The organism is Salipiger sp. D13, assembly GCF_003703915.1.
GTDB classification, from domain to species: Bacteria; Pseudomonadota; Alphaproteobacteria; order Rhodobacterales; family Rhodobacteraceae; genus Salipiger; species Salipiger profundus.
This window is the reverse complement of record NZ_ML112592.1, coordinates 163,626-272,294: the sequence shown is the minus strand read 5'-3', so window position 1 is coordinate 272,294 and position 108,669 is coordinate 163,626. Positions and strand designations below refer to the sequence as shown.

The following is a 108,669-nucleotide window of genomic DNA, read 5'->3' as shown; positions in this document are numbered from 1 at the left end:
GTCGGGCCCACGGCCGAGCGCGTTCTCGATGCCGGTGCTGGCACCGCCTCCGCCGGCGAAGCTGTCCACGATGAGGGGGCGCGCCTCGTCTGCGCGCGCCTCGGGTTCCGGGAAGTCGAACATGTCACGCATCAGAGCCACCCCTTCACGGTCTTCACTGCCCACCAGACGATCAGCGGCCAGGCGCACAGGCTGAGCGCGATTCCGGGCAGGATCCACCAGCCGCGAGGCCGGAAGTGCTTTCGTGATTTCTGGGGCATGACTGGCTCCGATGCTGGTGACCATCGCAACGCCCCGTCGCCGGGGCGCTGACATGGGCATCAGGCGGTTTCGGGAAGTCCCTGGAACAGCGGCAGCTCGGTCGCGTCGACGGCCTGTTGCAGCGCCTCGTCGAAGGCTGCGTCGAAGACCTTCTCAGGGTTGTAGATCGACAGGATGAACTTCACCGTGCTGCCGGACTTGCGGTAGCGGAAGCGCACCGGCATCCGGTAGGGCGCGCCGTTCAGGAACACCGGGATGGTGATGATGATCAGGTTCGGGACGCTGAGCGGGGCGCCGTCGGCATCCTTGTGCTCGTTCAGGAACTGGATCTCGCTTTCGCCGGTGTCGCGGTTCGTCTTCACCGTGAGGTCGCTGGTCTCGTAGACCTGGAACCGGCGGGACATGGCGAGCAGCCGGGACAGCTGGCCGTAGTGGCCCTCGATCTGACGTGCGGTCTGGATGAGGCGGTTTTCCCAGGGCTGGTTCTCGTCGCTCTCGCGCAGCGATAGCAGCGAAGGCGTCGGGTCCATGATGTCCTTGGCGTGGGATTCGATGTGCTCGCCCATCTCGTCCTTGTCGAGCGCGGCGCCCGAGATCCTCATCCACGCCTGCCATTCCTTCGACAGCGGGAAGTTGTAGACGGCGCGGTGATGGCAGTGACGTGCGCTGGGATCACCGGTCGGCGACAGCGGATCGATCGGGCCTGCGCCGTGATAGTCGGCGATGCAGGTGAGGGACGGCGCGCTCATTTCCGGATTGGCAAACAGTGCGGAGGTCTCGCCCTTGAAGCGGTTGGCCCAGAGGATCAGGCTGTCGAGATCCTTGAGCTTCGCGGTGCCGCTACGGCGGGCGGGCTTGAGGTACTCGAGCGCCGAGCGGTGGTGCTGGGTCAGGTTCTCGACCTTGCGGTGGTTCGGCAGCGTGACCAGGTGCGGCTTGGTCAGGTCGAGGTCATCGGGCGCATCAATGGCGTCGTGGTGGCCGATGTCGGCCATGATGTCCCGCATCGTCTCTGCCGCGTTCTGCGGCAGCGGGTGGCTTTCGGAAAAGTCGGGCATGGTGGTCTCCTTCGGGTTGGGGATCAGTCGACGTCGCGCACCTCGCCGGTTTCCGGGTCGTAGTCGGAGACGTCCCGGACCGGCTGGTGCATGCGCGCCATCATGGGGCTGTAGAGGGTGAGCTCGCCGGCATCGTTGATGAAGGCGGCGGCGCTGCTCTTCGGCTGCTTCGGCGCCTTGAACTCCATCTTGGCGCCCATGCCGACGTCGCCAGAATTGCCGACGGCGTAGTCGATGGTGATTTGCATGGAGCCTTGGCAGCCCTTCGGGCCGTGTTCCTCAAGGTGGTCCATGAGCTCCTGCATGAGCCCCTGATGCCGCTCCATCAGATCGGTGAGAAAAGCGCCGCCATCGAACAGCGTGAGGATCTGCTCAAGGCTGCGCATCTTGTAGGGATCGTGCCGCTCAGGCGGGTTGATCTGAGCCGGTGGGGTCTTGTTCGCCATCACGGGGCGTCTCCTTGTGTCTGTGGCCCCCGCCGCGTTCATGTTCACGGTTTGGCGGACGCAAAATGCGCGGCGGGGGATGCGGGCGTCATGCCCGGCATGGGGTTACCTCTGGTCGAAGAGGCCCAGGGCCTTATCGCCCGGGTAGATCGTCTTGGCGGGGGCTAGCACCACGAAGGGCGTGTTGTTTCGGTCCGCGAGGAAGCGGGCGGTCTGCTCGGCCTCGGCGGCCGTGGCGTAGCGGCGGGACTGGATCTTGCCGTCGCTGGACTGGCGCAGGCAGGCGACGGCGAAGGGAAGGGCGTCGGACATGGGGGCCTCCTGTTGTCCTGGTGCAGGCCGGGGCGCTCGGCGCGGAAATTGCGCTCTAGCCCCGGCCCGGCGTCAGCGGCATGGGTCCGTGAGTGATGGCTGCCGCGTGGTGGGGGTGAGATCTGTGGTCATCCGTCCGCACCGGAACTTCCGAAGGCGTCGGCACCGCCGAGACGGGCCGGCAAGTTCCGCGTGAAAGACCAGTCGCCGTGGCGGGTGTCGCGAAGGGCGGCGATCAGCGTGTCGACCTTCTTCTGGACACTGTTGTGCGCGTTCAGGGCGTCGGTGGTCGCGCGCCTGGCGGCGTCCTCGTCGGCCTTGCGCGCCTCGAGCGTGGCTTCGGTGCTGGCGAGCGTATCGAGCGCATCGTTGAGCTGGCCGACGAGATCTGCGGTGCTGGGGCGCTCGCTCATGCCGGTGCCTCCGCCGCCGCGCGGGCAACGCGCAGCACGGCCTTGATCCAGCTGGCGACGGCCTCGGCGCGGCTGTTGCCGGTCGCGGAGATCCCGCCAAGGCTGATCTCGTGGTAGGCGGGGCCCCAGCCGCCGCGCTCGGGCGGGTCGATCCAGATGCCGCCGGTGTCGATCACCGCTGATCGCATCATCTCGACGCGCTGCTCGGCGCTGCCGGTGGTCTCCAGTTCGATCGCCAGCTGCTCGCGCCAGTCGAGCGCGGCGGTGGCGCAACCGAGGACGGGGTGGGGCTGACGGATGCTGGCCGGGCTCATGCCGCGTCACCACCGGTGCGGCCCATGGCGCGGGCGACAGCGGAGAAGATCGCGGGCTGGGCGCGCTGACGGCCTGCCTCGACCTCGGACATCACGGACACGGCCGGCGCGGGCGGCATCGGGTCGGGGTCGCCCTCGGTCACGACGTGAACGAGCGTCGGACGGTCGGACAGGCGGGCCTCGAGGTCGTGCAGGCGATTGCCCGCGTCGGTGCGGATCGGGTGACCCTGACGCTGCTTCGCATGGAACCAGTAATCCTGGCGAGTGACGCGGTCGGCGGCGGCGGCTTCCGGGTTGGTCAGGAAGGCCGCCTCTTCGGGGAGAACGTACTTGTTCGGCATGGGTGCCTCCATCGGTTGATGGGAGGCAATCTGTCCGAAAAAATCGGACCGGTCAAGTAATCAGACTGAAAAATTCGGACCAGATGGCGCGAGGGCGTTGTCGGCGGTTCGCGCATATGTAGAATAAAGGGGGAACATCTGGAGAATCGTTATGAGTTGGTGGTTGAGGGTCGCGGTGCGGTTGGGGGTTGATTTGAACTGGCTTTGCGATCCTGTCACTCGCTTTCGGCGACGAGGGCAGCGGAAAGCTTTTCCCGAACGTCCGATGGGAGTTGATCGAAGTCGCCGTTGAAGAGGTAATTGAAGTCGATGCGGTGCGCGCGATAGAAGTATCGGCCTGTTTTTATGGATGGGGCGCCGCGAGCTTCCTGCGAGTGGTAGGTTTGCTTCGCCACGCCGATTGCTGCTGCCACGTCTTTTTGGCCTAGGTCTACAGCTTTCCGGGCTGCGATGAGGCGTATGCGGAGCGCGTCGTTCGAGCTGTCGCCGCGTCGGAATAGTTGCTCAAGTTCATCGTGTGTCATGGCTCTTCTATCGCCTTGGGTCCGAATTTTTTGAACCGTAAAGGTTCGGATTATTGACAGTCTGAAAAATTCGGACCAAGTTGGCCTCGCCATGTATCAGACACCTAGAAACTTCGTGGACGCGCTAGGGGGCTACCGAAAGGTTTCCCCGCGCCTTGGTCTAGCGACCACCACGCTTCATTCGCATATGTCGAGCGGGAAGCTTCCAGCGAAGCTTTACAAGGCTTGCTGTGAACTCGCCGCAGAGCATGATCTTGCTCCGCCGCCTCTCTGCCTCTTCAGCTTCTCAAAGCTTTCGCCATCGCAGGATGAGAAGTCGCCCTTTTCTGCAGAGGATGCGGCATGATCTCGGTAGGGCTACGATACTCCTGCAAGGCGCCTCAGGCGCGTTTCGCTCTCGAGTGTCGCAAAAACGGCGAGTTCGTCGAGTATCTCCTGTTCGTCGAGATCGACCTTGCCGTCGGCAATAATCACGTGCTCCAGGGCGGAAGCAAATCGCGCCCTTTCGTCGGGGGCGAACTCGAGAATGCGTGTGATGTAGCCGGGGAGCGAAGATCGCTGAGGCCGCATCCGATGGACAATCTCGGTCAGCTGATCGAGCACATCGATCGAGATCTGCTCGCGAAATCGTTCACAACGTGCGCCAACCATCAGTTCATTTTCGATGAACTGGCAAATCGCATCGAGTTCCTCGGGGTGAAACTCACCGTCAGACTGGGCCGCAGTCACGAGGATCGAGAGCGCCGGCCGCAAGGTGTCTCTAATTTCGCGGGCTACCGGAATCGCTCTCTGGGCGTCCGTTGGCGCGAGTTCGTCCAAATCCACCAGTACATGATCGCGAAAGTAATCCGCGCAGGAAATCACTTCTCCATCGGGTTCGATAAAGCATTCGATACGATCGCATCGGAATTGACGGAATGCGCCGCGTTCATGGCAGACGGCACTCAAAATGGGTGCGTAAGGCCCGCGCGACAATTTCAAGAGAGTGATCCTTCGGCGGGTCAGGTCGCCCGCCGCGCTGACGTAGTCGATTGCACAGAAAATCTCATCGAGGGAGATGGTGCCGTCTTCGTCTACGTGAAGGAGTTCACCCTCGTCACATCGCAAGAGTTCTTTTTGAACGTTCGCAGGCGCAGGCAGTCGATTGATCGGGGGCGGCGTTTCCAAATCTGGGGCGCGGCGGCTCAACCAAGACAAAAGCGACATCGGAAAACCTTTTCTGCAACTATTAATGGACCTGAAGAGGCTGCGGCAAATAATCCGATTCGCGCAACCGGAAGGTGTGCCGCATGAGCGATCATCTGAAACTGGTGGTCTCGAACGGGTCATGCCCAGACGCTGACCCGGTATCCACGCCCGTGTCGCGGTCCAAAGAACTGGACCGCTACCGGATGCAGGTCATTGCCGCCGAGATCTGGTCCGGCTGGCTGCGCGGGGCGTTCCGGCGTCCCGAGGACGTCGCGAGCTTCTTCGGGGTGCGCAACAGCACCGCCTGGAACTGGTGGAACGCCGCCAGCCGCCCGACCGCCGACAAGGTGATGATTGCGGTGCTGGAGGCCCCGGGTTTCCTGGAGCACCTGACCGCCAGCGTCACGGCGGATGCGCGGAGGGTGGCATGAGGCGCGCGATTGCATCTGCGCTTCGAGCCTTCGCGAAGCGGGTTGAGCCCATTTCAGATGATGCTCGTGGCCGGAACGGTGAGGGAGTCTGGACTGCTGCATGTGATCTGAAGGTCATGAACTTGAGCCGTTCAAACTTCGATGTGTGTCATCGCGATGGCGCGATTGAAGTCACCATTCATCCACAGTTCGAAAGCCGTGCTATTGTTTTCCCAGATGGCAGTGTCGGGCTTGAATACGGCCCCGAAAACACAGAGCGGCCACATCGGGAGGTCGAGTGGCCGCGGGGCGGTGCCGAGAATACGGCCTCGCATGAAGGCTGGGAGCATTGCCAAGCGGCGGCTTGGGCTGCGGCTGATCGATCAGGCTGGACCTTGGTCGATGAGGTGGAACTTGACGGCCAACCTCGCGGAGAAGCCCGTTCTCATGGTCTGGGTGTGCACGAAGGGCGCAAGACCGGGGAAGCGAGGATTTTCACCCATGAGTGAGACAACCCTCGTTTCACCGGAACTGAGCCGGATCTTGTGCGGGCCATGCAGCGCCAGAAGCACCTCATACTGTTCCTCGCTCAGGTTGGCGAAAGCTCGAAATCCATCGATACCGCTTGCGGCATTCACAACCTTCGGAGGGCCTGCGTCGAAGCGGATCACCCGTTTCCGGGAGCTCAACTTGGTTTCCGAAATGCCTGTGATTGCCGAGGCAAGGCTCTCGGGAAAGTCGGGATATGGCATCGTGAATCGTCCTCTTTTGGTGTGTTCAGAAGGGGATGTAGGGAGCGAGAGGTGCTGTCACGCCTCTCGTTCCCGCTATTCGACTGGTCGCTTAGTAACACAATATATAGCGGATTTCACCTTATGTTCTTCCGGTATATTGAGGGTTCCCCAGGGCGACGTCGCTCGTCCGATGAATAGTCGAACCCCCGACCTGTCCGGGTCTGTTCAGCGGGGGTGCCCTCATGCCCCGCCGCCTGGTGCGCGGGGGTGTGTCCCGACGTCGAAATCACCCGACCATCTCCGCGCACCCTTTTCTTTCCGCTACGTTAAGGCGATTATTGCGGCGCAACTCCCTGTTGCACCTTGCCTCGGCGTCGCGACACAGCTCGTGCGCTGGGGCCTTTTGCAGGGGAGGCTTCCATGGCTGACATGCTGACCCCGCAGGAACGGGCCGCCATCGCGGAGGCGCTTTCGCGCATTCCGGCCGACCAGCGCCGGGTGCCGATCGGCGCGACCGCTTATCCACCGCCGGTCTGGGACGGCTCGAAGCTTGCCTACCGTGACGCCGACCGGCGCCGGCGCGAGGCCCAGCAGGCGGGCGTCCAGACGCGGCGCGGCTTGCAGCTGGAGCGGCAGCGCCGCTCGCAGACCGTGCGCAACGCGCAGGTCTGGGCCGAGCTGCGCGCGGGCGATCCCGAGACCGCCCTCGATCGCGCCATGACGCGGTTCGAGCTGTCCGAGGCCGCGGTGCGCGAGATCGCGCGGGCGGCGGGCCTTCGCCTGCTGACACGTCAGCAGATCGAGGCGCGTCGTCTGACGAGGGTCATCCGGGCACTGGCCGATGGCCGGCGGGATCTGCAGGAGGTCGCCCGGCTCGCGGGATGCTCGCGCAACGCGGTTGCCACGCGGCGCAAGGCCTATGGCCTCGATATTCCCGACGGCGCGGGCGGCCGCCCGCAAAAGGCGGGGGTCACATGAACGCCAACCGTTCCGCCGCCGTCATGGCGCAGCGCGCCGAGCCCGTCGACAGTCTCGACGACTTCCCGACACCGCCCTGGGCGACACGGGCGCTGCTGCGTTTCCTGCGCGACCAGGGCGAGCCGCTCCACCTTCAGCATGCGTGGGAACCGGCCTGCAACCGGGGCTATCTCGCCCGGGTGCTGGGCGAGGAGTTCGACCATGTCCACGCGACCGACGTGCACGACTACGGCTGGCCGGGGCAGGCGGGTATCGCCGATTTCCTGATCCCCTGGGGGCAGGATGCGCCGGACGTGGACTGGATCATCACCAACCCACCGTTCCGGCTGGGCGCGGACTTCATCCGGCAGGCGCTGACCTACGCGCGGCGCGGCGTGGCGATGCTGGTGCGCACCTCCTTCGTCGAGGGCGTCGACCGCTACCGCTCGCTCTTCCAGGAGACGCCAGAGGCCTTCGTGCTGCCGTTCGTGGAGCGTGTCGTCATGTGGAAGGGCGTTCTGCTCGACCCCGACGTGCCGATCTGGAAGCCGGACGGGAAAGGTGGCGGCAAGGCGGAGAAACCGACCAGCGCGACGAGTTACTCGTGGCTCGTATGGCGGCGCGACGATGACGCTCACCTCGAACGCACCACGCGCTTCGTGCGGATACCGCCGTGTCGGCTCGAGCTGACCCGGCCGGGCGACTACCCGCCGCTGCCCGATCATCTGAAACCACCGAGAGGGGGCCTTCTATGACCCGTAAACCGAGCCCGACCGCGCGGCTGCTCACCGCCGCCACCGCCGTCGTCCTGTTCCGGGGCGGCATGGTGATCTGCACCGACCTGGTGGGGGCGCTGGAGCGCGCACTGCTGGCGCTGGGGCATGATCCGCCCGGGGAGCTTGCCGACATCGCCGCCGCTGCCCGCGACGTGGTCGAGGCGCGCCTCGATGCCGACGTGACGCTCTTCGACGAGGGGCGGGACCGGCTGTCGCGAGGCCTCGCGGTCTACTGGGCCGGCAAGGCGCTGGACCCGGCGATGCGGGGCTGAGGAATACCTGCCCGCGTGCCACGCGGGTGGGTTTGAGCGGGGGCGAGGGACGCAGAAGCCCCGCCTCCGCGACCGAACGCGCGCAGCCCATGGGGCGGCGCAACCGCGTGACGCGGCCCGGAGAGGCTGTGCGCGCCGAACCTGTCGAGAGGGGCTGACGTGGCCGATTCCGCAGCAAGACAACGCGACTTCGACACGCCGGAAGGCGCGCGCCTGATCGCCGCCGAGGAGTGGCAGCACCAGCGGTTCGGCTGGCTCAAGGCCGTGCGCCGCGACACCGGTCTCAGCGCGCAGGCGCAGATGCTCGCGCATGTCCTGGTGCTGGATTACGCCAACAAGCACACCCTGCAGTGCGACCCGTCGATCGCCGAACTGGAAGACCTGACCGGGCGCTCGAAGTCGACGATCAAGCGCGCGATCGCCGAGCTGGTCGAGGCGCGCTGGATCACCCGGATCACCGGTCGCGGCCGGGGCCGGACAAGTGGCTACGGCTTCCTCACGCGGGCGTCGGTGGTGCCGCTAAAAGGGTTCAGATCCGACCCCATAAAAGGGTTCAAATCCGGACCGGAAAAGGGGTCAAATCTGACCCGAAAAGGGTTCAAATCAGACCCTGCCTATATAAGGCAGGAACCATGTAAGAACCATTACGCGCGCGCGGACGCGCCCGCGACCCCTCCAAACCCGATGGTGATCAAGGCGGCCAACCGGGCCGTCGAGCGGTTCCGCGACGGCCATGCTGACGCGCTGGCGGAACTCGCCGAAGAGACGCCATGGGTGCTCAACCACATCCTCGCCGCGAACCTGCTGACGCCGGACGAGCGTGAGCGGGCGGGCCTTTGCCGAGAAAGGGACGGACGATGACCGACGCGCAGACCACGAAGACCGAGACCAAGCGGGACCGGGTGCGCCGCCTGCTGATCGACCCGCTGACCGCATGGGGCTTCCGCAAGCCGGGCAACGTGACCGAGGCGAAACACGCCAAGTTCCTCGTCGATCTCGCCGACGGGCTCGCCTACCTCAGCGACGACCAGCTGGTGACGCTGCGCGAGTTCCTGAAGACGAAGGGCGAGGGCAAGGACCGACGGGGCTGGCCGCGCATGGCGACGATCACGCCGCTGGCCGAGGCGGTGGCGCCGCGTCCGCTCGAGGAGATCCCGGTGATCGCCAGCTGGTTCGGCTCGGCGCGCGGGCCGCAGGCGCTCGCTGAGGGCACGCTGGTCGCCGAGTTCCAGTTCCTCTCGGCGCTCAAGCGCCCGCCGCTGCACGACGGCGACTGGCGCCGAATCCGTGAGCGCGCGACCGAGCACGACAGCAGCAAGCGGGTGCGCGAGGACCGCGTGCGCCGCGGCGTTGCCGACGACGACGACCGCCAGTGGCTCGCCTGGTACGCGCAGCTCGAGGCACGGGCGATGGCCCTGCTGCCTGTAACGAAGGAGGGCGCGGCATGAGCGTGATGGGCAAGATCGAAGGCCGGATGATCGATTGGTTCGCGGTACGCTACCGGATCCGCAACAATCCCGGTCGCACGACCTGCGTGCTCGGCGCGGACTACGAGAGCTACCGTGACCGGCAGGGCAGGCCACGCAAGCGGCGCCTGGCGAATACCGGCGAGCGAGTGTTCGTGCCCGAGCTGCTGGCAAGACGGGCGGGCTTCGAGGTCTTCCTTCCGGTCCGCAAGGACTGGCGCCGCCGGAACCAGTTCTCACCCGAGCGCGAGCTGCAGAGCTTTCCGCTGATGCCAGGCTGGATGTTCGTGGGGTGGCCCGCTGGCGAGAACCGCTGGCAGGACCTTATGGCTCTCGACATCGTCGCAGGTGTCATGGGTACGGGAGGCCGCCCGCTGCGGATCTCCGAGCAGAAGATGACCGGGCTCATGCGGCAGTGGGGCGGAGGTCGGCTGGCTCCAGGCCTGAAGCGTTACATGCGCGTGGGACACGAGTTCGAGGCCGGCGACGTGATGCAGATCGCCTACGGTCCGTTCGAGGGTATGCCGGCCAAGGTGGTCGACATCGACGGCGCCGAGACACGTGTGCTGGTCGACATCTTCGGGAAGGATATTCCGGCGACGCTGGCGACGGAATGCCTGGAGCGGTCTTGACGGGATCGCGGGAAGCTCTGCACGACCTGCTTGCACTCGCATTGCGTGGCCGCCCGGTTGCGATACGCGACCGGGCGGCCAGATCGATTGTAATCCTCGATCAGACGAAGAGGAAATCTTCGGCGGTCAGCGCGTCTGCTGTCATCCCCTCGAGATAGATCGTCTGACCGGTGTCGCCGATTTCAACCTGGGCACCTCCGTCCACGTCCGTGATCTCGAGGGACGCAGGGCCCGCACCGAACAAGCGGATCATGTCGAGGCCGTCTTCGAAATCCTCGATGACGTCGGTTTCACCGGCGGTGTAGACGTTGAAGACGAAGAGGTCTGCGCCCTCACCACCGTTCAGCGTGTCGTCGCCAGTGCCGCCGTTCAGCGTATCAGCACCGCTGCCGCCGTTCAGAACATCGTCGTCGGCGCCACCGCCGAGGAAGTCCGCGCCGGCCTCGCCGAAGAGGAAGTCGTCTCCGTCACCGGCTCCGATCTGATCGCTCCCGGTGCCGCCGGTGAGTGTGTCGGTACCCAGACCGCCGCCCATCGAGTCATTGCCAGAGCCGCCATCGACGGTGTCGTTGCCGAAGCTTCCGGCGAGCGTGTCGTCGCCGGATCCACCAATCACCGTGTCGGCACCATAGCCGCCCGAGGCAACGTCCTGATCGGCCCCGGCATTGATGTAGTCGTCATCCGTGCCGCCGCCGATCACGTCGTTCCCGGAGTTGCCGTAGAGCGTATCATTGCCCTCGCCACCGCCGATCGAGTCGTTGCCTTCGCTGCCGAGCGCGTAATCGTCGCCTTCGTGCAGCGCGATGTTATCGTGGTTGTCGCCACCGTCGACCCAGTCGTCTCCGTCGCGACCGAGAAGCGAGTCGTTGCCCTGGCCGCCGAGGATGGTGTCGTTGCCGGCGCCGCCGTCGACGAAGTCGTTCGCGTTGCCCGCGTCGATTTCGTCGTTCCCGGCGTCTCCCTCGACGATGTCATCGCCGCCGAGTGCCGCGATTGTGTCATCGTCCGAAGTTCCGGTCAGCGTGTCGCTACCTGCAGTGCCGGTCAGGTCAACCCCGCCGGTAATCACGCCCGTCGCGTCGATGGTCGTGTTGCCGCCCTCCGTCAGATAGGAGAAGGATGCCTCGGAAAAATCGCCCTCAAGCGTGATCGTCGTGTCCGCCACGCCGTCGCCATCGGTGTCGATGTCGAGAATTGCGGATCCCATGGTGACCGTGACGTCATCAGACCCGAAACTGGCGCCTTCGACGATTAGTCTGTCATCATCCCCAAAGCCGGACACGACATCGCCGTCGAGCTCTTCCGCCGACCCGGTGATCGAATCCGATCCGCCGCCGAGATTGAACAGCTGAGGTGCAGCATTTCCTTCGAAGGACTCGCTTTCACCAGTGCCCTCCACTGTCACGTAGCTACCGCTTACCGTCGAGTTCGACCCTTGCAGGTTGCCGACGAACAGACCTGAATCGTAGGCTGTGTCCCCAGTGTCGGCGATCGCGATCGTGATTTCGTTCTCTCCATCCTGGATCGGGGCGAGGATGTTCAACAGTGTCGAAAAGCCATCGTACTCGGTGTCATAAGTGCCCGTATAGGGGTCGCCGTCCGAGCCGTCGTCACCGTTGTTGTTGAAGAAGTTGCCCGGGCTATTGATGGAGTCTCCGACGATCGACAGCGGTTGGTTGGGGTCTTGATTGAAGAGGGCATAGTTTACGCCGTTCACGTAGATCGCGGCGATGTCGACGAACGCGCTATCGACGAACTCGGGGTACTCATCCGAGCCGAAGAAGACGTCGAGGCTGATCGACGGCGCATCCCCGACATCGGCGGAATCGAAGGTGAAACTGACCACCGCGGCATCCTGGGTTTCGCCGGCGCCCGGGAATGCGTCCTGAACGGTCTGGTCGAGGCTGGCGTTTCCGGGCTGACCGTGGCTCACAGTGAAGCTACTGCTGGTGTTTTCAGTGCCCGGGGCACCGCCGGTGGAAAGAAAGATGCCAGATCCGATCCCTACGGTAGGAGTCGGATCAGTCCCCGATATTTCGCTGATCGTGTATCCTTCCTCCAGAAGCGAAATCGCCTCCTCCGCTCCTGTGTAGGTGATGTTGTCGAGATTGATCGAGCTATCCCCGACCAATACGCTTTCGATGTCGTCGACATTCGATACCGGCGTCAGGGTGTTGGCGTGTGTCGGGGAAGCTGCGTGGGTGACGTTCGCTGGCTGTTGGTTGTCAATCGGCATGTTTCTTCCTCAAATTACTGTCGCGTATGGGTTCGACGCGTCTATGCTCGTGCGCCTCTTCAAAGCCTCGCAAACGTTAGGGGGCTCTGGCAAGGGTCTCACCGGCCATGTGGAAGCCGCGCGCGCCGAGCTATGATTAATATTTCGTTAACGGTCTGAAAATAATCTGATAAATCTGTAGGTAGGGTATTCCCTACTAGCCTGCAGATTTGCGGGTTTCCCCCAACCTCGATTTGGACGAGCGGTAAATTCCTCTTCGACGCAATGTCTGATTGTTGACAGTTGCCGTATCCTTCGCATACCGATTGCAAAGGACGATCCAATGCGGTCCCTGCCATTGAAGTAATCACATGCCGGCTGGCGTGGAAGGGCAACACCGTGGACCCCTGTATCGCGGATCAGGCAAGAGCCTCGCCCGCGACGCCAAGTGCAACGCAATTGTCGAACGAATGCTCTGTGGCAGAGATGCCACCGGGCACTTCTCGTTCCCGCGGCGGCCACCTCCGCGGCGCCCGCGCTACCAAGCCAGTACAAACCGGATTTCATGGGTCCTTCCCGGACCTCGTACGTATACGGGGTCGCGAGGCGCATGACTTTTGAAACGCTAAACAAAATCAAAAGCCTAAACGAACGGGGCTAAACGAAGGGGCTTTCGCAACATCCTGCGGGAAGGAGCAGCATGAACACGACGCAACTGGCGAACGAGCTCGGGATCTCGAAGGGTCGGGTCAGCCAGTGGGTCTCGGAGGGCAAGCTCGACGGCTGCTACACCGGTGACGGTCGGGCCCGCCGCTTCGACGTCGAGAAGGTCCGGGCTGCGCTTCAGCATCGGCTCGACCCCGGGCAGCTGCTCGGAAACGGCGCGGACACAAGGCGCCGCCTGCGCGAGGACGAGGCTCGGCCCGACGCTGACGCGCCGGCAGCGCCTGGGCCGAGGGAGGGCGAGCTACGGCGGAGCGATCCCGATCGCTACGAGCTGGCGCGCACGCAGAAGGCCGAGGAAGAGGCGCGGCGGCTGCGGCGCCAGAACATGCTGGACGAGGAAAGCCTCGTGCTGGCGGACAAGGCCGGGCGCGAGGCCGCGCGGGCGCTGTCGCGGGAGCTTGCCCAGATCGAGGACCTTCTGCGCAGGAGTGCCAGGGCGATGGCCGACGAGCTCGGTGTCGACTTCAAGGCAGCCCGGAAGATCCTGCTCGACCTGTGGCGTGAGCATCGGGCGCGCCGGGCCGAGGCCCTGGGGGAGGTTGCCGAAGGAGCGACACTCGACGGTGAGGAACGGGACGCAGACTTCTGATGGGCTTCGTGACCTCCGCCGAGCGCGTGGTGTGCCGGGCCATGGCTGGCGCCATGGCGCCGCCGCTCCCGCCGGACATCACCCGATGGTGCGTCGAGAACATCGAGTTCGACGAGCGCTCGCCGATCAAGGGTCCGTTCGACATCTCGCGGTTCGCCTTCCTGCGCGAGATCCACGAGGTGCTGTCGCCGGAGCATCCGAGCCGCGAGGTCACGATCCGGGGCTCGGCGCAGTGGGGCAAGACGGTGTCGATCATCCAGCCGACGCTGGGGGCCTGGCACGAATACACGCCGCTCGACTCGCTGATCGTGCACCCGACCGCCAGCGCGGCGAGCGAGTGGGTGAACAACAAGTGGATGCCGATGCGGCGCCAGGCGCCGGGGCTGATCAAGATCTTCGGGGCAGGGCGGGGTGAGAACCGCGACAACATCTACAACCAGGAGACGCTGGAGCGGAACGGCTCGCTCAAGGTGGTGTCCTCGGGCTCGCCCGCCGACCTGACCGGCACGAGCCGCCGGCTGGTCATCATGGATGACCTCTCGAAGTTCGACACGTCGGACAAGGGCGACCCCGAGAAGCTCGCCGAGAGCCGGGCCTCGGGCTACGACGACGCGAAGATCCTCCGGGTCTCGACGGCGATGATCAAGGGCACCTGCCGGATCACCGAGGCCTATGACCGGAGCGACAAGCGGTTGTTCCACGTCCCGTGCCCGCACTGTGGGTTCGCGCAGCCGCTGACCTGGGAGAACTTCCGCGCGAGCCTCGAGCCCGAGCGGCTGCACGCGGCGCACTTCACCTGCGAGAGCTGCAGGGCGCCGATCCGGCACGCGGACAAGGAACGGATCGTGCGGCAGGGCACGTGGGTGCCGAGCAACCCGCACGGCGACCATCCGGGGTTCCACCTTTGGCGGGCCTATGCGCCGCAGCGGGACTGGGCCTCGATCGCGGTCGAATACGCGCAGATGATGGGCTGGACCCGGCTCGAGGCCGGCGCCTCGGCGAACACCGAGCCCGGGCCGGAGCGCCAGAAGGAGAAGGCGCCGGCCACGAGCCGCCCGATCAAGGCAGCCGTCGAGCAGGTGTTCTGGAACGACGTTCTGGGGCTGCCCTACGAGCAGGCCACCGACGCGCCGGACTGGGAGAAACTGCGCGACCGGGCGGAGCTCGCGGAGCCCGGCACGGTGCTCGACCTCGGTGTCCTGCCGAGCACGGGCTTCATCTTCGCGGCCGGTGTCGACTGCCAGGACGATCGCATCGAGGTGCAGCTGGTGGCCTTCGGACGCAACCGGCGGCGCTGGGTCGTGGATTACCGCGTGATCCCGCATCACATCAGCGACGAGGCGGGCCGGGCCGCGCTGAACGCGCTGCTCAAGCAGGAATGGCGCACGATGCTCGGGCTGCGGGTCGCCATCGACATCCTCGCGATCGACGGGGGTGCCTACACCGACGATGTGTGGAGCTGGGCGAGGCCGCACCCGTGGGGGCGGGTGATCATCGTGAAAGGCGGTTCGCAGGAAAACGGGCCGCTGATGGCGCTGCAGAAGTTCGACCGGCGCAAGGACGGCAAGGTGAAGCGGGCGCAGAAACGCGCCTTCAACCTCAACGTCTCGTCGATGAAGGCGGGGCTCTACGCGCACTTGAGCAAGGAAGATCCCGAGGAGCGGGGCTTTACGCAGTTCGCCCAGGGGCTCGGGGACGAGTACTTCCGGATGCTCACCGCCGAGCATCGGGTGCTGTCGCGCAACAAGCATGGCGTGATGACCAGCCGCTGGGTCCTAGTCGAGCCGACCCGGCGCAACGAGGCGCTGGATACGATGAACTACGCCGAGGCCGGCGCGCTGCGCAAAGGCTGGGCCTCGATGACCGACGATCAATGGGACGCGCTCGATGCCGAGCGCAGCGCACCGCCGCCCGACGCCCAGCCGGACCTCTTCGACGCCTCGCTGCCGTTGATGCCGGCGGCGGAGGCACAGCAGAAACGCCCGAAGGCGAAACAAGCCTCCGCCGACAAGGCTGCGCGGCTCGCCGAACTCCTGAGGAAGCAGAATGGCTGATACCGCAACGCTGGAAGCCCGGCTCGAGGATGCCGAGGAGGCGCTTCACGCCGTCCTGATGGGCGAGAGCGTGACCGTGGTCGCCTATGACGGTCACCGCACGGAATACGGCCCCGCGAACGAGGCGGGCCTGCGCCGCTACATTGCCTCGCTGAAGCGCCAGTTGGGGCAGGGCGGTGTGCGCGGCTCGCGCCGGGTGATCTTCTGATGGGGATCGACAATTCCGCCCTGACCCGGGTGCCGCTCGTGCCGCGCAAACGTGGCGCGATGCGGGATGCCGGGTTCAACGGCAGCGCGCCCTACGTCGCAGCCGACACCGGTATCGACACCCTCAGCGGTTTCCTGCCCTCGAACCGGGCGGCGGATGCCGAGGTTCTACCGGGGCGGGACCGGATCAGCGCCCGCGCGCGAGATCTCGGTCGCAACAACGGCTGGGCCGCCGGCGCGGTCTCGAAGGAGGTCGACGGGGTCATCGGCGCGAACTTCCGCCCGCTCCTCAAGCCCGACTGGCGGGCTCTGGGGCTCGATTCCGCGTGGGCGCAGGAGTTCAAGGAACAGGTGGAGGCCCGCTGGCGCCTGCACGCGGACGATCCGCGCCGCTACTGCGACACGACCCGGGCGCAGACCCTGCCGCAGCTCTTCGGCAGCGCGTATCGGACCTACCTCATCGAGGGGGAGGCGATCGGGCTGGTGAACTGGCGCCAGATGCGGCCCTTCAAGACGACGCTGCGGCTGGTGGACCCGGACCTGCTGTGCAACCCGTATGACGCGGCGGACGAGGAACGGCTGCGCGGCGGTGTGGAAATCACCCGCGACGGTGTTGCGCGGGGCTATCACTTCCGGCGTGGGCATCGCGACAGCGCCTGGCCGAACGTCGCCGAGGCGATGAGCTGGAAGCGGATCGCGCGCGAGGGGCGGAACGGGCGCCCGCAGGTGATCCACTTCTTCGACAAGCTGCGCGACGGGCAGACGCGGGGTGTGAGCCGGCTGGCGCCGATCGTCGAGCGGCTGAAGATGGAGGACCATTACTCGCGGGTCGAACTGCAGGCCGCGGTCATCAACGCGATCCTCGCCGCCTTCATCAAGAGCCCGATCGGGCCGGAGATGATGGAGGAGATGTTCGGGGAGGGCGACGGCGAGACCTTCCTCAACTACCAGTCCGACCGGGCGGCGTTCTACGGCGGCCGGGGTGGCGTGAAGCTCGGCGGCGCGCGGGTCCAGACGCTCTACCCGAACGACGAGATCGGCATGGTCTCGACAGCGCGGCCGGCGGCACAGTTTGCGGACTTCGAGGCGGCGGTGCTGCGCCACATCGCGTCCGGTCTCGGCATCAGCTACGAGCAGCTCGCCTCGGACTGGTCGAAGACGAACTACTCGAGCGCGCGGGCGGCGATGATCGAGATCTGGCGTGGCTGGACGGCGCGCCGGGTCGCCTTTGCGCAGGGCTTCTGCCAGCTCTACTTCATGGCGTGGCTGGAAGAGCAGGTGCTCGACGGGCACATCGCGCTGCCGCGCGGGGCGCCGGACTTCCACACCTTCTGGCCGGCCTACGCGCGGGCCAAGTGGATCGGGCCCGGCAAGGGCTTCGTCGATCCGGTGAAGGAAGCCCAGGCGGCTGCGATGCGCGTGGCGCTGGGACTCTCGACGCTCGAGGAAGAGGCGGCGGAGCTGACCGGCACCGACTACGCCGAGAACATGGAGCAGATCGGCCGGGAGATCTCGGCCATGCCGGAGGGCATGCTGCATCCGGCGCAGGAAAGCTTCGCCAAGCTGTTGGGCCCCGCGGTGGCCGGCCCGGCCCAGACCTCCGAGGACTGAAACAGATGGGTTACTCCGTCGAGCTAGCCGCGCAGACCTTCGGCATGAAGGTTGAAACCTTGAAGACTTGGATCCGCAGGCATGGGCTCCTCGATCATTTATCCAATGGTCGTGGTCACGCTATGCTGCTTGCTGATCAGGATATGGTCGCGGTTTATATCGTGAGCAGGCTGGTTCCTTGCGGCTTCACGGTCGGCTTGGCCTGCAAGATCGCGAATTCCGCGGCGAAGTATCCAAGTTTGCTTAGCAGCCCGGTTTGGACCGCATCTTTCGACAGCAAGTGCTGGCCTAACGAGCCCGACGTCTCGTTAGGCGGCGTCTCGGTCTCCCTTGCTATCCAGCCGGCGATCGATCTGGTCGTCGCGCTCTCTGAAAATGAGGGCGGCTCCCCGAGCGAGACAGTCAGAGAGGACTGAACCAATGCGACATCCGCAGATCGCGGCGCGTGTGTTTCACACGCCGCTTCTTGCTGCGCCGGCGAAGGCCGCGGCATTCATCATGGGGCTCGGCCCGCGCATCGTCGGCACAGAGATCGAGGTGCAGGGCGCCGAGGCGACGCCCGAGGCCAGCCGCAGGGCGCGGGCCTCGCTGCTCGACGAACGGCTGGAAGACGAGATCGGCGGCGGCCGCAGATCCGCCTTCCGGGTGCGCGACGGAGTCGCCGTGATCCCGGCCACGGGCACGCTCGTGCATCGCGGCGCGTGGCTCGGCCAGTCGTCGGGCGAGACCTCCTACGAGGGGCTTTCGGCGCAGATCGAGATGGCGCGCCGGGATGGGACGGTGCGCGGCGTCGCGCTGGAGATCGACAGCTTCGGCGGCGAGGTCGCGGGGTGCTTTGCCCTGGCCGACCAGGTCCGGCAGCTGCGCGAGGAAAAGCCCGTGTGGGCCTTCGTCAGCGACCACGCCTATTCCGCCGCCTACGCGCTGGCCTCGCAGGCCACGCGGATCGTGATGCCGCGCACGGCCGGCGCGGGGTCGATCGGGGTGATCTGCATGCACGCGGATTATTCCGGCGCGCTCGAGGCGATGGGGGTCCAGGTGACGGTGATCTCCGCCGGGGCGCACAAGGCCGACGGCAACCCCTATGCCCCGCTGCCCGAGGCCGTGCGTGACGATCTGCAGGCGGAAATGGAGCAGCTGCGGGGGCTCTTCGCCGAGACCGTGGCGCTGGGGCGTGGCGACCGGCTGACCGCCGAGGCCGCGCTTGCCACCGAGGCGCGGTGCCTGATCGGCACCGATGCGGTCGAGGCGGGGCTTGCCGATGAGATCGCGAACCCGCGCTCGGCGTTCGAGGCCTTCGCGGACGACATCAACGGCCGTGCCCGGGCACGGCAGACCACTCCCAGAGGAGCATCCACCATGAGCCAGACCAACACGAGCACCACGCCGGAGACCACGGCCGAGAGCACCCCGCCGGCGGCTGCACCGTCCGCAACCGCGCCCGCCGCCGCACCGCCGGCGGCCACAACGCCCGAGCCCGCAAGCCCCGCGGCGGAGGACCCCAAGGCGCGCATCGCCGCGATCCTGAAGAGCCCGGAGGTCGAGGGGCGCGAGGATCTGGCGCAGAGCTTCGCCTTCGACAGCGACATGACGTCGGCCGAGGCGATCAAGCACCTGGCCGCCGCGCCGAAGAGCGGCTCGGGCGGCGGGCTGTCCTCGACGATCGATGCCGAGGCGACCGAGCTCGAAGCCCCGGGCCCGGGCGATGACGCGGGCGCCCGCGCGGAGCCCGGTATCGCGGAGCGCGCGGCCAAGCGGTTCTCCGCGTCCTGACCTTCGGCGCCGCCGCAGGTCTTCCTTCCTGACCCTTCCCCCGAAAGGACATCACGATGCCCACCCTGACCGAAGGCCGGACGCCCGGCGACTTCCTTCTGTACGATGTGGCGGACTACAGCCGCGACGTCGTGACCATCGGCGCCGGTGCCGACCTCGCGCCCGGCACGGTGCTCGGCAAGGTCACCGCGTCCGGCAAGTTCATCCGCAGCGTGCGGACCGCGACCGACGGGTCCGAGACGCCGGTGGCGGTGCTGCACACGGCGGCGGCGGCCGCCTCCGCCGATGTGACCAATGCCATCGTCCAGGCTCGCCACACCCGCTGCCGTCGCTTCGGGCTTCTCTTCGACGCCACCTGGTCGACCGAAGGCGAGCGCGACACTGCCTGCGCCGCACTCGCCGACGCAGGCATCGTCACCACCTGATCCACGTCGCGCCGCCCGGGGTGGCGGCGTGCAACCATTCGCGCCCGCGGGCGCCATTCCAGAACAGGAGGCCTCCGATGGCCCATATCAACATCTTCAAGGGAGACGCCTTCTCGGCCATGGCGCTGGGAGAGGCGATCCGCGTGATCCCGAACCAGTGGGGCGTGATCGGTGCCATGGGGCTCTTCAGCTCCAAGGGCATTCGCGGCACCGCCTTCTCGGTGGAAAGCCACAACGGCGTGCTGCAGCTGGTGCAGTCGTCGGAGCGCGGCTCGCCGCTCCCCGGCCAGGCGCGCGGCAAGCGCAAGATGGTCGACTTCCGCACCGAGCGCTTCGGCCTCAAGTCGCGCATCACCGCCGACGACATCGACAACATCCGGGCCTTCGGCTCCGAGACCGAGCTGCAGCAGGCGCAGGACGAGGTCATGGACCGGCAGGAGGAACTGCGCGGCTCGATCGACATCACCCGCGAGTATCACCGCGCCAAGGCGATCCAGGGGGTGGTGCTCGACGCCGACGGCACCGAGCTGGTCGATCTCTTCGACAAGTTCGGCATCACCCGCAAGTCGGTCGACTTCGTGCTGGGCACCGGCACCACCGACCTCGGCGCCAAGTGCCGCGAGGTGACGCGCCACGTTCGCCTGTCGCTGCTCGGTGACGTGATGACCGGGGTGATGGGCCTGATCCATCCCGACTTCACCGACAAGCTCATGGGGCACGCGGACTTCAAGGAGCGCTACAAGTACTTCCAGAACGCCAACGGCGGCGACCCGCTGCGCGACGATACCTCGGCGGGCTTCGACTTCGGCGGGATCCGCTGGAAGGAATACCTCGCCGAGGCCCCGGTGCCGCAGGAAGACGGCACCACAGTCACCCGCAGCTTCATCCCCGCGGGTGAGGCGGCATTCCTGCCGCTCGGCACGCGCCAGACGTTCCGGACGTTCAACGGCTCGCCCGACTACATCGGCATGGCGAACACGCCGGGTCGCGACTTCTACTCGGCGGTCTTCCCCGACCGGCAGGAGGATCGCTTCGTCGATGTCGAGGCGATGATGCAGAACATGCAGATCTGCATGCGTCCGGGCACGCTGGTGCGCGGTCACACCTCCAACTGATTCTGAGCCCCGGCCGCCGGGCCGGGGTCCATTCCCGAGGGAGAGCCCCCCATGCCACGCAAGAGCAAGCAAAAAGACACCGCCGCGGATGTGCGCGTGCGGATGACGGACGATTACAGCTACCGCCTCGACGCCTCCAACCGCCGGACCCTGCCGAAGGGCTGGACCGGCATCGTGCCCGCCGCCGTCGCCGATGCGATCGAGACGGACGGGAAGGGCGCGCGCGACCTTCCCATCGAGGTGGTCGATGCGACCGACGGACAGGAGGGTGCGGGCGATGGTGCGACGTCCAAGACCGCTGCCAAGACCGAGGCCGGCCCCACCGGAGCGACCAAGGCCGGGGCCACCACCGGGCAGGCCGGGTCCGATCTCCTCGGCGCGCAGGGCAGCGGCGACAGCTGATGCCGGTCGACCCGTTCCTGCGCAGCGTCGAGGACAGCTTCCGGAGGCATGGCATTCCGGCTGTCCTCGACCCCGACGGCATCGCGCGGGAGGTCATGCTCCTGCCTGCGCGCCCTGACGGGATCGCGGAGTTCGGGGATATGCGGATCCAGTCCGAGACCGGGCTGTTCGAGATCCTGTCGGCGGCCTTCGCGGGCCACGGCAAGGGCGCGATCCTCGCGCTCGTCGGCGAGCGGCGGCGGGTGCAGCATGCCCGCGTCCGCGATCCGCGTCGCTACAAGACCCAGCTCGACACCATCGCTGTCTGAGCTGTTCCCCCTTCCAGGAGATCCCTCATGCCTCGCAAGTCTTCCAGTGCCTCCGCCCCCACGGCGGAGATCGAAACCCTGCGCGCGGTCGATGTCGACATCGCACCGGGCCGGGTGCGTCAGTTCCCGGCGGGGTGGTCGGGCACCGTGCCCAAAACGATGGCCGATGACATCGCGGCCAAGGGCGCCGCGTCGCGGCCCGCCGACAAGGCTGCCCCGGACGCCGAAGGGACCGCCGAAGAATGACCGGCACCCGGCTCGAGGCGGCGCTCGAGGGTAACCTCGAGCAATACATGGCGGAGGAGTTGGACCTTGCGAAGCGCGCCGTGACAAAGGGCGTGCATGCGCGGGCCACGGTGCTGAAACACGCGCTTCGTGCCGATGTGCTTTCCGGTGGCCTGGGGCGTCGTGTCGCGAAGAGCTGGCGGCAGGAAAACTACCCCAAGGGGGTCTCGAGCCTCGGTGCGGCGTCCTATGTCTTCACGAAAGCAGAGAAGCTTGTGGCGGCCTTTGACAAGGGTGTCACGATCAGCGCCAACAAGCAGCGGTTCCTCGCGATCCCGACCCCCTCGGCACCGAAGCTGGGCCGCAAGGGCGACCGCCTGACCCCTTCGAACTTCCCCGAAGACCGGTTCGGCCCGCTTCGGTTCGTCTACGTTCGCGGTGGGACCTCGCTGCTCGTGGTCGACAATCAGCGCGCGTCGAAACGTGGCGGCTATGCGCGTTCCCGCAGCAAGAGAGCTTTGAAGACCGGGTACGGGCTCCACACCGTGCCAATGTTCTGGCTTGTCCCGCGCGCCCGACTTCGCCGTCGTCTGAACGTTGCCGAAGTCGAGCGCGCAGCGGTCTCCGGGCTCGCGGCTGACATCGATGCTGCATTCAACACCTTGAAACGCCGGAGGCTTCGCTGATGCCAAGCAAGATCGAAACCGCACTCGTCGCGCTGCAAGGCGCGCTCTCGGGCCATGCGGCGACGGTGCTGCGCTCGGCGGATCTGCCGGTCGAGTGCCCCGAGGCGGGCGTGCTCAACATCGTGCCGGGCGATCCGCGGGAGGTCGGGCGGCAGCTCGGCACCGGTCGGCGCGAGTTCGAATGCGTGATCGAGATCGAGGCGGTGGTGCAGGGCGCGACCGACACCCTGCGAGACGCAGGCCTCGACGCATCGCTCATCTCGGCGGCCGGGCTGCTCCTTGCGGACCGCAGCCTCGGTGGTGCGGTCGATTACCTCGACATCGATGCACCGCAGGAAACCGACGAGGTCCCGATGGCCGGGGCCGAGACCCTCAAGGGCGCGGTGCTTCCCGTGACCCTGTTTTACGTGACCACCGCAAACCCGATGGAGTGACCCATGCCCAATGCACGCGGAGACCAGGCGAAACTGCTCGCCCGGCGCCAAACCACCTTCGGCACCGCCGAGAGCGCGGCCGACGGCGCGTTCCAAGCGCTGCCTTTCTACAACTACAACGTCACGCCCTCGGGCGAGCTCGCGAATGACGATGCGATCTACGGTGACAGCTACGCCGGCGAGTTGGTCGCGGGGCTGCGCAACCTCGGCGGCTCGATCGAAGTGCCGCTCGGGCTCGACAGCTTCGGCTGGCATCTCGCGCAGCTGCTCGGCCTGCCGACCACGACCGGGACCGAGGCGCCCTACAGCCACGTGTTCACGGCCGCCGCGAACCCGCAGATCCTGCTCGGGACGCACGGGATCAGCCATGCCGGCGTCGGCCAGCACTTCACGCAGGACAGCCTCGCGGTGCAGAGCCTCGAGATCCAGGCGCAGAAGAACGGGCAGCGCCAGCGCGCCACGCTCAACATGATCGGGCGCGAGGAGGTCAAGGCGGGCGCGACGCTCGACAGCACGCCGATCGCCTTTGCCAACGATCCGGTGCCGGTCGGCTTCCAGGGCCTGCTGAGCATCGATGGCAGCGAGGCGGCGGGGATCACGCAGGCGGGGCTCACGCTCGGCACCGGGCGCGAGGCCGACCAGGAAACGCTGAACGGGCTGGCGACGGCGGCCGACATCGACCTCGGGTTCTGGGACCTCTCGGGCTCGCTCAACGCCCGCTTCCGGGATGCGACCTACTACGATGCTGCCTCGGCCGGCACCGAGATGGCGCTCTCGCTCGCTTGGACGATCAGCGCGAGCTACAGCCTCTCGATCAGCGTGCCGCGTGTCGTGCTCGAGCGCAGCGGCGTCCCGGTGGAGGGACGGAACCTGATCTCCCAGTCCTTCAACTGGCGCGCGGCGCGGCCCGCGACGGGTCAGCAGCTGATCGAGGTCACGCTGTTGAACGCTACCGCCGATTACGCGAACCCGACCTGATGGTGCTGCGTCTCTCGCGGCGAGTCGGCGCCGCGCGAACCATCGACCTCGGCTACGACGTCACGGTCTCGCATCGTGCTTTCGGGTATGCCGATTGGCGCGAGGCGGAGGCCACGGCCATGCGGCTCGCGCGCCAGACCTTGCCCGCCGAGCTGGCCTTTGCCGCCGAGTGCAGCGACGAGGAAGATCTCGGGCCTGAGTACGAGGAGGCGCTGCGCGGACAGGCCGCGCAGCACCTGGTCAAGCTCCTGCTCGTCCGCTTCGGCGACGGCTGGACCGGTGTCGAGGGGCCCGACGGCGCGCCCGCGCCGCTCACGGCGGAGACGCTCGACCAGTTCCTCGAGCTGTTCCCCGGCGTCGCGGGCACGCTGCACGCGAGCCTGCTCACGCCCTGGGTCGAGGTGGCGCGGGAGGGAAACGTCTCCGCGCCCTCGCAAGATACCGCTACAGCGGAGGCTTGAGTCACTGCGCGGAGTGCCGGGCGATGCCCGGCTATGCCTGCGCGCGGTTCGGCGGCGAGGGCGCGTGCCCCGAAGACACCCACCAGCCCGAGACGGTCGAGGGCCGCGCGATTGCGGCCGCCGGCCCGGAGCTGTTCCACCAGCGGCGCATCGGTCCGGGCGGTTATGCCGGGCTCGACCTGCCCGCCTGTCTTGCGCTCATGGAGGCGCAGGGCGTGCCACCACGTATTGCAACTCTGTTGCTTCCGCACTGGGAGACCGGCCTTCTCGAGGCCGCTGCCCGGATGCGTGAGCGAAACGGTGCTGAATGAGCAACGCCACGCGAAACTACACGATCCGGCTGTCGGCTTCCGGCAAGCAGCAGCTCGAGGCCGACCTGCGCGCCCTCGGGGCCTCCGGGGAAAAAAGCCTGCGGCGGATCCAGACGGCAACGAAGCCCGCCAACACCGGGCTGCGCGAGACCGATCGGGCTGCGCGCGAGCTGAAGGGCTCGCTGGGGGCCGTCTCTGCCGAGTTGCCGGCGCTGGCGCGTTTGGCGCGGTTCATGGGCACGACGGCGCTCGCCGGTGGGATCGTGGCCTTTGGGCGCAGCTCGCTCAACGTGGGCCGCGAGTTCCAGGCGATGATGCAGCGGGTCGAGGCGGCCACCCGGGCCGGTGGGGCCGACATGGGTCGCCTGTCGGATGCCGCGAAGGCGCTCGGGGCCACGACCGCCTTCACCGCGATGCAGGCGGCCGAGGCGATCGAGGTGCTCGCGAAGAACGGGGTCTCGGTCGCGGACATCCTCGACGGCGCGCTGTCGTCGTCGGTGTCGCTGGCAAGCGCGCTCGGTGCCGAGATGGCGCCGGCGGCGGACCTGGTCACGGACCTGATGCAGCAGTTCAGCCTCGAGGCGGGGCAGCTGCCGGACATCGTCGACCAGGTGACCGGCGCCGCCCTGAAATCCAAGTTCGGCTTCGACGACCTGCGCCTGGCGATCGGGCAGGCGGGTGGTGTCGCCGGGACGTCCGGGGTGGAGATCGAGGACTTCCTCACGGTGCTCGCGGCGACGTCTTCAAGCTTCGCGAGCGGCTCGGATGCCGGCACGTCGTTCAAGACCTTCCTCCAGCGCCTGACCCCGGAGAGCAAGAAGGCCGCGGCCGTCATGGCCGAGCTCGACCTCGCGTTCTTCGATGCGCAGGGCAACATGAAGAGCATGACCGAGATCGCGCAGGTCCTGCAGGACGGCCTGGCCAACCTGTCGGAGGAGGCGCGCAACGATGCCCTGAAAACCGTGTTCGGCACTGACGCGATCCGCACGGCCGCCGCGCTTGCGAAGCAGGGCGCCGAGGGGATGCGGGAACTTGCGCAGGGCATCGGCGAGGTCTCGGCGCAGGAGCAGGCGGAGGTGCGGCTGCGCGGGCTCGACGGGGCGTTGAAGGAGGTCGCGGCCGCCTGGGAGGCGCTGCAGCTGGAAGCCGCCGAGAACGGCGGGCTCGATGTCGCCGAGAGCTTCGTGCGCCGGCTGACCGAGGCGTTGCGCTTCCTGACCGAAAACTTCCAGGAGGTCGAGGAGATCGCCGAGCGGGTCGCGCAGGCGCTGACCGTCTACCTCGTCGGCAAGGGCATGACGCTCGCGATCGCGAAGGGGGTGGCGCTGCGTGCGACGCTGATCGAGATCGCGGGGGCGGCGACCGGCGTGGGCACGGCCGCGAGCCGCGCGGCCGGTCCGCTCACCCGCATGGGGATCGCCGCACGCGCCCTTACCGGCGTGCTCGGCGGGCCGTTGTCGCTGGCGATCACCGCGGGCTCTCTGATTGCCTTCGGGCTCGATACGGACGCGACGGCCGATGCGCTCGACCGTGCCGTCACTGCGGCGTCCAGCGCCGGGGAGGCGCTCGACGCCTACCAGGAGGCCGCGCGGCGCGCCGCCGAGGAGCAGAAGGGCCTTGGCGGCGAGATCTCCGCGACCACCCAGCAGATGCTGGCGCAATCCCGGGCCGCGCTCGAGCAGGCGCGGGCGGACCTCGAGCGGAGTTACATGGACGCGCGCGGCGCCATGACCGGGAGCCTCCTCGATGGTGACGGGATCGACGATCTGCGCGCGAGGCTCGGTGCAGCGGCATCGCTTGATGGCTCGGACCGAAGCGATCTCGAGGCGCTGCTCTGGCCGGATGATGCGCAGAACGACTTCCTCGCGCGCATGTACGAACTTGCCCAGGCGGTCGAGGAGGGGCGCATGGGCTTCTCGGAGTTCATGGCGGAGGTCGATGCGCTGCGGGCCGTCGGCAGCAACCTCGAGCCGGTGCGCGATCGGCTCGTCGACATCCTCGACAGCGGCGACCGGCTCGTCGGCAGCGGTGCGGTGGAAGAGCTGATGGCGCTGGCTCGCGAGGCCGGACTGTTCGCGGACGAGATTGCGGCGATCGACAATGCCACCACGGAATCGGACGCGGCTCAGGCGATCGACGACCTGGCGCGCGCCCTGACCGAGGCGCTGGAGGCGGGCAAGCTTCTGCGCTCGGAAGGCCTTGAGGGGTTCCGCGAGAAAGCCGGGGATCTTGCCGAGGTCGAGACGCAGCTGCAGGCGATCAATGACCGGCTGACGGACAACCGCGACCTCTCCGAGCAGATCTCCGGCGACCGGCCGTTCGACGATGCGGGCGACAGCGCCAGGGGCGCGGCCGATGAGATCGCGCGGCTCAACCGCGTATACGGCCAGTACCAAGCGACGCGGATCGCGGGAGATGCGCAGAATGGGCCCAGCATGCAGCCCTGGGGCGAGCCCACCTCCTCCTTCAGCCGCGAGGGCATGGACCCCGCCGCGATCCGGGCGCTGGCGGTGCTCGAGCAGGCCTCGGGCAAGCTCTTCAACATCCTCTCGGACTATCGCTCGCCCGAGGAGAACAAGGCGGCAGGTGGCGCGAAACACAGCCAGCACATGAGCGGCAAGGCCTTCGACATCGACGTGTCGGGCATGTCGATCGACGAGCGGCTCGAACTGATCAAGCTCGCGCGGTCGGTCGCGGGCTTCGGCGGCGTGGGGGTCTATTCCAGCAGCCTGCACTTCGACACCGGTCCCGAGCGGGCCTGGGGCCCGGACTACACCTCTGCCTCGGTGCCGGGCTGGGCGGCCGAGACGCTCGGGATGTACGGGAAGGACAGCAAGGGTGGCTCGACGAAGACGGAGGAACTCGACAAGCAGGCCGAGGCGCTGGCGCGGGTGGTGAGCGTGGGTCGGGATCAGCTCGACCAGCTTCGCCTCGAGGCGGATCTCGCGGGGCGCTCGGTCGAGCAGCAGGCGCAGCTCACCTTCCAGTACGAGGCCCTGAAGCGGGCGCGCGAGGCCGGGATCGATCCTGCGAAGACGACGACCGAGGATGGCCGCATCCTCGCGGACGTGATCGACGAGCAGGCGGCGGCCTACGGGCGGCTCGTGGCCGCGAAGGACGCCGATGCCCGCAAGTCGGAAGAGACGAAGGAGAAGAACCAGAAACTCGCCGACGAGATTGCGACCTACAAGGGCGAGATCTCCGCGCTCTTCGACAACCTCAAGCCCGGCGGAGACGGCATCGCGGGGTTCTGGGATGATCTTACGAGCATGATCCTCGACAAGCTCTGGACGCTCGCTTTCGACCCCGTCTGGAATTACCTCGCGCAGCTCATGCAAAGCATGTTCTCCGGGCTTGGCGGTGGGTCGGGTCTGTTGAGCGTGGGCGCGAGCGTCCTCGGTATTGGCGGCAAGGCCGACGGTGGCGAGATCGATGGCTATGCCGGGGGCGGTGCCCTGGCGCGCCCGCGTCGGGCGGCGGGGCAGCTCACCGGGACTGGCGGGAAGCGGCAGGACAACCTGCTGTTCTGGGGCTCCAAGGGCGAGTTCATGCAACCCGCCGCCGCGGTCGACTTCTACGGGGTGGAGTTCATGGAGGCGATCCGCAATCGCCGCCTGCCGAAGTTCGCCACCGGCGGCTCGCTTGGCGGCGGCGCGGCCCCGGGCAGGCCGGGCGCGTTCCAGTTCAACCAGCAGATCATCGACAAGGTGGGGGTGAAGGTGACCTCGGAAGAGCAGACCTTGCCGGACGGCTCGCGGCTGCAGCGGCTCGAGCTTTCCGAGGCCGTGAACGAGGCCATGACCACCCCGGGCGGCGCGGCCAACCGCACGCTGCGTCGGCGAGGGTTCACGCAACCGAGGGCGCGCCGATGAGGATTCCGACGTTCCCGCCCGAGCTTCCCCGGCCGCAGGTCTCTGGCTTCCGCCGGCAGCGGTCGGATCCGCGCCGGCGGCGTACCTTCGACGCGGGCCCGCCTAAGTTTGCCCGGCGCTACTCGGCCGTGCCGGTGACCTTCAGCCTCTCGATGCGGCTTCATGCCTGGCAGGTCGCGCTGTTCGACCGGTTCTACGTCGAGGACTGCGCCGATGGCAGCCTGCCGTTCTACATGCCGGACTACACCGTCGATGGCCTGCCGTTGCTTGATGAGACCGGCGCGATGCTGACCGACGAGGCGGGCGTGCCGCTGCTGTGGTCGAAGGTCATGCTCTGCCTCTGGGGCGAGACGCCCCCGGAGTTCGGAGATCCGAAGATCACCCGGCAAACCGTGACCTTCTCTGTGGTGGAGCTGCCATGACCCGGGCCATCTCGCTGAACGCGCGCCGGAGCCTCGATGCAGCGGCGACGGAAGACTTCTTCGTCGTGCTGCTGGAGATCACGCATCCGAACCTCGCCGCGCCGCTGCGGCTGAGCACCGATCCGACCGAGCGGATCTCGATCGAGCCGTTGGTCTACGGCACCCGCTCCGGCTGGCGTGGCGCCGACCCGGTCGCCGATCACTGGCAGTTCGTCGCGGCGGCGCTGGAGCTGCCGAGCGACCAGGAGGACGTGCCGGCGGCGGTGCGGATCACGCTCGATCTCTTCGACGCGACGCTGCCGGCGCTGCTGCGCAGCTTCGAGACGCGGGCCACGGCGAACATCGCGCTGGTGATGGCCTCGGATCCGGACACGCCCGAGCAGCAGTTCCTCGGGCTCGAGGTGACGGGCGGCACCTACGGCGCGCAGGTGGCGATCTCGGCCTCGCGCAAGCCCATCGAGGAGGAGGGCGCGCCGATGGACATCATCGGCAAGCAGCGCTTCCCGGGGCTCTTCCGGTGAGCCTCTCGGACTTCGTGGGCATCCCCCACGCCGACCTCGGGCGCGACCGGGCGGGCTGCGATTGCTACGGGCTCCTGCGGCTCGTCTACGCCGAGGACCTCGGGATCGCCCTGCCGAGCTTCACCGGCACCTATGCTACCTGCGCCGAGCACGCGCAGATCGCGGCGCTGCTGGCCGGCGAGGCGGCGGCGGGCCCGTGGCAGCCGGTCGAGACGGTCCGACCCTACGACGCGCTGCTCTTCCGGGTGGGGCGCCATGACTGCCACGTCGCCGTGGCGGTCGACCGGGCGCGGATGCTGCACGTCCACGCCCGGTCCCGCGCGGTGATCGTGCCGCGCGCCGATCCCACCTGGCGCGACCGCTTCTCGGGCGCCTTCCGACACGAGGCCCTGCTGTGACCAACGTCCTGATGATGCGCGGCGTCTCGCCCGAGGCGCGCAAGCCCTTCGCCGTGGCCGGCACCGTCACCATCGCCGAGATCGTCGCCACGACGCTGCCGGGGGCAAGCGAGGGGGTGCTGGCGCGCACCCGGGTGGCGATCAGCTACCGCGACCAATACCAGGTCATCCCGCGCGCGTGGTGGGGCAGGGTGCGCCCGCACGAGGGCACCACCGTCATCATCCGCGTGGTCGAGGGCGACCCGGTGAGCATCGGGGCGTGGGTGTCGAGCGCCATCGGCGGGGCCTACTACGCCGCCACCGGTGTGAGCCTCGGCGCCTTCGCGCTCGACGCCATCCTCGTCACCACCGCCATCGCCAGCGTCGCCATCACCTCGGCGCTGATCAACAGCCTGATGCCGCAGCCGCAGGTGCCGAAGGACCAAAAGACCGAGAGCCGCTACAAGATCACCGGATGGCGGAACCAGGTGACGCCGGACGAGCCGGTGCCCTATCCCACGGGGCAGATCCGGGTGGCGCCGGTCTATGCCGCGCAGCCCTTCACCGAGGTTGTGGGCGACTTCCAGTATATACGGGCGCTGTTCCTCTTCGGCTACGGGCGGCTCGACATCTCCGACATCCGCATCGGCGAGACCCCGATCTCGGAGTTCGCCGGCGTCGACATCCAGATCCGCGAGGGCGTCGCGGGCGATGCCCCGGTGACGATCACGCCCGACCAGGTGCTCGAGGAATCGGTGCAGGTGGAGCTTCTGAACCCGCAGCCGCCCATCGACGAGGCCGGGAACGAGATCGACGGCGACCGCGTGGAACAGCCGCATGTCTACACCACGGCCTCGCATGCGACGCAGGCCAGCGTGATCCTGCACTGGCCCAACGGGGCGCATTACAACAAGTCGAGCGGCGATCTCGGCTGGACCGACATGGACGTGCGCATCCGCCAGCGCGCCGCCGGCACCGAGACCTGGTCGGAGGTCACGACCGAGACTTATGTCGCCAAGCAGCGCGAAGCCTTCTTCCGCCAGATCACCTGGACGCTGCCGAGCCGGGGCACCTGGGAGATCGAGGTCACCAACCTCACGCCGCGCGACAACGGCACGAAGCGGAACAACCGGGTCTTCCTCGCCGCCGTCCAGTCGATCCGGCCGGAGTATCCGGTCAACTTCGACAAGCCGGTGGCGCTGGCCTCGGTGCGCATCAAGGCGACCTACGAGCTCAACGGCACGCTCGACAAGCTGAACGCGCTGGTGCGCCGCTACGTGCCGGTCTGGGACGGCGAGGCGTGGGGCGAGGGGCTGTCGCGCAACGCGGCCTCGGCCTATGTCCATGCGCTGCAGGGCAACCACCACCCGTTCCCGGTGGACGACGCCGGCATCGACTGGGACCAGATGGCCGACTGGTGGGACTACTGCGACGCCAAGGGGCTGACCTACGACGCCGACCACCGCAGCCAGACGAGCTTGCGCGAGATGCTGGCGAAGATCGCCATGGCGGGCCGCGCCTCGCCGCGCCACGACGGCGCGCGCTGGGGTGTGGTCATCGACCGCCCGCAGGACGAGGTGGCCGACCACATCAGTCCGCGCAACTCCTGGGACTTCGAAGGGTCGCGCGACTACATCGACCCGCCCGACGCGGTGCGCGTCAAGTTCCTCGACGAGACCGACGGTTACGCCGACGCCGAGATCATCGTGCCGTGGCCGGATCACGCGGGCCCGGTGAACCTGATCGAAGAGTGGGAGGTGCCCGGCAAGACGCATCCCGACGCGGTGGCGCGCGAGGTCCACCGGCGGATGCTCGAGATCATTCACCGCCGCGACCGCTTCACCGTGATGCAGGAGGGCCCGCTGCGCTCGGCCACGCGCGGCGACAAGGTGCTGCTCAGCCACGACGTGCTGTCCTCGGTGCAGGTGGCGGGCCGGGTGCTGTCTGTCGACGGGCCTTACGTGTTCCTCGACGAGATGCTGCGCTTCGAGGAGGGCGCGCAGCACGCGATCCGCTACCTCGCCTATGACGCCGAGGACCCCGTGGGCGACAGCGCGCTCGTGACCGTCTTCCCGGTGCCGGGGCAGCCGCGCGGCCTGCGTGTCGCGGGCGGGGCCCCGCCGCCGGTGGGGGCGGTCGTGCTGTTCGGACCCGCCGGCACCGAGACCGTCCCCTGCCGGGTGCTCGAGATCGAGGCGGCGGAGGACTTCGCGGTGCGGCTCACGCTCACCAACGACGCGGAGGAGATCGACGCGCTGACCGATGCCTACGTGCCCGCCGAATGGGACCCGATCATCGGCACCGCGATTACCGTGGACCTCACGCCCTCGGCGCCGCGGTTCGCCGGCATCGCGACCATCGCCGAGGAGAGCCTGTTCGGCAGCCCGGCGCGGACCCTGCGGGTGGGCGTCGCCAGCGACCCGGGCGACCTGGTGCCGATCGGCAGCATCGAGGTCGACCACCGGCTCTACGGGGCCGGGGCGTGGACCACCGAGACCATCACGGGCAGCGCGGGCTCGGTCGACATCACCGGCTACCAGCTCGACGACTCGGTCGAGCTGCGGCTGGTGGCCTACACCCGGTCGGGCACCGCTGGGGCCTATTCCGCCACGCTCGACTACCTCGTCGGGGCGGACTCGGTGGATCTCGCCGGGACGCCCGACACCGGCTCGATCTCGGCGGTGGCCGACCTCGGCCGGGCGGTGCTCGAGATCGCCGTCGCGGATGCCTACACGGACGAGCTGCGGATATTCCGCACGGCCTTCGGCGACACGCTCGACACCGAGACGGACGAGATCGGCACCATCGCGGTCGGGCGCAACGCCTCGGTCACCTACGTGGACGGCGACGCCACCCGGACCAACCTGCTTGCCGGCGGCAGCTTCAACGACGCAGGCCCGTGGACGGCGGGCGGTGGCTGGGCCATCGCCAACGGCGCGGCCACCCACACCGCCGGGGCGGCCAGCACGCTCTCGCAGGCCGTCGCGCTCACCGCCGGCAAGACGTATCGCGGCGCGCTCACCGTCTCGGGCCGCACGGCGGGCAGCGTCACGGTGCAGCTGACCGGCGGCACCACTGTCGCCACCTCCGCCATCGACGAGAACGGGCTGGCCCTGTTCTCGCTCGATGCCGTGACCGGCAACGACACGGTCGAGATCGTCGCCACTTCCGACTTCGACGGGTCGATCGAGGAGGCGCAGATCTACGAGGAGAGCGCCGCCTGCGCACCGCAGGGCACCCACGCCTACCGCTTCGCGGCGGTCAATTCCGACGACGTCGCCAGCGCGATCTCCTCGGCCATCACTGCAACCATCATCTGAGGTAAATCCCATGGCAGATGGAATCCGCGTGCCCGACAAGGGCGCGCTCTCTTCGGCTGACTCGCTTCTGGCAGTCTACAATGGCACGACAGGGCTGCTGTCCACGAGCGCGCTCGGGACGGTGCTCGCCGCCGCAGGTATTCTCGCGCCGGTCACGGTGACCGACGCGCTCGGCAACCGTGTCACCGCGCTCGAGGGCACGGTGATCGCCGGCGGCAGTCCGACGGCGGGCGGGCCGGTTGAGGTGGTTGCCACCAGCAACGTCACGCGCTCTGGCGAGCAGACCATCGACGGGGTCACGACCAGCGCTTCGCGGGTGCTGCTGGTGGGGCAGACGGCCCCTGCCGAGAACGGGATCTGGGTGACGGCCTCCGGGGCATGGGCGCGCGCCACCGACATGGACGAAGGGGCCGAGGTGCAGGGCACCTACGTCTACGTTGCTGGCGGAACCGTTGGGCGTAGCAAGACCTATTTCACCGGGTCCGAGGTCACGACCATCGGCACCGACCCGATCACCTTCACTGAGGCGCGGAACGGCAATTTCCTGCTTGATGAGCTGGACGCCAAGCTTGCCTCTGACGAGAACCTCGCCGACCTTGACGATCCGGACGAAGCTCGGGTGAACATCCTCGCGGCTGACCTGAACGCCCCCATACCGACGCTGAACGCCACCGGCACCGGCGACGTGATGACCGCGAGTGCCCCGGCGGGCATGACGGGCTATGCCAACGGGCAGGAATTCCTGGTCTATCCGAGCGGCGCAAACACGGGCGCCGATCCGACGCTCGATATCGGCGGCTTCGGGCCGCTGCCCTTCAAGGATGAGGGCGGCGGGGATCTCGTGGCCGATGACCTTTCCGGTGGGCGTCCCTACCTGGTGCGCGTCTCCGGGGCGGCCGACCAGTTCAATATCCTAACGCGTGGCTATAACCGGCCGCTGGTGGATGGTCTGGCCGGGAAGGCTGCGAAGTTCACGCCCATCGTCTCGGTCTCGTCGTCCGGCGGCACAGCCGACGCGCAAACCGCTTCTGCACCGAGCGGCTACGACGCTTATATCGACGGGCAAGTCGTGCTCTGGCTGCCGAACGACACGAACACCGCCGCCGATCCGACTCTCGACATTGGCGGCCTTGGCCCCCTTGCTGTGCGCCGCGCAGACGGCACAGCCGTAGAGCCAGGAGAGATCGTGGACGGCACATTCCACGAGATCCGCAAATCCGGCTCTTACTGGCGCATCCTGTCCGCGGGGCTGACGCTGCCGCAGGTGCGCGAGGATCTTACCGAGTTCTCGCGGGATCTGGACGCGGCGATCCCGAATTTCGCGGACTGGTATCGCTTCGAGGGTGCGACGACGGAGTTCACCCAGATCATGGGTAACTACAACGTGCCCGCCGTCTCGTGGGACAGCGACAGTCAGGGGGATTTCGTGCGCGTGCCCCGTGAGGTGATCGGTAGCAATTACTATTCCGGCGGTGCAACCATTCTGAGCAGCTACTCCAATGGCCGGTTTCTGATCCGCCAGATGGATGCCAGCGGCACGGAGATCCGCGATCTATCGGATGGCAACGGCGATTACCGGGAGGAGCAGACCTTTCCGGCCGATATCTCGGACACCGAGCCTTACCGCATGAGCGTGATCGGCAAGGTGATCGCGGACGACTGCACGGAAATCCGCATGTATGTGCAGGGATTCGGCGCGGGCGGCACCAACGTTGTCGGCTTCCCGTGGTTGACGGCGAAAGGGCGGGCAGAGCGGTTTTCGGCCCGTACGCCAGCACTCATGAGTGAAGGCAAGATGGCCTATGTCTCCACGTCAGGCAACATCGCGAACGTCGGCACGATCCCGACGCGCGCCTTCCCGACGATGAAACAGGCGCTCGCCTCCGGGGCCAGCACCATCATCCTGCGCGACGGCATCTACGATGCGGCTGACATGGAGATCGACGGCAACCTGTTTGGCAAGGTCAGGATCATCGCCGAGAACGACGCCAAGCCGATCATTCGCGGCGGTGTGGAGGTTACCGGGTTCACGGCTGTCTCGGGGCGCACGAACGTCTACCAGGCGGCCTGCACGACCGAGCCCTACATGAATGACGTGTCAGATCCGGCGGGGTTCGTCTTCGTCCAGGAAGAGCCGTGGAGCGCGATCACGCTGGCAGAGCGTCACCCGGCGCATCGCGGGCGTTCGCACCGCTGCCCGCACTACCCGCTCTACGCCGGGCCGACCGATATGGACTCGCTTGAGGCCGCGACGGAGTTCTCGTGGTGGTGGAGCGGTGACGTGCTCTACGTCAACGCGCCGACCGGCGTTGACGCCCTGAGCATGACCGTCGTTGTTCCGCAGGGAACCGGCTACGTTAACCGGCATCCTTGGAACCAGATCGAGATGCAGGGCCTCACCTTCGAGTTCATGGGTCTCGTGATGAATGACTGCAGCCGGTATCTGCTGGAGGGTGTCACGGTGATCGGCGCCCCGACGGACGGGCTGTCGCTGGATTACACCTGTGGCGTCGATCGCTTCTGCACGGTCATCGGGTCGAGCAACGACAATTGGAACATCCACGGGAACGTGGACGGCTCGACCGACGCCACTGGCCGACCCTCGCTCGATAACTTCCAGGTCAGCGAGGAAATGTGTTCGATCCTGGCATGGGATGACGGTCACTCGGCGCACGAGCGGTCTGCCGTTACGCTGCGGGGCGGGATCATAGAACTGTGCGGATCGACGGCTTGCGCGCCAGCAAGTGGGGCCGAAGTGACGGCGTATCACGTGACGATTGCAGATAACGGTTGGCGCTCCGATGCCGAGCAATCCGGGGTGGCGGTCCTCAACGGCCCAGAAGACGACGGCGAAGGCACGATCTTCGAGGGCCACAACCTGATCCTGCGCGGCAACCCTCGCGGGGTGAGCTGCTTTGGTGGCACGGGAGAGCAGAAGGCTACGCTCTACAACTGCATGACATTCGACTGCTCCGAGGCTGCGCTCTACGCGATCCCCGGCGGGCGGATCGACAGCTACGGTCTGGTAGACAGCGGCTCGACAGCCCGCACGGCAGGTCTCGGTACGATCAACGACAACTGATGATTTGCCACCACCGATGGAGCCGGGACGATCACGTCCGACAACGGGACGCTGGTGACGTGACCCGCTGACGGCGCGGTCCGTGACAGCCTCAAGGCAGCGCGGGAAATCTCCGCGCTGCTCAAATTCTGACCCGCTCAGGCGGGCTCATCTGATGGGGGCAGGATGAAGCACCTGACAACCTGGCTAGGCGAGAACGTCTGGATGCTCGCCGCGGTAATCGGCGGCATCCTCGTCTCGATCCTCACAAGCGAAGAACAGACCTTCCGGATGGCGGTGGCGCGGGTCATCTCGGGCCTCTTCTGTGCCACCGTGTTCCCGGGCCCGGTGCTCGACGTGCTCGGCCGTGATCCGGCGGTCTACGGCAATGCGGTGGCGGGCCTCTTGGCGATGACCGGCTATGCGATCGCCAAGAGCCTTGCCGGCCTCACCGGGCGCCAGCTCGCCGAGTGGGTCGCCATCGTGATCGGGAGGAAGAAATGACCCGTCCTGACGTCTCCAACCGCACCCTCGGCGTCATGCTGATCGTCAGCTGGCTGGCGCTGCTGCTGTTCCAGCCGCTCACCGAGGCCTGGGACGACCGGCCATCGCAACGCCCGTGGATCGACGTGTCGCTGCAGCTCGACGGCGACCGTGTCCTCTACACGCGGATGATCAAGCGCGTCCTGCGTGGCGACTGGACGGCCCGCGTGCAGATCTCGACTGGGGAGGGCTGGCGCACGGTCTGCGATGACAGCGGCGCGTGGACCTACCGCCCGGAAACCTCGGGCACCCTCGGCATGAGCTTCGACCGTTTCACCGGCGGCTGTCCGCAGCCCTCGGGCGCGCACCGCGTCTGCGTCGATTACGTCATGGAAGACCTGCGCGGCCGGCGCCGGATATTCGGGCCGTTCTGCTCAGAGGGCACCGGCGGCAGCTGACGCCACCCACCAACACCTCCTTCACCGCCTGGCCGCCGCGCCGGGCCCTTCTGCATGGGAGAACGTCATGCGCGACATTTCCGAAATCATCGTCCACGCCACCGCCACCCGCGCCGACTGGATGGAAGGCTATCCGACCGGCGCCAAGGTGGCCGAGGTCAAGCGCTGGCACGTCGAGGACAATGGCTGGTCCGACATCGGCTACCATTTCCTCATCGACCGCGACGGCACGGTGGCAGAGGGCCGCCCTGTGGAGCGGATCGGGGCGCACGTCCGGGGTCACAACACCGGGACCATCGGCGTCTCTCTGTTCGGCGGCCATGGCAGCGCCGAGACGGACGCCTTCAGCGATCACTTCACCGAGGCGCAGGACGCCGCGCTGCGCGAGCTGCTGGCCCAGCTGGACAGCAGCTACGGGCCGGGCCTGAAGATCAGCGGGCACAACGAGTATGCGGCCAAGGCCTGCCCCGGTTTCAACGTCGGCAAGTGGCTGGCCGGCGCGCTGCGGCCGGTGGAGGCCGACCCGGCGACCGACCCCGACTATACCGCCGCGACGAAGCTCCGCTGGCGCCTCGCCGAGATCCGCGACACCGCAGAGCGCGCCTTGGCCGGCGAATGACCTTCCCCATCACCGACTGGCGCTTGGCGCTGGTCCTCTCTGCCGCCGCGTGCGGCCTATCGAAAGGACACGACCATGTGGACCGAACTTCTGGACGCGGCGACGCCCGCGCTTGTGGCGCTGATCGGCGCGGTGCTGACCTTCATCATCAACCGGGCCGCCGGTGCCTTCGAGGCCGCGACCGGCATGGCAATCGAGCGTGACGCCCGCGATGCGCTGCACTCGGCGCTGAAATCCGGCGTGGAGGCCGCGCTGCGCGACGGGCCCAATGCCGGGCTCGAGGTGATCAAGGCGCAGGCCGTGATGCACGCGAAGGAGAGCGTGCCCGATGCGATCCGCATTCTGGTGCCCGGGGATGGCGTGCTGGATCGGCTGGCCGTCCGCTACTACCGCGAGGCGATGGAGCGGATAGCCGTGGGGGTCCCGGCCTAACAAGATCCGCCGGCGCGGTGTCGGCGGTGGGTGGGCCGGGCCGCCAGCATTAGACTTTTCCCGGCCCCCATATCCGAACCGGATCGCAGAGCCAGCTGCCTGCTGGTGGCTCGTCTGCCCCCAGCTCTCGCGCTTTGGTCCGCGCGGAGGCTCATCTGATGGCGCTGTCCGGCGCGATGCTGAGAGATTTACCGTTTCTAAATGGGTGTTCTACCGTCCGTTGGGTGTAAGAGGTGCCAACATGAATCTAGTTTCTTCTCTCGCGACTCTTCGCGGCGCGCGCCCGTCGCGCCTTTCGGTTTTCATTTTTGGTTTTGGTATGGGCGCGCTTGCCATCAGCCTGTTGGGGCTGACTGCTTACTGACGATGGCCGTTCTTTTGGGCGGGATGAGATGAAGGGGGCAAGCGGACTCGGTGGTCGCGAGATTGTGTTCTCGTGGAGGTGACGCTCCATTTGTTCGTAGGCGAATTCAGTAGGGTCAGAGTTCGATCCGCGATCAAAGTGCTGAAGAACGAGTCCGGCAATGGTGCCCATCGCGCCTACGAAAGCTATGCCTATTGAAACCCAATCTCTTAGAAGCATCGCGCCGCGGCGGTCATCCTTCTCTAGACGGGCAATCGATCGCTTTGATGTGGAGGTCCTATTTGCGACATCCTTGGCTTCCGCGATGAGAGCGATTTTTGAGTGACGCGGTATATCTGGATCGAGGATGTATGCAACCGTGTCGCCGATGATCTCGAAGTAACCATTTACGACATTTGCCATATGATGGCACCTTGGGCAAAGGTCCGTGCAATCTTTGAAATTGCTCCCGACACCACCTGAAAAAGTTGAATTGTACATCAGGCCGCAAGTACTGCAAATCGCTGGAACGCGTGGCATATTTCTTAGTCTCCAAAAGTCCTTCATTACTGATTAGTTTCAGGCCCTATGATTCGGAAGGTCTTTCTGGGGTATGCGCCGCGGTCGCTAAGCACGCTTTACCTGCGCCTGGGGGCGCGACAGCGTCATCGTGATGGCCGACCTGCCTCGCTCCGACGGGGATGCGACAGGCTGGGCGATGATGGACGAAGCGCTGGCCTGGCTCAGTTGCGTGGTGGCCGCCGCTCAGGGCATCGCGGGTCACGCTGACGCCATCGTGAGCGCGGTCGGCGGCCTGCTGGCGATCTATGGGCGCGTGACCGCGACGAAGGTAATCAAACGCTGACGTGTGGCGCCCAAAATAAAAAGCCCGGCAAAATGCCGGGCTTTTCGTCCAGACTGAAAAGCTATTAAGTGTGGCAGACCTCTTCCCACTCGCCATGGTTCTCACGAAAGCGCGCAGGGAGGTCATTGTCGAACGAGTCACGTTCAACTGCATCCTCTGCTTGCTGCAAGAGTTGGCGCAGCTTTTCTTCTGGAATGAAGTGCCGGATCACTTGCACCCGAACTAGACGATCCGCCGGGCCGGAGATCTGGGTGACGCCCTTCTCATATCGTGCGATTGTTTGCCCATCGACACCGAGCTTGGTGCCGAGTTCATCTTGCGTCATCTCCATTTCGCTTCTCAAGAACTTAAATTCTTTAGGAGAAAGCGCTTTTTTAGAGGTGATTATATGGAGAGCAATCGAGAGGTGCAGTTCATCGATATGATCGATGGAGATACCAGGCCCATATTCTGTGTCGTGTCGCGTAAAGCCGTTCAGTAGCACCACATCATCAAGTCCGGATACGCGATAGACGTACGGCTGTTCAGCCTTTTCTTTCCCATCTACGTAGAACTCAGAAGTCATTTCCCATCTTCCCATTCAACAGTCACGATGATCAGTTTCTCAGACTGCTTCACCACTGTGACCACGCCGACATGCCGTCGGTTCGGCACCTGATAAGTAAGCTTCGCCTTGAAGTCTCCCTTCGCCTTCGCCTCATCTACGCCACCGCACAGTGTGCCTTTTCTCAACACGTCGAAGATCATCTTCGTAGTGATGTCGCGCTCGTCCATGCGATCCATGGCGTGCTCTGTAAGGATCACATGCGATGATTCTGAGGCTAGGAACCGTATGAGTTCTAACAACGCTCGTGGTCGGGGTAGGTTCCCTTTCTCACTCTCACTTGAACGTTGCTCTGGCATCGTCACTCACTGCGCTCACCTATCAATGTGATAGTTATGACGGTTGTGCAGTCGTTTTTCTAGTCACTAAATGTTGTGATTTATCTAAAGTTTAGGCTGTATCTAGTCTGAACGGACAGAACTCCACGCGAATCATATTTTCCCCTTCGCTAGCGATGTGGCTCATCAAGCAGTGCATAGGGGTCTCACGTAACCCTGCTGATCAAGAACCTGACAAGCTAGGGCCCGGGCGCGACGGTGCTTACCGGGAGGCGGTGGAGGGTGCTGGTATCGCGATGCCGCCGACCTCCGGCACCGCAACCACGCGAACCGTTTCCACTGCCGTTCTCGGGCGGTAGCGCTTACCGAGCTCCCGCCGCTGTTGGCGGGCTGCGCCTCGACCGGGCCGGGCGGCGAGGCGCTACATCTCCCCGGCAATGAAAGGTGCTTTCAGCACACCAAGGCAGCCCTCGCGGCTGTCGCTTCTGTCCCGCCCCGCGCTGTGACTGGCGCGGGGCTCCCCTTGCGCCTCTCGGGCGCTATTTCGGGCCGAATGGAACCCGGCCACTATACGTCTCTGCAATGCGCCTGCGGTCACCGCGTCATGCTGTGGATGCAGGACATGCCGGCGGACTGGCTGAACGATCCGCCGTGGTCGCTTCGTGATGAGGTTATCGCGCGGCTCGTCTGCAGCCGGTGCGGCCGGCGCGGGCGCCCCGCCGAGATCCGCGTCGGGTGGAGCGCCGGCAAGGGCTCTTTTCCGCAAGGGCGGTAGCCTCGATTTTCGTCCGGTTTCCCGCATTTGAAACCGCCCGAAACAGGCCGGAATCGGGAACAGGGCGGGGGATTTGCCGAACATGCGAACTGGCACTGGCTTCAGGAGGCAGTGGTCTGAGGGAGTTTCCAAAACGGCTTGTAAGCCATTGATGCAGCGTGCGCGCTACATGGCGTCGTTTCCAGCGCAACGCATTGAGATAGAAAGGTTCATTGGCACCTTTCGGTTGCGCCATCAAGCTAATCGGGGAGGTCAACGGCTGTGCCCTATTCCCGTCCGGCCGGCGAACCTTCTACTCGCCTCCGTCAAGTTGCGCTTCTTGCTCGCGTCGCCCGGCTTCTGAACTTCAGAAATGCACTTCTGAGTGACAGGCCAAGGCTGGTTGCCAACATGAGACCTATCAAATCCGCTACCCAGTCTCCGATCTCCCCGTCACGCCCAACAGCCATTTGAGCGAGCTCGATCACGCCGCCAAAGATGGCGACTGCCGGAACAAGAGACCGAAGCCAACGCGGTTGGAGCACAGCAGCTGGAAGAACAATGCATCCGAAACCGAGCGCATGCTGCACCTTGTCGCCATACAGGGCTCCGCCTGGCACGACGCGAGGGCCAACAGTGAGGTAGGTCACCGCAAGTATTAGCAGAAGAGTAAGTGCCGCAGCGAGGAGCGATATTCGGGTCATGTGTAAGGCTCGTCATCATACTTGTTCAGGAGCCAGCGGTATCAGCACAGTACCGCATCGAAAAAACTCTTTTGTGTGATCTTGGCGCCATCCGTGGGCGCCATGCATCTTGATTAAGCCGTTGAGTAAGCAACGAGCGGGATCCGCTCAGTAGTGCCGCGCCAGGCGCTGAGCACGCCGCCCCCCCCCCCCCCCCCCCCCCCCCCCCAATAGCTGCCCTCCGAAGGCAGAGGGCGATACCTACTGTCTTCGCAGCGCAGCGGGCCCGATGAGCACAAAACTTGATCGGCGGATCTACAACCAAAGGCGTTTGATGACGTAAGGGAAGTTCGCCCTTGATGACTAGCCTTTCCCGTGTGAGGCCTCAGGGAGATCATTAAGGTCAATTTTTGGTAGGTTTCAAAATGAGCACGGCACGTTTCTTTCTGTGCAGTAGCTGTGAACACGCTCTTCGCTTCGGGAGCTCCCGGTGTGGTGCGTGTTACTCAGTAACGCCGCTTTATAATCGGTGGTGGTTTTGGGTGATACTCCTGATTGCGCTGGTCATCGTCAGTGTAGTGGGCGGACTGGCACTGCTCCTCTAGGCGTGGAGCGTCAATTTCAGTGACGAGATGGAAATCGGTCACGATGCTTCCCTCCAATGCGCTGCGGTCACCAGGTGACCCTGCACTTGCCGGACCTCCCGGATGGACACCCCCGGACGCGGCTGCGGCGCTCGGCGTCCGGGCGGGTAGGGCGGCCGGAGGAGATCCGGTTCGGGTGGAGCAAAGGGGGGCTAAGAGGACCGGATTTCATGGTGGACAGGTCGTCGCTAACCATTTGATTTCTATAGCGGGTATCTGCCGCATTTGGTGGACAAAATTTCAGGCCAACCGATTGATTTCAAACTATTAGTGTGCGACCGGCCGCGGGTACCAGATTGATGATGCCTGGAATGCCCTTGCGTTTCGATCTCGTCGCTCCTGCAGCAACCTGCGAGAGCGCAGGCTTGCTCGTCCTGCTCCGATAGCGGCGTATGGTGATTGCGGCCGTCGGACGCCGACTGGTTCAGGGAGACGCCGCAGCAGGCTCAGGGCATCCTGTGCCACGCCGGCGCCCGTTTCAGCCTTGGGTGGACCGGTTTCGATCCACAGGCAGGCAAGCAGAGGCTCGGACGCATGGTCCGCTCCGCAATCGCCTCTGCGGGCCAAATGGCTGCCAACATGTTGAAGTTCACCCCTGAGATCCGACTCCCAGGCCGGTTCAGGTCGTGGCGACGAATGCCAGGAACTCCGTTTCTCCGATGATCTTCAGGTCGTGTCCCTCGGCAATGAGTTGTTCGGCCTTCCGGTGCTTGGCGTTCTTGTGGCCTCCCGTCGCCAGCGCCGAGAGGTCCTGGTCACCGACGACCAGCATATGGATCTTTTTCGACACGCTTTGTGATGTGGTGATGCCGACACGCGCTGCGGCCTCGGCAGCCTCGCGGCGCGACATGGTGAGCGCACCGGTGAACACGGCGATCTTGCCTGACAGCGGGCCATCGGCCCGGGCCGCGCGCGACCTATGCTCGTTTCTTCGATCCGCTCGGACTTGAGCCAAGTATATCCTGGAACGGTTTCCCCATCAGGGCCTCTGCCATCAGCACGATCTCGGCAGACGCCCGGGCATCCTCGCCCGCATCGTGATGGCGGAAGTCCAGTCCCAGTGCGTTCTTGAGGTGGCCGAGCCCATGCCCGCCATTGCCCTTGAACTCGGGCCACGCACGGCGCGCGACACGGACGCTGTCGTGCCATTGCAGTGGAGCGGCCACTCGGCCGCATGCCTCGGTTGCACTGCGGATCGCCCGGCCGTCGAACGAGCTGTGCTGGAACAGCGCGTGCCGCTCGAGGAAATCGCCAACCGCGTCCAGGAATTCCTCGAACAGAGGTTCACCGGAGACGTGCTCGGGGCGGATGCCGTGGATCTGGATGTTCATTCCCGCGAAATGACACCGCGGGTCGATCAGGAGGGTAACGACCTCTTCCACGCCCGTCTCGCCGACACAGGCAAGCCCGATCTGGCAGATGCTGCTGGCGTCCGAGTTGGCGGTTTCCACGTCAATCGCGATGAACCGATACGTTTCCGACAAGACGGCCTCGAGGGCGCGGAAGGCGGCTGGCGCCGAAGCGCAAAGAGGCTGTCTGACCATGTCGGACCCAGTTCGGATGTCAGTTGCTTGAAGCGCCAGTGCAGCGGTGAGGAGCCGCAGAGTCAACCGGCGGTATGGGTGTCACGGACAGGGACCGCAAGTGCGACGCACCGTTCTCCCGGTTTTCCGGTCGCGCCGGGTGCGTCAGATGGCTGACCGCCCATCTGAAATTGTCGGACGTGCGACGCGCGGCACAAGAGGCCGGCGAGACGGGAAGGGCTGGCAAATCCTTCGCCAGATCGGGTGCCAAGGGCTGCTGCGACGGCAAGCGAGCTTGGCGCGTCCGGCGGGACCGGAAGCCGAGACAGTCAGCGGGGATAACCGACCGCATTCAGGAGAGAGAGGCCACCAGTCGGGTGCGCGCCACCGGTTCGAGGCATGATCGCGGTGCGATCAGCGCCTGACGCAACCCGCGTTTTCCGGAAGCGCGAGACGTGGCGAGATCGGAGTATTCCGTGTCACAGGGCGCCGCCCTTATGATCGGACAGACATTCCTCGTGGTCGCGCAGCACCTCGAGGATGCGGCAGTCAGCGACCCGGTCACTTTGACACGCGCCGATCATGCGGCGCAGTTCGGTCTCCAGGGATTGCAGCCTCGCGATGCGCGCCTGCACCGCCTTCAGCTGCTTCCTGGCAACGTCGTCGACCTGTGCGCAGGAGCGTTCCGGGCTGTCCGAAAGGTCGAGGAGTTCGCGGATCGCGTCGAGCGGGAAGCCGAGATCGCGGGAATGACGGATGAAGGCCAGCCGGTCGAGTTCGGCGTCGCCATAGCGGCGCTGGCCGCCGCCGGTCCGTCCGGGCTCAGGCATCAGTCCGATCTGCTCATAGTATCGGATCGTCTGCACCTTGGTGCCGGTGCGCTTTGCCAGTGTGCCGATAGACAGCATGTGGTTTCTCCCGAGCCGGGCCCACGGCCCCTGAAAAAAAAAGGTCTTGAACCTACAGTTGCTGTAGCTCCTATATCGGTGGCCGACCGGGACTCACAAGGGGAGACAGCATGTCGGTTGGAAGCAGCACGGAACATGAATGGCGCGTCACCGGCATGGACTGCGGCTCCTGCGCAGCCAAGGTGCGCGGCGCGGTTGAACGCCTGCCCGGCGTCGGCGACGTAGACGTGGCGCTGATGACGGAGCGGCTGCGCCTCTCGCTGGATGAAGGCCAGTCCTCGCCTGAACAGATCGAGACGGCGGTGCGCGGGCTAGGCTTCGGCATCGCGCCGAAAGGTGCGCGCCCGGAACAGCCGAAGGGCGGGTTTGTCCTGCCGGAGGACGCGTCTCCGGCAACGGGCGGCATTCCGGAGACGGACGGCACGGAAACCCCTTCTGCGCAGGATGCCGGAGACCCTGTTTGGTATCGGACCCACAAGGGGCGGCTGGTGATCGGCACCGGCGTGCTGCTGGCGCTTGCCTGGGGGACGCGCGGCTTGGTCGGGGCCGAAGTCGCGCATTGGGCCTTTGTGCTGGCCACACTCATCGGGCTCTACCCCGTCGCGCGACGCGCCCTTGCCATGGCACGGGCGGGCATGCCCTTCACCATCGAGATGCTGATGACCATCGCCGCGGCCGGTGCGCTGGTGATCGGAGAGCCGGAAGAGGCCGCCCTGGTGGTCTTCCTCTTCGCGGTCGGCGAATTGCTCGAGGGGGTCTCGGCCGGGAAGGCCCGCGACAGCATCCGCGCGCTCGGTCGCCTGGTGCCGAAGACCGCGCGCCTGGAGGTGGGGCGGACGACCCGCGAGGTGGTGCCTGATCGGCTGAGCATTGGCCATGTCGTGCAGGTGCGCCCCGGCGATCGGATTCCCTGCGACGGCGAGGTGATCGAGGGCGCCTCCGGCGTCGACGAAAGCCCGGTGACCGGCGAGAGCGTCCCGAGCATGAAGGAGTCCGGATCAAAGGTCTTTGCCGGTTCGATCAACACCGAGGCGCTGCTGCGTGTGCGTGTCACGAAGATGGCCGAGGACAATACGATTGCCCGCATCGTGCGGCTGGTTGCCGAGGCGGAGAGCGCCCGCGCACCGACCGAACGGTTCATCGACCGCTTCAGCCGGGTCTACATGCCCGCCGTGGTGGGCGCCGCCGTACTGGTTGCGGTTCTGCCGCCGCTGGCGTTCGGCCAGCCCTGGGGAGAGTGGACCTATCGCGCCCTGGCCCTGCTGCTGATCGGCTGTCCCTGTGCGCTGGTGATTTCAGTTCCGGCTTCCATCGCCTCGGCGCTCTCCACCGGTGCCCGCAACGGTCTCCTGATGAAAGGCGGCAAGGTGATCGAGGCGGCAGCAAGCGTCACCCATGTCGCCTTCGACAAGACCGGCACGCTGACCCATGGCCGTCCACGCGTGACCGACCTCTCCGTGTTCACGGGGGATGAAGCCGGGCTGCTGTCGGTCGCGGCTGGCATTGAGAAGGGGGCGAGCCACCCCCTGGCCCTGGCGATCTGCGCCGAGGCCGAGCGACGCGGCGTGAGGGCTGCCATGACCTCCGGCGCGCGGGTGCTGCCCGGACTGGGGGCAGAAGCGACGGTCGGCGGCGCCACCGTTCGCGCCGGTTCCCCCCGGCTGGCTGAGGAACTCGGGATACTGACGGACGCCGGTCGTGCCCGCATTGCCGCGCTTGAGGCCGAGGGGCAGACAGTGGTGGTGGTGGTGCGCGATGCCACGGCGCTTGGCCTGATCGCACTGAGGGACGAGCCTCGCGCCGACGCCGCGAAGGCGATCGCAGAACTCGATGAGCTCGGGATCGCATCGGTGATGCTCACTGGCGACAACCCGCGCACCGCCGAGGCCATCGCCGATGGGCTCGGGCTCGACCATCGCGCGGGCCTCATGCCGGAGGACAAGGTGACGGCGATCCGTGATCTGACTGCGAACGCGCGTGTGATGATGATCGGCGACGGCATCAACGACGCGCCAGCACTGGCGGCCGCGCATGTCGGTGTGGCCATGGGTTCCGGGACCGACGTCGCGCTGGAGACCGCGGACGCGGCGATCCTGCGCAACCGCGTCACCGATGCGGCAGGCACGATCCGACTTGCGCGGGCCACCATGGCCAACATCCGGCAGAACATCGCCATTGCGCTCGGTTTGAAGGCCTTCTTTCTCGTGACCACGATCCTCGGGTTTACAGGCCTCTGGATCGCGATCCTGGCCGATACCGGCGCAACCGTGCTGGTCACGCTGAACGCGTTACGGCTGCTGGGCTTTCGTCCCGCCGCTGCCTCTGACACCATGACCGCGGATACCGGTCGCCGGAAAGCCGCGACCGCCTGACAGGAGACCTGACATGACCCTTACGAGACGCAGCATGATGACCGGCGCCGCCGGCCTGGCCCTGGCAAGTCCGTTCGCGGCGATGGCGCAGTCCGGCCCCGCGATCCACGTTCTCAAGGATCCGAATTGCGGATGCTGCACGGCCTGGATCGAGATCCTGCAACGCGAGGGCTTCGCCGTGACCACCGAGAACAGCCTCGGCACGGCCCTGTTCCGCCACAAGCTCGACAAGGGCATCCCGCAGGACGTGACCTCCTGCCACACGGGCGAGGTCGAGGGCTACATGATCGAGGGGCACGTCCCCGTGCCCGAGATCCGCAGGCTGCTGGCCGAAAGGCCTGAGGCCGTCGGGCTCGCCGTGCCGGGCATGCCCTACGGCTCCCCCGGCATGGGACCGGAGGCCGAGCGTGACGCCTACGACGTGCTGCTGATCCGCAAGGACGGCACGACAGAGGTCTTTGCCAGTTACGAGGCCGCCTGATCCCGGCGATGGTCCTGACAGGCGGGCTCTGAACCGGTCTGCCCGAACCAAGCCGATGCGCCGCAGGCAGCCGGATCGTCCGCATCGCTTTCGCTTCTGGGTCGAAGACTGCTCATTGGCTCTTTGCGGTGGCTCTCGGGGGCGCTCTCGATGCGCCAACGTGCATCCCCTACCGGAAGTGGCGGGCCAGCCCACGGTGGATTGGCGACGATTCGTGTCCGCGTCCGCGGGCTGACGGGGACGGTCACCCGGAGGCGGTCCTGATCGAGTCTGCAGCTCCGCGCGGACCGGCGGCGCACGCCTTGCACGACAAGAGGTCTCTCAGCAGTTTTCTTGCCCGGCGAAGGGCAGGGGCGTGATGAAAAAGGCGGCTCCTGCACCCGAATTCAGCCGACATCTCCGCAACTTTGGCGGGAACGTGCCAGTTTCAAATTATTGAATTTGTTCTTGCCGCCCCAGCTTCCCCCAATGCAGGCCAAAGCGTGCATTGATCCAAGGAGGTGCCGATGACCGGATCGAAATTGAACCGACGACAGATGCTTGCCTCGGGCCTCGGGGCCGGGGCCTTCTTCCTGCTGCCCGAGGTGGCGCGGGCGCAGCACGAGATGACCTCGGAGGGCATAGCGCTCGGCCCCGGGAAGACGTTCTCGTTCGAGGGGCTGCAGGACCTGGCGAAGGCACTGGCCAAGGGCGACTATTTCCCCATGGAGGTGGCCGAGGAGGATATCCTCGAGCAGGTGGACTACGACTACCACAACCAGATCCGCTACCGCGCCGACCGCACCCTGTGGAATGACGACGACCGGTCGCCGGTGCAGTTCTTCTTCCCGGGCCGCTACTTCCGCGAACCCGTCCACATCTACGCGCTCGAGGACGGTATCGCCCGCGAGGTGCCGTTTTCCACCGAGCTCTTTGACATTCCAGAGGACAACCCGGCCCGTCGCCTTTCGCAGACCGAAGGGTTCGCGGGCTTCCGGGTGCAGGACGAGCCGGGAGGCAATGACTGGATGGCCTTCCTCGGCGCTTCCTACTGGCGCACCTCGGGCTACTCGGGGCAGTTCGGCCTGTCGGTGCGGGGCCTTGCGCTGGACACTGCCATCCCGAACGGACCCGAGGAATTCCCGCGCTTCACACGCTTCTGGCTCGACGAGCAGGGCGATGGCGCGTTGACGGCTTATGCCCTGCTGGAGAGCCCCAGCGCCACGGGCGCCTACAAGATCGCCTCGGTCCGCGAAGAGCGCGGCGTGCTGCAGGACGTGGAAGCGCATGTCTTCCTGCGCAGCGGTGTCGAACGGCTCGGCCTCGCGCCGCTGACCTCGATGTACTGGTATGGCAAGCCCAACGCGCATGTGGCCGCCGACTGGCGCCCCGAGGTGCATGACAGCGACGGGCTCGAGATACACATGGCCAGCGGCGAACGCATCTGGCGGCCGCTCAACAACCCGCCGCGCACCACTGCCAACAGCTTTGTCGCGCCGGGGGTCAAGGGGTTCGGCCTCATGCAGCGCGAGCGCGCCTTCGACGAATATCAGGATGATGGCGTGTTCTACGAGAAGCGCGCCTCGGCCTGGGTCGAGCCGAGCTATGACTGGGGGGACGGGGCGGTGACGCTGATCGAGCTGCGCACCGATGACGAGATCCATGACAACATCGTCGCCATGTGGACACCGTCTGCCGGGTCCGCCGGGGGCGACGAGCATCATTTCGGCTATCGCCTGACGTGGTTCGCGGATGCTCCTGTGCCGCCCAATGCCGCGCGCTTCATCGCGACGCGAATGGGGGCAGGTGGCGTCCCGGGCCAGCCGCGCCCCGAGGGCGTGGTCAAGATCGTCTGCGATTTCGACGACATGGGCTTTGCCGGCCTTGGACGGGACGAAGGCATCAGGCCGGTGGTGACCACGTCGCGTGGCGCGATCTCGGGCGAGGCGGCCTACCCGGTGGTGGGCGAAGACTACTGGCGCGCGATATTCGACCTGGATTTCTCGGAAATTCCCGAGGATGACGACGATCCCATCGACCTGCGCATGTACGTGGACGTGAACGGCACTGCGGGCACCGAGACCTGGCTGATGCAGCTGTTCCCGAGCCAGCTACGCAGCCTGCTGGCTTCGAAGGCCTGACGGCACCGCTCCTTCCGGGCTGAAGCCGGATCGTTGGCCTGGTGGGCGTCACCGGGCCAACGACCGAGCGCGTCGTCTTCCTCGGCGCTTCGTCCATGTCCCGGGGGTGCCCCTGGCGGGCAGGGCGACGCTCCCCTCGCAGGACGAAGATTTGCCCCGAGGGCTTTCGCTCCATTCCTGCCGGCGCTCGGGTGCCTTCTTTCGTCTGCCTTGCGTCCGTCGTGCGACTAACCGAGAGCATTGTGAGAAAGAGGGAGAAGACAAACAGCTGGACGTCCTTGCCGCTTGGCGTGCCGGTTCGGGTCCGGTGGCGTGTCCGACAGAGCTTTTGTCTCGCCGCCCGGTCCGCGCCTACCAGCCGTCGGACGGATCGAGGGGGACGTAGCTCCTGATCGAATGGAAGAACAGGTCGATCTCAAGCGCCAGCCCGACCTCGAAGTCGTTCAGTTCGGCCCCGCTCCATCGGTTCTGCTCGAGACGGTCGAGGAATTCGCGGCGAGCCTGGTCATCGCTCGGCGTCAGCGGAAGGGTCTCGGCGGCACGAAGCAGGTCGATGCGCTTGTGGACCTCGCGCATGCCGGCGAAGGCTTCCATCATCGGCCGCGTCAGGAGAGGCTCGGTCTGCCATGACCGACCGGTGAAGACCTCCTGGACGACACGGTTTCCGGCACCAAGACAGTCATAGGCGACGCAGCCGGGAAAGCCTTCCTCGGTCAGCCGGTCGTGGATCGAACAGCTGTGCCCCGCGAGGTTCCGGCAGGGTTCACCGGGGTTCTTGTCGAAGGCGAAATCCTTGCCCTTGTCGAATGCCAGCGCGAGACAGCAGAGGGCGGCGCATTTCGAGCAGTCGGTCTTGAGATGGTCGGTCTGGGACATGGTGGCCTTCGATTGTCGATGCGAGTCCGTGGCAGGGATCTGGCCCGCGGTATCTCGCGGAACGGCTTCGGAATGCAACCTCCGGGCCTTCGGGCTGGGGTCACCTGCGGATCGGCACGACAGGATCCGTTGCGCCGGCGCCAGCTCCAGCTCCTTGTTCGACGCGACCAGCGGAAGGTGTGACGCGAGGCGGGCCAACCATGAATTAAGATGTATCCCGGAGAATTCGCCGGGGACAGTTCGGGGGCGCGGAGCCTTGGATTCGAGCCAGTCAAGGTCGGGTCAAGCGGCCCTGTTGCGCTCAGGTGGCGTCCCCGAGCAGCGCTTCCGCGAGGGTGGCGTCCAGCACGACGTGCGAGACGTAGTCACCGTTCAGGGCCGCACGCGTGGCGTCGAGCTTTTCGAGCCCCGCGACGACCAGCAACCCTTCCATCTCGCGCAGAACGTCAAGCTCGGCGCCGATCATGCGGCGGTCGAGCGCGCCTTGCACGGGGGCCCCGTCGCGGTCGATGAAGCGTCCGGCGATGATGCCGACGGCGCCCATGGCCACGTAGTCCGAGATGTCCTGTTCGGTGGCGAGATTGAACTGCACCACGTGGGTGTCGAAGGTGCAGGGGCTCAGCGAATAGATCGCCTTGTTGCAGTCGCGCAGCCGGTCGAGCTGCTCGGCGATGATCGGCTCGGCGCGCAGCCGGTCGGCAAGCCCTGCCTCGGAGCAGACGGCGGGAGCGTTCAGGTTGATGCACTGGGCCGAAAGGCGCCGGGCGATCTCGGTGGTGCAGCTCTCGCAGGTCGGCAGCAGCGGGTTTGCGATCGACCCGATGAGCTGGCGCACGACGAGCCCATCGACCGGCCACCATGGCACCCGGTCGGACACGATGGACACCGTCTGACCCCAGCTGACGCCCAGCGTGTCACCCGGCTGGACGAAGTCTGGCAGGAACTGGGCCGCCGCTTCGCAGACCTGCTGCGCGGTCTCGGCCTGGCTGTCCTCTTCGGCCACGACAAAGGCTGTCTCGAGACCGAAGCGCTCGCGCAGGCCGTCGGCGAGGGCGTTGATGCGAAAGTGCGCGCCCTGGATCTTCACGCCCACGATCTGGCGTTCCCGGGCGAGGCGCAGGTAGGTCACCACCGTCGGGCGCGACAGTCCGAGCCGCTTGGCGATCTCGGCCTGGTTCAGCCCCTTGATGTAGTAGAGCCATGCGACCTCGGCGACGATCCGGTCGGAAGGGTGGTTCGAACGCACCATCTTGGGCCTCGTCGTGCTGGGTCGTGGAGCGGCGCACACTAGACCGGGACCGGGGCGGCGTCAAAGCGCAGCACCTCGCTGGTGATCCGCAGGTCCTCTTCAAGCGTGCGGTCCGGGCGCAGCCCGTCGCGCTCGAGATCGGCGTGGTAGCCGCGCACCGCTTCCTCGGGGCCGACGTCGAGGTCCGCCACGCGGCGCATCCACGAGATCAGCCGGCACTGGTCCTCGGCCTGGTTGATCTTGCGTCCGAAGAGCGCCAGCCGCGCGCCGTGTCGCTCGGACTGTGCGATGAGCTCGAAGGTGTCGCGGTGGGTGGCGCCGGCACCGCCGAGGACCCCCACCACCATCGAGGGGTCGTGCGCGGCGAGCTGCTGCATGGCGTCGGGGCCGTTGTAGGCGACCTTGAGGAACTCGGGTCGCTCGGCCCGGGTCATGCTCGCCTGAAGGCGGATGATGCAGTCGGTGACATAGGCGCCAAGCGTGTCGGGATCGACCGCGTCCGGCAGGTTCGGATTGAAGACCTCGAGAAAGTGCCGCACGCCGGCGTCGCGTGCTTCACCTCGGAAGGCGGCATAGGCTTCGAGCATCCGTGCGTCGGCCTCGGCGTCGTTGTTGAAGGTCAGCGAGTAGAGGCAGAGATCGCCCGGCGCAAAGGCGAGGTCGGCTCCGCGATAGGGGCGGGATGGTGCGTCTCCGTAGCGCCCGCCGCGGATATTGCCCCAGACGCAGGTGGTCTCGTTGCCGCGAAAGGCGGGCTGGACGGCGCTGCGTTCGAAGGCGCCCGCCTCGTTCAGCGCGTCGAGATTGCCCGCCGAGGTCAGCATGATGTCGACCACGTCCTGGTCGATCACCTTGCGGATCTGTTCGAGAAACTCCGGCCTTGTGCGTGCACCGGTGATCCGGCCCCGGGCATCGCGGCGCGGTCCGGTGCTGTTGATACCGCCTGTGACGTCGGCATCCTTGGCATCGGCGATCATGTAGTCGCCGGGTTTATAGGCGCCGGCGCGCATCCGGGCGATCTTGTCGGCGAAGCGGTTGGTCTTGGTCATGAAATCAGTTCCTGCGAAGGCTGCGGCCGGTGGACGGGTCGAAGACGTGGATATGGTCGGGCGAGATCGCGAACGTCACAGGATCGCCCGGCGACAGGTCGCGGAAGGACTGGGTGACAAAGGAGACCTCCCGACCCGCGACCTCGGTGATGACCTGGCCCTCTGCGCCCATGTTCTCGACCAGCACCACGCTGCCGGAGATGACGTTCCTGGCGTCCGGCGCGCAAAGGTCCATGCGTGCGGGGCGCAGGCCCAGCTCGACCCGCTGCCCGGGCGCGAGATCCGGAAAGACGTCGCGAGAAAGCTCCAGCGTCATGCCCTCGCCATGCGCGACGAGCCGGTCGCCGGCAGCGATTTCGGCGGAGACGAAGTTCATGGCAGGCGTGCCGATGAAATCTGCCACGAAGCGCGTCGCGGGCCGTTCGTAGATCTCGTCGGGGGTGCCCATCTGCTCGATCCGCCCGTCGCGCATCAGCACGATGCGGTCGGCGATGGTCATCGCTTCGAGCTGGTCGTGGGTGACGAAGATCGTCGTGGTCTTGAGCTGCATGTGGATCTTGCGGATCTCGGTCCGGAGCTTCTCGCGCAGCTTTGCGTCGAGGTTCGACAGCGGCTCGTCGAAGAGGAACACCTGGGGTGTCTTGATCATCGCGCGCGCCATCGCGACGCGCTGCTGCTGCCCGCCCGAGAGGTTCTTGGGCTTGCGGTCGAGAAACTTCTCGAGCCCCAGAAGCTCGGCCACCTGCGTGAGGCGCGGCGCGATCTCGGAGCGGCTGGCACCCTGCCGGCGCAGGCCGAAGGTGATGTTGTCGGCAACGCTCATGTGCGGGTAGAGCGCGTAGCTCTGGAACACCATGGCGACGCCGCGCTCGCCCGGGGGCAGGTCGGTGACGTCGGTCCCGCCGATGGCGATGCGTCCGCCGGTGACCTCTTCGAGCCCCGCGATCATGCGCAGCATGGTGGATTTGCCGCAGCCCGAGGGGCCGAGGAACACCACGAACTCGTGGTCGGGAATGTCGAGGTCGAGCCCCTCGATGACCGGGTGGCCACCGTAGGATTTGACGATGTCGTTGCAGGAAATGTTGGCCATGGGAGTGTCCTATTTCGGGCCGCTGCGGACCATGGTGTTGAGAAGGCCCATGAGCAGGCCGATGAAGACGAGCGGCGGCAGCACCAGGAGCACCGTCGCGGCATTGATGACGCCCCAGGGCACCTCCTTGCCAAGCGAGGTGATCGAGGCCGCGACGACCGGAAGCGTGGCGTTCTGCGCCGCGAGGGTGAGCGCCAGCAGCAGCTCGTTCCAGACCAGCACGAAGGTGAAGACCAGCGCGCCGAAGAGCGACGGGGCGGCCACCGGAAGCGAGAAGCGCCAGAAGATCTCGGCGGGGCCGCAGCCCTCCATGGCAGCGGCTTCCTCGATGTCGCGGGGCACGCGTTCGAAGGCCGGAACGGCGAGCCAGATCACCGTAGAGACGGTGACGATCAGGTAGACCAGCACCAGTCCGAAGAGGGTGTCGTAGATGCCGAGGTCGAGGTAGATCACGATGAAGGGGATCGCGATGGCAACCGGCGGCATGAAGCGCAGCGACAGCACGAAGAACTGCACGTCGTCGCCCCACTTGCGGGCGTGGCGTGCCAGGGTATGCGCCGCGGGTATGCCCAGCACCGCGCCGACCAGCACGGCGGCCGAGACGACGATGACCGAGTTGAGCAGCCCGTCGCGGATCGTGGGATTGCGCAGGATCGTGGCGAAGTTTTCGAGGGTCGGCTCGAAGAACAGCTTCGGCACCGGGGTGACGATGTCGCGCAGTTCCTTGAAGGCGCCGAGCACGGTCCAGAGGATCGGTCCCAGCGCGACGACGATCAGCACCGCCAGCACCGCTCGGGTGAGTGTCGCGGAAATCAGCTTGCCCATTTCTTCCCCGCTTTCCAGATGATGGTGAAGGCGACGGTGGTGACGACCAGCAGCAGCAGCGACATCGCCGAGGCATAGGAAATCCGGCCGCCCATGTTGATCCCCATCTGGTAGGCGTAGAGATCGAGCGTCTCCGTCGCCGTGCCCGGACCGCCGCCGGTCATCACGAAGATGAGGTCGAACGAGCGCAGGCTCTCCACCGCCTTGACGAGCGCGAGGCTGATCAGCGGTCCCTTGAGCATCGGCAGCGTCACGAAGGCATGGATCTCCCAGGTGCGCGCGTTGTCGAGCATCGCCGCCTCGATGGGGTCGCGGGGCAGGGTCTCGAGCAGCTTCAGCAGGATCACGGTGAAGAACAGCCCCCATTGCCAGATGTCGACCGCCGCCACCGAGATGAGTGCGAGCGAGGGATCGGCGAGGAACTCGACCGGCCCGATCCCCACGAGGCCGCAGAGGTAGTTGAGCACCCCGAGAGACGGCGAGTAGAGAAACCGCCAGATAAAGGCCGCGGCGACGCGCGGCAGCAGCACCGGTACGAGGAACGCGAAGCAGATCAGGTTGCGGTAGAGCGGCTTCTTGACGGTCTCGAAGATCAGCACGGCAAGGAAGACCGCAAGCGCGAGCGTGCCCGCGACGGTCACCGCCTCCCAGATGGCGGAGATCTCGAGCGCGTTGAAGAAGCGCCGGTCGCGCAGCAGGCGCAGGAAATTGTAGGCGCCGACGAAGTCGTAGTCGGGCGAGCGCAGGGTGCGGTTCATGACGGCGAACCAGACCGCGCCGGCAATCGAGACGAGCGCCAGCGTAGCCAGGAGCCCGATCGCCGGCACCAGCGTCAGGGTGACGAACCGTTTCCGGGTCATGTCCTATCCTTCTTGGGAATGGGGCCCGGTGCGCAGGGGAGCAACGGCGCACCGGGCCGGCAGAGCGGCGTTACTTCAGCCGCATCAGGCTGTCTTCGGCGAAGAAGGCAGCTTCGTCCAAGGCCGCCTGAACGTCGTCCCGCGTGCCGGAGAAGATCTCCTCGAGCGTCAGGCCGAGCGTGTCGCCGATCTCGGGCCAGACCGGGCTGGTCATGATCAGCAGGTCGGTCTTCGGGCCGGTCTCGAGCAGCGCGTCGATGTAGTCCTGCGGCACGAGCTCCTTGAAAGCGTCGCTCTGCAGCGTCGAGGTGCGACCGACGTCCGAGGCGATGCCCGCTTCGAGCCGCCGTTGTTCCATCTCCTTCGAGGTCGCCCAGCCGACGAAATCGCCTGCGACGGTCTTCGTGCAGTCATCCGAGGCGCCGACTTTCGAGACCGCCCAGCCATGTGCCCAGCCGGCGGACGGCAGCGGATCGGGCGGCGGTGCGTAGCCGACCTTGCCCACGATCGAGGATTTCTCGGGGTCTTCCATCCACGGACCGAAGACGTCGGACTCGATCAGGATGGCGACCTGACCGCCCCTGAATGCCTCGACCGAGTCCGACCAGTTGAAGGTCGCGATGCCCGGCGGGGCGTAGTCCATGAGCTCGGTGTAGAGCTCGGTCGCCTCGACGCCTGCCTCGCCGTTGAACGCCGGCATGCCGCCGTCGTCGAGCCATTCGCCGCCCATCGCGCGGAAGAAGGGCGTCCAGCGCCAGACGTTCATGCCCGAGCCACGCTGGCCGCGCGCCGACCAGCCATGTGCACCGTTGTCGGCCTCGTCGAGCGTCTTGATCGCCGCGACCATCTCGTCGAGCGTGGCGGGCGGTTCGATGCCGGCCTCTTCGAGCAGGTCGGTGCGATACATCATGACGTCGCCACCGCCCACGAAGGGCGCGAAATACTGCACGCCGTCGACCGTCGCGACGTTGCTCAGGTCGGTCCGGAAATCGCCGATGTCATAGCTTTCGGGAACCACCTCGCCGAGCGGGTAGACCCAGCCGGCCGAGACATATTCGGCAAGGTTGGCCTCGTCGATGTAGAGCACCTGGTAGGCGCCGGCCCCGGTCGAGGCGTCGAGCCGCGCCTTGGCGCGCCGCTCGTTCTCGCCCAGCATGGTGATGCGCACCTCGGTGTCCCACTTCTCGTTGAACTCCGAGAGCTTGTCGTCCAGCGCGGTGACGGCGGGCATGCCCTGGCCGATGACGTTGAGCGTCGGCACCTCGCCCTTGCAGGCCATCTCGTCCTGCGCCTGGGCCTGTGCGGCCAGCGCGCAGAGCGCCGTGCCCAGCAGCAAAGTCTTGCGATGCATTGGTCTTCCTCCCTATGCGGTTTCGGTCTTCTCCTCGCGGCCGTGTCGGGCCGCCTCCTCCAGCAGCGCGGCCACCCCTTCGTCGAGCCGGCAGAAACTGCGGAACCTGTCGTCGTAAAACCCGGCAAGCGCGGGGTCCGGCGTATGGCAGCGCGCAACACCGGTCATGGCGCGGCTCGCCTCGCCGAGATCGGCATAGGCGCCGCAGGCCACCGCCGCGCAGATCGCCGCGCCGAGGGCCCCCACCTCCGGGGCGCGCACGGCCTCCACGGGCCGTTGGCATATATCGGCGAAGACCTGTCCCCAGACCGGCGACTTCGCCGCGCCTCCGGCCAGTCGGATCGTCGGCGGAAAGGGACGCCCGGTCAGCGCCACGGCGTGCTCGGCGTGGCGACGGGACTGAAAGGCCACGCCCTCGTAGATCGCTCTCAGCATCGAGCCCAGGTCGTCCGTCGCGCCCATGTCGACGAAGCCGCCGCGCCGGGGCTCGGGGCCGAAGACATAGGGCAGGAACTGGCAGCGCCGGGTCGCAGCGGGGCTTGCGGCGACCAGCGCATTGGCCTCGTCGACCGTGACACGCTTTCCCATGGCAGTGTCGAGGAACCAGCCGAGGTTGGCCGCCGAGCAGGGGCTGCCCTCGGCAATCAGTCGCTTCCCGGCACCACGGTAGTGCATGTTGAGGATCGGAACGCCTTCGCCGGTGGGCGGGCCGCTCTCGAGGCTGTTGATCGACCAGGTCCCGGCGATCATGGTGAGCACCGGCGCATCCACGGCCCCGGCCCCGAGGGAGCAGGCGGCCACGTCCATCATCGAGCCCGCGACGGGCGTGCCTTCGGGCAGGCCGGTCTCTGCGGCGGCGGCGGCCGAGACGCGGCCGGCGATGCTGTCGCTCGCGACGATCCGGGGCAGGCGGTGGCCATGCGGGGCAAGGCCGATCCGTTCGAACGCCTCGGTGGCATAGCCGCCGCGCGCAATGTCCATCATTCCGCCGCCGCTGGCCTCGGTCGGGTCGGTCAGGGCCTCGCCGGTCAGCCGCAGGCGGATCAGGTCCTTGCAGGCCAGTGCCCAGCGGGTGCGCGCCATGACCTCGGGCTCGGTGCGCGCAAGCTGCGCCACCTGCATGAGGGTCTGTCCGCCCCAGATTCGGTTCCCGGTGATGCCCGCGATGGCCGGCGCGGTGCCCTCGGTTTCGAGCTCGTCCACCAGCGGCTGTGCACGGTGGTCCACCGAAACGATGCCGGGGCGCGTGCCGTGGCCGTTCTCGTCCACGAGGAAGATGCCGTTGCCGAAGCCGGTGCAGCCGATGCCCGCGATCCGGTGCCCGGCACAATCCGCCACGATCCGGCGCAGCGCCGAGACCGTGCCCTGCCAGAAGCCAGCGACATCACGCTCGACCCGCCCGTCGGCGTGGTGCACCGTCTCGACATCCGCGGTTTCCGAGGCGAAGGCATTGCCCTGCAGGTCGAAGGCGACGACCTTGACCGCTGTGCCGCCGGCGTCGATGGCGATGATGAGATCCCCGCTCATGCCGCGTCCTCCCCGGACCGGGTGCGCATACCCATCAGCCGGGGATCCGCGCGGACCGCTTCCACCTCGGCGGCGATGTCCGCGTGCGGACGACCGGTTTCGGCCTGAAGGATCCCGGCCAGATCTGCGAGCGTGTCGTCGCGCAGCCCCTGTCCGAAGGTCAGGCGGCTCCGTCGCAGGACGATGTCCTCGATCCGCTGCGCGCCGCGTTCACGAATGGCCCAGACGATCTCGCCGCGACAATACAGAGAGGCGCCGGTCAGCGGCATGGCGCCGGCCCCGGTGCACAATGGTGCCAGCGCGCGCGCCAGGGCGCCGTATCGGGTCACAAGTCGTTCTGCCAGCACCGGCGCGACGCCGGTTTCGCGGGCGAGGTCGTCCGCAGAGCAGGGTGCGGCCCCCGGGTAGCGCCGGCTGGCCGTCGAGACCTTCCTGTCCCGTCCGAGCAGTGCAAGGGCGCGGTCCGCTGTTTCTTCCCCGAAGGCGCGGAAGGTGGTCCACTTGCCGCCCACGAGGGACAGGACCGGCGCGTCGAGCCCGGCAAAGCGGTTCTCTTCGAGCGCATGGTCGCGCGCAGCGCTCGTGACCGAGCCGTCGCTGCGCCGCAGCGGGCGAATGCCCGTGGTCATCGAAACGATCTGCTCCGAGGTCACCGGGATGTCGGAGAAAAGCCCGTCCATGGCCCGCAGCAGGTAGCCGATTTCGTCTTCCGCGATGTGTCGGTCCCCGGGGTCGTTGGTCTCGACCTCTGTGGTACCGGCCAGCACGTTGTCGCCCACGGGAAGGGTGATGATCATGCGCCCGGTGCCATCGTCGAAGTAGAAGGCGTGGCCGTTCATGCGGGCATGCAGCTCAGGGTTGTCGAGCACGAGATGCGCCCCCTTCACCCCGCGGAGATAGTGCGTTTCACCGCCCAGCTCCGCGTTCACCCGGTCGATCGCGGCGCCGGTGGCATTCACCACCACCTTCGGTGCGAGCCGCCAGACCTCGCGACCGAAGCTGTCGCCGACGACGAACTGGCCGTCTTCGCGGTGCCACGTCGCATGGTTCAGCACTGCGACGTGCGGTCCCTGCGCCATGGCCTCGGCGATCATCTCGAACATCAGGCCTTCGGGCTGGGTGATCTGGCCATCGTAATAGGTGACGACGGCACGGGTACGCGGCGAAAGACCTGCGGGAAAACGCTCGCGCCGCAGGAGGGTCCGATGGGCGGGGAGGGGGTGTTCGCGACGGCCATAGGCTTCGTAGAGGCGCAAGGCCCCCTCGAGCGCGGCAAGGGAGAGCGGACCGCTACGACGCGACAGGCCAAGGAACCGTGTCACCGAGCCTACGATGCCCGAAACGAGGTGTTCGAGGGGCACGGTGATCTTCAGTGGTTTCACGAGATGGCCGGCATTGGCGATCAGGCGGTTCCGCTCGCGGGCGGATTCAGCGACGAGGCGGAACTCGCGCCCTTCCAGGTAGCGCAGCCCGCCATGCGCCATCCGGCTCGAGGCGCCGCTTGCGCCGCTTGCGAAGTCGCCACTGTCCAGCAGCACGCAGGAGACGCCGTTGAGCGCGAGCTCGCGCAGCGTGGCAACGCCGTTCACGCCTCCGCCCAGGATCAGCACCTCGGCATCCGCAAGCGCGGCGAGCCGCGCCCGGGACGTCTCCCGCAGCGCGCCCGGCGCGCCTGCTGCTGTCTGAGGTTTGTCTTTTTGCCATGTCATGGCGCTGACTAGAGCGAAAACGACTTCTTTTGTAAATTATAATTATCAAAAATAAACTAAAGTAGTAGTTGGCTACGAGCCTGCGTGGCGCGGCGGTCCTGTGCGCCGCAGCAGGGAGTGTAGGGAAGCAAGGCGCATTGGATGGACCCCTGCGTTGAAGCCGGCGCCAAAAATGCTCGTGCATGTCTGGCAGGAGATTGATCGGGTGCCGGCGCAGATCCCCTCGGTCAGCAGTGTCTGGATGTGTTTTCGTTGAGCCTGGCCTAGAAGAGCGATGCGGAAGATCATTACCCGGTGCCGTTTGACAGGCTGCTCTCAAGAAGCCTGTGAGTATGACCAAGACACGCTTTCCGCGAGTTGTTCGTCGGGGTCTTCAACATCTGAGTAGGCGTCTGCGCCGAGTTGATCGTGCGGGCGCTTGGCCTCGACAATCCGGGCGGACCTCATACGAAGCGGAAAGGCGATGCGAGGCGCCGTGTCGTGGCTTTCAACCCGGTCAGGATGCGACTGCTGAAGTAATGCATCCCGGACTTCAGTAAGGTGAACACGGGCGAATTGATCTTCCACATGCTCTACAGCTCAAAGAAACTGCGAGAAGCTTAAGCGAAACCAACTTCTTATCTGAAGAAGTGGTGCCCGGGGGCGGAATCGAACCACCGACACGAGGATTTTCAATCCACTGCTCTACCCCTGAGCTACCCGGGCACTGGGTGAAGGGCGTTGCCCCTCGGGTGGAGGCGAGATAGCCGAGGGCGCCGGGAGTGTCCAGAGGGTTTCGCCGAAAAAATCCACCCCGGCAAACAATGCGCGTTGCGGCTTCCCTCGGGCAGGGCAGCAGGCTACATCTGGCGCCATGGCGCGCTCCTATTCTTCGCTCAACGAGATCTTCGATCACGGCTTCGACACGGTCATCGACGTGCGCAGCCCCGCCGAATTCGCCGAGGACCACGTGCCCGGCGCGATCAGCCTGCCGGTTCTCGACAACGAGGAACGCGCGCGGGTCGGGACGATCTACAAGCAGCAGAGCCCGTTCCTGGCCCGCAAGCTCGGGGCGGCGCTGGTGTTCCGCAATGCCGCCGGGCATATCGAGGGGCCGCTGTCGCATCACGACGGTGGCTGGCGGCCTCTGGTCTACTGCTGGCGGGGCGGGCAGCGCTCTGGCGCCCTCGAGTGGATGCTGAAGGAAATCGGCTGGCGGGCCGAGAAGATCGACGGCGGCTACCGGACCTACCGGCGCTTGGTCACCAAGGCGCTCTACGAGGACAGCCTGCCGCACCGCTTCATCCAGCTCGGCGGCTACACCGGCACCGCGAAGACGGCGCTGCTGCCGCGGCTGGCGGCGCGCGGCGTGCAGGTCATCGACCTCGAGGGGCTGGCGCGGCACAGGGGCTCGCTCCTGGGCGACATGCCGGGCGGGCAGCCGAGCCAGAAGGGCTTCGAGACGGAGCTTGCCCTGGCCCTGTCGAAGCTCGACCCGGCGCGGCCGGTGGTCGTCGAGGCCGAGAGCAGCAAGGTCGGGCAGATCCTCGTGCCGCCGTCGCTCTGGGCCGGGATGAAGGCCGCCCGCTGGATCGAGGTCGGCGCGCCGCTGGAGGCGCGGGCGGTCTACCTCGACGCGGCCTATGACGACATCCTTTCCGACGGCGACCGGCTCAAGGCGCAGCTCGATCCGCTGCGTTACCATCGCGGTCATGCGCTGGTCGACAGCTGGGGCGCGCTGATCGACGCGGGCGAGCGCATCGCGCTCTGCCGGTCGCTGGCCGCCGATCACTACGATCCGGCCTACGAGAAATCCATGGCGGCCATGGCGCCCGACGTGATGGAGCGGTTCGAGACGCCGACGCTGGACGACGCGGGTCTGGACCGGCTCGCCGACCGCATTGCCGAGAGGCTTCACACCAGCGAAATGTGACCCGGCCAGTCGCCGACGATCCGTCCGATCACCGCAGCCTCGTAGCCGAGTGCGCGCAGCTCTTCGACGCGCGCCGCTCCGTCGGGAACGGACGCGAGCAGGCCGCCGGCGGTCTGCGGATCGAACAGCAGCTCGGCGGCGGGGCTGTCGGCGGCAAGCCCGGGCACGGCGTCGCGGTTCTTGGGGTAGAGCGTCGAGCGGACGCCCGCAGCGGCGAGCGCCTCGGCGCCGGGCAGGCGCGGGATCGCGTTGACGTTCAGCTCGGCGCTCTTGCCCGAGGCCATGCAGATCCCGTGCAGGTGCCCCGCGAGGCCGAAACCGGTGACATCGGTCATGGCGTGCGCGCCGCGCAGGATCTCGGCCGCGTCCTGCTGCGGGCGGGTCATGCTGGCGAGCGCCGCCGCCACGTCGGCACCGCGGGCAAGCCCCTGCATCTCGGCGGCCATGACGACGCCCGAGCCGATGGGCTTGGTGAGCACCAGGTCGTCGCCCTCTCGCGCGCCGGCAAGGGTGATCGGGTCCTGCGCGCAGAGCCCGGTGATGGCGAAGCCGATGGTCATCTCGTCGCCCATCGAGGAATGTCCGCCGACGATCTCGGCACCGGCGCCGCGCAGGATGTCCGATGCTGCCGTGAGGATCTCGGTCAGGGTGCGTTCGGCCAGCGCCTCGGACATGCGGGGCAGGGTGAGGCTGGCGGTCGCGGCCTGCGCGTCGGCGCCCATCGCCCAGATGTCGCCAAGCGCGTGCACGGTGGCGATGCGGGCCATGACCACCGGGTCCTCGACAAAGGCGCGCAGGTGGTCGGTGGTCATCACCTGCCGCGTGCCACCGGTGAGCAGCAGCGCCGCGTCGTCGCCGGGCAGGGCGGTGACATCGGGCCGGACCGGTGCCGGCAGGTGGGTGAGCGCGGCCGACAGCGCATCGCGGCCGACCTTGGCGCCGCAGCCGCCGCACATCGGCTTGTCGCCGAGCGCCTCGCGGCTGCCGGCGGCGCGCGGCACGGGCAGCGGCGGCGGGCTCATCTGCGGCAGGTCATGAAACTTCTGCATGAAGCGGCGGTCGATGCGGTCCTTCCAACGCCACATGAGCGGGCCCGAGAGCGCGAGGCCGAAGCGGTCGCCGAGCGCCGACTTGTTCCCCAGCGAGATCAGCTTGAGGTAGTCGCGCTGCGGGCGGTAGGGGCGCGGCGAGCCGTCCTCGGCGAGCCGGGCGCGGAGGTTGTCGAACAGCACCGGCGCCTCGCGCACGGCGTAGACGCCGGCCTTGGGGCGCGGGGTCTCGGTGAGATGTGCGCAGTCGCCGGCGGCGAAGATGTCGGGGTGGCTGCTTTGAAGCGTGGGCGAGACGGCGATGTAGCCTTCGTGCAGGTCGAGACCGGTGCCCGCAAGCCAGCCGTGCGGTTTCGCTCCGGCTGCGCCGGTGACGAAATCGGCCGCGATCGTGCTGCCGTCGTCCAGCATGAGGCCCTCGGCGGTGACCGCCGCGATCTGCGCATGTTCATGCAGGCTGACGCCGAGACCGGAGAGCGCGGCGCGCAGTTTCGCGGCGGCGGGCGCCCGCAGCGTCGAGAGCGCGGCGCCCCGGTCGACGAGATGCACCTGCGCCGCGCGGCCCTTGCGCCCGAGCGCATAAGCCATGGCGGCAGCGAGCTCTGCCCCCGCGACGCCGCCGCCGATCACCGCCACCCGGGCCGGGCCTTTGCCATCCCGGTAGCGCGCCCATTTCGTCGCGAAGGGGCCGAGCGGCTTGGCGGGCACCGCGTGGTCGGCAAAGCCCGGCAGCCCGGGCATTTCGGAGGTGATGCCGATGTCGACCGAGGCCACGTCGAAGCTTACCGGCGGCCGGCCTGCGACGTGGATCTGGCGGGCGGTGGTGTCGATCCCCTGCGCGGCGCCGAGGATGACCCGGGCGCCCGCGAAGCGCGCCAGTTTCACGAGGTCGATGTCGAGCGCGTCGCGGTCGTAATGACCGGCGACGAAGCCCGGCAGCATCCCCGAGTAGGGCGCGGTGGGGCCGGGATTGATCAGCGTGACGCGCACCCCGGGCAGCGGGGCCATCCCCCACATGCGGAGCACCAGCGCGTGGGTGTGACCGCCGCCGATCAGAACGAGATCACGGGTGAGGGGCAGGGCGGGGGGCATCATGGCGGGCGCTCCTTGAAGGTCTCGCCGGCGCCTTAGCACGGGCGCCGGCGCGCGCCCATGCGCCAATGCGCACGGGCGGAGGGGCGCTGCCCCTCTTGGCGCGTGCCGCGCCAATTCACCCCGGGAATATTCTTGGCCAGAAGAAGCCGCTAGCGCAGCGCGAGGCCGGCCTCGTCGAAGAGATGCGTCCGGCCGGGTTCGAAGGCGAGGCCGCAGGTCCGGCCCGGGGCGAGACCCGCGTCGTCATGGGTGCGCACCGTGAGCTTGCCGGCGGCACCGCAGTCGGCGATGACATAGGTGTCGGCGCCGAGATATTCGACGATGTCGACGGTGCCGTCGATCTGGCCGCTGCCGGGGTCGCCAAGGCTGATGTGCTCGGGGCGGATGCCGAAATGCGCGGCCTCCGGTGGCAGCGTTGTCTCGAGCCGCAGACCGGGGGTGTCCGCGGGGAAGACGTTCATCTTCGGGCTGCCGATGAACTGCGCCACGAAGAGGTTTCCGGGGCGCTCGTAGAGCTCGCGCGGGGAGCCCACCTGGCTGACCCGACCGGCCTCGAGCACGACGATCCGGTCGGCGAGGGTCATGGCCTCGACCTGGTCATGGGTGACGTAGATCATCGTCGATTGCAGGGCCTGGTGCAGCTTGGCGATCTCGTAGCGCATCTCGACCCGGAGCGCGGCGTCGAGGTTCGAGAGCGGCTCGTCGAAGAGGAAGGCGGTGGGGTCGCGCACGATCGAGCGTCCGATGGCGACCCGCTGGCGCTGGCCGCCGCTGAGATCCTTCGGGCGACGGTCGAGAAGAGGCTCGAGTTTCAGGACCCGGGCGGCCTCGTCGACCTTGGCGTCCATCTCGGGCCTCTTCACCCCGGCGGCCTTGAGCGAGAAGCCCATGTTGTCGCGCACCGACATGTGCGGGTAGAGCGCATAGCTCTGGAACACCATGGCGAGCCCGCGCCGGGCGGGCGGCTCGGCGGTGGCGTCACGCTCACCGATCACGATCTGCCCGCGCGAGGTCTCTTCCAGCCCGGCGATCATCCGCAGCAGCGTGGATTTCCCGCAGCCCGAGGGGCCGACGAAGATGATGAACTCGCCTTCCTCGATGGCGAGGTCGACGCCCTTGATGACCTGCACCTCGCCATACCACTTCTCGACGGCCCTGAGTTCGATGCTTGCCATGGTCCTCTACCTCCCCGCCCAGGCCAGCCAGACCGCCGCCGTCCAGGTGAAACTGTCACCGCCGCAGGGCGCGGCGTCGATCGGATCGAAATACTCGCGGAAGCCGGATGTCTCGATCAGCGTGGCGGTCTCCTCGCGCAGCCGTGCCTCGTCCCAGTCGCGCCCCGCCCGCAGGAAGCCGAGCGCGATCAGCGCGTTCATCTGCGGCCAGACCGGCCCGCGCCAGTAGCGCTTGCGCTCGAAGCTCGGCGCCTCGGGGTCCGAAGACGGCAGCCCGTAGGTCACCGCGTCCCACATGCGCGCGAGGTGCGCCTCCATCTCGGGACGCTCGCAGCCGGCGAGCCAGCAGAGCAGCGCCCCGGATCCCACGATGCCGGCCCATGCCCCGCTGCGCAGGTCCTTCGCGTCCCAGGCGCCGAGCTCGGGGTTCCACAGGCTGTCCACGCCGTCGCGCAGGGCGGCGGCCCAGCCCTCGAGCTCGGTCACGTCCTGCCCCAGCGACCGGCCCATGGCGGCAAGGTCGTCATGGGCGCGGATCAGGATGAAGGTCATGCCCGGGTCGGCCATGTAGAAGGGGCAGTCGGCCACGATCGTCGCCTGGTCCCAGCCGCAGTCGCGGCCGAAGCGCACCAGCGCGAGGTAGCGGTCGTATTCCTGTTTGGTGGGTCGCTGCGCGCCGTCCACCTGCGCCTCGTCGCGCCGGGCGTAGTCGCCCGCGCCAGAGCCGTCGACGCCGGCCAGGCCCACGTCCCAGTCCGGGCAGTTGTCTCGGCCGGATTCCCAGGGGTGGCAGACCGCCACCGCGCCCGAGCCGCAGCGGGTCTCCATCCACCAGCGGTGCCACGCCAGCAGCTTCGGGTAGAGCGCCGCCATGCGGGTGCGCCCGGCCTCCGGGTCGGCCTCCCAGACCAGCCGCGCCATGGTCGCGGCCACCGGCGGCTGGCTGATCCCCGAGGTCGGCACCTCGCCCCCCGCGCCCCAGACGTCGGGGCCGGGAAAGTAGCCTGGCGCTGCGTCGTGGAACACCATGTGCGGCACCATGCCGTCGGCCCATTGCGCGGCAAAGAGCGTCTCGAGCTCGCGCCACGCCCGGTCGGTGTCGAAGGTCGAGAACCCCCACGCGGCAAAGGCGCTGTCCCAGTTCCACTGGAACGGGTATAGCATGTCGGTTGGCACCGTGTAGGCGCCCCCGTCGGTCGTGCGGTCGTTGCCGCGCAGGATGGCGCGGGCGGTGTCGTCGTGCATCGTCATCCTTTCACGGAGCCGGCGGTCAGCCCCTTGGTCATGAAGCGTTCGAGGCCCAGGAACAGCACCATGATCGGCACGGTGGCGATCACCGAGCCTGCCATCAGGTGCTGCCGTGGCACCTCGGAAGAGTTGAGCGAGGCGATCCCCCGCGTGAGCGTGAATTTCGAAGGGTCGTCGAGCAGCATGAACGCCAGCAGGAACTCGTTCCAGGCGATCATGAAGACGTAGAGCGACACGCTCGCCAGCGCCGGCAGAGACAGCGGCAGGGTGATCTTCCAGATCACCTTGAGCCGGCTGAGTCCGTCCATGAGCCCGGCCTCCTCGACCTCGGCGGGCAGGCCGCGGAAGTAGCCCTGCAGCATGTAGAGTGCCACCGGGATCGTGGTCACCGGGTAGATCATCACGATGCCGAAGATGGTGTTGCGCAGCCCCGTCATGGAAAAGCCGATGTAGATCGGCAGCGCCAGAACGATCATCGGCACCATGTAGATGAGCAGGATCGAGCGGGCGAAAAGCGCCTGCCCCCGGAACCGCAGCCGGGCCACGGAATAGGCGCCGGGGATCGCGAAGGCGAGGGTGATGAGCACCGTCAGCACCGAGACGTAGAAGCTGGTCCAGAGATAACGCCCGAAATCGTAGTCGGTCATCAGCTCCGCGTAGCTGCGCAGAAGTCCCCAGCCCTGGCTCAGGTCGATGGTGAAATCCAGCGGGTTGGCCATCAGCTCGGACTGGTTCTTCAGGCTGGTCATCACCATGACGTAAAAGGGGATCAGCACGATGGCGGTGAAGAAGATGTAGCCGAACCCGGTCAGGAAACGGATCACCGCCTCCTCGAACTCGTGCCGCGTAAGCCGGCCCGGGCGGCATTCGTCGAGCATCTTCCAAAGTCCCAGCGCGGTGAAGCCCACCGCGCCCAGCCAACCGATCCAGGCCGCCAGCACGCCGGTGTCGCCGCCCACCGCCAGCGGGCCGAAGCCCGCGGCCGAGCCCGCGAGGATCACCGCCGCCACCGCCACCGGCCATATCGGCGCGCGCCGCCCGCCGGGGCGCAGGCACGCCAGCCCCAGCGCCGCACCGGCGACAAGCGCGCCCCATAGCGTCGGGCGGAACGCCTCGCCGGTGGCCAGGCTCATCGCCACGGCGACGGTCGTCGCCACGACAAGGCACCACAGCGCCCCCAGCACCGGCCCGGTGACATATCCGAAACGCACCGCCCTCATCGCGCCCTCCAGGACTTCTCTGGTTCGAAAATACCTCGGGGGAAGCGCGCCCCGGCGCGCGCGGGGGCAGCGCCCCCGAAATCTCCACCGGCCAGAAGCGACACCATCACAGCCCTTCCTCCCGGCTCATCAGGCGGAAGAACAGCACCGAGAACAGCAGCAGGCAGCAGAAGATCACCACCGCCACGGCGGCACCGGCACCGATGTTCGACAGCGCGAAGGCCTGCTCGTAGACGTTCACCGTCAGCACCCGCGTGCCGGCATTGCCGCCCGTCAGCAGGAAGATGTCGTCGAACTTGTTGAACGTCCAGATGAAGCGCAGCAGGAACAGCACCGACAGGATGCCCACGAGCTGCGGCAGCGACAGGTACCAGAACTTCTGGAACGGCGAGGCCCCGTCCATGTCGGCGGCCTCGTACATGTCGTGGTCGATCGACTGCATCCGGGCGAGGATGAACAGGAACGACAGCGGGAAGTAGCGCCAGATCTCGAACAGCGTGACCATGATCAGCGCCAGTGGCCGCTCGCCGAAGAAGTTGATGGCCTGTTCGCTCACGCCCATCTGGATCAGCAGCGCATTGGCCGAGCCCGAGAACGGATCGAAGAGCAGGATCCAGGCGAAGGCCACGGCGATCACCGGCGCCACGTAGGGAAACAGGTAGAGCCCGCGCAGGATGCCCTGGCCACGGAACGACTTGTTCAGCAGCATCGCGGCGAACAGCCCCATGACCAGCGCGCCGAGCGTGCCGAAGACGGTGTAGAACACCGTGACCCCGAGCACCGCCCAGAACTCGCGGCCATCGAAGACCCGCGCGAAGTTCTCCAGCGTGAAGTCGAAATTCGTGAGGATGTTGCGGGCCTGCCCGGTCATCACCGGCGCGCTGTCGGTGGCGGGCGCTGCCTCGAAGTAACCGGCATCGGCGGTCACCGGGATGCGGATCTGCTCGCGCATGCCGCCCTCCCAGTCGCCGAAATCGCAGTAAAGGCGGGTCTCGGCGATCTCGCAGCGCGGATCGAGCTCACCGGGCCGGAGCCCGGCGGGCCAGTCGTCGCTGAGCGTCACCCCGAGGATCGGCTGGTCCTGCGAGGAGTTGCGCAGCCGGTAGCGCAGCGTGGCCTCGTCTCCGGGCGCCTCTAGGTCGCCGCGGATGTCCTCGCGCACGATGGGGGTAGGCGGTCGCAGGTCGGCGAGCCCCACGGGCTTGAAGCTGATCCAGAACACCGCGAGCAGCGGCAGGATCACCACAAGGGACACCGCCGCCAGCGTCGGAAAGAGCAGCCCCCACGCCAGCCGCGCCTCGCGGCGGGCGAGCGGTCCGGTGCCGGTAGGTGGGGTCGCGTCGCTCATCAGCGCTGTCTCCGCAAGCGGTGCCCCTCTCCGCCAGGGCGGGAGAGGGGCGGGGCCGTCCTACTGGATGGCGGCCAGTTCTTCGTTCATCTCGGCCACCGCGGCGGCGGCGTCGACCTGGCCGTCGATGTATTCGCGCACGACGCGGTTGATGACCTGGCTGTTCACCATCTTCGAGGCAAGCGCGAGCTGCCCGTCGGCGACGCCCCAGCGTTGCGCCACGTCGAGCCCGCCGACGATCTCGTCGATCATCTCCTGCGGGTAGAGCTCGCCCAGCGGGGCCTTGCGGTCAACGCCGACCGGAAGCTCGGCCCACTTCTTGACGAAGAACTCCGGATCGTCGCCGTTGCCCCGGCGGATCGGGAACTTGCCCTCGGGCGCGATGGCCAGCGTGTCCACGTAGCCCTCGTCCATCGAGTATTTCACGAAGTCGATCGCAGCGTCGGTCGAGGCGTCGCCGGTGATCCCGAACATGTTGATCGAGGCCCAGGCTGCGCCGTCGGGGTTCGAGGGGCCGGCGAAGTTGGTGACGATTCCGGTCTTCGAGGCCAGCTCGGTCGAGGTCGGATCGTCGGTGATCGTCGGCGGCGCGCTGTCGCGCAGGCCGGCGAGCTCGTCGAGGATGAAGGGCGACCAGATGATCATCGCCGCGTCGCCCGCGAAGTAGAGCGTGCGCGACTGGTCCCAGTAGAGATCGCCCGGAGGCGAGGCGTCGGCGAGCGTCTTGTAGAACTCCAGCACCTCGGTGGTCTTCGCCTCGTCGAGCGCCATCACCCCGTCCGGGCCCACCGGCGACACGTCGTTGGCAAGGAAGACATGCTCGAGTACCTGGCTCATGAAGGCCTCGTCGACCTTGGTGGCGGCGACGAAGCCATACATCTCGGGCGGGTTGTGCAGCGCGTCGATCGCCGCCTCGACCGCGGCGTAGGTGGTCGGCGGCTCGAGGCCGTTCTCGTCGAACAGGTCCTTGCGGTAGACGATCATCTGGGTCCAGCCGTCGGCGGGCACCGAGGCATAGCCGCCGTCGAAGCTTGCCATCTCGAGCGCGCCCGACGCGAAGCTGTCGGCGCCGAGATCCTCGATCACGTCGGTCGCGGCGTCCGGGTCGAGGATGCCGGCCTCTGCCCAGGGCAGGGCGAGCGACAGCGGGTGGTAGATCACGTCGGGCAGGTCACCGGCGGCATAGGCCGCGGTCGCCCGGGTGCCGAGCTCGGACTCGGTGACCGGGATCACCTCGACGTCGGTGCCTGTGGCCTTGGCGAAGGCTTCCGCCATGGTTTCCTGCCGCGCCAGCCGTTCGGGTTGCTCCTCCGTCGTCCAGAAGCGGATGGTCTCGGCGTGGACGGCGCTCGCGGTAAGCGCGAGTGCCATCGCCGCACTGCACAGCAGCGGCGGTCTGGTCGTCTTCATGGTGTCCTCCTGTGGGTCTTCACTCGTAAGGCATGAAACACCCCGGCGCCGCGTGCGACCGATGCGCTGGGCAGCGGGCGGGCGTGAGACGGTCGGGGCGGAAAATCACGAGGCGAGACGATATCGGACGCGGCGCGGCGCACCGCTGCCGGAACAGGACCCGTGCCGGTCGGCAGGGGCTTTGCGCCGTGTCTCGAACTCTCTGCCGCTGGCAGCATGTGAACACATCTCCCAAGCGGGAGGATTGGCGCTCAAAGCGATTTGGGCAAGAGGAAATTTCGCCGCGTCGCGGCAAGTTAGCGATAAACCGGGGTGGCGGGCCTCAGATCGAGACCCTTGCCAGAAGCGCCTCGCGGTCGACCTCGCCGGCGCGGCCCGAAAGCGTCACCTCGCCACGGCTCATGGCGGTGAAGCTGTCGGCGAGATCCCACATGAAGTCGAAATACTGTTCCACGAGGATGATCGCCATGTCGCCCTGGTCGCGCAACTGCGCGCTGACCCGGCCGATCTGCTGGATGATGTTGGGCTGGATGCCCTCGGTCGGTTCGTCGAGCAGCAGCACGCGCGGGCGCGAGATCAGCGCGCGGGCGATGGCAAGCTGCTGCTGCTGACCGCCCGAGAGGTCGCCGCCCCGGCGCTGCAGGAAGTCCTTGAGGATCGGGAACAGCTCGAAGATGTGCTCGGGCACCCCGTGCTCGGAGCGCGGCAGGCAGGCGAAACCGGTCTCGAGGTTCTCCTGCACCGTGAGCAGCGGAAAGACCTCGCGCCCCTGCGGGACGTAGGCGATGCCGGCGCGCGCCGCCTGGTAGGCGTTGAGATGGTGCAGCGGTTGCCCGTCGAGCGTGATGGTGCCCCCCGCATATGGGTGCCGCCCCGCGATGGCCTTGAGCAGGGAGGTCTTGCCCACGCCGTTGGTGCCGGTCACGGCGGTGACCTTGCCGGGTTCGGCGGTGAGCGAGACCCCGTGCAGGATCTGGCTCTGACCGTATTTGAGGGTGAGGTTCTCGACGCTCAGCATGTTGGGGTCCTCTCAGCGACCGAGGTAGACTTCGATGACCTCGGGGTTCGAGGTCACGTGATCGAGCGAGCCCTCGGCCAGCACCGAGCCCTCGCAAAGCACCGTGACGCGGCAGTCGAGACGGCGGATGAACTCCATGTCGTGCTCGACGACCACCACGGCGTGCTTCTCGGCGGCGCGCTTGAGCAGGTCGGTGGTATGCTCGCGCTCGGCGGGGGTCATGCCGGCGGCGGGCTCGTCGACCAGCAGCAGGCGCGGGTCCTGCGCCAGCAGCATGCCGATCTCGAGCCATTGCTTCTGGCCGTGGCTCAGCTCGCCGGCGATGCGCGGCAGTTGTTCGGTGAGGCCGATGGTCTGCGCCAGCTCCTCGATCCGGGCGGCGCCACGGCTGGTCTTGCGGTAGAAGGCCACGTCGAAGGGCCCGCGCTTGTTCTTCAGCGCCATGGCAAGGTTCTCGCGCACGGTCTGCGCCTCGAAGACGGTGGGTTTCTGGAACTTGCGCCCGACCCCGGCCATGGCGATCTGGCTCTCGGACATCTTCAGCAGCGAGATGGATTTCTCGCCGTAGACCACGGTGCCGCTGTCGGGGCGGGTCTTGCCGGTGATGATGTCCATGAAGGTGGTCTTGCCGGCGCCGTTGGGGCCGATGATGGCGCGCAGTTCGGGCTCGCCGATGCGGAAGCTCAGGTTGTTGATCGCCTTGAACCCGTCGAAGCTGACGGAGACGCCGGACATCTCGAGAAGGGTCTTCATTTCTCTTCCTCGCCTTCGCTGATGCGGCGCGCGCCCTTGTCGGGCCCGAAATCGCCGACGCGGTCGGGGATCGGGTGGCTGCGGCCGACGAGGTCGAAGAGCCCGCCGATGCCTTTCGGCGCCAGCAGCGTGACCGCGACGAAGGAGACGCCGAGCAGCACCAGCCACCAGTCGGTCCACTGGATGGTGTAGACCCCGAGCGGGATGTCGGGGGCGCCGCCACCGGTGAACCAGCTCGACAGCAGCGACACGACACCAGCGCCGATCGCCGCCCCGTAGAGCCGGCCGCGACCGCCGATGGCGACCCAGACCGCGAGGTAGATCGAGGCGATCGGGGCGACCTCGTTCGGGTTGATGATGCCGGCCTGCGGGTAGTAGAGCGCCCCGGCGATGCCGGCGACGATGCCGGTCAGGGTGAAGACGAAGAGCTTGTAGCTCTCGACGTGATAGCCGAGGAAGCGCACCCGGCTCTCGTTGTCGCGGATGCCGCGGATCACCGAGCCGAACTTGCCCGAGACCACCCAGGCGAAGAGCACGTAGCCCAGCGCCAGCGCCACCGCCGAGGCCCAGAAGAAGGCGAGCGACAGCGTCGATTGCGGCATGTCGTCGAGGCCGGGCAGGTTCTGCAGGCCCGACAGGCCGTTGTTGCCGCGCAGTCCGCTCTCGTTCTGGAAGAGGTAGAGCGACAGCGCCAGCGTCATCGCCTGCGTGAGGATCGACAGGTAGACGCCGGTCACCCGGCTGCGGAAGGCCAGCCAGCCGAAGACCAGCGCCAGCACGCCGGGCACCAGAACCACCATGAGCAGCTGCAGCGGCAGGCTGTGGGCGACGGCCCAGATCGGCGGGAACTCCGACGAGCCCACCACGCCGAAGATCTGCGTGCCGATGGCGTCGTGGATCTCTTCCGGGGTGGGCGGGATGGTTGCTGCGCGCAAGCTTTCGGTCACGATGATCTCGGTCCGGGCATACATCAGCCACATGCCGATCATGTAGCCACCGAGCCCGAAGAAGGCCATGTGCCCGAGGCTGAGGATGCCGGTGTAGCCCCACACCACGTCCATCGCCACGGCGACGAGCATCAGGCAGAGGGTCTTGCCGAGCGTCTTCACGAAGCTCGTCGAGATCATGCCGTTGCCCATCGCCTCGGACATCACCGTCACCACGAGCGCGAAAACGGCGAGGGCGAGCAGGAACCAGAGGATCGAGCGGTTCTGGGTGAGGAAGGTCTGGCGGCTCATGCGGCGCCTCCGGCAGGAATGTCGCGCTGCGCTGACGCGCAGCATCGGCAGGGTTTGCGCCGCGCTGGCGCGCGCCGCCGTGGGGGAGGGGGCGCTGCCCCCTCTTGGCCTGCGGCCAATTCACCCCCGGGATATTTCCTGCCAGAAGAAGGCCTGGTGTCGCGCCGATGTTTCTTCTGGCCCAAAATATCCCCGCCGGAGGCAGGCCGGCCATCGCGGCCGGGGAGGGCTTCGGGTGTGGGGTGCTGCATGATCAGTCTCCCGCCGCGCGGCCCTTGAGGGCGACGATGCCCTTGGGACGGAACTGGATGAAGAGGATGATGAAGAGGATCATGTAGGTTTGCGCGGCCAGCGTGTTGGACGGGTTGAAGAACTCGATCCCCTTCTGGAGGATGCCGATCAGGCCGGCGCCCGCGAGGGTGCCCCAGACGTTGCCGACGCCGCCGACGACCACGGTCATGAAGCTCTGCACGATGTAGTCGGCACCCATCTCGGAGGTCACCTTGGCGTAGAGGCCGATGGCGACTCCGGCGATGCCGGCGATGCCGGAGCCGAGGCCGAAGGTCAGCATGTTGATCTTGTCGGGGTTGATGCCCATCGAGGCGGCCATGCCGGGGTTCTGGGTCACGGCGCGGACCTCGAGGCCGAGGCGGGTCTTGTTGAGCACGAAGAGGATCAGGCCGAGGAAGATCATCGCCAGCACGAAGATCGCGATGCGGATGTTGGCGATGGAGACCACGTCGTTGAGCACCCAGGCGCCGTCGAGCCAGGAGGGCGAGGTCAGCGGCCGGGCCTGCGTGCCGAAGATGTTCTTGGCGAGCTGCTGCAGCGCGATGGAGATGCCGAAGGTGGCCAGAAGCGTTTCAAGCGGACGGTGGTAGAGCCAGCGGATCACCAGCCGTTCCATCGCGACGCCGGCGCCGAAGGTCACTGCAAAGGCCAGCGGCAGGGCGACGATGATGCTGACGGTGTAGTCGGGGATGATCTGCTGCACCACGTAGCCGGTGTAGGCGCCCATCATGATGAACTCGCCATGCGCCATGTTGATGACGCCCATCACGCCGAACGTGATGGCGAGGCCGATGGCCGCGAGGAAGTAGATCGAGGCCAGCGACAGCGCGTCGAGCCCGAGGTCGAGCGCCTGGTTCATGGCGACGCGGGTCTCGACCTCGTCGAGGGCGGCGCGGGCCGCGTCGGTGACGGCGGGATCGGGCTCGTCGTAGGCTTCGTAGAAGACATGCGAGGCGAGCGCGGCGTCGATGTCCTCGTCGGTGACCAGCGGTGGCACGGTGCCGGCCTCGGCGAGCGCGGCGTAGGCGCGGGCGCGGCCGGCCTTGGTCACGAGCTGGCCGAGGGGGACGCCGCCGACGCTGCCGTTCTCGACGTTGTCGGTGAGCGCGGCCTTGATCTCGGCCCGGTCCTGCACCGGCGGGGCGAGGTCGGCATCGACGAGCTGCGCGTAGGCCTCGGCCTCGGTCAGGTCGTCGCCGGGGGTGAGCGTGCGGGCGATGTTGGCGTCTTCGGGTAGCTCGGCGGCAACGCCGCCTTCGGTCGCGAGTATCTGGTTGAGCACCGCGCGGACCTCGACCGAGAGCGCGCCGGAGAGCGCCTCGATGGCGGCGATCCGGTCCTCGGTGCTTTCGCCGAAGCGCGCGGCAAGCATCCCGGCGAGCTGTTCCTTGCGGGCGCGCAGCAGCGGGTCGGGTTCGCCCTCGATGGAGGCCCGCAGCGGTTCGATCTGGTCGGGCTCGGGGCTGCGCGAGATCGCGTCGAGCGCGTCGACGCGGCGGGCCCGGTCGGGGTCGGAGAGTTGGAATTGCACCAGCGCCGTGGCGATCACCCGGCGCACGCCGCCGTTGGGGCGGATCTGGTCCATCGCGTCGTCGGGCGCGGTGCCGGCGGGCGCGTCGGTCGAGATGTCGCGCAGCGCGTAGGTGTCGCCCTCTTCATCGGCGTAGAAGAACAGGCCGTCGCTTTCGCGCTGGTAGACCTCGCGCTCGGCCCAGCGTTCGAGGAAGGTGGGCACGCCGGGCAGGCCGGAGGCGACGAGCGCCTCGATCAGCGGGCCGACGGTGCGGCGGCCGGGGCTGGCGACCTCCTCGGCCCGGTCCTGGAGAAGCGCCTGGAGATCCTGGTCCTGTGCGCGGGCCGTCGCGGGGACGGTGCAGATGCACAGGATCAGCGCGAGGGCGGGAAGGAGCGCGCGCAGCATGGTCAGCCTATCGGGAATGGTCGTTTGCGTATGGGGCAGCGGGCGCGGAAGGGGCGCCCGCCGCCGGTCAGCTCGGTCGGATCAGGTCAGTAGTTCGACTTGATCTGCACGCAGGTCTCGGTCTCGGTGTTGTACATGCCGCACTCGAGCTCTTGCCAGTCGGACTTGAGCGGAGCGGATTCCGGCAGGAAGTCGGTCCAGGCGTCGCCGGGGACCGGATCGGTTTCCGAGATGATGTCGAACATGCCGTCTTCGCGGATCTCGCCGATCAGCACCGGCTTCGAGAGGTGGTGGTTGGTGCCCATCACCGCGGTGCCGCCGGTGAGGTTCGGGAATTCCTGACCCCACATCGCCTCGCGGACGGCGTCGACATCGGTGGTGCCGGCGGCTTCAACCGCGTTCACCCACATGTTGAAGCCGATGTAGTGCGCTTCCATCGGGTCGTTGGTCACGCGGCTGTCGTCGCCGATGAACTCGTGCCACTGGGCAATGAATTCCTCGTTCTCGGGCGTGTCCGCGGTCATGAAGTAGTTCCACGCGGCGAGGTGACCGACGAGGTTCGAGGTGTCGAGGCCCGACAGTTCCTCTTCGCCGACAGAGAAGGCCACGACGGGGATGTCGTCTGCGCTCACGCCCTGTGCCGCCAGTTCCTTGTAGAAGCCGATGTTGGCGTCGCCGTTGATCGTCGAGATCACGCCGACCTGCTTGCCGTCCTCACCCAGCGCCACGACGTCGGACACGATGGTTGACCAGTCGGAGTGCCCGAAGGGCGTGTAGTTCACGAAGATGTCTTCCTCGGCGATGCCCTTGGACTCGAGGTAGCTCTCGAGGATGTTGTTCGTGGTGCGCGGGTAGACGTAGTCGGTGCCGAGCAGGGCGAACTTCTCGACGCCGAGCTCTTCGAGGAAGTAGTCGGTGGCCGGGATCGCCTGCTGGTTCGGCGCCGCGCCGGTGTAGAAGACGTTCTTGGACGACTCTTCACCTTCGTATTGCACCGGGTAGAAGTAGAGCGCGTTCAGCTCTTCGAGCACCGGCAGGACCGCCTTGCGCGAGGCCGAGGTCCAGCTGCCGAAGGTCACGTCGACCTCGTCGTTCGAGATCAGCTCGCGGGCCTTCTCGGCGAACAGCGGCCAGTCGGAGGCCGGGTCCTTGACCACTGCCTCGAGCTCGCAGCCCAGAAGCCCGCCGGCCTCGTTCTGCTTCTCGATCAGCATCAGCATGGTGTCTTTGAGGGTGGTCTCCGAGATCGCCATCGTGCCGGACAGCGAGTGCAGCACACCCACCTTGATCGGACAGTCGGCCTCCTGCGCCGAGACGGCGCCCGCAGCGAGAATGGCGGCGGTGGCGACGCCGGACAGTTTAAGACTCTTGATCATCAAAATGGCTCCCTAGCGCGGCAAGATCCTCCCGTTGCCGCCCGCCGGATCGGTCGGGCGGGGCAGAAAATGACTGCGTGCCGCTTCGTTCTGTTTGTGCCGGGACCGGCGCGGATTCTCGCCGCATTTTCGGCCCTGGCGTCCCCGTTGAGCGCCCCGGTTTCGAGACGCTGCACCTCAATAGACGAGGGGGTCGCCCGGGGGCACTTCAAAGTCCGGCTTGCCGGCTCGGCTGTAGATGTGAGGTCAAATATTGTGCGTAATTTTGTGCAATTGCCCGTTTTGTGATCATTTGTATGTGTCGGAGGTGTCGCTTGTCGCGCCGGTCTGGTCGTTTTCTGGTCGTTTGGGGCGTAGATCTGAGCGTGCCGTCTTTTTGATCACGCACCGATGGGTTCGAAATATTTCTGCATTGCCCTCTTTTCCTTCGGCGCGTTGTCGTGGAACGTGAAGGGCAGAGCGAAGGGAAAACAATGAGCGCAAAGCACCCCCCGATCTTCAACGAGATGATGAACGGCGAAGAGGTTCGCGCCGCATATCAGAACCTCGAGAAATGGTATCGGTCGATGCCGCCCGAGCTGCGGAACCTCAAGCAATCAGAGGCCGAGGCGCTGTTCCGCAGGGTGGGGATCACCTTCGCGGTCTACGGCGAGGGCGGGGATCCGGAGCGGCTTATCCCGTTCGACATGTTTCCGCGCGTGCTCACCGCATCGGAGTGGCGCAAGCTCGACCGCGGCATCCGGCAACGGGCCGCCGCGCTCAACGCCTTCCTCTGCGATGTCTACGGTCGGCGCGAGATCATCCGGGCGGGCCGCATCCCCGAACACCTGGTGACCAACAACGAGGCCTACGAGAAGGCCGCCATCGGCTTCATGCCGCCCAAGGGCGTGTTCAGCCACATCGTCGGCGTCGATCTCGTGCGCACCGGGCCCGACCAGTTCTACGTGCTCGAGGACAACTGCCGCACGCCGTCGGGCGTCAGCTACATGCTGCAGAACCGCGAGATCATGATGCGCATGTTCCCGCAGCTCTTCATGGAAAACCGCATCGCACCGGTCGACGGCTACGCCAACGCGCTCAAGAAGACGCTGGGCTCGGTCGCGCCGAAGAAGTGCCAGGGCGAGCCGAAGATCGTGATCCTGACGCCCGGCCAGTTCAACTCGGCCTACTACGAGCATTCCTTCCTGGCCGACCTCATGGGCGTCGAGCTGGTTGAGGGACAGGACCTGTTCGTCGAGGGCGATTTCGTCTGGATGAAGACCACCGAGGGCCCCAAGAAGGTCGACGTGATCTACCGCAGGATCGACGACAACTTCCTCGACCCGCTGTGCTTCCGCCCGGATTCGATGCTGGGCGTGCCGGGGCTGATGAACGTCTACCGTTCGGGCGGGGTGTCGATCTGTTCCGCGCCCGGCGCGGGCGTTGCCGACGACAAGGCCATATATACCTACGTGCCCGAGATGATCCGCTTCTACCTCGGCGAGGAGCCGGTGCTGGAAAACGTGCCGACCTGGCAGTGCGCCAAGCGCGACGACTGCAAGTACGTTCTCGAACACCTGCCCGAGCTGGTGGTCAAGGAAGTGCACGGCTCGGGGGGCTACGGCATGCTTGTCGGGCCGAAGGCCGACAAGTCGACCATCGAGGCGTTCGCGGCCAAGATCCGCGAGCGGCCCGAGAACTACATCGCCCAGCCGACGCTGTCGCTGTCGGCCTGCCCGACCTTCGTGGAGGAGGGGATCGCGCCGCGCCACGTCGACCTGCGGCCCTACTGCCTCGTGGGCGAGCAGATCGAGCTGGTGCCCGGCGGCCTGACCCGTGTGGCGCTGACCGAAGGCTCGCTGGTGGTGAACTCCTCGCAGGGCGGGGGCGTCAAGGACACCTGGGTCCTGGCGGAATAAGGCGGAGTGAGAAGAACAACATGCTGAGCCGCACCGCAGAACATCTCTACTGGATGGCCCGCTATCTCGAGCGCGCCGAAACCACCGCGCGCCTGCTCGAGGTGGGCGCCCGCAACGCCCTGCTGCCCGATCCCTCGGGCGGCTATCGCAACGACTGGGAGGCCGTGCTGCAATCGAAGGGCACGCTGGAACAGTTCCTCGACAAGTACGGCGAGACCAACGAGCGCAACATCGAGACCTGGCTGTTCTTCGACGCCGAGAACCCGGCCTCGGTGCTGTCGTGCATCAATGCCGCGCGCGAGAACGCCCGGGTCGTGCGCACCGCGCTGACCTCGCCGGTGTGGGACGCCATCAACTCGGCCTTCCAGGAGCTCAAGCAGCTGCAGCGCACCGAGCGCAGCAAGCTGATGACCAACGAGCTGACCGAGTGGACGCTGCGCAACTGCCATCTCGTGCGAGGCTGCCTGTCGGCGACCCAGCTGCGCAACGACGGCTACGCCTTCATGGGCATCGGCACCTCGGTCGAGCGCGCCGACAACACCGCGCGGCTGATCGACGTGAAATACTACGTGCTGCTGCCGTCGCTGTCCTACGTGGGCTCCGGTCTCGACCAGAGCCAGTGGGCGCTGCTGCTGCAGTCGATGACCGCGCAGCGGGCGTTCAACTGGACCTACTCCGGCGAGATCACCGCGCAGAAGATCGCGCACCTGCTGATCCTCAACCGCAAGTTCCCGCGCTCGCTTCTGTCCTGCGTGCAATGGACCTGCGATCACCTCGACGACATCGCCCAGAACTACGCGGCGGGCACCCGTGCGCAGGACGAGGCACACAAGTTGCTCGAGGACCTCAACAACGCCACCATCGACGACATCTTCGACGAGGGACTGCACGAATTCCTCGCGCGGTTCATGGCGCGCAACGCGGGCGTCGCCACGACGGTGCAGGACGTCTACCTACAGGGGATGCCGGCATGAGACTCAGCGTTCGACACACGACGCGCTACCGCTTCGATCACCCCGTGCGCGGGGTGGCCCAGTCGCTGCGGCTCTGGCCCGCCGACTGCGCGTCGCAAAAGGTCGTCTCGTGGCAAGTCCGCACCGAAGGCGCGCTGCGCGGGGCCGAATTCACCGACGGAGCGGGCGACCGGACCATGCTGGCCACCTGGCGCGGCCCGCTTGATGAGCTCACCGTCGAGGTTTCGGGCGAGGTCGAAACGGCCGATCTCTTCGGGGTTCTTCGAGAGCACCGCGAGAAGGGTCCGGCGTCGCTCTACCTGCGGTCCACCAAGCATATCCGGCCGGACCATGACCTCAAGGAACTGTCCGTATCCGCGCTCGACGGCATGAGAGGCGCGAGCGATCTGGACCGGGCGCATGCGCTTGCAAAGGCGGTGAACGAGGCCATCGAATACGCGCCGGGCGAGACGCAGCCGCATACCACGGCGGCCGAGGCGCTGGCGGGTGGTCGGGGCGTTTGCCAGGATCATGCCCATGCACTGATCGCTGTGGCGCATGTGGCAGGCATTCCGGCCCGTTACGTAATGGGCTACCTGCAGACCGATGGGGATGGAGCGCCGCACGAGGCCAGCCACGCCTGGGCCGAGCTTTTCGTGCCGAACCTGGGATGGGTCGGATTCGACGCCGCGAACCGCTGCTGTCCGGACGATCGCTACATCCGGCTCGGCTCTGGCTACGATGCGCAGGACGCGGCCCCGATCCGGGGGGTCGTTCAGGGCAGCACGCCCGACGAGCATCTCGAGGTCGAGGTTGTCGTGACGCCGGATCAGCAGCAACAGTGACGACAAGGGTGCGCGGCCATTGCCGCAGCGCCCGCCCGGCACTATAGCCGTTGCCGGGCATGACGCTCCCGAGGATTCGACTATGACCTATTGCGTGGGACTGCTGCTGGACGCGGGCATCGTTCTGCTGTCCGACACGCGCACCAACGCCGGGCTCGACAACATCGCGACCTATCGAAAGATGTTCCTGTTCGAGACACCGGGCGAGCGCGCCATCGGGATCATGACCGCCGGTTCGCTCTCGATCACCCAGACCACCATGGCGCGTCTCTCGGACGCCATCGACGATCCCGACGGCGAGAAGTCGATCCTGCGCGCGCCCACGATGCTGCAGGTCGCGGAGATCGTCGGTTCGATGCTGTCCGACGTGACCTCCGAAGTGGCGTCGAAGATGGAGCGGATGAGCCAGAAGGCCACGGCGTCGATGATCGTCGCCGGGCAGCGCAAGGGGGGGCCGATGCGGATGTTCCTCATCTACCCCGAGGGCAATTTCATCGAGGCGACCGCCGACACGCCTTTCCTGCAGATCGGCGAGCACAAGTACGGCAAGCCGATCCTTGACCGGGTGATCGAGCCCGGCACCTCTCTTGCCGATGCAGAGAAGGCGGTGCTGCTGTCGATGGATTCGACCCTTCGGTCGAATCTCAGCGTTGGAATGCCGCTCGACTTCGCGATCATCGAGCGGGATGCCCTCGAGATCACCCGTCGCAGACGGATCGAGGCGGACGACGAGGGCTTTGCCCGCATGAGCGCCGCGTGGTCGGAAGCCTTGCGCAACGCCTTTGCCGAAATCGATCCGACCTGAGGCCCTGACCTCTGAACTGCACACGAAATGCTCTGTTCCTGATCGCATGGTGAAGCTCAGAACAGCGTGATTTCGCCATGCGCAGGTGGGGGCGCCGCCGGTGCAGGTGGGGCGATCCGTTCGACCTCGCCCGGCACGATGAACTGCTTGACGCGTCCATCCGTAGGCCAGAAACGGATCCTTCGCGCGGCTGTGCCGCCGGTGCTTTCCGACGCGATCGGAATGCCCTCACTTTGCAGGAATTCCCGTGCGAAGGCGGCGTTGGAGACGCCGATGTCGCGGAGTTGTGCCAGCATCTTCGCCCCGCCGAAGAGCTTGGCGACCATGCGGTTCTTTCTTGCACCCCGTTTCAGTAGCCCGTTGATCAGCAACTCCATGGAATACGCTCCATAGCGCACGTCCTCTCCCTCGCGCCCGGCCCGGTGGGGAAGAAGGAAATGGTTCATTCCGCCGACCTGGGCGGTTGGATCCGTCAGGCAGACCGCCGCGCAGGAGCCAAGCACCGTCGACAGAATGCAATTGGGATCATCCGAGATACGGTACTCTCCCTGGATGACGTTCACCAACGTCTCGCCGCGTTCGATCATCTGTGAGGCATCCTCTGTCTGGGGACTGTGTGCGGCGTGGCGCAGGCGCGGAGGATCGCTGGCCCGATCTCCTGCAGTGGGAGGGAGGACTGAACGGCACCGAGCTCCGTTGCCGCGCGAGGCATGCCGTAGACAGTGCTTGTCGCCTGGTCCTGGGCGATCGTGATCGCACCGCTGTCCCTGAGGGCCTTCAGCCCCTCGGCGCCATCGCGGCCCATGCCGGTCAGAAGAGCCGCGACCGCGCGCTTTGCACCGGGAATCGCCGACTGGAACAGCACGTCCACCGAGGGCATGTGACCGGAAACCGGCGCGTCGCGTGCAAGCCTGATCCGCATGGGCGATCCGCCACCAAGCCGCAGATGCGCCCCACAGCCAGCGGCAACCACGATCTTGCCATGGCCCACAGTGTCGCCGTCGCGTGCGCTTCGGACCGCTGCCGCACATTGTCTGTCGAGCAGCCTGGTCAGGCTTTCACCGAAGCCGGCACCGGTATGCTGCACGACGAAGGTCGGTGGACAGTCGACGGGAAAGGCCGCGAGAACCTTCAGAAGAGCGTCGACCCCGCCAGTCGAGGCGCCGATCAGGATGAACCGGTTGCCGTTATTGCCAGCTGTCTGGCCGATCGGAGCCTCTGTAGGGGGTGGACCGGGGACGGGTCGGCTGCTGCGCCGCGCATTGCGTGTCAGGCTACATAGGGAGTCGATCAGCAAATGGGATGAGATATCCGAAGGCACCGCAAAAAGATCCGAAGTCCGGCCCCATGGGGAGCCAGCATCGCGCGCGCCGGTATCCGGATCTTCCGAGATTACGATCCAGCGCACATCCAATGCCGCAAAGAGGGCGCGCATCACCTCGAATTCCGGCTGCCGGGCAAGGCGACCGGCGATGAGCACGGCCATGGGTTCCCGCTCCTCGACCTCCGCATAGGTCGACATGAGGTCATGTGTTTCTCCGACCACCTCCACCTGCGCCGACGTAATGAGCTCTTGGGCCAAACGACGCCGCAGGCGAGGATCCGGTATGGCAACGACCAGGGTGATCGAAGTCATTCGGGGCCTCCTCGTGCTGATGTCCGGTCAGTAGACGAGCGGGGTCGTCCGGTTGACTTGACGTATCGCCCAGCCGAAAGCGGCCAAAGGCGGTTCCGGTTTGCGGGTCGGGTCTCAGAAGAGCTCTGGCGCATTGGCACACAGTTCATCTTGAACGCTGCCGCTGAGGCGCTGCTCCAAGGCGCGAAGCGGAATGGCAGAGAGTTCCGCGGCAAGGTCGAGCGGCGCGTCGTTGTCGAGACGAATTGCGAGCTTTTCGATGTAGGCGGCGATCGCATCGGTGCATTGCGCGAGCATGTCGAGTTCCTGCAGTGCGGTCATCGCGACGCGGCCTAGACGGCCGCCGCGCTCTTCGTAAACATGCTCTACCCCGCGTTCGAGCAACTCCAGGCGGTGCTGCAACTGACGGACTTCGAGCGACACCAGACGCGTTGCCTCGCTTGGAGTGAGAAGTATTTCCGCGCGCGCCATGTCAGAGCTTTCCCACGACGCTTTCGATACATTGCTTCATTGCGAGCGAGGTGAAGGGTTTCTTTATCATGTTGTTCAGCCCCCACTTCTTGGCGGCAGCGACCATCTCCGGGGTCGGTTTCCCGGTCACGAGGATAAAGCCCATGCGCTGAGTGGCGCTGTTCTGCCGTATCGCCTGCAGGAGGCCGAGCCCGTCCATGTTCGGCATGTTGAAATCCGACAGAACTAGATGAACGGGACTGGCAGACAGGCGGGCCAGAGCTTTCTGGCCGTCGTTTTCGGTCAGGTAGTTGCTGATACCGATTTCATCGAGCGCTTGCGTGATTAGGCCGCGGCTGGTGGCCATGTCGTCCACCACCATGATGCGCAGGGAATCTTTCAGACTCATTTACGTCTCCTAGGTCCTCGTGACACCGAGTGTGTCCTGCTTCTTGCGGTAGGTCGTGACGCCTGCTGTCTCGAGTGCTTGCAGGGCCGGGCCAGAGACACGTTCGGAATGTCCGATGAACAGGTACCCGCCATCGTCGAGCATTCCGGCGAACCGCTGCCAGAGGCGTTGTTGCGTCTCTTGGTCGAAGTAGATCGCAACGTTGCGGCAGAAAATCGCGTCGAAGGGTCCGTGGAAGGGCCATGGGTCGACAAGATTCAGTTCGCCGAAGGAAATCATGCGTTTCACCTCTGCGGCGATTTCGCTTTTTCCTGCGGTCTCAGGGCTTGCGCGGGTCCATGCACGGCGCATTTCGGCCGGCAGGTTTTCGATGTCTTCGACGGCATAGGATCCGACCTTGGCACGCTCCACGACGGCGGGGTCGATATCTGTTGCCAAGATGCGAATGTCCCGGCTGCCCGCATCGGGCAACGCCTCAAGCAGGGTCATTGCGATGGAGTAGGCCTCCTGGCCCGTGGAGCAACCTGCGGACCAGATCCGAAGGCGACGCCGGGACGCCAGCCTTGGCAGGACAATTTCGCGCAGCGTTTGGAAATGATGCTTCTCTCGAAAAAAACTTGTCACATTCGTCGTCAGAGCCGAAATGAGCTGCAGTCGTTCGTCTTGCTCGTCGGGAATGTCGAGAAGTGACATGTAGTCATCGAAGCGACAGATGTTTCTGGCCCTCAGCCTTCGAGCGAGCCTTGAATAGACGAGGGGTTTCTTGCTTTCGGCAAGGCTCAGGCCGAATTGTGCCCGTGCAAGTTGTGCAAGTGCACGAAAGTCTTCGTCGGTGAAGCTGAACTCCTGGTGCGTCGTCACCGCGGGCGCCGTGGTCATGTCGCGCCTCCGATCTCGTTATCCAGAACAGCATCGAGGTTCACGACACGAACCATGCTTTCGCCGACGGAGATGACCCCGAGAATCGCCTGCCGCGCGGCGTCCGACTTGATGTCCGGAGTCTCCTGGATCGCGGATTTATCGACCGAGAGGATCTCGGACACGGATTCGACGAGAAGTCCGATGGTCGTCCCTCCCGCCGCCGCGACGATGACGACGTTGCGCTCGTTGTCTGATGTCTTGCCGAGCCCGAAGCGGGCCGCGAGGTCGAATATCGGGATCACTGCGCCGCGCAGGTTCATCACGCCCAGAACGTCATCGGGCGTGTGCGGTAATTTGGTGACCGGGGTCCAGCGTCGGATCTCGCGAATTTGCGTGATCTCGAGGCAGAAGCTCTGTTCTCCAGATGAGAAGGTGATGAACTCGAACTGTGTCTCTTTCGGGGCTTCGGCGGCGTCAAGCATGGCGCAGCTCCATTCTGGGGGTGGACGCGGGAGGCAGGAAGGGGGCGGCGGGGTTGAGCTTCACGAGTTCGTCGGGGTCGAGGATCAACGCGATCTTGCCGTCGCCGAGAATGGTTGCGGCCGAGACACCGGGAATGGCGCCATAGTTGCTTTCGAGGCTCTTGATCACGACTTGTCGCTGGTCATGGATTGCGCCGACGCGCAGCGCGGTCAGCCCGTGGCTTTCGGTGCTGACAAGCAGCAGCACGCCGCTACCGATGTCATCTGCACCATGAGAAAGGCCCAAATTCCGGGCGACATCGACGATCGGGACGTAGGCGCCACGGACCGAGATGACCTCTCCGCCGGTCCCGATGTGATGCAGATCCTTGCGGTTCGGTCGGATGGTCTCGATGATCGAGGCGATGGGGATCACCATGGTCTGATCGGCGATCGAGATCACGAAGCCGTCCATCACGGCCAGCGTCAGCGGCAGAACGATGGTGAAGGTCGTTCCCGCGCCGGCTGTGGAAGTGATCGACACGCGTCCGCCGAGGCCCGAGACCGCGTTCTTCACCACGTCCATACCCACGCCGCGACCGGAGAGGTTTGAAATCTCCGAGGCCGTCGAGAAGCCGGGGAGGAAGAGGAGGTTGTCGGTCTCTTGCTCAGAGAGTTCTGCGTCCGGGGCGATCAGCCCCTTTTCGATGGCCTTCTCCAGGACCCGGGCGCGGTTGAGCCCCGCGCCATCATCGGCAATCTCGATGAAGACACTTCCGGAGCGGTGCGATGCGGAGAGACGGATCGAGCCCACCGGGTCCTTCCCGGCCTCTTCGCGCCGTTCGGGAAGTTCGAGCCCATGATCGACCGCGTTGCGGACCATGTGGGTGAGCGGATCGGCGAGGCGCTCGATGACAGTCTTGTCGACCTCGGTCGAGTCGCCGACGGTCACGAGCTTGGCCTTCTTGCCGGTCGCCTCCGACGCCTCGCGGACGATGCGCGACATGCGCTGGAAGAGCGGCTTCACCGGCTGGGCGCGGATGGCCATGACGCCCTCCTGAATGTCGCGGGCCAGCAGCTTGTAGGCTTCAAGCTCATTGGTGAGGTGGGCCACCGCAGGCAGCTCGAGCTCTTCGATCCGCTGCGAGATCATGGCCTGGTTGATGATCAGCTCGCCCACCGTGTTGATCAGGCGGTCCACGCGATCGAGATCGACGCGAAGGGTGGGCTTCGGGCCTCGCGGTTCGTCCCGGGCAACGGATGGTTTCGGCTCAGGCGCAGGCGGACGATCTTCGGATTGCCGCAGCGGCGCGGGCGCTTCGATCGGCTCGTTTTCGAGCGACGTCACGGTGGGGGGCGCAGGTGCCTCGGCCAAGGCAGAGACCTCCAGCGCGGGCTGCGGGTCCTCGTTCACGGAGATATCGAGCTCGCAGAGTGCGTCGACGAATTCGAAAATCTCATGCAGGACGGTTTCGTCTTCCGCGGTGTCCAGCGTGAGGTGCCAGTCGATCACCGCGTCGTTGGGATCGAAGGCATCGAAGTCGGGAAGGTCGGCGATGTTCGCCGTCACCGAGAGCGTACCCAGTTCGGCGAGTGCGTCGAACAGCAGAAGCGGCTCGTGGCCGTTGGCATAGAGGGCCGGTTTCGGCTTGAACCGGATGTCGAACCGGCGAAGCTCAGGCGTGTCTTCGGCAAGCTCGAGCGGCGCCGGGGTGGCATCGAAGTCGAGGGTGACGGCGTCGAAGGCGAAGTCCTCTTCCTTGTCGGCCTCGCCCAGGTGCGCTTCTAGTTCCTTGAGGATGGCAGCTTCGGATTCGGCGTTCGGCTCGCGCTCATCCCTCGCGGCCTCGACGAGATCTGCCAGCTGGTCGCCGGACCGGTGAAAGAGCAGCATGAGCTCTTCGTCGACCGTGAGTTCCTGTGACCGGACCTTGTCCATCACCGTCTCGAAGGTGTGGGCAAAATTCACCAGCCGATCAAGCGCGAAGGCCCCGGCACCACCCTTGATCGAGTGGACCGCCCGGAAGACGGCATTCACGACCTCCATGTTCCCGGCGTCGGCCTCCATGGAGGAGAGACCCTCGACAAGGGCTTCGAGAAGCTCCTCGCATTCCTCGAAGAACGTATCGCGTATGGCGTTTCTCGACATGGTCACACCACGTGTCCGGTGAGGCGGCGCAGGACCGAGACCAGCGAGGAATCGTCGAACGGTTTCACGATCCAGCCGGTGGCCCCGGCCTGTCGGGCACGGGCCTTGAGATCGGGCCCGCTTTCGGTGGTAAGCACGATGATCGGCACCGTGGTTCGGTTCGGTCCGCCGCGCAGCGTTTCGATCACGCCGAAGCCGTCCATGTTGGGCATGTTGATGTCGGTGATCACCACGTCGGGTTCCACTTCAGAGAACTGTTCGACACCTTCGACCCCGTCACAGGCCGAGTGATATTCGAAGCCCGCTCCCTCGAGCGAGACGCGCAACAGGTTCCGGATTGTGCGGGAATCGTCGATCGCGAGGACTTTGGTGGTCATTGCATCGGATCCTTGTCGAAGTGATCGGGAGCGAGGCCGAGCCGTTCGAGGCCGGCGCGGAAGGTCTCTGTGGTGTCTGTCACGAGGAATGGAAGCGCTTCGCCGGCCCACTGTCGCCGGGCGACCAGCAGGATCTGCAGGCGATGGGAATCGAGCCGCGCGACGTCGCGGACCGAGATCGTGACCGGAGCGTGGCGCGCGCCCAGAAGGAAGGGAACGAGCGCATCCTCGCCATTCCGGTTCCGCGCGGGTTCTAGAACATGGTAGTGAACGTCGGTCATCTTGGATCGGCACCTCTGGAGACGGCGAAAGCGGTCGATCGGCGGGCCGGAGCGTCGCCCGGATCGCCAAGAGACATACGTGCGGTGTCTTAACAAAGCGTTCTGGAATACCGGAAATCGCCCCCCTGGGCACGCCTCTTGCGATGGCGCGGTGCATTCTGCACAAACAATCCGAGAGTTTCGGGAGATCACAGATGGCGCGCAATGGTGGACGACTCGTCGTGGAATGCCTGCAGGCGCTGGGGGCGCGCCGCGCCTTCGGCGTGCCGGGAGAGAGCTATCTCGCGGTGCTCGATGCGCTGCACGACAGCGAGATCGGCTTCGTGAACTGCCGGCAGGAGGGCGGGGCGGCCTTCATGGCAGCGGCGCATGGCAAGCTGACAGGCTCACCCGGCATCTGTCTCGTCACGCGCGGGCCTGGGGCCACGAACGCTTCGATCGGTGTCCACACGGCCATGCAGGACAGCGCGCCGATGATCCTGCTCGTGGGCCAGATCGCCACCTGGATGCGTGAGCGCGAAGCCTTCCAGGAGGTCGACTACCGCGCTGTCTTCGGCACCATGGCCAAGTGGGTCACCGAGATCGATGATGTCGACCGTGTGCCCGAACTGCTCTCCCGCGCCTGGACCGTGGCGACCACCGGTCGGCCGGGACCGGTGGTGGTGGCGCTCCCCGAGGACATCTTGATGGCCGCGACAGACGCCACACCGGTCGAGGGGCCGGTGCCGATCTTCCCGCCCGAGCCGGCGCCGGCGGCGGTGGCCGAGGCGCTCGAGATGATCGGTCGTGCCGAGCGGCCGTTGATCCTGTTCGGCGGCGCGCCCTGGGACCGGGCGGCGAGCGCGGCGCTTCAGCGGTTCGCCGAGGCTTCGGACATTCCGGTCGCGAGCTCCTTCCGTTACCAGGACCAGTTCGACAGCGCTTCGCCATGTTTCTGTGGCGACGCGGGCGTTGGCATGACCGCCGCGACGAAGGCGCTGCTGCGCGACGCCGATGTCATTCTCGCGCTGGGCATCCGCTTCGGCGAGAACATGACCGACGGCTACGCGCTGCTCGACGTGCCGGACCCGGTGCAGAAGATCATTCACGTGCACGCCTCGGACCGCGAGCTCGGCAAGGTCTACCGCCCGGCGCTGGGCATCCATGCCGCGCCGGAGCGCTTCGCCCTCGCGCTGGGCGAGACGGTGCAGGGCAGTTGGGGGGACTGGCGCGCGGCCGCACGTGACGCGTATCTCGGGTTCATCGACAAGGCGCCTGCGCAACCGGGTCCGGTCGATATGGTGGCGGTCTGCGCGCACCTGCGGGATCGGCTCGAGGGCGAAGAGCTGGTGCTGACCAACGGCGCGGGCAACTTCACGGTCTGGCCTTCGCGTTTCTTCCGCTTCCGTCCCGGGATGCGGCTGCTTGCACCGCAGTCGGGCTCGATGGGCTACGGGTTGCCGGCGGCGGTGGCCGCCAAGCTCGAACGGCCCGGCGCGACGGTGATCTGCTTCGCCGGTGACGGCGACATCCAGATGACCATGCAGGAGCTGGCGACGGCTCGGCAGGCGGGCGCGGCGGTCATCGTGATCGTGGTGAACAACGGCACCTACGGGACCATCCGCGCCCACCAGGAGCGCGAGTTCCCGACGCGGGTCAGCGGCACCGACCTGGTCAACCCGGACTTCGCGACGCTGGCGCAGGGCTATGGGCTGCACGGTGAGCGGGTGGAAGAGACGGCGGCCTTCGCCGACGCCTTCGAACGGGCGCTTGCCGCGCCGCACGGGGCTCTGCTCGAACTGACGGTCACCAAGGAGGCGCTGACGCCCTACCGCACGCTGACCCAGATCCGCGAGGGGCGCTGACCGGACGCCACCGGGCGCAGCAGTGTCATCAGCCTGCGCAGAGGCGGCTTTCCGGGCCGAGCACGACCGGTGTCTCGCGCTCGGACGATTGCGCGACCACCCTGTTCCGACCGCCTGCCTTGGCGGCGTAGAGCGCCGCGTCGGCCCGGGCGATGAGCCTGTCGCGACTGTCGCCTTCGCGGGCAACCGCGATGCCGATGGAGGCGGTGAGCAGGCCTCGCGGCAGGGGGACCCGGTCCGAGATCGCCAGGCGCAGGCGTTCACCGATACCGCGGGCCACGTCCTCGGTGGCGCCGGGCAGCCAGATCACGAATTCCTCGCCACCCCACCGCGCGACCACGTCCTGCCGGCGCATCGTCGCCGAGATCACCCCGGCGACGCCCTTCAGCACCGCATCTCCGGCCGCGTGGCCCTGGGTGTCGTTGACCTGCTTGAAGTGGTCGAGATCCAGGAACAGCACCGCGCCGGTCCCGAGGGCCGGCGCGAGCGCCTCGAAGCCGCGCCGGTTCGGCAGGCCGGTCAGCGAATCCGTCAGAGCCGCGCTGTAGGCGCGTGCATGCCGCTGCTCGATGCTGCGGATCACAGTGTTGGTGCAGCGCATCAGCTGGCCGATCTCGTCCAGATGTGCTTCGGGCAGGCGCACAACGTAGCCGCTTTGCTCGAACGCCAGGATCGCACCGCGCATCCGCCGGAGCGGAGCGAGAAGCACCCAGAGGCTGAGCAGCGTGCCCGTGCAGCCGATGAGCGTGGCGCCGATCAGGAGCAGGAGCTCGTCCAAGTGGTCTTCGATCCCGGTGCTTCGGGACAGGGCGTAGACGGTCACGGCGATCAGCGGGACATGCGTGCCGAGAAACGCGGTAAAGAAGACCTTGCTCGAAAAGCTTCTTGGAAAGAGCCGGTCCAGAAAGGCATAGAGACCCATCCGAAACCTCCGCAAAAACAGGTTACCCTTCGAGGATCGGAGGGATTTGTTAATTCCTGGTTAAGAAATGCTAACGAACCCTGGCTCGGCATCGGTTCGGCTGATCGCTCGCCATCGGGTCACTTGAAGCTGTAAGTCTTCCCGCGACCCGGGCCGCTGCGGTAGGTGAACAGGTAGGCGCCGTCGCCCTGCCGCACAGTGAAGGTGTATTTCGTGCCCGTGGCCCGGTCGTCCACCTTGACGAGACCGTCCTTGGTGATCCTGTAGGTGCCTTTTTCACGCACCCCGTTGGAATGGGTCATTACGAACGTGCCGTCGGGTTTGAAGTCACTGACCGATCCGCCGGAGAAATGGCGGGTCTTGGCGGTGAGAATCTCGAAGACCTCCTGTCCGCCGAGCTGTTGTGCCGTGGCGGCGAGGGGCATGAGGCAAAGGGCGAGAATCAGAAAGAGCTTTCGCATGAGAAAAAATCTCCGTTGAAAAAACACTGTAACAAAACCGCGCGGCCTCAAGGTGCCGCTACGTCAATGATCGTTCAACCGGAAGCCGCCCCTGTCAAGCGTCGCATAAAGCCTGCGAACCCCGTGGAACCCGTCTGGGCAGCCGGGCATTATATGCAAGATGCCGCGTGATCGAAGGAGGGGAAGTGGTGCTGCTGGAGAGAATTGAACTCTCGACCTCTCCCTTACCAAGGGAGTGCTCTACCTCTGAGCTACAGCAGCGCCGGGGCGCCTTGTTGGCGTGAGCGGCTCTCTAAGGGCAAATTCGAACGGGTGCAAGCGCAATCTGGACGCTTTTTTCACCCTGCTTTAAAGAAGGCCCATGGAGCGCAAGTCAGGCCAGCAGAAAACCACCAAGAATGACCGGGATGCGCGGCTGAAAGCGGCGTTGAAGGCGAATCTCGCCCGGCGCAAGGCGCAGGCGAAGGCGCGGACCTCGCAGGACGACGAGGCCGACACGAGCAGCGAAAAGGACCGATAGGGAATGGATTCCATCATCGTCACCGGAAATGGCCCGCTTTCGGGCCAGATTCCCATTGCCGGCGCGAAGAACGCCTGCCTCACCCTGATGCCCGCGACGCTGCTCTCGGACGAGCCGCTGACGCTGACCAACGCGCCGCGGCTGTCGGACATCCGCACCATGAGCGTGCTGCTGCAGTCGCTGGGCGCCGAGGTGCAGAGCCTGCAGGACAGCCAGGTGCTCGCCATGTCGAGCCACGAGCTGACCAGCCTGCGGGCCGATTACGACATCGTCCGCAAGATGCGCGCGTCGATCCTGGTGCTCGGCCCGATGCTGGCCCGTGAGGGCTATGCCGAGGTCTCGCTGCCGGGCGGTTGCGCCATCGGGGCGCGGCCCGTCGACCTGCACCTGCGCGCGCTCGAGGCGATGGGCGCCCAGCTGGAGCTGAAAGAGGGCTACGTCCATGCCCGCGCGCCCAAGGGCGGGCTTACCGGCGGCACCTTCACCTTCCCCGTGGTCTCGGTCGGCGCGACCGAGAACGCGCTGATGGCGGCGACGCTGGCGCGCGGCACCACGGTGCTCAAGAACGCGGCGCGCGAGCCCGAGATCGTCGATCTCGCGCAGTGCCTGCGCAAGATGGGCGCGCAGATCTCGGGCGAGGGCACCGACACCATCGAGATCCAGGGCGTTGACCGTCTTGGCGGGGCGACGCACCGGGTCGTCACGGACCGCATCGAGCTGGGCACCTACATGCTGGCCCCCGCCATCTGCGGCGGCGAGGTCGAATGCCTCGGCGGCAGGATCGAGCTGGTCCAGAGCTTCTGCGAGAAGCTCGACGCGGCGGGGATCTCGGTCGAAGAGACCGAGACCGGCCTCAAGGTCGCGCGCAAGAATGGCCGGGTTCAGGCCGTCGACGTGACCACCGAGCCGTTCCCCGGCTTTCCGACCGATCTGCAGGCGCAGATGATGGCGCTGCTCTGCGTCGCCGAGGGCACCTCGGTGCTCGAGGAGAAGATCTTCGAGAATCGCTTCATGCACGCTCCGGAGCTGATGCGAATGGGCGCGAAGATCGACGTGCACGGCGGCACCGCCAAGGTGACCGGCGTCGACCGGCTCAAGGGCGCTCCGGTGATGGCCACCGACCTGCGCGCCAGCGTGTCGCTGATTCTCGCCGGCCTTGCCGCCGAGGGCGAGACGGTGGTGAACCGCGTCTATCACCTCGACCGCGGCTACGAGCACGTGGTACGCAAGCTCTCGGGTGTTGGCGCCAAGATCGAACGGGTGAAGGGCGAGTGACGGACGCAAGATTCGAAGACGCGAGCGGTGCGCCGCTGAACCTCGGCGCGATGGACCCGGATGACCTGCAGGTGCTTTCGGCGCTTCTGCAGGATTCGGTCTTCACGGTCCGCGACATTTCCTGGCAGAAGCGGCACCGCCGGCTGGCGCTGCTGCTCAACCGCATCCGGCGCGAGGATGGCGTGCACGCCGAACCGCCGGAACGCGTCCGGGCGATGCTGGTGGTCGAGAACGTGCTCGGCGTGGCAAGCCAGGGGGTGCCGCGTGATGATCCCGACATGGTGCTCTCGCTGCTGTCGGTGAGCTTCGAGCCGGGCGAGGACGGTGCCGGGCATGTCGTCTTCACGCTCGCCGGCGACGGCGTGCTGCGCGCGAGTGTCGAGGCGCTGGAGCTGCGGCTTCGTGACGTGACCCGGCCTTACGTGGCGCCTTCGGGCAAGGCGCCCGACCACGGCCTCTGAGCCGCCGGCTCCAGTCCCGAAACCCTGCAGAGGGCCCCAAGGCCCCCTCGCAACGGGTTGCGGGTCGCCGAATTGCGGCGGCCCGGGCGCTGCCTCGTTTCACCTGGATCGGGTCACGGTCGTAGGCCGGCGACAGTACGCGGCCGCGAACCTCGATCTCGCTGGCGTAGTTGCCGATGTCGCCCTACCGATCGTCCTTGAAGCGCTGGCCCCGGACCGGCATCGGGTCGCCGTGCCCGCGGATGCCGGTGCGCCCGTCGAACAACTGGATCCTCTTCAGCATCGGGAAGCTGCCGTCAGATATGCGTGAGATCTGGCACCGGCACGGTCATCAACTCCGCGAACAGCCCGTCTCCGCTGCCCGAGGCCCCGTGGCCGGTCGCGCGGTGGTTCATGTATTCGGCCTCGCCGACCGTTTCCGCCGAAAGCGTCGCGGGGATCGCGACGGCCAGCGCGGCGCAGAGCGCTGAAATCGGTTTCATGGCTCCCTCCTTTGCCATCATCCTCACGTGCCAGTGTGTCGCCATGCCCCGTTCGGCTCATTGGCGCCGGTCATCGGCGCGGCATGTGGCGCTTGAGACGGAGGCGGGCAGGGGGTAAGAGCGCCGGAAAGATTGTGAGGAGCGCGTCATGCCCGTCTTTCTCGACACGACCGAGCCGGATTTCGAGATCGCCTTTGCCCGCCTGCTGTCGGCCAAGCGCGAGGACAGCCCGGACGTGGACGATACCGTCGCGGAGATCATCGCCGATGTCCGCAAGCGAGGCGATGCCGCGCTGCTCGACCTGACCGAGCGGTTCGACCGGCTGTCGCTGACCGCCGACCGGCTGGCCTTTACCCCCGAGGAAATCGACGCCGAATGCGCCCGCGTGCCCGCCGAGGAGCGCGTGGCGCTCGAGAAGGCCGCCGAGCGCATCCGAGCCTACCACGTGCGCCAGATGCCCGAGAACGCGCTCTGGACCGACCCCGACGGCGCCACCCTCGGCTGGCGCTGGACGCCGGTCGCCGCCGCGGGCCTCTACGTGCCGGGCGGGCTTGCGAGCTACCCATCGTCGGTGCTGATGAATGCCATTCCCGCCAAGGTCGCGGGCGTCGAGCGGCTCTGCATCACCGTGCCCACGCCCGACGGGGTGGTGAACCCGCTGGTACTGCTCGCCGCCCGCATCGCCGGAGTCGACGAGATCTACCGGCTGGGCGGGGCTCAGGCCATCGCCGCGCTGGCCTACGGCACCGAGACCGTTTCGCCGGTCGACAAGATCACCGGCCCGGGCAACGCCTTCGTGGCGGCGGCCAAGCGGCGGGTGTTCGGCCGGGTCGGGATCGACATGATCGCGGGCCCTTCCGAGATCCTCGTCATCGCAGATGCCGACAACGACCCCGAGTTCGTGGCGCTCGACCTGCTGAGCCAGGCCGAGCACGACGAAAGCGCCCAGTCGATCCTGATCACCACCGACGCCGGCTTCGGGCAGGCGGTCGCGGCCGAGATCGAGCACCAGCTCTCGGTGCTGGAACGCGGCGCCATCGCGGGCGCGAGCTGGCGCGACTTCGGTGCGATCATCGTGGCGCGCGACCTCGACGAGGCGGCGGCCCTGTCCGACCGCGTCGCGCCCGAGCACCTCGAGCTCTGCGTCGCCGATCCTCTGGCGCTGTCGAAGTCGATCCGCCACGCCGGCGCGATCTTCCTCGGCCAGTGGACCCCCGAGGCCATCGGCGACTACGTCGGCGGCCCGAACCACGTGCTGCCCACGGCCCGCTCGGCGCGCTTCTCCTCGGGGCTCTCGACGCTCGACTTCCTCAAGCGCACGACGCTGGCGCAGATGTCGCCTCAGGCGCTGCGTGCCATCGGCCCCGCCGCCGAGACGCTCGCCGCCTCGGAAAGCCTGCAGGCGCATGGCCTGAGCGTCACCGCGCGCCTGCGCAAGCTCAACGGCTAGTCGCTGCGCGGAACGCGCCCGACGCGCCCCCGGGACATAAAGGTCGCGCCTCCGGCCCCGGTGCAACGCACGGGCCCCGGCAGGATTGCGGCGCGCCCTCGCGCGCGCTAAGCCTGTGCGGACCCGGTGAAGGACCTCGCTCATGAGCCACATCAGCCATATCGATCTGGACGACGCAAACCTGCCGCCGCCGACCCCCGAGATCGAACAGGAGCGTCGCGTCGCGATGTTCGACCTGATGGAGGAAAACAGCTTCACGCTGCCCGCCCGCGATGCCCGCGACGTGCCCGAGGGACCCTACAACCTCGCGCTCGCGATCCGCGAGAAGCGGCTCGTCTTCGACATCTCGACCGAGGCCGGCGAGAAGGCCGCCGAGTTCCACCTGTCGCTGTCGCCCTTCCGGCAGGTGGTCAAGGACTACTTCCAGATCTGCAAGAGCTACTTCGACGCGGTCAAGACCGCCGCGCCCAGCCAGATCGAGACCATCGACATGGCACGCCGCGGCATCCATAACGAGGGCGCGCGCATCCTGCAGGAGCGGCTCGAGGGCAAGGCCATGGTCGACGAGGACACCGCCCGCCGGCTCTTCACGCTCATCTGCGTCCTGCATTACGGGGGCTGAGGCGTGGCGGACCTGCCGCAGTCGGTGCTGTTCTGCTGCGATCACAACGCGGTGCGCTCGCCCATGGCCGAGGGCATCATGAAGAAGCTCTACGGCTTCGACAGCTACGTGCAGTCGGTGGGCGTGGTGAACGATCTCGACATCGACGGCTTCGCCATCGCGGTCTGCCGCGAGATCGGCGTCGAGCTCGACAAGCACCGCTCGCGCAGCTTCGAGGAACTCGAGGAGATGGGCGAGGCGCTGTCGGGCTTCGACCTGATCGTCGCGATGTCGCCCGCCTCGCAGCGCGCGGCGCTGGAGCTCACGCGCTTCTACCACCTCAAGGTGGAATACTGGCCGATCATGGACCCGACGGGCCTGGGCGAAACGCGCGAGACGAAGCTCAACGCCTACCGCCAGACCCGCGACCAGATCATGGAAAAACTCAAGAGCCGATGGGGAGACACATGAGCGCCACCGACGTCATCAAACGCTATTTCGACGCCTTCAATGCCAATGATACCGAGGCCATGCTGGCCTGTCTCGACGCCGACGTGGCGCATCATGTCAACGAGGGGCAGGTGCGGATCGGCAAGGTCAGGTTCGCCGAGTTCTGCGCCCACATGTCCCACTGCTACGACGAGACCCTGACCGAGATGGTACTCTTCGAGGCCGAGGGCGGCACACGCGCGGCGGCGGAATACCTCGTCAACGGCGTCTACCTCAACAGCGACGCGGGCCTCCCCGAGGCGCGCGGGCAGGGATACCGGCTGCCGGCAGGCTCGTTCTTCTCGCTGAAGGATGGCCGGATCACCCGGATCGTGACCTACTACAACCTCGCGGACTGGATCCGGCAGGTCTCGTGATGCGGGTCGAGGTGCTGACCGGCGCGGCGCTCGACGCCGCGCTCGACGACGTGGCGCGGCTGCGCATCGCGGTCTTCCGCGACTGGCCCTACCTCTACGACGGCGACCTCGGCTACGAGCGCGACTACCTGCAGACCTACCGCGACAGCCCCGGCGCAGTGCTGGTCGGCGCCTTCGACGGCGACACGCTGGTCGGCGCCGCCACGGGAACCCCGATGGAGGATCACGCCGAGGATTTCGCCGCCGCCTTCGAAGGCACCGGCCTCGCGCTCGACCAGGTCTTCTACTGCGCCGAATCCGTGCTGCTGCCGGGCTATCGCGGACAGGGCATCGGGCACCGCTTCTTCGACCTGCGCGAAGCCCATGCCCGCGCACTCGGGCGTCGCCACTCGGCCTTCTGCGGAGTGCAGCGCCCCGGGGATCACCCCCTTCGCCCGCAGGGCTATCGTCCGCTCGACGCCTTCTGGCGCAAGCGCGGCTACGCGCCGCTCGACGGCGCCATCGCGCATTTCCGCTGGAAGGACATCGACCAGCCGGCCGAGACCGACCATGCCCTGCAATTCTGGATCCGTCCGCTCGACCGGGATCGCGCGCCGCGCTAGGCGCGCGCCGGTCACGGCCACTCCCTTGCCAGAGACTTCTTCTGGCCCGAAATATCCCGGGGTCCGGGGCAGCGCCCCGGTCCTGCTGCAACCAAAGGACCGCCGCCATGAAACTTGCCGCCGCCGCTTACCGCATGGACTTCCTCGACAGCTGGGACGCCTATGTCGCAAAGCTCACCGCCTGGGTCGAGGACGCGGCCGGGCAGGGCGCCGACCTGCTGGTCTTTCCCGAGTACGGCGCGATGGAGCTGGCAACGCTTGCCGGCCGCGCCGCCGCCGGGGATCTCGAGGCCTCGCTGCACGCGGTCTCCGAGCGGATCCCGCAGGTCGACGCGCTGCACGCCGAGCTTGCGAAGCGGCACGGGGTGCACATCCTCGCGGCCTCGGCGCCGGTCTTCGATCCGGACCTCGGGGCGCGCCCGGTCAACCGCGCAAGGCTCTTCGCCCCCTCCGGTGCGATGGGCGTGCAGGACAAGCAGATCATGACCCGCTTCGAGCGCGAGGACTGGGGCGTCGTGGGCGGCGGGCCGCTCGCGCTCTTCGACACCGCGCTCGGCAGGATCGGCATCCTCATCTGCTACGACAGCGAATACCCGCTTCTCGCGCGTGCGATGACGGAGGCGGACCTCATCCTCGTACCCTCCTGCACCGAGGCGGCGCACGGCTACAACCGCGTGCGCATCGGCGCGATGGCGCGGGCGCTCGAACAGCAGTGCGTGACCGTCATGGCCTCGACCGTGGGCGACTGCGACTGGTCCGAGGCGGTGGACACCAACTGCGGCATGGGCGGGATCTTCGGCCCGCCGGACACCGGCTTTCCCGCCGACGGCGTTCTGGCGCAGGGCCGCATGAACCAGCCCGGCTGGACCATCGCCGAGCTGGACCTTGACGCGGTGGCGCGGGTTCGCAAGGATGGTGTCGTGCTCAACCGCAGCCACTGGGCGGAGCAGGCCGGGCGTGACAGCCCCGCCGTCTTGCGGCCCCTTTCGTGATTTCGGGATATGCGCCCTTGAAAAGCGCGCGGATTGGGCGCATATGTGTGCCCGTTCCGCGGACTCTTGCGGAACGGCGAACACAGGAGTGACCATGGCCAAGGAAGACATTCTCGAATTCCCCGGCGTCGTTAAGGAACTCCTGCCGAACGCGACTTTCCGGGTCGAACTCGAGAACGGCCATGAAATCATCGCGCACACGGCAGGCAAGATGCGCAAGAACCGTATCCGGGTTCTCGCAGGCGACCGCGTCCAGGTGGAAATGACCCCCTACGACCTGACCAAGGGTCGGATCAACTATCGCTTCAAGTAAGCACCGCATGGGCCTGACCAGCATGGCAGCGACCGCTTCGCGGACGGCTCCCGCATGGGCCCTCGCATGAAACTCGTCCTCGGCTCCGGCAGCCCGCGCCGGCGTGAGCTTCTCGCGCAGCTCGGGCTCGTGCCGTCGGACGTGCGGCCCCCCGACATCGACGAAGACCCTCGCGACGGCGAACTGCCGCGCCCTTATTGCGTGCGCATCGCGCGCGAGAAGGCGCAGGCGATTCCCTGCGCCGACGACGAGGTCGTGCTCTGCGCCGACACCACCGTCGCGCTGGGGCGCCGGATTCTCGGCAAGCCCGCCGACGAGAAAGAGGCCGCGGTCTTCCTCACCAAGCTCTCGGGCCGTCGCCACCGGGTGGTGACCGCCGTCGCCGTGAAACGCGGTGACCGGATCTGGGAGCGCGACGTCGTCACGCAGGTGAAGATGAAGTCGCTCTCGAACGAGGAGCTGAACGCCTATCTGCAGAGCGGCGACTGGCACGGCAAGGCCGGTGGCTACGGCATCCAGGGCGCCGCCGGCGCCTTCATTCCATGGATCAACGGCAGCTTCTCGGCCGTCGTGGGCCTGCCGCTGGCCGAAACCGCCGGGCTGTTGCAGGCTGCCGGCTACCCGCTTTACGGAGACGCGCCATGAAGGGCCGCACCATCGCACTCGACACGCTGGGCGAGGCCGAGGCCGCCGCGCTGATCGTCGACGGTCAGCTGCAGGATCTGCTCGTCGACAGCGACCATCCGCGCCCGGGCACCATCTACCGCGCCGTGGCGCTGCGCCCGGTGAAGGGGCAGGGCGGCATGTTCCTGACCACGCCCGACGGCAACGCCTTCCTGCGGCAGGTCAAGGGGCTCGCGCCGGGCGACCGTCTGCTGGTGCAGGTCACCGGCTTCGCCGAGCCGGGCAAGGCGATCCCGGTCACCACGCGGCTTCTCTTCAAGTCGCGCTACGCCATCGTCACCCCCGGCGCGCCGGGCATCAACGTGTCGCGCCAGATCAAGGACGACGACCTGCGCGACGAGCTTCTGGGCATCGCGCACGAGGTGATGGAGGGCGACAACGGGCTCATCCTGCGGTCTTCCTGCGCCGAGGCCGATGCCGATGACATCGCCGAGGACATCGCCGCGATGGCCGATCTCGCGGCCAAGGTCACGGCCGACACCGCCGGCGAGGCCGAGCTGCTGGTCGAGGGCGACGGCCCGCAAGAGCTGGCCTGGCGCGAGTGGGGCAAGGGCGAGCTCGATGCCGAGCCCGGCAGCTTCGAGCGCCACGACGTGCACGACATGATCGAGGCGCTCCGCACGCCGGTCGTGCCGCTTTCGGGCGGCGGGTCGATGTGCATCGAGCCCACGCGGGCGCTGGTCGCCGTCGACGTCAACACCGGCAACGACACCTCGCCCGCGGCAGGGCTCAAGGCGAACATGTCGGCGCTGCGCGAGCTGCCGCGTCAGCTTCGGCTGCGCGGGCTCGGCGGGCAGATCCTCGTCGATCCGGCGCCGGCGCCGAAGAAGGACCGCCGCCAGATGGAGCAGGTGCTGCGCGCCGCGCTCAAGCAGGATGCGACCGAAACGGTGCTGGCCGGCTGGACCCAGCTTGGCCTCATCGAATTGCAGCGCAAGCGCGAGCGCGTGCCGCTGCGGGAGGTGCTGACATGAGCTGTCCGATCTGCGCCAAACCCACGGACAAGAAATACCGCCCGTTCTGCTCGAAACGCTGCGCCGACATCGATCTCGCGAAGTGGGTGTCGGGCAGCTACGCCGTGCCGTCGACCGACCCCGAGGACATCGAGGAAGCGATCGAGGCGGCGGAACGCGCAAGGCAAGAGGAAACCAGACATTGACCGCCATCACGCCCGATCTGCTCGAGGACATCCGTTCGCGCTTTGCCCATGTCGAGGATTGCCCCTTTACCGGCCCGCGCGTCTTTTTCGAGAACGCGGGCGGGGCGCTGACGCTGAAGTCGGTGGTCGAGACCTCGGCCCGCTTCGCGGCGATTCCCGACAACCAGGGGCGTGACAATGCCGCCTCGGCGGCGCTCGGCGAGATCATCGCCAAGGCGCGGGAAGACGCGGCGCTGTTCCTGAATGCGCCCGGCGGCAAGGTCTTCGTCGGCGAGAGCGGCACCGAGCTGCTGTTCCGGCTGATCGCCGACGCCTGTCTCGGCAGCGCCGGCGGCACGGTGCTGGGCTCGACCGTAGAGCACCCGGCCTCGCGCAGTGCCTGCGCCCGCTGGGCGGACGTCTCCGGAAAGCGGCACGTGCTGATCGCCCATGACGACGCCACCGGCACCGTCAGTGCCGAGTCCTATGCCGCCGAGGTCACCGAGGACGTGGCGGTGGCCACCATCCTGCACACCTCGCCGGTCACCGGCATGGGCATGGACGTGCCCGCCATCGCGGCGGCGATCCGGGCGAAGGCGCCCGAGGCGCTGATCATCGTCGACGGTATCCAGCACGCCTGCCACGGCGGCATCGATATCGCCGCCTGCGACATCGACGGCTACGTGATCTCTCCCTACAAGGTGTTCTCGCGGCACGGCTACGGGCTGGCCTGGGCCTCGGACCGGCTGACCGCGCTGCGCCACGACGCGCTGATCGGCGCCCCCGAAGGCAGCTGGGAGCTCGGCACCCGCGACACCGGCGCCTACGCGACCTTCTCGGATGTCGTGGAGTATTTCGAATGGCTCGGCGGCGAGGTCTCGGACGCGACCGAGCCGCGTGCACGGATCGAGGCAGCGGGCCGCGCGATCCACGAACACGAGGCGCGGCTGACGCAGGCCATGCTGCACGGCACCGGCAACCTGCCGGGACTGGCGGAGATGCCGGGAGTCGGCGTCGTCGGCGGCATCGACAACCCGGCGCGTGAGGGTCTGGTGAGCTTCTGGGCCGACGGCCACGCCTCGGCGGAGCTGGTGCGGGCGCTGGCCGACCAGGGCATCCGGGTGCACACGCGCAAGGCCGACCATTACTCGGGCAACGTGCTGACGCCGCTCGGCAAGTCGGACTGCGTGCGGGTGTCGCTGTGTCACTACAACACGGAAGCCGAGGTCGCGGCGTTTCTCTCGGCCATGCAGCGGATCCTCGGCTAGGGCATGGGCCGTCGCCCCTGGCGACGCTGGGGGCAGAGGATTTGCGCCGCCTGTGGCGGCGCCGTGGTAGGGGATTTGCGCCGCCTTTGGCGGCGCCGGGGGGAGGGGCGCTGCCCCTCTGCCGCCGTTGGCGGCATTCACCCCGAGGTATTTTCCAACCGAAGAAGCCAGGGGTGCTTGCGGTTGCGGGCGGTCTGCGGTTCCTTGTCGTTCATGCAATTCCTGATGCTGGGGACGGTTTGATGCCACTGGACATGCCGGGCTTTCCGATCATTCGCACCGCGGGCATCGACGGGATGCTGGTGAGCTTCGGCGACCGGCTGAGCGAGCCTGCCAACCGTGCCGCCATCGCCTTTCGCGCCGAGGTCGCGCGCGCGGGGCTCGACGGTGTCGAGGAGACGTCGTCGTCGCTGGTGTCCTGCTACCTGCGCTTCGATCCGTTGCACCTGTCGCATGCGGATCTCGAGGCGCGGCTGCGGCAGATGCTGGACGGGCGCGACTGGCTGGCGGCGGAGCTGCCGGGCGGGCGGCGGCTGCATCGGATTCCAACGGTCTACGGCGGCCGTCTTGCGCCGCAACTGGGCGAGGCCGCGGAGGCGGCCGGGATGTCGGAGGCGGCGGCGCGGCGCTCGTTGTCGGAGGCCCGGGTGCGGGTGACGGCGCTGGGGTTCGCGCCCGGTCAGCCTTATCTCGGGGAGCTGCCAGAGGCCTGGGATATCCCCCGCCAGCAGGCGCTGACGCCGAAGGTGCCGAAGGGGGCGCTGGTGCTCGCGATCCGGCAGCTGGTGATCTTTTCGGTGACCGCGCCGACGGGCTGGCGCCATGTCGGGCAGACCGCGGCGCCCCTGTTCCGCATGGGCCATGAGCGACCGTTCCTGCTGGCGCCGGGGGACGAGGTGGAGTTCCCGGCGGTTTCGGAAGAAGAATTCGAACGGATGGTCGACACGCTCGACGGTGGCGCGCGGTGGGAGGCGCTGGCATGAGCCGGGAGCTGGTCGTGCACCGTGCCGGACCGGCGCTGACGCTGCAGGACGCGGGCCGTCCGGGCTGGATCACTCAGGGGTTGTCGCGCGGGGGAGCGATGGATCGGCTGGCGCTCGCTGAGGGTGCGGCGCTGCTGGGCCAGGGGCCGGCGGTGGCGCTCGAGATGGGTGGTGTCGGCGGGCTTTTCGAGGCGACCTGCGACATGCGCATCGCGCTCACCGGGGCGCCGATGCGCGCGACGCTCGAAGGCGCGCCGCTGACCTGGCACGCCTCGCACCTGCTGCCGGCGGGCGCGCGGCTCGAGATCGGGCCCGCGACCTCGGGGGCCTATGGGTACCTGCACGTGGGCGGCGGCTTCGCGCCACCGGAAATCCTCGGCGCCGGGTCGGCGCATCTCACGGCCGGGCTGGGCCGCGCGGTCGAGGCCGGCGACCGGCTGGCGGTAGCCGCGGACACAGGCGGCGAGACCGGGCTGAAGCTGCCGGTCGAGGACCGGTTCTCGGGCGGCACGCTACGGGTGGTCGAAAGCCTGCAGACCGGGCTCTTTCCGGCCGCGCAGCGCGAGCGTTTCGGCAGCGAGGTATTCGTCCGCGATGCCCGGGCCAACCGCATGGGCGTGAAGCTCACCCCCGACGGCGCGGGCTACGGGGTCGAGTGCGGACTTTCCGTCGTCTCCGAGGTGATCTCGCCCGGTGACATCCAGATGACCGGCGACGGCGCGCCCTTCGTGCTGATGGCCGAGTGCCAGACCACCGGCGGCTACCCGCGGCTCGCCACCGTCATCCCCGCCGACCTGCCGCGCATCGCGCAGGCGCCGGCCGGGGCGCGGTTGCGCTTCGAGTGGCTGGCGCTCGACGCGGCTCTTGCGGTCGAGGCGGTCTTTCGGCGTCATCTCGGCGAACTGCCGCGCCGGGTGCAGCCGGTGGTGCGCCACCCGGCGGACGTGCCGGACCTTCTTACCCACAAGCTGGTCAGCGGATTTTCCAGCGGCGACCATCACGATCACTAGGAGACACGCATGACATCGGTCGATCTCAACGCGGACATGGGCGAAAGTTTCGGGCCCTGGGTCATGGGGCAGGACGAGGACCTGCTCGATGTCATCACCTCGGCGAATATCGCCTGCGGCTTCCACGCTGGCGACTGGGACGTCATGGCGGGCACCATGAAGCTGGCGGTCGAGACCGGCACTGGCATCGGCGCGCATCCGGGCTACCCCGACCTGCAGGGCTTCGGGCGGCGGCGGATGCAGCTTCCGGCGGACAGCCTGCGCAACCTCGTGGCCTACCAGCTGGGCGCGGCGCGCGCGATGGCGCAGGCGGCGGGGGGCAAGGTGCGGCACCTGAAGCTGCACGGCGCGCTCGCCAACACCTGCGCCGAGGACGCGGCACTGGCGCAGGCGGCCTACGAGGGGGCGCTGTCGGTCGATCCCGACATCATCGTCATGGTGCTGGCCGAGACCGCGCAGCAGCGGGCGGTCGAGGCGCTGGGGTGCCGCTGGGCAGGCGAGATCTTCGCCGACCGGGCCTACAACGACGACGCGACGCTGGTCGACCGGTCGCAGCCCGGCGCGGTGATCCACGAGCCCGAGGTGGCGGCGCGGCGCATGGTCGAGATGGTGCAGGCGGGGGCGATCATCACCGAAAGCGGCAAGCACATCCCGGCGGCGACCGACACGATCTGCCTGCATGGGGACGGCCGCACGGCGCTGCTGATCGCCCGCGCGGTGCGCGATGCGCTGACCGGCGCGGGCGTGACGCTGGAGGCCTTCGAGGGGCGCACCGGCCGGCTCTGAGACCCCCGGCCGCGCGGGATCAGCGCCAGCCGAGCGCCGGGGCGACCTCGCGCAGGACGGTCTCGATCACATGGGCGTTGTAGTCGACGCCGAGCATGTTCGGGACCGTCAGAAGCAGGGTGTCGGCCTCGGCGATGGCCTCGTCGCCGGCAAGCTGCGCGACCAGCCGGTCGGGCTCGTCGGCATAGCCGCGCCCGAAGATCGAGCGGGTCTGGTCGATGATACCGACCTGGTCGCTTTCCTTGCCGCCATGGCCGAAGTAGCGACGGTCCATGTCGCTGACCAGCGGGAAGATCGAGCGGCTGACCGAGACACGAGGGCTGCGGGCGTGGCCGGCGGCTTCCCAGGCGGCGCGGTAGGCGCGGATCTGCTGCGCCTGCTGGACGTGGAAGGGCTCGCCGGTCTCGTCGTCCTTGAGCGTGGAGCTTTGCAGGTTCATGCCGAGCCGGGCCGCCCACTCGGCGGTGGCGTTGGAGCCGGCCCCCCACCAGATCCGCTCGCGCAGGCCTTCGGAATGGGGCTCGAGCCGCAGGAGACCGGGCGGGTTGGGGAACATCGGCCGCGGGTTCGGCTCGGCGAAGCCCTCGCCCTGCAGCAGGTCGAGGAAGACCTGCGTGTGCCGCCGCGCCATGTCGGCAGGGCTTTCGCCGGCGTCCGGGCGGTAGCCGAAGTGTTTCCAGCCGTCGATCACCTGCTCCGGCGAGCCACGCGAGATGCCGAGTTGCAGGCGGCCGCCCGAGATCAGGTCGGCGGCGCCCGCGTCCTCGACCATGTAGAAGGGGTTCTCGTAGCGCATGTCGATGACGCCGGTGCCGATCTCGATGCGCGAGGTGCGGGCACCGACGGCCGCGAGCAGGGGGAAGGGCGATGCGAGCTGCTGCGCGAAGTGATGCACGCGGAAGTAGGCGCCGTCGAGGCCGAGCTCTTCGGCGGCGACCGCGAGGTCGATGGACTGCGTCAGCACGTCGGCGGCGGTTTTGACCTCGCTGCCCCGGGTGGGCGACCAGTGGCCGAAGGAGAGAAATCCGATGCGTTTCATGGGGCCGGTCCTTTCAGGTGGCGCGGTGTTGGCGCCTGTCGGGACTGGAAATAGGGGGCGGGAGCGGCACGCGACAAGAGGCGCGGCGGTTCGCTCGGGCGCAGGGTCTGTGCGGGTGCTGTCCTGTGGCGGCGGTGCGCGGACCGTGCATTTGGTGAGGGGGGAGGGGGCGCTGCCCCCTCTGCGGCTGCGCCGCATTCACCCCCGAGGGTATTTGGAAAGAGAAGAAGGGCGAAGCGGTGCCACCAGAGGCTACTGGCTGGCGCAGTCGGCGATGCGTGTCGCCAGATCGTCGACGAGCGACGGGTAGAACCCGGCGCCGGGCGCGATGTCGCTGCCGAGCGGGTCGAGTTCCGCGACCGCAATTTCGCTGCCTTCGGTGACCGCGTCGATCAGGCGCGGATCGAACTGTGGCTCGGCGAAGACGCAGCGGGCGCCGCTGTCGCGGATCGCGTCGCGCACCGCGGAAAGGCTGGCGGGGCTCGGTGCGCTGGCGTCGGAGAGGCTGAGCGCACCGACGACATCGAGGTCAAACGCCCGTTCGAAATACTGGTAGGCGTCGTGGAAGACGACGAAGCGTGCCTCGCGGGCCGGCGCAAGGCTCTCGGTCGCGCGGGCCACGGCATCGTCGATGGCGGCCTGCGCGGTCCTGGCGTTGGCGCGGTAGGTGTCGGCGTTCTCGGGGTCGGCCTCGGCGAGCGTTTCGGCGATGGTCTCGAGCCAGGCGCGGGCGTTGTCGGGCGAGAGCCAGACGTGCGGGTCGTCGCTGCCGTGGTGATGGCCCTCTTCGTCTGCGTGGTCGTCTTCGGCGTGCGCGTGTCCATGATCTTCGGTGTCTTCATCGGCGCCGGAGAACAGGACGTCGTCGCGGGCCGCGAGGTGCCGTGTCTGCGGCAGCTCGCCGAGCGCCACGACCCGGGTGTCGCCCGCGATGGCCTCGATCTTGCGGCCGAGGCCGGGGCTCAGGTCCGGGCCGATCCAGAACAGCACTTCGGCCTGCTGGAGGGCGCGGGCTTCGGAGGGCGAGAGTGCGTGGTCATGCGGCGAGGCGCTGCTCGGCACGAGCGCCTCGGGGCTGCCGAGCTCTCCCATGACGGAGGCGACGAGCCCCTGCACCGGCGCGATGTCGGTCACCGCACGCGGCGGTTCGGCAGCCAGCGGGCTCGCGACCAGAGCGGCGGGGAGGAGATATCTGAGCATGACGGGTCCTTCTTCAATGGGTGTTATGATATAACGTGCGGGGTTGATAGCGGCGATAGTATAACATATCAACCCCTCGAGTTTACGGAGATTGCCATGGACGCGCTCGGCTTCACCCGACACGATCATCGCCACTGCATCGCCCAGGCGCTGGAGGCGGTCGAGGAAACCTGCGCCGCGCAGGCGTTGCAGTTCACGCCGCAGCGACGGCGGGTGCTGGAGATTCTCCTGCAGGAGCATCGCGCCATGGGCGCCTACGAGCTGCTGGACGTGCTGCGTGCCGAGGGTCTGGCAGCGCAGCCGCCGACCGTCTACCGGGCGCTGGATTTCCTCGTGGGGCACGGGTTCGCGCACAAGATCGAGCGGCTGAACGCCTTCGTCGCCTGCGCCGCCCCCGGCGAGCGCCACGCGCCGGCGTTTCTCATCTGCACCGGCTGCGGCGCGGTCGCCGAGATGCCGTCGCAGGGGATCGCGCGAGCGGTGCGCGGGGCGGCCGCCGAGATCGACTTCGAGGTGTCGCGCATGGTGATCGAGGCCGAGGGCCTCTGCCCGGCCTGCCGCGAGGCGCGGGCATGAGCCTGATCGAGGCGACCGGGCTCGAGGTCACGCTCGGCAGTCACCGGGTGCTGAGCGGGGTGGATTTCCACGTCGGGCCGGGCGAGATCGTGACCATCGTCGGGCCGAACGGCTCGGGGAAATCGACGTTGCTGCGGGTGCTCGTCGGTGCGCTGAAGCCCGACGCGGGCAGCGTGACGCGGAAGCCGGGCCTGCGGATCGGCTACGTGCCCCAGAAGCTGCAGATGGACCCGACCTTGCCGATGACGGTGATGCGCTTCCTCTCGCTGCCGAGGCGCGTCGCGCCCGCCGTGCGCAAGACCGCGCTCGAAGAGGCGGGAATCGGTGACCTCGGGGATCGCCCCATGGCCGGGCTGTCGGGTGGCCAGTTCCAGCGGGTCATGCTGGCGCGAGCGCTGCTGGACCGGCCCGACGTGCTGCTGCTCGACGAGCCGACGCAGGGGCTCGACCAGCCGGGCTCGGCGGCCTTCTACCGGCAGATCGAACATATCCGGGCGCATCTCGGCTGCGCCGTCGTGATGGTCAGCCACGAGCTGCACGTGGTGATGAGCGCCTCGGACCGGGTGGTCTGCCTCAATGGCCACGTCTGCTGCCAGGGGCATCCCGAGGTGGTGGCGCAGGCGGCGGAATACCGGGCGCTCTTCGGCACCGGCACGGAAGGGGCGCTGGCGCTCTACCGGCACGATCACGGCGGCCACCGACACGACGGCGCCTGCG

At 67.0% G+C, this 108,669-nt stretch carries 114 protein-coding genes and 2 tRNA genes (2 of these 116 running past the window's edge); 62 read left to right on the top strand and 54 right to left on the bottom strand.

From position 1 onward, the window contains the following. The 10 genes from D6860_RS08140 to D6860_RS08100 all read right to left on the bottom strand — a co-directional run. Positions 1 to 132: the 5' end (the start) of a DNA cytosine methyltransferase gene (locus D6860_RS08140; RefSeq protein WP_083697735.1), read on the bottom strand. 1,878 nt of this gene lie to the left of the window's left edge; only the first 132 of its 2,010 coding nucleotides appear in the window; it begins with the start codon at positions 130 to 132; its stop codon lies beyond the left edge, outside the window. Further along, positions 132 to 260: a hypothetical protein gene (locus D6860_RS25880; RefSeq protein WP_256359817.1), complete on the bottom strand. Its 129-nt coding sequence runs from the start codon at positions 258 to 260 to the stop codon at positions 132 to 134. The genes D6860_RS08140 and D6860_RS25880 overlap by 1 nt, the downstream gene beginning before the upstream one ends. Before the next feature lie 60 nt (positions 261 to 320). Beyond that, positions 321 to 1,319: a DUF2303 family protein gene (locus D6860_RS08135; RefSeq protein WP_076622317.1), complete on the bottom strand. Its 999-nt coding sequence runs from the start codon at positions 1,317 to 1,319 to the stop codon at positions 321 to 323. A gap of 23 nt (positions 1,320 to 1,342) precedes the next feature. Continuing rightward, the gene (locus tag D6860_RS08130) at positions 1,343 to 1,765 is read right to left on the bottom strand and encodes a hypothetical protein (RefSeq protein ID WP_076622316.1); all 423 of its coding nucleotides are present in this window, start codon (positions 1,763 to 1,765) and stop codon (positions 1,343 to 1,345) included. Between the two features lie 105 nt (positions 1,766 to 1,870). Then, complete coding sequence (locus D6860_RS08125; RefSeq protein WP_076622315.1) at positions 1,871 to 2,077, bottom strand: hypothetical protein; 207 nt, start codon at positions 2,075 to 2,077, stop codon at positions 1,871 to 1,873. A gap of 128 nt (positions 2,078 to 2,205) precedes the next feature. Beyond that, complete coding sequence (locus D6860_RS08120; RefSeq protein ID WP_076622314.1) at positions 2,206 to 2,490, bottom strand: hypothetical protein; 285 nt, start codon at positions 2,488 to 2,490, stop codon at positions 2,206 to 2,208. Beyond that, positions 2,487 to 2,804, bottom strand: coding sequence for a hypothetical protein (locus tag D6860_RS08115; RefSeq protein WP_076622313.1), 318 nt, complete (start codon positions 2,802 to 2,804; stop codon positions 2,487 to 2,489). Before D6860_RS08115 ends, D6860_RS08120 begins: the two co-directional genes overlap by 4 nt. Then, positions 2,801 to 3,145: a hypothetical protein gene (locus D6860_RS08110; RefSeq protein WP_128549231.1), complete on the bottom strand. Its 345-nt coding sequence runs from the start codon at positions 3,143 to 3,145 to the stop codon at positions 2,801 to 2,803. Before D6860_RS08110 ends, D6860_RS08115 begins: the two co-directional genes overlap by 4 nt. Positions 3,146 to 3,360: 215 nt before the next feature. Further along, on the bottom strand, positions 3,361 to 3,669 hold the full coding sequence (locus tag D6860_RS08105; RefSeq protein ID WP_076622311.1) for a helix-turn-helix transcriptional regulator: 309 nt from the start codon (positions 3,667 to 3,669) through the stop codon (positions 3,361 to 3,363). 357 nt (positions 3,670 to 4,026) lie between these two features. Continuing rightward, positions 4,027 to 4,875: a TerB family tellurite resistance protein gene (locus D6860_RS08100; protein ID WP_157895863.1), complete on the bottom strand. Its 849-nt coding sequence runs from the start codon at positions 4,873 to 4,875 to the stop codon at positions 4,027 to 4,029. 83 nt (positions 4,876 to 4,958) lie between these two features. Between D6860_RS08100 and D6860_RS08095 the strand changes: the two genes are divergently transcribed. Then, positions 4,959 to 5,288: a hypothetical protein gene (locus D6860_RS08095; RefSeq protein ID WP_128549230.1), complete on the top strand. Its 330-nt coding sequence runs from the start codon at positions 4,959 to 4,961 to the stop codon at positions 5,286 to 5,288. Between the two features lie 362 nt (positions 5,289 to 5,650). Here D6860_RS08095 and D6860_RS08090 read toward each other — a convergent pair whose 3' ends face one another. Continuing rightward, complete coding sequence (locus D6860_RS08090) at positions 5,651 to 6,019, bottom strand: hypothetical protein (RefSeq protein ID WP_076622307.1); 369 nt, start codon at positions 6,017 to 6,019, stop codon at positions 5,651 to 5,653. A 402-nt stretch (positions 6,020 to 6,421) separates the two neighbouring features. Here D6860_RS08090 and D6860_RS08085 point away from each other — a divergent pair, with 402 nt between their 5' ends. The 6 genes from D6860_RS08085 to D6860_RS08060 all read left to right on the top strand — a co-directional run bounded on the left by D6860_RS08085 (position 6,422) and on the right by D6860_RS08060 (position 10,104). Then, the gene (locus tag D6860_RS08085) at positions 6,422 to 6,979 is read left to right on the top strand and encodes a hypothetical protein (protein ID WP_076622306.1); all 558 of its coding nucleotides are present in this window, start codon (positions 6,422 to 6,424) and stop codon (positions 6,977 to 6,979) included. Beyond that, entirely contained in the window at positions 6,976 to 7,713 is a 738-nt protein-coding gene (locus tag D6860_RS08080; RefSeq protein ID WP_076622305.1) for a hypothetical protein, read from the top strand. The genes D6860_RS08085 and D6860_RS08080 overlap by 4 nt, the downstream gene beginning before the upstream one ends. Further along, positions 7,710 to 8,006 carry a hypothetical protein gene (locus D6860_RS08075; RefSeq protein WP_076622304.1) on the top strand — a complete coding sequence of 99 codons (297 nt, stop codon included), beginning with the start codon at positions 7,710 to 7,712 and terminating at the stop codon, positions 8,004 to 8,006. The genes D6860_RS08080 and D6860_RS08075 overlap by 4 nt, the downstream gene beginning before the upstream one ends. Positions 8,007 to 8,165: 159 nt before the next feature. Next, positions 8,166 to 8,867: a helix-turn-helix domain-containing protein gene (locus D6860_RS08070; protein WP_076622303.1), complete on the top strand. Its 702-nt coding sequence runs from the start codon at positions 8,166 to 8,168 to the stop codon at positions 8,865 to 8,867. Then, entirely contained in the window at positions 8,864 to 9,454 is a 591-nt protein-coding gene (locus D6860_RS08065) for a hypothetical protein (RefSeq protein WP_076622302.1), read from the top strand. Before D6860_RS08070 ends, D6860_RS08065 begins: the two co-directional genes overlap by 4 nt. Next, on the top strand, positions 9,451 to 10,104 hold the full coding sequence (locus D6860_RS08060) for a transcription termination/antitermination protein NusG (RefSeq protein ID WP_076622301.1): 654 nt from the start codon (positions 9,451 to 9,453) through the stop codon (positions 10,102 to 10,104). The genes D6860_RS08065 and D6860_RS08060 overlap by 4 nt, the downstream gene beginning before the upstream one ends. A gap of 100 nt (positions 10,105 to 10,204) precedes the next feature. Here D6860_RS08060 and D6860_RS08055 read toward each other — a convergent pair whose 3' ends face one another. Next, positions 10,205 to 12,340 carry a choice-of-anchor L domain-containing protein gene (locus D6860_RS08055; protein WP_083697733.1) on the bottom strand — a complete coding sequence of 712 codons (2,136 nt, stop codon included), beginning with the start codon at positions 12,338 to 12,340 and terminating at the stop codon, positions 10,205 to 10,207. A 679-nt stretch (positions 12,341 to 13,019) separates the two neighbouring features. Here D6860_RS08055 and D6860_RS08050 point away from each other — a divergent pair. The 26 genes from D6860_RS08050 (at position 13,020) to D6860_RS07925 (ending at position 38,189) form a co-directional block, all read left to right on the top strand. Beyond that, positions 13,020 to 13,634, top strand: coding sequence for a hypothetical protein (locus D6860_RS08050; protein ID WP_076622298.1), 615 nt, complete (start codon positions 13,020 to 13,022; stop codon positions 13,632 to 13,634). Then, the gene (locus tag D6860_RS08045; RefSeq protein WP_076622297.1) at positions 13,634 to 15,688 is read left to right on the top strand and encodes a phage terminase large subunit family protein; all 2,055 of its coding nucleotides are present in this window, start codon (positions 13,634 to 13,636) and stop codon (positions 15,686 to 15,688) included. The genes D6860_RS08050 and D6860_RS08045 overlap by 1 nt, the downstream gene beginning before the upstream one ends. Beyond that, on the top strand, positions 15,681 to 15,896 hold the full coding sequence (gpW, locus tag D6860_RS08040) for a gpW family head-tail joining protein (RefSeq protein ID WP_076622296.1): 216 nt from the start codon (positions 15,681 to 15,683) through the stop codon (positions 15,894 to 15,896). The genes D6860_RS08045 and gpW overlap by 8 nt, the downstream gene beginning before the upstream one ends. Beyond that, positions 15,896 to 17,506, top strand: a complete 1,611-nt coding sequence (locus tag D6860_RS08035) for a phage portal protein (protein ID WP_128549229.1) — start codon at positions 15,896 to 15,898, stop codon at positions 17,504 to 17,506. Before gpW ends, D6860_RS08035 begins: the two co-directional genes overlap by 1 nt. A 5-nt stretch (positions 17,507 to 17,511) precedes the next feature. Further along, entirely contained in the window at positions 17,512 to 17,922 is a 411-nt protein-coding gene (locus tag D6860_RS08030; protein WP_076622295.1) for a MerR family transcriptional regulator, read from the top strand. 4 nt (positions 17,923 to 17,926) lie between these two features. Then, the gene (locus tag D6860_RS08025) at positions 17,927 to 19,279 is read left to right on the top strand and encodes a S49 family peptidase (protein WP_076622294.1); all 1,353 of its coding nucleotides are present in this window, start codon (positions 17,927 to 17,929) and stop codon (positions 19,277 to 19,279) included. A gap of 56 nt (positions 19,280 to 19,335) precedes the next feature. Beyond that, a complete protein-coding gene (locus tag D6860_RS08020; protein ID WP_076622293.1) occupies positions 19,336 to 19,704 on the top strand; it encodes a head decoration protein in 369 nt (122 codons plus the stop codon). A gap of 77 nt (positions 19,705 to 19,781) precedes the next feature. Beyond that, complete coding sequence (locus D6860_RS08015) at positions 19,782 to 20,819, top strand: major capsid protein (protein WP_076622292.1); 1,038 nt, start codon at positions 19,782 to 19,784, stop codon at positions 20,817 to 20,819. A gap of 51 nt (positions 20,820 to 20,870) precedes the next feature. Continuing rightward, positions 20,871 to 21,221: a hypothetical protein gene (locus D6860_RS08010; protein WP_076622291.1), complete on the top strand. Its 351-nt coding sequence runs from the start codon at positions 20,871 to 20,873 to the stop codon at positions 21,219 to 21,221. Next, positions 21,221 to 21,529 carry a head-tail joining protein gene (locus D6860_RS08005; RefSeq protein ID WP_076622290.1) on the top strand — a complete coding sequence of 103 codons (309 nt, stop codon included), beginning with the start codon at positions 21,221 to 21,223 and terminating at the stop codon, positions 21,527 to 21,529. The genes D6860_RS08010 and D6860_RS08005 overlap by 1 nt, the downstream gene beginning before the upstream one ends. Positions 21,530 to 21,556: 27 nt before the next feature. After that, on the top strand, positions 21,557 to 21,775 hold the full coding sequence (locus tag D6860_RS08000; RefSeq protein WP_076622289.1) for a hypothetical protein: 219 nt from the start codon (positions 21,557 to 21,559) through the stop codon (positions 21,773 to 21,775). Next, positions 21,772 to 22,440 carry a DUF6441 family protein gene (locus D6860_RS07995; RefSeq protein WP_076622288.1) on the top strand — a complete coding sequence of 223 codons (669 nt, stop codon included), beginning with the start codon at positions 21,772 to 21,774 and terminating at the stop codon, positions 22,438 to 22,440. Before D6860_RS08000 ends, D6860_RS07995 begins: the two co-directional genes overlap by 4 nt. Beyond that, positions 22,440 to 22,874 carry a hypothetical protein gene (locus tag D6860_RS07990; protein WP_076622287.1) on the top strand — a complete coding sequence of 145 codons (435 nt, stop codon included), beginning with the start codon at positions 22,440 to 22,442 and terminating at the stop codon, positions 22,872 to 22,874. Before D6860_RS07995 ends, D6860_RS07990 begins: the two co-directional genes overlap by 1 nt. 3 nt (positions 22,875 to 22,877) lie before the next feature. Next, a complete protein-coding gene (locus D6860_RS07985; RefSeq protein WP_076622286.1) occupies positions 22,878 to 23,852 on the top strand; it encodes a phage tail tube protein in 975 nt (324 codons plus the stop codon). Beyond that, the gene (locus D6860_RS07980) at positions 23,852 to 24,313 is read left to right on the top strand and encodes a hypothetical protein (protein WP_076622285.1); all 462 of its coding nucleotides are present in this window, start codon (positions 23,852 to 23,854) and stop codon (positions 24,311 to 24,313) included. The genes D6860_RS07985 and D6860_RS07980 overlap by 1 nt, the downstream gene beginning before the upstream one ends. 23 nt (positions 24,314 to 24,336) lie before the next feature. Further along, complete coding sequence (locus tag D6860_RS07975; RefSeq protein ID WP_076622284.1) at positions 24,337 to 24,624, top strand: DUF7697 family protein; 288 nt, start codon at positions 24,337 to 24,339, stop codon at positions 24,622 to 24,624. Further along, positions 24,621 to 28,496, top strand: coding sequence for a phage tail tape measure protein (locus tag D6860_RS07970; protein ID WP_076622283.1), 3,876 nt, complete (start codon positions 24,621 to 24,623; stop codon positions 28,494 to 28,496). Before D6860_RS07975 ends, D6860_RS07970 begins: the two co-directional genes overlap by 4 nt. Beyond that, a complete protein-coding gene (locus D6860_RS07965) occupies positions 28,493 to 28,918 on the top strand; it encodes a hypothetical protein (RefSeq protein ID WP_076622282.1) in 426 nt (141 codons plus the stop codon). The genes D6860_RS07970 and D6860_RS07965 overlap by 4 nt, the downstream gene beginning before the upstream one ends. Then, on the top strand, positions 28,915 to 29,439 hold the full coding sequence (locus D6860_RS07960; protein WP_076622281.1) for a hypothetical protein: 525 nt from the start codon (positions 28,915 to 28,917) through the stop codon (positions 29,437 to 29,439). Before D6860_RS07965 ends, D6860_RS07960 begins: the two co-directional genes overlap by 4 nt. Beyond that, positions 29,436 to 29,837: an NlpC/P60 family protein gene (locus tag D6860_RS07955; RefSeq protein WP_076622280.1), complete on the top strand. Its 402-nt coding sequence runs from the start codon at positions 29,436 to 29,438 to the stop codon at positions 29,835 to 29,837. Before D6860_RS07960 ends, D6860_RS07955 begins: the two co-directional genes overlap by 4 nt. After that, on the top strand, positions 29,834 to 33,136 hold the full coding sequence (locus D6860_RS07950; protein ID WP_076622279.1) for a TipJ family phage tail tip protein: 3,303 nt from the start codon (positions 29,834 to 29,836) through the stop codon (positions 33,134 to 33,136). Before D6860_RS07955 ends, D6860_RS07950 begins: the two co-directional genes overlap by 4 nt. Before the next feature lie 10 nt (positions 33,137 to 33,146). Next, positions 33,147 to 36,218, top strand: a complete 3,072-nt coding sequence (locus tag D6860_RS07945) for a hypothetical protein (protein WP_076622278.1) — start codon at positions 33,147 to 33,149, stop codon at positions 36,216 to 36,218. A gap of 165 nt (positions 36,219 to 36,383) precedes the next feature. Then, complete coding sequence (locus D6860_RS07940; RefSeq protein WP_076622277.1) at positions 36,384 to 36,701, top strand: hypothetical protein; 318 nt, start codon at positions 36,384 to 36,386, stop codon at positions 36,699 to 36,701. Next, the gene (locus tag D6860_RS07935; protein ID WP_076622276.1) at positions 36,698 to 37,138 is read left to right on the top strand and encodes a hypothetical protein; all 441 of its coding nucleotides are present in this window, start codon (positions 36,698 to 36,700) and stop codon (positions 37,136 to 37,138) included. The genes D6860_RS07940 and D6860_RS07935 overlap by 4 nt, the downstream gene beginning before the upstream one ends. 67 nt (positions 37,139 to 37,205) lie before the next feature. After that, on the top strand, positions 37,206 to 37,757 hold the full coding sequence (locus D6860_RS07930) for an N-acetylmuramoyl-L-alanine amidase (protein WP_076622275.1): 552 nt from the start codon (positions 37,206 to 37,208) through the stop codon (positions 37,755 to 37,757). Positions 37,758 to 37,832: 75 nt separating this feature from the next. Further along, positions 37,833 to 38,189 (top strand): hypothetical protein, encoded by a 357-nt coding sequence (locus tag D6860_RS07925; RefSeq protein WP_229743226.1) that lies wholly within the window; start codon positions 37,833 to 37,835, stop codon positions 38,187 to 38,189. Between the two features lie 247 nt (positions 38,190 to 38,436). Here D6860_RS07925 and D6860_RS07920 read toward each other — a convergent pair whose 3' ends face one another. After that, a complete protein-coding gene (locus D6860_RS07920; RefSeq protein ID WP_128549228.1) occupies positions 38,437 to 38,955 on the bottom strand; it encodes a hypothetical protein in 519 nt (172 codons plus the stop codon). 250 nt (positions 38,956 to 39,205) lie between these two features. On the opposite strand from D6860_RS07920, the gene D6860_RS07915 reads away from it, so the two are divergent. Continuing rightward, complete coding sequence (locus D6860_RS07915; protein ID WP_076622274.1) at positions 39,206 to 39,397, top strand: hypothetical protein; 192 nt, start codon at positions 39,206 to 39,208, stop codon at positions 39,395 to 39,397. A 64-nt stretch (positions 39,398 to 39,461) separates the two neighbouring features. Here the strand turns inward: D6860_RS07915 and D6860_RS07910 are convergent, their stop codons facing one another. From D6860_RS07910 to D6860_RS07885, 5 genes are all read right to left on the bottom strand, one after another. Beyond that, positions 39,462 to 39,962 (bottom strand): helix-turn-helix domain-containing protein, encoded by a 501-nt coding sequence (locus tag D6860_RS07910; protein ID WP_076622273.1) that lies wholly within the window; start codon positions 39,960 to 39,962, stop codon positions 39,462 to 39,464. After that, positions 39,959 to 40,300 (bottom strand): DUF4258 domain-containing protein, encoded by a 342-nt coding sequence (locus D6860_RS25875; protein WP_083697732.1) that lies wholly within the window; start codon positions 40,298 to 40,300, stop codon positions 39,959 to 39,961. The genes D6860_RS07910 and D6860_RS25875 overlap by 4 nt, the downstream gene beginning before the upstream one ends. Before the next feature lie 2,679 nt (positions 40,301 to 42,979). Further along, positions 42,980 to 43,231 (bottom strand): hypothetical protein, encoded by a 252-nt coding sequence (locus tag D6860_RS07895; protein WP_017467506.1) that lies wholly within the window; start codon positions 43,229 to 43,231, stop codon positions 42,980 to 42,982. A gap of 46 nt (positions 43,232 to 43,277) precedes the next feature. After that, on the bottom strand, positions 43,278 to 43,844 hold the full coding sequence (locus D6860_RS07890) for an exonuclease domain-containing protein (protein ID WP_229743227.1): 567 nt from the start codon (positions 43,842 to 43,844) through the stop codon (positions 43,278 to 43,280). 518 nt (positions 43,845 to 44,362) lie between these two features. Then, positions 44,363 to 44,791, bottom strand: coding sequence for a MerR family transcriptional regulator (locus D6860_RS07885; RefSeq protein ID WP_017468373.1), 429 nt, complete (start codon positions 44,789 to 44,791; stop codon positions 44,363 to 44,365). Positions 44,792 to 44,946: 155 nt separating this feature from the next. On the opposite strand from D6860_RS07885, the gene D6860_RS07880 reads away from it, so the two are divergent. The 3 genes from D6860_RS07880 to D6860_RS07870 all read left to right on the top strand — a co-directional run bounded on the left by D6860_RS07880 (position 44,947) and on the right by D6860_RS07870 (position 49,764). Then, positions 44,947 to 47,163 (top strand): heavy metal translocating P-type ATPase, encoded by a 2,217-nt coding sequence (locus D6860_RS07880; protein WP_229743228.1) that lies wholly within the window; start codon positions 44,947 to 44,949, stop codon positions 47,161 to 47,163. A gap of 13 nt (positions 47,164 to 47,176) precedes the next feature. Beyond that, complete coding sequence (locus tag D6860_RS07875) at positions 47,177 to 47,644, top strand: DUF411 domain-containing protein (protein ID WP_076622268.1); 468 nt, start codon at positions 47,177 to 47,179, stop codon at positions 47,642 to 47,644. Between the two features lie 506 nt (positions 47,645 to 48,150). Beyond that, positions 48,151 to 49,764: an OpgD/OpgG family glucan biosynthesis protein gene (locus tag D6860_RS07870; protein ID WP_076622267.1), complete on the top strand. Its 1,614-nt coding sequence runs from the start codon at positions 48,151 to 48,153 to the stop codon at positions 49,762 to 49,764. A 351-nt stretch (positions 49,765 to 50,115) separates the two neighbouring features. Here the strand turns inward: D6860_RS07870 and D6860_RS07865 are convergent, their stop codons facing one another. The 10 genes from D6860_RS07865 to D6860_RS07820 all read right to left on the bottom strand — a co-directional run bounded on the left by D6860_RS07865 (position 50,116) and on the right by D6860_RS07820 (position 61,005). Beyond that, entirely contained in the window at positions 50,116 to 50,640 is a 525-nt protein-coding gene (locus D6860_RS07865) for a hypothetical protein (RefSeq protein ID WP_076622266.1), read from the bottom strand. A 301-nt stretch (positions 50,641 to 50,941) separates the two neighbouring features. Continuing rightward, positions 50,942 to 51,889 carry a sugar-binding transcriptional regulator gene (locus D6860_RS07860; RefSeq protein WP_076622265.1) on the bottom strand — a complete coding sequence of 316 codons (948 nt, stop codon included), beginning with the start codon at positions 51,887 to 51,889 and terminating at the stop codon, positions 50,942 to 50,944. A gap of 38 nt (positions 51,890 to 51,927) precedes the next feature. Then, a complete protein-coding gene (locus D6860_RS07855; protein WP_076622264.1) occupies positions 51,928 to 52,938 on the bottom strand; it encodes a beta/alpha barrel domain-containing protein in 1,011 nt (336 codons plus the stop codon). A gap of 4 nt (positions 52,939 to 52,942) precedes the next feature. After that, positions 52,943 to 54,028, bottom strand: a complete 1,086-nt coding sequence (locus D6860_RS07850; protein WP_076622263.1) for an ABC transporter ATP-binding protein — start codon at positions 54,026 to 54,028, stop codon at positions 52,943 to 52,945. Between the two features lie 9 nt (positions 54,029 to 54,037). Then, positions 54,038 to 54,853 carry a carbohydrate ABC transporter permease gene (locus D6860_RS07845; protein WP_076622262.1) on the bottom strand — a complete coding sequence of 272 codons (816 nt, stop codon included), beginning with the start codon at positions 54,851 to 54,853 and terminating at the stop codon, positions 54,038 to 54,040. Then, positions 54,841 to 55,713 (bottom strand): carbohydrate ABC transporter permease, encoded by an 873-nt coding sequence (locus tag D6860_RS07840; RefSeq protein ID WP_017467528.1) that lies wholly within the window; start codon positions 55,711 to 55,713, stop codon positions 54,841 to 54,843. Before D6860_RS07840 ends, D6860_RS07845 begins: the two co-directional genes overlap by 13 nt. Before the next feature lie 70 nt (positions 55,714 to 55,783). Beyond that, entirely contained in the window at positions 55,784 to 57,064 is a 1,281-nt protein-coding gene (locus D6860_RS07835; RefSeq protein WP_076622261.1) for an ABC transporter substrate-binding protein, read from the bottom strand. 12 nt (positions 57,065 to 57,076) lie between these two features. After that, positions 57,077 to 58,591 (bottom strand): FGGY-family carbohydrate kinase, encoded by a 1,515-nt coding sequence (locus D6860_RS07830; RefSeq protein WP_076622260.1) that lies wholly within the window; start codon positions 58,589 to 58,591, stop codon positions 57,077 to 57,079. After that, positions 58,588 to 60,300: a glycerol-3-phosphate dehydrogenase/oxidase gene (locus D6860_RS07825; protein WP_083697731.1), complete on the bottom strand. Its 1,713-nt coding sequence runs from the start codon at positions 60,298 to 60,300 to the stop codon at positions 58,588 to 58,590. Before D6860_RS07825 ends, D6860_RS07830 begins: the two co-directional genes overlap by 4 nt. A gap of 630 nt (positions 60,301 to 60,930) precedes the next feature. Next, positions 60,931 to 61,005: transfer RNA gene (locus D6860_RS07820), tRNA-Phe, on the bottom strand. Positions 61,006 to 61,153: 148 nt separating this feature from the next. Here D6860_RS07820 and mnmH point away from each other — a divergent pair. After that, on the top strand, positions 61,154 to 62,212 hold the full coding sequence (mnmH, locus tag D6860_RS07815) for a tRNA 2-selenouridine(34) synthase MnmH (protein ID WP_076622259.1): 1,059 nt from the start codon (positions 61,154 to 61,156) through the stop codon (positions 62,210 to 62,212). On the opposite strand, the gene selD is transcribed toward mnmH, so the two are convergent. From selD to urtA, 11 genes are all read right to left on the bottom strand, one after another. Further along, positions 62,194 to 64,356 carry a selenide, water dikinase SelD gene (gene selD, locus D6860_RS07810; protein ID WP_093411752.1) on the bottom strand — a complete coding sequence of 721 codons (2,163 nt, stop codon included), beginning with the start codon at positions 64,354 to 64,356 and terminating at the stop codon, positions 62,194 to 62,196. The two genes, mnmH and selD, sit on opposite strands and share 19 nt — an antisense overlap. A gap of 149 nt (positions 64,357 to 64,505) precedes the next feature. Continuing rightward, positions 64,506 to 65,531, bottom strand: coding sequence for an ABC transporter ATP-binding protein (locus D6860_RS07805; RefSeq protein ID WP_076622258.1), 1,026 nt, complete (start codon positions 65,529 to 65,531; stop codon positions 64,506 to 64,508). 6 nt (positions 65,532 to 65,537) lie between these two features. Then, on the bottom strand, positions 65,538 to 66,776 hold the full coding sequence (locus D6860_RS07800; protein ID WP_093411753.1) for an MGH1-like glycoside hydrolase domain-containing protein: 1,239 nt from the start codon (positions 66,774 to 66,776) through the stop codon (positions 65,538 to 65,540). 2 nt (positions 66,777 to 66,778) lie between these two features. Continuing rightward, entirely contained in the window at positions 66,779 to 67,999 is a 1,221-nt protein-coding gene (locus D6860_RS07795) for a carbohydrate ABC transporter permease (protein ID WP_076622256.1), read from the bottom strand. Between the two features lie 106 nt (positions 68,000 to 68,105). After that, positions 68,106 to 69,347 (bottom strand): carbohydrate ABC transporter permease, encoded by a 1,242-nt coding sequence (locus tag D6860_RS07790; RefSeq protein ID WP_076622255.1) that lies wholly within the window; start codon positions 69,345 to 69,347, stop codon positions 68,106 to 68,108. A 60-nt stretch (positions 69,348 to 69,407) separates the two neighbouring features. Beyond that, on the bottom strand, positions 69,408 to 70,757 hold the full coding sequence (locus D6860_RS07785; protein ID WP_076622254.1) for an ABC transporter substrate-binding protein: 1,350 nt from the start codon (positions 70,755 to 70,757) through the stop codon (positions 69,408 to 69,410). Between the two features lie 322 nt (positions 70,758 to 71,079). Next, entirely contained in the window at positions 71,080 to 71,775 is a 696-nt protein-coding gene (gene urtE / locus D6860_RS07780; RefSeq protein WP_076622253.1) for an urea ABC transporter ATP-binding subunit UrtE, read from the bottom strand. A 12-nt stretch (positions 71,776 to 71,787) separates the two neighbouring features. Then, a complete protein-coding gene (gene urtD, locus D6860_RS07775; protein ID WP_076622252.1) occupies positions 71,788 to 72,528 on the bottom strand; it encodes an urea ABC transporter ATP-binding protein UrtD in 741 nt (246 codons plus the stop codon). Beyond that, a complete protein-coding gene (gene urtC / locus D6860_RS07770; protein ID WP_076622251.1) occupies positions 72,525 to 73,766 on the bottom strand; it encodes an urea ABC transporter permease subunit UrtC in 1,242 nt (413 codons plus the stop codon). The genes urtD and urtC overlap by 4 nt, the downstream gene beginning before the upstream one ends. A 253-nt stretch (positions 73,767 to 74,019) precedes the next feature. Next, a complete protein-coding gene (gene urtB, locus D6860_RS07765) occupies positions 74,020 to 75,978 on the bottom strand; it encodes an urea ABC transporter permease subunit UrtB (protein ID WP_076622250.1) in 1,959 nt (652 codons plus the stop codon). 86 nt (positions 75,979 to 76,064) lie between these two features. Further along, positions 76,065 to 77,354, bottom strand: a complete 1,290-nt coding sequence (gene urtA / locus D6860_RS07760; RefSeq protein WP_017466882.1) for an urea ABC transporter substrate-binding protein — start codon at positions 77,352 to 77,354, stop codon at positions 76,065 to 76,067. Between the two features lie 473 nt (positions 77,355 to 77,827). On the opposite strand from urtA, the gene D6860_RS07755 reads away from it, so the two are divergent. The 4 genes from D6860_RS07755 to D6860_RS07740 all read left to right on the top strand — a co-directional run bounded on the left by D6860_RS07755 (position 77,828) and on the right by D6860_RS07740 (position 81,855). Then, complete coding sequence (locus D6860_RS07755; protein ID WP_017466883.1) at positions 77,828 to 79,252, top strand: circularly permuted type 2 ATP-grasp protein; 1,425 nt, start codon at positions 77,828 to 77,830, stop codon at positions 79,250 to 79,252. Positions 79,253 to 79,272: 20 nt separating this feature from the next. Further along, a complete protein-coding gene (locus D6860_RS07750) occupies positions 79,273 to 80,226 on the top strand; it encodes an alpha-E domain-containing protein (RefSeq protein ID WP_017466884.1) in 954 nt (317 codons plus the stop codon). Next, entirely contained in the window at positions 80,223 to 81,050 is an 828-nt protein-coding gene (locus tag D6860_RS07745) for a transglutaminase family protein (RefSeq protein ID WP_076622249.1), read from the top strand. The genes D6860_RS07750 and D6860_RS07745 overlap by 4 nt, the downstream gene beginning before the upstream one ends. 82 nt (positions 81,051 to 81,132) lie before the next feature. Beyond that, a complete protein-coding gene (locus tag D6860_RS07740) occupies positions 81,133 to 81,855 on the top strand; it encodes a proteasome-type protease (RefSeq protein ID WP_076622248.1) in 723 nt (240 codons plus the stop codon). Positions 81,856 to 81,911: 56 nt separating this feature from the next. Here the strand turns inward: D6860_RS07740 and D6860_RS07735 are convergent, their stop codons facing one another. The 9 genes from D6860_RS07735 to D6860_RS07695 form a co-directional block, all read right to left on the bottom strand. Then, a complete protein-coding gene (locus D6860_RS07735) occupies positions 81,912 to 82,442 on the bottom strand; it encodes a chemotaxis protein CheD (protein WP_076622247.1) in 531 nt (176 codons plus the stop codon). Further along, positions 82,439 to 83,491, bottom strand: coding sequence for a CheB methylesterase domain-containing protein (locus D6860_RS07730; RefSeq protein WP_076622246.1), 1,053 nt, complete (start codon positions 83,489 to 83,491; stop codon positions 82,439 to 82,441). Before D6860_RS07730 ends, D6860_RS07735 begins: the two co-directional genes overlap by 4 nt. A 114-nt stretch (positions 83,492 to 83,605) precedes the next feature. Next, on the bottom strand, positions 83,606 to 83,962 hold the full coding sequence (locus D6860_RS07725) for a chemotaxis protein (protein ID WP_076622245.1): 357 nt from the start codon (positions 83,960 to 83,962) through the stop codon (positions 83,606 to 83,608). 1 nt (position 83,963) lies between these two features. Then, the gene (locus D6860_RS07720; protein ID WP_017467175.1) at positions 83,964 to 84,350 is read right to left on the bottom strand and encodes a response regulator; all 387 of its coding nucleotides are present in this window, start codon (positions 84,348 to 84,350) and stop codon (positions 83,964 to 83,966) included. A gap of 9 nt (positions 84,351 to 84,359) precedes the next feature. Then, a complete protein-coding gene (locus D6860_RS07715) occupies positions 84,360 to 85,229 on the bottom strand; it encodes a CheR family methyltransferase (protein WP_017467176.1) in 870 nt (289 codons plus the stop codon). Beyond that, positions 85,226 to 85,693 (bottom strand): chemotaxis protein CheW, encoded by a 468-nt coding sequence (locus D6860_RS07710; RefSeq protein ID WP_017467177.1) that lies wholly within the window; start codon positions 85,691 to 85,693, stop codon positions 85,226 to 85,228. Before D6860_RS07710 ends, D6860_RS07715 begins: the two co-directional genes overlap by 4 nt. Beyond that, positions 85,686 to 87,821 (bottom strand): chemotaxis protein CheA, encoded by a 2,136-nt coding sequence (locus tag D6860_RS07705; RefSeq protein WP_076622244.1) that lies wholly within the window; start codon positions 87,819 to 87,821, stop codon positions 85,686 to 85,688. Before D6860_RS07705 ends, D6860_RS07710 begins: the two co-directional genes overlap by 8 nt. Positions 87,822 to 87,823: 2 nt before the next feature. Further along, entirely contained in the window at positions 87,824 to 88,198 is a 375-nt protein-coding gene (locus D6860_RS07700; protein WP_017468323.1) for a response regulator, read from the bottom strand. Then, complete coding sequence (locus tag D6860_RS07695) at positions 88,195 to 88,479, bottom strand: hypothetical protein (protein ID WP_076622243.1); 285 nt, start codon at positions 88,477 to 88,479, stop codon at positions 88,195 to 88,197. The genes D6860_RS07700 and D6860_RS07695 overlap by 4 nt, the downstream gene beginning before the upstream one ends. 194 nt (positions 88,480 to 88,673) lie before the next feature. On the opposite strand from D6860_RS07695, the gene D6860_RS07690 reads away from it, so the two are divergent. Continuing rightward, positions 88,674 to 90,323, top strand: a complete 1,650-nt coding sequence (locus tag D6860_RS07690; protein ID WP_076622242.1) for a thiamine pyrophosphate-dependent enzyme — start codon at positions 88,674 to 88,676, stop codon at positions 90,321 to 90,323. Positions 90,324 to 90,351: 28 nt separating this feature from the next. Here D6860_RS07690 and D6860_RS07685 read toward each other — a convergent pair whose 3' ends face one another. The 3 genes from D6860_RS07685 to D6860_RS07675 form a co-directional block, all read right to left on the bottom strand. Then, entirely contained in the window at positions 90,352 to 91,245 is an 894-nt protein-coding gene (locus D6860_RS07685) for a GGDEF domain-containing protein (RefSeq protein ID WP_076622241.1), read from the bottom strand. Positions 91,246 to 91,364: 119 nt separating this feature from the next. Next, complete coding sequence (locus D6860_RS07680; RefSeq protein WP_076622240.1) at positions 91,365 to 91,706, bottom strand: hypothetical protein; 342 nt, start codon at positions 91,704 to 91,706, stop codon at positions 91,365 to 91,367. Between the two features lie 186 nt (positions 91,707 to 91,892). Continuing rightward, positions 91,893 to 91,967: transfer RNA gene (locus D6860_RS07675), tRNA-Thr, on the bottom strand. Between the two features lie 100 nt (positions 91,968 to 92,067). Here D6860_RS07675 and D6860_RS25220 point away from each other — a divergent pair. Genes D6860_RS25220 through D6860_RS07665 form a run of 3 tightly spaced genes read left to right on the top strand, consistent with a single transcriptional unit; the run spans position 92,068 to position 93,962 of the window. Beyond that, positions 92,068 to 92,226, top strand: coding sequence for a hypothetical protein (locus D6860_RS25220; protein WP_017469397.1), 159 nt, complete (start codon positions 92,068 to 92,070; stop codon positions 92,224 to 92,226). Between the two features lie 3 nt (positions 92,227 to 92,229). After that, a complete protein-coding gene (murA, locus tag D6860_RS07670) occupies positions 92,230 to 93,501 on the top strand; it encodes a UDP-N-acetylglucosamine 1-carboxyvinyltransferase (RefSeq protein WP_076622239.1) in 1,272 nt (423 codons plus the stop codon). Then, entirely contained in the window at positions 93,498 to 93,962 is a 465-nt protein-coding gene (locus D6860_RS07665; protein WP_076622238.1) for a DUF2948 family protein, read from the top strand. Before murA ends, D6860_RS07665 begins: the two co-directional genes overlap by 4 nt. A gap of 296 nt (positions 93,963 to 94,258) precedes the next feature. On the opposite strand, the gene D6860_RS25460 is transcribed toward D6860_RS07665, so the two are convergent. Further along, complete coding sequence (locus tag D6860_RS25460; RefSeq protein ID WP_076622237.1) at positions 94,259 to 94,444, bottom strand: hypothetical protein; 186 nt, start codon at positions 94,442 to 94,444, stop codon at positions 94,259 to 94,261. A gap of 148 nt (positions 94,445 to 94,592) precedes the next feature. Between D6860_RS25460 and hisD the strand changes: the two genes are divergently transcribed. The 14 genes from hisD (at position 94,593) to D6860_RS07590 (ending at position 105,137) form a co-directional block, all read left to right on the top strand. Continuing rightward, positions 94,593 to 95,894: a histidinol dehydrogenase gene (gene hisD / locus D6860_RS07655; RefSeq protein WP_076622236.1), complete on the top strand. Its 1,302-nt coding sequence runs from the start codon at positions 94,593 to 94,595 to the stop codon at positions 95,892 to 95,894. 142 nt (positions 95,895 to 96,036) lie between these two features. Next, the gene (locus D6860_RS07650; RefSeq protein WP_017468274.1) at positions 96,037 to 96,516 is read left to right on the top strand and encodes a UPF0262 family protein; all 480 of its coding nucleotides are present in this window, start codon (positions 96,037 to 96,039) and stop codon (positions 96,514 to 96,516) included. Positions 96,517 to 96,519: 3 nt separating this feature from the next. Beyond that, positions 96,520 to 96,966 carry an arsenate-mycothiol transferase ArsC gene (locus D6860_RS07645; RefSeq protein WP_017468273.1) on the top strand — a complete coding sequence of 149 codons (447 nt, stop codon included), beginning with the start codon at positions 96,520 to 96,522 and terminating at the stop codon, positions 96,964 to 96,966. After that, positions 96,963 to 97,361: a ketosteroid isomerase-related protein gene (locus D6860_RS07640; RefSeq protein ID WP_017468272.1), complete on the top strand. Its 399-nt coding sequence runs from the start codon at positions 96,963 to 96,965 to the stop codon at positions 97,359 to 97,361. Before D6860_RS07645 ends, D6860_RS07640 begins: the two co-directional genes overlap by 4 nt. Beyond that, positions 97,361 to 97,963, top strand: a complete 603-nt coding sequence (locus D6860_RS07635) for a GNAT family N-acetyltransferase (protein WP_076622234.1) — start codon at positions 97,361 to 97,363, stop codon at positions 97,961 to 97,963. Before D6860_RS07640 ends, D6860_RS07635 begins: the two co-directional genes overlap by 1 nt. A gap of 107 nt (positions 97,964 to 98,070) precedes the next feature. Next, a complete protein-coding gene (locus D6860_RS07630; RefSeq protein WP_017467605.1) occupies positions 98,071 to 98,955 on the top strand; it encodes a carbon-nitrogen hydrolase family protein in 885 nt (294 codons plus the stop codon). Between the two features lie 94 nt (positions 98,956 to 99,049). Continuing rightward, positions 99,050 to 99,268 (top strand): translation initiation factor IF-1, encoded by a 219-nt coding sequence (infA, locus tag D6860_RS07625; RefSeq protein WP_007792573.1) that lies wholly within the window; start codon positions 99,050 to 99,052, stop codon positions 99,266 to 99,268. A gap of 66 nt (positions 99,269 to 99,334) precedes the next feature. Beyond that, on the top strand, positions 99,335 to 99,913 hold the full coding sequence (locus tag D6860_RS07620; RefSeq protein ID WP_017467606.1) for a Maf family protein: 579 nt from the start codon (positions 99,335 to 99,337) through the stop codon (positions 99,911 to 99,913). Then, complete coding sequence (locus D6860_RS07615; RefSeq protein WP_076622233.1) at positions 99,910 to 100,926, top strand: ribonuclease E/G; 1,017 nt, start codon at positions 99,910 to 99,912, stop codon at positions 100,924 to 100,926. Before D6860_RS07620 ends, D6860_RS07615 begins: the two co-directional genes overlap by 4 nt. Further along, complete coding sequence (locus D6860_RS07610; RefSeq protein ID WP_017470261.1) at positions 100,923 to 101,111, top strand: DNA gyrase inhibitor YacG; 189 nt, start codon at positions 100,923 to 100,925, stop codon at positions 101,109 to 101,111. The genes D6860_RS07615 and D6860_RS07610 overlap by 4 nt, the downstream gene beginning before the upstream one ends. Continuing rightward, positions 101,108 to 102,358 (top strand): aminotransferase class V-fold PLP-dependent enzyme, encoded by a 1,251-nt coding sequence (locus D6860_RS07605; RefSeq protein ID WP_076622232.1) that lies wholly within the window; start codon positions 101,108 to 101,110, stop codon positions 102,356 to 102,358. Before D6860_RS07610 ends, D6860_RS07605 begins: the two co-directional genes overlap by 4 nt. A gap of 242 nt (positions 102,359 to 102,600) precedes the next feature. Continuing rightward, on the top strand, positions 102,601 to 103,341 hold the full coding sequence (locus D6860_RS07600) for a 5-oxoprolinase subunit B family protein (protein ID WP_076622231.1): 741 nt from the start codon (positions 102,601 to 102,603) through the stop codon (positions 103,339 to 103,341). After that, entirely contained in the window at positions 103,338 to 104,351 is a 1,014-nt protein-coding gene (locus tag D6860_RS07595; RefSeq protein ID WP_076622230.1) for a 5-oxoprolinase subunit C family protein, read from the top strand. Before D6860_RS07600 ends, D6860_RS07595 begins: the two co-directional genes overlap by 4 nt. A gap of 9 nt (positions 104,352 to 104,360) precedes the next feature. Further along, positions 104,361 to 105,137 carry a LamB/YcsF family protein gene (locus D6860_RS07590; RefSeq protein WP_076622229.1) on the top strand — a complete coding sequence of 259 codons (777 nt, stop codon included), beginning with the start codon at positions 104,361 to 104,363 and terminating at the stop codon, positions 105,135 to 105,137. A gap of 19 nt (positions 105,138 to 105,156) precedes the next feature. Here D6860_RS07590 and D6860_RS07585 read toward each other — a convergent pair whose 3' ends face one another. Both D6860_RS07585 and D6860_RS07580 read right to left on the bottom strand, forming a co-directional pair. Continuing rightward, positions 105,157 to 106,176: an LLM class flavin-dependent oxidoreductase gene (locus tag D6860_RS07585; protein ID WP_076622228.1), complete on the bottom strand. Its 1,020-nt coding sequence runs from the start codon at positions 106,174 to 106,176 to the stop codon at positions 105,157 to 105,159. Between the two features lie 252 nt (positions 106,177 to 106,428). Beyond that, a complete protein-coding gene (locus D6860_RS07580; RefSeq protein ID WP_076622227.1) occupies positions 106,429 to 107,376 on the bottom strand; it encodes a zinc ABC transporter substrate-binding protein in 948 nt (315 codons plus the stop codon). A 96-nt stretch (positions 107,377 to 107,472) separates the two neighbouring features. Here D6860_RS07580 and D6860_RS07575 point away from each other — a divergent pair, with 96 nt between their 5' ends. Further along, positions 107,473 to 107,952 (top strand): transcriptional repressor, encoded by a 480-nt coding sequence (locus D6860_RS07575; RefSeq protein ID WP_076622226.1) that lies wholly within the window; start codon positions 107,473 to 107,475, stop codon positions 107,950 to 107,952. Beyond that, positions 107,949 to 108,669 carry the 5' portion of an ATP-binding cassette domain-containing protein gene (locus D6860_RS07570; protein ID WP_076622225.1) on the top strand. It continues 50 nt past the right edge of the window, so 721 of the gene's 771 nt are visible here — the first part of the coding sequence; it begins with the start codon at positions 107,949 to 107,951; its stop codon lies off the right edge, out of view. The genes D6860_RS07575 and D6860_RS07570 overlap by 4 nt, the downstream gene beginning before the upstream one ends.

Bases quoted from the DNA above. Each gene is read 5' to 3' on its own strand.
- D6860_RS08115 (WP_076622313.1), bottom strand. From the start codon at position 2,804: ATGAGCCCGGCCAGCATCCGTCAGCCCCACCCCGTCCTCGGTTGCGCC.
- D6860_RS07715 (WP_017467176.1), bottom strand. From the start codon at position 85,229: ATGACCACGGCGCCCGCGGTGACGACGCACCAGGAGTTCAGCTTCACC.
- D6860_RS07575 (WP_076622226.1), top strand. From the start codon at position 107,473: ATGGACGCGCTCGGCTTCACCCGACACGATCATCGCCACTGCATCGCC.
- D6860_RS07720 (WP_017467175.1), bottom strand. From the start codon at position 84,350: ATGAGTCTGAAAGATTCCCTGCGCATCATGGTGGTGGACGACATGGCC.
- D6860_RS08065 (WP_076622302.1), top strand. From the start codon at position 8,864: ATGACCGACGCGCAGACCACGAAGACCGAGACCAAGCGGGACCGGGTG.
- urtB (WP_076622250.1), bottom strand. From the start codon at position 75,978: ATGCTGCGCGCGCTCCTTCCCGCCCTCGCGCTGATCCTGTGCATCTGC.
- D6860_RS07840 (WP_017467528.1), bottom strand. From the start codon at position 55,713: ATGACCCGGAAACGGTTCGTCACCCTGACGCTGGTGCCGGCGATCGGG.
- D6860_RS25220 (WP_017469397.1), top strand. From the start codon at position 92,068: ATGGAGCGCAAGTCAGGCCAGCAGAAAACCACCAAGAATGACCGGGAT.
- D6860_RS08050 (WP_076622298.1), top strand. From the start codon at position 13,020: ATGAACACGACGCAACTGGCGAACGAGCTCGGGATCTCGAAGGGTCGG.
- D6860_RS25880 (WP_256359817.1), bottom strand. From the start codon at position 260: ATGCCCCAGAAATCACGAAAGCACTTCCGGCCTCGCGGCTGGTGGATC.
- D6860_RS07835 (WP_076622261.1), bottom strand. From the start codon at position 57,064: ATGCATCGCAAGACTTTGCTGCTGGGCACGGCGCTCTGCGCGCTGGCC.
- D6860_RS07685 (WP_076622241.1), bottom strand. From the start codon at position 91,245: ATGGGTCTCTATGCCTTTCTGGACCGGCTCTTTCCAAGAAGCTTTTCG.
- D6860_RS07805 (WP_076622258.1), bottom strand. From the start codon at position 65,531: ATGGCAAGCATCGAACTCAGGGCCGTCGAGAAGTGGTATGGCGAGGTG.
- D6860_RS07990 (WP_076622287.1), top strand. From the start codon at position 22,440: ATGCCAAGCAAGATCGAAACCGCACTCGTCGCGCTGCAAGGCGCGCTC.
- D6860_RS07600 (WP_076622231.1), top strand. From the start codon at position 102,601: ATGCCACTGGACATGCCGGGCTTTCCGATCATTCGCACCGCGGGCATC.
- D6860_RS07580 (WP_076622227.1), bottom strand. From the start codon at position 107,376: ATGCTCAGATATCTCCTCCCCGCCGCTCTGGTCGCGAGCCCGCTGGCT.
- D6860_RS08105 (WP_076622311.1), bottom strand. From the start codon at position 3,669: ATGACACACGATGAACTTGAGCAACTATTCCGACGCGGCGACAGCTCG.
- D6860_RS07925 (WP_229743226.1), top strand. From the start codon at position 37,833: ATGTGGACCGAACTTCTGGACGCGGCGACGCCCGCGCTTGTGGCGCTG.
- D6860_RS07585 (WP_076622228.1), bottom strand. From the start codon at position 106,176: ATGAAACGCATCGGATTTCTCTCCTTCGGCCACTGGTCGCCCACCCGG.
- D6860_RS07680 (WP_076622240.1), bottom strand. From the start codon at position 91,706: ATGCGAAAGCTCTTTCTGATTCTCGCCCTTTGCCTCATGCCCCTCGCC.
- D6860_RS07855 (WP_076622264.1), bottom strand. From the start codon at position 52,938: ATGACCAAGACCAACCGCTTCGCCGACAAGATCGCCCGGATGCGCGCC.
- D6860_RS25460 (WP_076622237.1), bottom strand. From the start codon at position 94,444: ATGAAACCGATTTCAGCGCTCTGCGCCGCGCTGGCCGTCGCGATCCCC.
- D6860_RS07960 (WP_076622281.1), top strand. From the start codon at position 28,915: ATGACCCGGGCCATCTCGCTGAACGCGCGCCGGAGCCTCGATGCAGCG.
- D6860_RS07700 (WP_017468323.1), bottom strand. From the start codon at position 88,198: ATGACCACCAAAGTCCTCGCGATCGACGATTCCCGCACAATCCGGAAC.
- urtA (WP_017466882.1), bottom strand. From the start codon at position 77,354: ATGATCAAGAGTCTTAAACTGTCCGGCGTCGCCACCGCCGCCATTCTC.
- D6860_RS08120 (WP_076622314.1), bottom strand. From the start codon at position 2,490: ATGAGCGAGCGCCCCAGCACCGCAGATCTCGTCGGCCAGCTCAACGAT.
- D6860_RS07825 (WP_083697731.1), bottom strand. From the start codon at position 60,300: ATGACATGGCAAAAAGACAAACCTCAGACAGCAGCAGGCGCGCCGGGC.
- D6860_RS07745 (WP_076622249.1), top strand. From the start codon at position 80,223: ATGAGACTCAGCGTTCGACACACGACGCGCTACCGCTTCGATCACCCC.
- D6860_RS07705 (WP_076622244.1), bottom strand. From the start codon at position 87,821: ATGTCGAGAAACGCCATACGCGATACGTTCTTCGAGGAATGCGAGGAG.
- D6860_RS08075 (WP_076622304.1), top strand. From the start codon at position 7,710: ATGACCCGTAAACCGAGCCCGACCGCGCGGCTGCTCACCGCCGCCACC.
- D6860_RS08060 (WP_076622301.1), top strand. From the start codon at position 9,451: ATGAGCGTGATGGGCAAGATCGAAGGCCGGATGATCGATTGGTTCGCG.
- D6860_RS08000 (WP_076622289.1), top strand. From the start codon at position 21,557: ATGCCTCGCAAGTCTTCCAGTGCCTCCGCCCCCACGGCGGAGATCGAA.
- D6860_RS07790 (WP_076622255.1), bottom strand. From the start codon at position 69,347: ATGAGCGACGCGACCCCACCTACCGGCACCGGACCGCTCGCCCGCCGC.
- D6860_RS07630 (WP_017467605.1), top strand. From the start codon at position 98,071: ATGAAACTTGCCGCCGCCGCTTACCGCATGGACTTCCTCGACAGCTGG.
- D6860_RS07755 (WP_017466883.1), top strand. From the start codon at position 77,828: ATGAGCGCAAAGCACCCCCCGATCTTCAACGAGATGATGAACGGCGAA.
- D6860_RS08005 (WP_076622290.1), top strand. From the start codon at position 21,221: ATGCCGGTCGACCCGTTCCTGCGCAGCGTCGAGGACAGCTTCCGGAGG.
- D6860_RS08110 (WP_128549231.1), bottom strand. From the start codon at position 3,145: ATGCCGAACAAGTACGTTCTCCCCGAAGAGGCGGCCTTCCTGACCAAC.
- D6860_RS07970 (WP_076622283.1), top strand. From the start codon at position 24,621: ATGAGCAACGCCACGCGAAACTACACGATCCGGCTGTCGGCTTCCGGC.
- D6860_RS08010 (WP_076622291.1), top strand. From the start codon at position 20,871: ATGCCACGCAAGAGCAAGCAAAAAGACACCGCCGCGGATGTGCGCGTG.
- D6860_RS07985 (WP_076622286.1), top strand. From the start codon at position 22,878: ATGCCCAATGCACGCGGAGACCAGGCGAAACTGCTCGCCCGGCGCCAA.
- D6860_RS07940 (WP_076622277.1), top strand. From the start codon at position 36,384: ATGAAGCACCTGACAACCTGGCTAGGCGAGAACGTCTGGATGCTCGCC.
- D6860_RS07980 (WP_076622285.1), top strand. From the start codon at position 23,852: ATGGTGCTGCGTCTCTCGCGGCGAGTCGGCGCCGCGCGAACCATCGAC.
- D6860_RS07695 (WP_076622243.1), bottom strand. From the start codon at position 88,479: ATGACCGACGTTCACTACCATGTTCTAGAACCCGCGCGGAACCGGAAT.
- D6860_RS08125 (WP_076622315.1), bottom strand. From the start codon at position 2,077: ATGTCCGACGCCCTTCCCTTCGCCGTCGCCTGCCTGCGCCAGTCCAGC.
- infA (WP_007792573.1), top strand. From the start codon at position 99,050: ATGGCCAAGGAAGACATTCTCGAATTCCCCGGCGTCGTTAAGGAACTC.
- D6860_RS07620 (WP_017467606.1), top strand. From the start codon at position 99,335: ATGAAACTCGTCCTCGGCTCCGGCAGCCCGCGCCGGCGTGAGCTTCTC.
- D6860_RS07830 (WP_076622260.1), bottom strand. From the start codon at position 58,591: ATGAGCGGGGATCTCATCATCGCCATCGACGCCGGCGGCACAGCGGTC.
- D6860_RS25875 (WP_083697732.1), bottom strand. From the start codon at position 40,300: ATGCCAGAGCAACGTTCAAGTGAGAGTGAGAAAGGGAACCTACCCCGA.
- D6860_RS07945 (WP_076622278.1), top strand. From the start codon at position 33,147: ATGGCAGATGGAATCCGCGTGCCCGACAAGGGCGCGCTCTCTTCGGCT.
- D6860_RS08130 (WP_076622316.1), bottom strand. From the start codon at position 1,765: ATGGCGAACAAGACCCCACCGGCTCAGATCAACCCGCCTGAGCGGCAC.
- gpW (WP_076622296.1), top strand. From the start codon at position 15,681: ATGGCTGATACCGCAACGCTGGAAGCCCGGCTCGAGGATGCCGAGGAG.
- D6860_RS07735 (WP_076622247.1), bottom strand. From the start codon at position 82,442: ATGATCGAACGCGGCGAGACGTTGGTGAACGTCATCCAGGGAGAGTAC.
- D6860_RS08030 (WP_076622295.1), top strand. From the start codon at position 17,512: ATGGGTTACTCCGTCGAGCTAGCCGCGCAGACCTTCGGCATGAAGGTT.
- D6860_RS07640 (WP_017468272.1), top strand. From the start codon at position 96,963: ATGAGCGCCACCGACGTCATCAAACGCTATTTCGACGCCTTCAATGCC.
- D6860_RS08095 (WP_128549230.1), top strand. From the start codon at position 4,959: ATGAGCGATCATCTGAAACTGGTGGTCTCGAACGGGTCATGCCCAGAC.
- urtE (WP_076622253.1), bottom strand. From the start codon at position 71,775: ATGCTGAGCGTCGAGAACCTCACCCTCAAATACGGTCAGAGCCAGATC.
- D6860_RS08025 (WP_076622294.1), top strand. From the start codon at position 17,927: ATGCGACATCCGCAGATCGCGGCGCGTGTGTTTCACACGCCGCTTCTT.
- D6860_RS07610 (WP_017470261.1), top strand. From the start codon at position 100,923: ATGAGCTGTCCGATCTGCGCCAAACCCACGGACAAGAAATACCGCCCG.
- D6860_RS07750 (WP_017466884.1), top strand. From the start codon at position 79,273: ATGCTGAGCCGCACCGCAGAACATCTCTACTGGATGGCCCGCTATCTC.
- D6860_RS07795 (WP_076622256.1), bottom strand. From the start codon at position 67,999: ATGAGGGCGGTGCGTTTCGGATATGTCACCGGGCCGGTGCTGGGGGCG.
- selD (WP_093411752.1), bottom strand. From the start codon at position 64,356: ATGATGCCCCCCGCCCTGCCCCTCACCCGTGATCTCGTTCTGATCGGC.
- D6860_RS07800 (WP_093411753.1), bottom strand. From the start codon at position 66,776: ATGCACGACGACACCGCCCGCGCCATCCTGCGCGGCAACGACCGCACG.
- D6860_RS08035 (WP_128549229.1), top strand. From the start codon at position 15,896: ATGGGGATCGACAATTCCGCCCTGACCCGGGTGCCGCTCGTGCCGCGC.
- urtC (WP_076622251.1), bottom strand. From the start codon at position 73,766: ATGAGCCGCCAGACCTTCCTCACCCAGAACCGCTCGATCCTCTGGTTC.
- D6860_RS07710 (WP_017467177.1), bottom strand. From the start codon at position 85,693: ATGCTTGACGCCGCCGAAGCCCCGAAAGAGACACAGTTCGAGTTCATC.
- urtD (WP_076622252.1), bottom strand. From the start codon at position 72,528: ATGAAGACCCTTCTCGAGATGTCCGGCGTCTCCGTCAGCTTCGACGGG.
- D6860_RS07635 (WP_076622234.1), top strand. From the start codon at position 97,361: ATGCGGGTCGAGGTGCTGACCGGCGCGGCGCTCGACGCCGCGCTCGAC.
- D6860_RS07785 (WP_076622254.1), bottom strand. From the start codon at position 70,757: ATGAAGACGACCAGACCGCCGCTGCTGTGCAGTGCGGCGATGGCACTC.
- D6860_RS07615 (WP_076622233.1), top strand. From the start codon at position 99,910: ATGAAGGGCCGCACCATCGCACTCGACACGCTGGGCGAGGCCGAGGCC.
- D6860_RS07975 (WP_076622284.1), top strand. From the start codon at position 24,337: ATGCCCGGCTATGCCTGCGCGCGGTTCGGCGGCGAGGGCGCGTGCCCC.
- D6860_RS07860 (WP_076622265.1), bottom strand. From the start codon at position 51,889: ATGGTGCGTTCGAACCACCCTTCCGACCGGATCGTCGCCGAGGTCGCA.
- D6860_RS07935 (WP_076622276.1), top strand. From the start codon at position 36,698: ATGACCCGTCCTGACGTCTCCAACCGCACCCTCGGCGTCATGCTGATC.
- D6860_RS08100 (WP_157895863.1), bottom strand. From the start codon at position 4,875: ATGTCGCTTTTGTCTTGGTTGAGCCGCCGCGCCCCAGATTTGGAAACG.
- D6860_RS07885 (WP_017468373.1), bottom strand. From the start codon at position 44,791: ATGCTGTCTATCGGCACACTGGCAAAGCGCACCGGCACCAAGGTGCAG.
- D6860_RS07590 (WP_076622229.1), top strand. From the start codon at position 104,361: ATGACATCGGTCGATCTCAACGCGGACATGGGCGAAAGTTTCGGGCCC.
- D6860_RS08090 (WP_076622307.1), bottom strand. From the start codon at position 6,019: ATGCCATATCCCGACTTTCCCGAGAGCCTTGCCTCGGCAATCACAGGC.
- D6860_RS07730 (WP_076622246.1), bottom strand. From the start codon at position 83,491: ATGACTTCGATCACCCTGGTCGTTGCCATACCGGATCCTCGCCTGCGG.
- D6860_RS08055 (WP_083697733.1), bottom strand. From the start codon at position 12,340: ATGCCGATTGACAACCAACAGCCAGCGAACGTCACCCACGCAGCTTCC.
- D6860_RS08015 (WP_076622292.1), top strand. From the start codon at position 19,782: ATGGCCCATATCAACATCTTCAAGGGAGACGCCTTCTCGGCCATGGCG.
- D6860_RS07850 (WP_076622263.1), bottom strand. From the start codon at position 54,028: ATGGCCAACATTTCCTGCAACGACATCGTCAAATCCTACGGTGGCCAC.
- D6860_RS07965 (WP_076622282.1), top strand. From the start codon at position 28,493: ATGAGGATTCCGACGTTCCCGCCCGAGCTTCCCCGGCCGCAGGTCTCT.
- D6860_RS07845 (WP_076622262.1), bottom strand. From the start codon at position 54,853: ATGGGCAAGCTGATTTCCGCGACACTCACCCGAGCGGTGCTGGCGGTG.
- D6860_RS07865 (WP_076622266.1), bottom strand. From the start codon at position 50,640: ATGTCCCAGACCGACCATCTCAAGACCGACTGCTCGAAATGCGCCGCC.
- D6860_RS08020 (WP_076622293.1), top strand. From the start codon at position 19,336: ATGCCCACCCTGACCGAAGGCCGGACGCCCGGCGACTTCCTTCTGTAC.
- D6860_RS07725 (WP_076622245.1), bottom strand. From the start codon at position 83,962: ATGGCGCGCGCGGAAATACTTCTCACTCCAAGCGAGGCAACGCGTCTG.
- D6860_RS08080 (WP_076622305.1), top strand. From the start codon at position 6,976: ATGAACGCCAACCGTTCCGCCGCCGTCATGGCGCAGCGCGCCGAGCCC.
- D6860_RS07930 (WP_076622275.1), top strand. From the start codon at position 37,206: ATGCGCGACATTTCCGAAATCATCGTCCACGCCACCGCCACCCGCGCC.
- murA (WP_076622239.1), top strand. From the start codon at position 92,230: ATGGATTCCATCATCGTCACCGGAAATGGCCCGCTTTCGGGCCAGATT.
- D6860_RS07690 (WP_076622242.1), top strand. From the start codon at position 88,674: ATGGCGCGCAATGGTGGACGACTCGTCGTGGAATGCCTGCAGGCGCTG.
- D6860_RS07920 (WP_128549228.1), bottom strand. From the start codon at position 38,955: ATGGCAAATGTCGTAAATGGTTACTTCGAGATCATCGGCGACACGGTT.
- D6860_RS07740 (WP_076622248.1), top strand. From the start codon at position 81,133: ATGACCTATTGCGTGGGACTGCTGCTGGACGCGGGCATCGTTCTGCTG.
- hisD (WP_076622236.1), top strand. From the start codon at position 94,593: ATGCCCGTCTTTCTCGACACGACCGAGCCGGATTTCGAGATCGCCTTT.
- D6860_RS07650 (WP_017468274.1), top strand. From the start codon at position 96,037: ATGAGCCACATCAGCCATATCGATCTGGACGACGCAAACCTGCCGCCG.
- D6860_RS07875 (WP_076622268.1), top strand. From the start codon at position 47,177: ATGACCCTTACGAGACGCAGCATGATGACCGGCGCCGCCGGCCTGGCC.
- D6860_RS07915 (WP_076622274.1), top strand. From the start codon at position 39,206: ATGGCCGACCTGCCTCGCTCCGACGGGGATGCGACAGGCTGGGCGATG.
- mnmH (WP_076622259.1), top strand. From the start codon at position 61,154: ATGGCGCGCTCCTATTCTTCGCTCAACGAGATCTTCGATCACGGCTTC.
- D6860_RS08135 (WP_076622317.1), bottom strand. From the start codon at position 1,319: ATGCCCGACTTTTCCGAAAGCCACCCGCTGCCGCAGAACGCGGCAGAG.
- D6860_RS07880 (WP_229743228.1), top strand. From the start codon at position 44,947: ATGGACTGCGGCTCCTGCGCAGCCAAGGTGCGCGGCGCGGTTGAACGC.
- D6860_RS08085 (WP_076622306.1), top strand. From the start codon at position 6,422: ATGGCTGACATGCTGACCCCGCAGGAACGGGCCGCCATCGCGGAGGCG.
- D6860_RS07995 (WP_076622288.1), top strand. From the start codon at position 21,772: ATGACCGGCACCCGGCTCGAGGCGGCGCTCGAGGGTAACCTCGAGCAA.
- D6860_RS07870 (WP_076622267.1), top strand. From the start codon at position 48,151: ATGACCGGATCGAAATTGAACCGACGACAGATGCTTGCCTCGGGCCTC.
- D6860_RS07910 (WP_076622273.1), bottom strand. From the start codon at position 39,962: ATGACTTCTGAGTTCTACGTAGATGGGAAAGAAAAGGCTGAACAGCCG.
- D6860_RS07595 (WP_076622230.1), top strand. From the start codon at position 103,338: ATGAGCCGGGAGCTGGTCGTGCACCGTGCCGGACCGGCGCTGACGCTG.
- D6860_RS08045 (WP_076622297.1), top strand. From the start codon at position 13,634: ATGGGCTTCGTGACCTCCGCCGAGCGCGTGGTGTGCCGGGCCATGGCT.